A 115,343-nucleotide genomic window follows, 5' to 3' on the forward strand; every position below is an offset into this window, starting at 1 on the left:
CGCGGCCGATATGCAGCGAACCGAGCGGAGCGAGATGGCCGGCTGCACGCAGCAACGGGCCGGATGCCGTGGTCAGCGGCTGGATATCCGGCCCGCCGTAAGTTTCCGACCAGAAGGCGGCCGAGCGCCCCGTCGCGTGGTAGCCCGGCGTGTCCTCTGCCTCCAAGACGAGCACCCGCGCCTGCGACCCGATCGCCGCGGCGAGGCTCGCCCCCGCCATGCCCGCGCCGACGATCGCGATGTCGTACACGCCCGTCACTGTCAGGCCACGCACGCAGCCAGGGAACGAGATCGATCGCCGACAACGCCCGATCTCGCACCCCATCCGCCTCACGCAGGATCTCATGCGCGGACTCCGACCCGAAACGAACGACCTGCGCATTGCGCAACCGCGCCGCGAGTCGGAGCGCAGCGCGCGGATCGACCAGCTTGTCGGCCTCCGCCACGAGTATCAGCACGGGCGCCGCAATCGACTCGACCCGCGGATCGCTCGCCAGCGCCGCAGCGCCCGCGAACCCCTGCGCGAGCCACGCCCAACTCGGCGGACCCAGCACGAGTTCGGGATGCGCCGCCTGCCACCATCCCTCGTCGCTGTAGCGATTGGCGTCGTGCGTCAGCAGCGACTGGCGCGAGGCGACCGATCCCGGCCGCTCGTTGCTGCGCCATGCCGCCCGCGCAGGGTCGCCGCGACCGGCAATCCACCGCGCAATCGCTGCGCTGAACGCCGCCCCGAACGGCGCCTTCAACCCGATCATCGGCGCAACCAGGATCGCCGCATCGGGCGCGATCGTGCGATCGGCAAGCGCGCGCATCACCATCATCCCGCCCATTGAATGACCGAGTATCACGCGCGGTGGTCCACCACCGACCTCCTCCGCGCTCCAGTCGGACCAGAACGCAGCTAGGTCGGCATCGAAGACACGATAGTCGCTCGCGTGGCCGACATGCGGATCGCTCGACAAGCGCCCGGAACCGCCCTGTCCGCGCCAGTCGAATGCAGTCACCGACCAGCCCCTGCGCATGCAGGTGCGCGAACGTCTCGAGATACTTCTCGACGATATCGCCGCGCCCGGTCTGGAACAGCATCCGCCCTCGCGGTGCCTGTGCGGGCCAGTCGAATCGGCGCAGCTTCCAGCCGTCGGGTGCGGTCCAATAGCCGATGCGCGCCTCGTCGGGAATCGTCCGACGCGCCGCTGACGGATCGGTCGTCATGCGCAAACCCGTGGCATCATTCGAAATTCCTCCAAGCACGGTTACTTTTTCGAAAGCCATGTCCGTTAGGGACTAGCCGATGGGATGGAACATTGCTCTTCCAATTTTGATTCTGGTGCTCGGCGGCCTGCTGGTCTCGGCCGGTATCCAGGATGCGCGGACGCGAGAGATCGCGAACTGGAAGACCGCGGCGGTCGCTCTGCTGGCGCCGCTGTGGTGGTATGCGAACGGACTCGATCCGTGGCCCGACATGGCGCTGCAGATCGGCGTCGCGCTCATCGTCTTCGCGCTGTTCCTGCTTGCCTTCCACTTCGGCATGATGGGCGGCGGCGACGTGAAGCTGATCGTCGCGCTCTCGCTGTGGCTGCCGTTCCCGGCGTTCCTGTCGATGCTGATGGTGATGTCGATCGTCGGCGGCCTCGTCACGCTCGTGATGATGATCGAGCATCGTGCGAAGAAGAACGCCGGACAGATCGAGGTCCCCTACGGCGTGGCAATAGCAATCGCAGGCCTTCTCGCGCTGCGCGAACCACTCCTTAACCAGTTTCAGTGATGATTAACGTCGAAATACATTCGCGGCGCCTGAAAGGCACGATCTAGTCATGGATACACGCAAGATCATTTTGCTGGTCGGCGCGCTTATAGTCGCAGCCGTCACGGCCTTCTTCGCCCGAACGCTGATCGCCGGCAGTTCGGCGCCGCAAGCTGGCGCGACCGCCATCGCCGCACCGGTCATCGACGGCCCCGAAGTCCTGGTCGCGACCCGCTCGCTCCCGGTCGGCACGATCCTCGACGCCACGGCGCTGAAGTTCCAGCCCTGGCCGAAGGAGCTGGTCGACAACGCCTATTACCTTCGCGACAAGACCGACCTGAAATCGCTCCAGGGCACGGTGGTGCGCAGCATCATCACTGCCGGGCAGCCGGTGACGCAGGGCGCGCTGGTGAAGCCCGGCGATCGCGGGTTCCTCGCCGCGGCACTCGGGCCCGGCATGCGCGCGGTCACTGTCCCCGTCTCGGCACAGGCGGCCGTCGCCGGGTTCGTGTTTCCCGGCGACCGAATCGACCTCGTGCTGACTCAGGCGGTCAGGGGCGGTGGCGACGGTGATCCATTGAAGGTGTCCGAGACGATCATGCGCAACATCCGCGTGCTGGCGACCGATCAGCGGACTGACAATCTGGTCGGTGCGGACGGCAAGACGGAGGTCAAGACGTTCTCCAACGTGACGATCGAGGCTACGCCGAAGATGGCCGAGCAGGTCGCGCTCGCGCAGACGCTCGGCTCGCTGTCGCTGTCGCTGCGGTCGATTGCCGACAACTCCGCCGAGCTCGAGGAAGCGATCGCGTCCGGCGCGGTTAAGGTGCCCGACGGTACCGATCCGAAGGCGGAGAAGGCGATGTTGGTGCGTGTCGCCAGCCAGCCGAGTTCCGGCGCGGGTAGCTATCAGACCGGCGCCGACGTCTCGCGGTACCAGCGCAGCACGGTGCCCGGCAAGGCATCCAGCGGCGAAGACGGTCGCCCTATGCCGATGATGAGTGCACCGCAGTCCGGTGGCGGGGCACCGGTCGTGGTGCAGGGTCCGGCCGTACGGGTCGCCCGCGGCAATGCGGTGACCATGGTTCCGGTCGGGGGGAAGAATTAAGATGCGTATCGCCATGACGCGCCCGGTCGGACGGCAGATGGGTTGGCCGCTCGCGGTCGCCCTTGCCGCCGCCACCGCCGCACCATCCGTCCCCGCGCTCGCCCAGCATGCCCAGCGGACTCAGGCTCGTACGCAGGCCGCCCCCTCGGGACTGCCCGTCGTGCAGGTCAATACCGGTCGCGGACGTCTCGTCACGCTGGCGCGGCCGATGAGCGACCTGTTCGTCGCCGACGACACCATCGCCGACGTTCAGGTCCGCTCGCCGACGCAGCTCTACGTGTTCGGCAAGAAGACCGGCGAGACGACGATCTCGGCAACCGCGAAGGGCGGCGGCGTCGTCTACGCCTCGACCATCCGCGTCGGCAACAACCTCGATTCGGTACAGCAGATGCTCGGGCTCGCGATGCCCGAAGCACAGGTCGTCGCAACGCCGATGAACGGGTTGATCCTGCTCACGGGTACGGTCGCCGCACCCGAGGATGCCGCCGAAGCCGAGCGGCTGGTGCAGGCGTTCGTCGGTGATTCGACCAAGGTCCTGTCGCGACTGAAGACGGCGACGCCTCTGCAGGTGAATCTCCAAGTGCGCGTCGCCGAAGTCACGCGGAACTTCGTCAAGAATATCGGTGTGAACCTGACGAGCCGGAGTTCGGGTAACTTCCTCTTCAACATCGCCCAGGGTCGCCAGGGCACCATCACGACCGTGCCCGGCGTCATCAATGCTCCCAATGCACCCATCGACGCCAATGGCGCCTTCCCGGGCAACACGCTCTTCGGCTTTCCCGCCAAGGCCGCGATCGGCTCGACCGTCGGCTTGGCGGGGCGCCTGCTCGGCATGGACCTGCTCGGCGCGATTGATCTCGGTGAAACGCTGGGTCAGGTAACGATGCTCGCCAACCCCAACCTGACCGCGCTGTCGGGCGAGACGGGCACGTTCCTCGCCGGCGGCGAGATACCGATCCCGCTGGCGCAGGCGCTCGGCACGATCTCGGTAGAGTACAAGCAATACGGCATCAGCCTCGCCTACACGCCCACGGTCTTGTCGGACGGTCGGATCTCGCTTCGGGTACGCCCCGAAGTGTCGCAGCTCGATTACGCCAACGCGATCACGCTCAGCGGCACGCGCGTGCCCGGCCTGACGACGCGTCGAACCGAGACGACGGTCGAACTCGGCTCGGGCCAGAGTATGATGATCAGCGGCCTGCTGTCGAACAACAACAACAACAGCTACGACAAGACGCCGGGGCTGGCGAACCTGCCGATCATCGGCGCGCTGTTCCGCTCGAACGCCTTCCAGCGCAACGAGACGGAACTCGTGATCGTCATCACGCCGTATCTGGTGAAGCCGGTCAACAACGCCAGCGACATCGTGCTGCCGACCGACGGCGCGCGCGCGCCGACCGATATCGACCGCGTGCTGTTGGGGACGCTGAGCGCCACCGGGGGCAGCAAGCGGCCGGTGCCGACGATCGCGCGACCGTCCTATGTTCCCCGGCGATCGGCGCCGCCGCCCCGGTCATGCCGATGCCGCGTAGCGACGTCCGCCGCAACGAGGACGATATCGCCGCGCGCCCTGCCAACGGGAATGGCGCCAAGACCAAGAAGGGCGCCGTGCCCGCGCCGGGTTTCTCGAATTGAGCCGGCCCCTGCCCCGCCGCTCGCGACCACCGCATCAAGGATTTCCGATGATCACCAAGTCGATCCTGTTAGCGTCCCTCGTCCCCGCGCTGTTGCTCGGCGGGTGCATGGGTACCGAGAATCGCGGTCTTGAATCGGTCCACCAACCGGTCGTCAGCCGCTCCGACTACGCGCTCGATCTCGGCGTGTCGGGCGGTGCCCTGGCGCCGGGCGAACAGCAACGGCTTGCCGGCTGGATGAACGCGATGCGGCTCGGCTATGGCGACCGCGTAGCCATCGACGATCCCGCGGGCGAAGGCCCCGCCGCGCACGGCGACGTCGCCGCGGTGGTCGCGAGCTATGGCCTGTTGCTGAGCGACGACGCGCCGGTCACCCCGGCTTCGGTCACGCCGGGATCGATCCGGGTGGTCGTCAGCCGGATGCGCGCGCAGGTGCCGCACTGCCCGGACTGGTCGCGTAACGCGACCAACGAGTTCGAATCCAACACGTCGTCCAACTTCGGCTGCGCGATCAACAGCAACCTCGCGGCGATGATCGCCAACCCGGCCGACCTGGTGCGCGGCAAGGAAGGGGCGGAGACCACCGATACCGCCGCCTCGTACAAGGCTATCGACACGTACCGTAAGAAAGCGCCGACCGGTGCCGGTTCGCTCGCCGCAGCTACGCCGGGAGGCAAGTGATGAACGCTCCGTGGAAGCCCGCTGGCACCGCCAGTCGCGATCCCTTCACCGCCTATGTCTGCGACGAGACGACCGCGGCGGCATTGCGCCCGATCGCGACCGAACTCGGCTGGTCGGTCGACAAGATCTACAAGGGCGGACTGCGCAACGCGATCCAGTCACTGTCGGTGTCCGCATCCCCCGCAGATCCTGTTCGTCGACCTCGCGGAGTCAGGCGATCCGCTGAACGACATCCACGCTCTCGCCGAAGTCTGCGAACCCGGCACGGTCGTGATCGCCGCTGGCCAAGTTAACGACGTCCGCCTGTACCGTGACCTCGTCGCGAGCGGCATTCAGGATTACCTCCTGAAACCGCTCCATCCCGACATGCTGCGCGAGGCGTTCGTCCATGCGCAGGTGATGCTCAATGCACCGAAGCCCGTCGATCTGTCGCCGGAGCGTCCGCATTGCTCGGTCGGCGTGATCGGCACGCGCGGTGGCGTCGGCGCATCGACGATCGCGACCTCGATCGCGTGGCTGCTCGCCGACAAGGAAAAGCGATCGACCGCACTGCTCGACCTCGACGTGCATTTCGGCACGGGCGCGCTCAGCCTCGATCTCGAGCCCGGACGCGGCCTCACCGATGCAATCGAGAACCCAAGCCGCATCGATGGGCTGTTCATCGAACGCGCTATGGTCAAGGCGACAGAGAACCTGTCGGTGCTCAGCGCGGAAGCCCCGATCAGCTCGCCGGTGGTCACCGATGGCTCCGCCTTCTACCAGTTGCAGGAGGAAATGCGCGCTGCGTTCGAATGCACCGTCGTCGACCTGCCGCGGGCGATGATGATCCAGCACCCGCATCTGATCAGCGACGTGAAGCTCGCGGTGATCGTCACCGACCTGACGCTGGCGGCCGCGCGCGATACGATCCGTATCCTGTCGTGGTTGAAGACGAATGCGCCGCAGATCGAGCTGTTCGTGGTCGCCAACCGAGTGCACACCGGCGGTCAGCTCGAGATAAGCCGCAAGGATTTCGAGGGCTCGATCGAACGCAAGATCGATTACCTCGTATCGTTCGACCAGAAGCTCGCGGCGCAGTCGGCCAAGCTCGGCAAGCCGATCGTCGAGGTCGGCAAGACCAGCAAGACCATCGCGCCGATCGTCGCACTCGCCAGCGCGCTCGCCGCCGCGGTCGCGGACTGCGGCATCGACGGTGCCAAGGCGTCCAGGGGCCGGTCGCTGATGGGCAAGTTCGGCGAACTCCGCGGGCTGATGACCAAGCGCACGCTGAAGCCGGCAAAAGCGAAATGATCGCGCATGGTCGCACCCGCATGACGAGCGTCGCGCGATGACCGGCATGGCGCCGCTCCTGCTCGTGATGGTCGGCGCGAGCATCGTGCTGGGGATGATCGTGTTCGCATTCGCCGGGCCCCTCTCCGGGCCGGGCGAAATCGCGGCGACTGGTGGCGTTGCGCGAGCGGCACGGCGACGAGATCACCGTGGCGGACGCACACATGCGGCGCATATCGCATGCGCGCGATACCAGGATGGATCTGGCGTTCGGTCGTATCCTGCCCAATCCGGTGCAGCTCGCGAAGCGGCTCGCGATGACGGGCAAGGACTGGACGGTCGGCCAATACGGCATGGCGACTGCCGGGATAGCATTGGTCGTCGCGGCGCTCATGCTGTTCAAGGGCATGCCGATCCTGCTCGCGTTGCTGTTCGGCCTGTTCGTCGGCATCGGCCTGCCACATCTGGTCGTCGGCAAGACGATCAACCGCCGCGTCGGCAAGTTTACCGCGAAGTTTCCCGACGCGATCGAGCTTCTCGTCCGCGGTCTGCGCTCCGGCCTGCCGATCAGCGAGACGATCGGCGTCGTCGGCCACGAGCTCGACGGCCCGGTCGGCGAGGAATTCCGCTCGGTCAGCGACAAGATGAAGATCGGGCGGACGATGGACGCCGCGCTCCAGGAGACCGCGGACCGGCTCGGCACGCCCGAATTCCAGTTCTTCGTCATCACCATCGCGATCCAGCGCGAGACCGGCGGCAACCTTGCCGAGACCCTGGCCAATCTCGCCAACGTGCTGCGCATGCGCGGCCAGATGAAGCTGAAGATCAAGGCGATGTCGTCGGAATCGAAGGCGTCCGCGTACATCATCGGCGCGCTGCCGTTCATCGTGTTCGCGCTGATCTGGTTCATCAACGGGACCTACATGCAGCGGTTCTTCGTCGACGAACGGCTGATGGCGATCGGCATGGGCGGCATGATGTGGATGGCGATCGGCGCCTTCATCATGGCCAAGATGATCAACTTCGAGATCTGAGGGACTGACGATGGGCGAGACCGCCGGACCTACCCTGCTCGGGGTCGACGTACTCTGGGTCGCGACGATCCTGTCGGGGGTCGCCGCGTTCGCCGTGATGATCGCGATCTATGCGGTGACGACGGTTCACGATCCGATGGCTAAGCGCGTCAAGGCGCTGAACGACCGGCGCGAACAGTTGAAGGCCGGCATCACCGCCTCGACCAAGCGCCGTGCGAAACTGGTCACGCGCAACGACACCGCGGACCGGATGCGCGGCATCCTGTCGTCGATGAAAGTGCTGCAGGACAGCCAGGTCAAGGCGGTCCAGGTCAAGCTGATGCAGGCCGGTATCCGTTCGAAGGAATGGGCGCCGGCGGTGATCTTCGGACGGCTTGTGCTGCCGATCGTGATCGGCGGGGCGATGCTCTACTGGGTCTATGGCACCGACGGTTTCGCGACCTGGGGTCCGCTCAAGAAATACGGGCTCGTCGCGATGAGCTTCATCCTGAGCTACAAGGCGCCGGACCTGTATCTCGACAACAAGATCAAGAAGCGCTCGGATGCGATCCGCAAAGGCCTTCCCGACGCGCTCGACCTGCTCGTGATCTGCGCCGAAGCGGGCCTGACCGTCGATGCCGCGTTTCACCGCGTCGCGCGCGAACTCGGCCGCGCCTATCCCGAACTGGGCGAGGAATTCACCCTCACCGCGATCGAACTGGGCTTCCTGACCGACCGCCGCAGCGCGTTCGAGAACTTCGCGTTGCGCGTGAAGCTCGACGCGGTGAAGGGCGTCGTCACGACGATGATTCAGACCGAGAAATACGGCACGCCGCTCGCCTCCGCGCTTCGCGTCCTGTCGGGCGAGTTCCGCAACGAACGCATGATGCGTGCCGAGGAGAAAGCGGCACGTCTGCCCGCGATCATGACCGTGCCGCTGATCCTGTTCATCCTGCCGGTGCTGTTCGTCGTCATCCTCGGGCCAGCCGCCTGCTCGATCTCCGACGCGCTGCTGAAGGGGTAAGCAACCGCAACGCCAACGGATCGTTGAGCCCCCGTAACAGGAGGGTTTTTCGATGCCGTTGTTTTCCACGCCTACGCAATTCGCCGCGCTCGCACTTATCTTCGTCGCCGGCTGGCTGTTCGGATTGGCGAGCCATCCCGGCGGCAAGAAGTGGAAGGCGCGCTATCACGCCGAGCGTGACGCGCACGCGGTCGCCAAGAAGGACGCCGACATCCGCGCCGCCGCCGCCGAAAAGCGTGCGGTCGAGGCCGAGCACGAGAATGCGCGCCTCGTAAAGGCCACGCCGGTGGCGCCAGTCGCCCCCGTGACGACGACGCGTGCGCCGGTAGAGGATCGCTCGATCTTCGTGTCGCCTGACACGCGTCCCATAGCCGCGTCGTCTGCCCGCCCGGCCTACAATAATGATGGCACCAAGCGCGGCTGGTTCGACTTCGACCGTCGCTAGGAGCTAAAGGCGGTCCGCTCGCTGCCGAGCGGGCCGCCTTATCGACGCCTATTGGTAATGTGCGACATTCTCAAACTCGGTGTTCGTCTTCGCCATCTTAACCAGCTTTCTAGCGTAGGACCGCACGTGCCGGTCGAAGCGCGTATCGTTGTAGACGCCGCGCCAGATATACTCGTCGCGGTCCAACAGCGCAGCAAGCGCGGCGGCAAACGCGGCTTGGCTGTCCGCTACGCCCCTCCGGCTCATCAGCGCACAGACCATTTCCTCGGCTGATGCCTTGTCGCAGTCATCCTGCAATTCACGGCCGCCACGCTCGGCCACAACCTGTTCGGAGCGTGCGGCAATCCCCCGTGCGTCCAGCCATTTGCGGACCGCATCGCCGTCCCAGTCCTTTTTTGTCCGCCAACGCCCGATCTCCGTTTCGCGCGCTAGCCAATAGAGCGTGCCCGCCAGCGCCGATATCCGATCACGGCCAGCACGACCATCGCCGCGTACAGGCCAGCCGTGAGCATGAGCCCCTTATACGCGAACATCCCGACATACAGGACGTCCACGGCGATCCACAGCAGCCAGTTCGCCGCATGACGTCGCGCGACCCAATATTGCGCGACCAGACTGAAACTGCTGAGCGTTGCGTCGGCCCAGGGCAATGCCGCGTCGGTGTAACGGCTCATGAACCAGCCGATCACGAACGCCCCGACCGCTCCCGCGCCGAGACCCGCAACCGCACGCGATGGCCGCAACGGCTCGACGACGACATCGCCGCTATCGTTCGTGCCGCGCGCCCAAGCCTGCCAGCCATAGACGATGGCGATCGCGAACAGCGCCTGGAGCACCATGTCCGCGTACAACCGCACGTCGAGGAACAGCTTGAAGTAGAGCGCACAGGCGATGAAATTGATTGGCCAGCACAGCATGTTGCGCTTCGCGGTCAGCCATATCCCGGCGAAACTGACGACGACCGCAACGATCTCCAGCGGCGTCATGACGGCGCGATCCAGCGTAGAAAGTCCTGGCCCGGACGCGAGAAGAACCACGCCGCATGGTCGATCAGATAATCATCCCAAGCCATGGCGGTGGACGCGGTGTCCGCCACGACAGCGGTGAAGTAATCGGCCTCCGACAGCGCGAATTCGACATGGACCAACGGCAACAAGGACACGATCGCGGCGATCTCCTCATGGCTCAGTGGTAGGACTTCGGCATAGCCCCCCAACAGCGCTAGCGCCGTCTCGGGATCGGCGATCGCATCGTCCGCCCCCCTTCCCCAGATCCAGCCAGCGCACCGCCGTCCGCTCGATCGCCGTCGCGATGTCGTGAACGGCATTGGTGCGATCCGCCAACCCGAAGTCGAACACGGTCCGCACCGCGCCCCTCTCGCGTCCAGAGAAGATTGGAAGGATGCCAGTCGTTGTGCGTCCACAACAACGGCTGTTTCGCGAGAAGCGACGACAGGTCGCTATCGGCCTGCTCGAACAATCGCGCGAGTTGCGCCTGCCACGGCCGGTCCGCGAGGAACGCGGCCAGCGCAGGGCGGGAGGCGACATACGCGCGCGTAGCGATCAGCGGATCGGCGGCAGGGAGTATCGTGAAACTCGAAACCAAAGGTTGTCGGCGTCGCGCTGGCGCATCGAACCCGCGCGCCGCGACGTGCAGCTCCGCCAGCGCCACGCCGGCGGCATGGGCATGGTCGAGCGACAGGAACGGCGTCCACGACAGCCGGTCGCGATACAAATCCTCCCCCGGCGCCTGGCGGTGCAGTTCGTACGACCACGGACCGATCGCGACGCCGCGCGCCCCTTGTGCGGTCGCCATCACTTCGGGCACCGACACGCCCGCACCGGCGAGATGCACGATGAATGCGTGTTCCTCGGCAAGCCCTTCGACCGTGCGGACTCGGTGATGGTGGCGCTTCAACAGGAACGCGCCGTTGGTCGTATGCACCAGGGTCGCGGCGGAGAAGGGTCGCGGGGAATGCCAGTGTAGCCCGGTCATCCGCCCCGCCGCCGGAAAATGCGCCAGCACCGCCTCGGCCTCGTCCGCAGCTATGGCGGGCCAGGTCGGCGCCTCCATCGCAGTTCCCATGCCGTGGACGAGGTGCTTCAGCTGCGACGCCACCTCAGAACGCCCGCGAGATCGTCGCCATGACCGCCGCGCCACTGCCGATGTAATAGGTAGGCGGCGAACCGGCGATCACCGTGCCGTTGCGGCCGATCGTGTCCTGCGCATTGGTACTGACCGACTGGACGCCGGCGAGGACGTGGGGATCGGTGACGTTGATCGCGTTGACGCGAAGGTCGGTGCGCTTGCCGTCAAGCCAGTCTGCGAGGTGCATGCCGACCGACAGATCGAGCGTCGCATAGCCCTTGATCCTCTCGTCGTTCATGAAGCTCGCATATTGCCGGCCGATATATTTCGACGCGACGCTGCCGAAGAACCGGCCATCGTCGTAGATCCCGCCGGCGCCGAACTGGACGGTCGGGCTGGATACTGCGTGCTTGCCCCTGGTCGGCAGGAAGTCCGCGCCGACCGGAAGATCGTCGTCGATCCGCGCGCGCAAATACTCGCCGGAAAGGTACAGGCTGACACCCGCGACCGGGCGATAGTCGATCTCCGCATCCACCCCGTACGAAGTCTGGCCGCCGGCGTTGAGCGTCGCGTTGACCTGCGCGCCGCCCTGGTCGATCACGGTAGCCAACTGTCGGTTGCGGAACTTGTAGTGGAAGCCGGTCACCGACGCGGAGAGCTGTTCGCCGATGAAGCGATAGCCGATCTCCTGCGAGACCGAATATTCGTTCTTGAGCGCGTTCGTCCCCTGCACGACCACGTCGCCGCCATAATAGCTGTTGTAGAGCGTGAACTCGTTGGGCGTGCGGAAGTTGGTGGTGATGTTGGCGAACACCTGCTGGCGATCGTCGATCCGGTAGTGGATCGCGGCACGCGGCAAGGCGGCGAAGCTGTCGTTGCGCACCTTGTCCTGCGGTCCGGGCAGGTAATTGCGGCCATTGCGCAGGACGTTGACGCCCTTGAACCCGGCATCGATCGTCAGCCGCGGCGTCAGCGCGATGCTGTCGGCGACAAAGAAGCCCTTCGTCACCGTCACGGTGCGCTGGTTCTCATAGGCGAGCAGGCGCCCGTCGGAGGTGCGGATCGCCTTCGCGCGATAGCCCCAGCGATCGGTCGGCTGCCCGTCTGCGTCGATCGAGGTGTAGGACTGCGTGACGCGGTCGGTGCCGTAGTCGAACCAGAGCCCCGCCGTGAGCGTGTGCGCGCCGGTCCTGAAGGTCAGCTTGCTGACGTTGCCGGTCCTCATTTGGTCGCCGGTGTAATTGCCGAGCACGGTCGCGACGCCGTCGACCGCACCGGGCAGCGCGATCGGCTGTGCCAGTTCCTCGGTGCCGAGGAAATTCCCTTCCGTGGTCAACTGCGTCCCGTAGGGGCGAATTGCCGTAGCCGAACTGAAGATAGGTGGTGGTGTCGAGCGCCAGCCGATCGTTCAGCACGAGGTGCACCGGTGCGGAGGCGTAGAGGTTGCGGAACGGCGCGCGGTACAGGCGCCAATAGTTGGTGTTCCCGGCGGTGTAGCTTCTGTCGTAGTTGAAGCCGCGACCCTGGGCGTTCCACTCGGCAAGTGTCGGGCTCCGGGTAGCTCGACGAGTTCGCATCGTTGTACGACAGCGCGAGACTGGCGCGGTTGCCCGCGCCCCATTCGTTCAGGATCTTGGCGTCGATGTGCTGGCGCGTGTCGTAGCCCGCGCCCCGCCAATTGTCCGCGCGGGTGTTCGAATAGGAGATGAAGGCCTTCAGTCCGGTCTTGCCGATCGTCCCGCTATCGATCCGGAAGAACCCGCGCCGCGCCGCGTAGCTGCCGAGCGACAGGTCGACGAGCGCACCGGGGCGAGCCTTGGGATCGTCGAGCGACAGCGACAACAGACCGCCTGCCCCGCCGAGCGTCGGTGAATCGATATCGACCGAACCTTGGGCCAGCGAGATGCGCTTGAGGTTCTCGGGGTCGGCGAACTGCGACGGATAGGCGAAATAGTAGCCGATGTCGTTCTGCGGCGCGCCTTCCATCAGCACGCCGATCTCGTCCTGGCCGAGTCCGCGCAGCGTGAGGCTCGAACTCGTCGACAGGCCGTACGGGTCGCTCGATGCGACGTTCGCGCCGGGTAGCAGCGTGACGAGCTGAAACGCGTTGAGCGTCGGCGCCTGCTTGACGATGAAGTCGGCGGAGATCGCACTCTGCGCGCGCGGCACCTTCTGGTCGGGGAGCAAACCCGCCGGGTCCTGCTTGCCGACCACCCGGAATTCAGCGGGTTCGACAGGCTCGGACGCGACCTGCGCGCTTGCAGAGGATGCGGCAAGGCTCGCCGAGAGGGTCAGCGCTACCCGGAAAGCTGGGCGGCCACGCGCTATCAACGCGCGCGTCACAACGAAAAACCAGCAATAAAAAACGTCACGTCCACTCCAATCGGAGGGACGACGGGCCAGCCGCAGACCCTCCCTACGCCGGTATAAGCCGGATCAGGTTCAGCGGGTCATGGGCTGTTGCCCACCTCTCAGCCGCACATCAGCGGCCCCCCGGGGATGCGTTTCGCTTAGGCGGTTGGGCGAGTGGTGGAAAGGGCTATCGCGTTGATCTGGCTGGAGTGCCGCACGCGGTGCACCGGCGAACCTCAAGCCCCTCCCCAAGAATGGCGCGCAGCGGCCGGCCTACCCAGAAAACATGCTGTGAAAACAAGGTAGGCCGACCGCCTCTACTGCTCGATCGACGAGCACCACCAGGGTCGGCAAGGGAACGCCAACACCGCGGCGGTGTGACAGTTACGTTGCAACGCGGCATAAAGACTCACCGTATCACAAAATGTCTCGGCTAACGGCGGCGTCGCACGGTCAGGCGCGACCCTCGCGGCGCTTGATCTCGCCCAGCAGCGCCTCGGCCACCGGGTTGCCGACCTCGCCACCCGACTGGTCGTACGCACCTGCAAGCTGTGCGTCCGTCGCGCCCTGCAACAGCGCGTTCACCTCGGCGTTGAAGTCGTCGACTTCGCCCGCGGCGGCATCGGCGGCGTCTTCGCTCGTCACGGCCGGCTCTGCTCCAGCAGCCGGAGCGTGTGCCATCACGGCATCCTGCTTGAAGACGTCGAAGGCTTCGGCGGCCTCGTTGCGCTCCTCGATCGCGATTTCGAGGCGGGTGAACAGGTCGAGCTGCGGTGCGGTGTTTTCCATTCCGCCAGCTTATCCGCGCGAACACGGTCCAGGCAACTCGTTCGCGCACGGCCGCTACCCGAAGCGAGAACGTACCAGGAATCTCTATAATCTAAAGCAACTCGTGAGACTTCCAGCCGGAACGTCCGTTCTGCCTTTCAAGCCGCCGACCTGGACCCAGCGATCGGTAGCAGCAGGGAGAGACCATGACCGCGATCCGAGCCGCCGAACCCTATGACCTGTCCCGGTTGATGGCGTTCGATTCCTTCCCCGGAGACCGGATCGCGGAGATCGTCGAGCGCCGCATGCTGGTAGCCGAAGTGGACGGCGTCATCGCAGGCTATATCGCGTGGCAGACCGGCGGATGCATCGGCAAGGACTATGTGAACAAACTGGTCGTCGATCCCGACTATCGTCGCCACGGGATCGCCCAATCGTTGATAGCCGAACTGAAATCTGTCTTGAGTGGCAGAGTCTTCATCTCGACCGGTGTCGATAACAGCGCCGCTGTGGGACTTTTGACACGCACCAATTGGCAACCAGCCGGGCAGATCGTTGGCTTACGCCCTGCAGACGAAGCGGAAATCTTCTACTACCGAGACCTCTGAGTCGCGGCATTGCCCTTGATGTTTACTACCGACATCAGTTCTCGTGGAATTAAGCGGGCAGGTCGTGAGATTTTTGCGACTAGTCGAGGGACCGACTTGTATCACCAAACGTTTGCGGCGATATAACTCAGACATGCCCCAACGGATGCTCAATCCCGACCAACGGCTTCGCGAGCATCTCGAGGATGCGCTGGCGGAGGCGGATGCGCTCGGCCAGACGGTCGTCGCCGCGTTGATCTCCGAGGCACTCGACGCTTTGGCATACGTCCGCCCCTGAAGGGATCGTCGCGCCAGCCCCGCGAGTTGGGCCATCATGGTAACGTCGCTCTCGCAACCTTCGACTGTAGAATCGCTGGATTCCTGGGCTGAGGCAGTTCGCATACGCCGAATGAACGCGGCAGAAGTCCGACCAACGGGGCGCTACGTCCTTTGCTGGCTGCAACAGGCGTTGCGTGCCCGCGACAATCCGGTGATCGACGCAGCGATCCGCCTCGGCAACGATCTCGGGCTGCCGGTCCTCGTCTATCACGGGCTGCGCGAAGACTTCCCCTACGCGTCCGATCGCCTGCACCGGTTCATTCTCGGCGCAAGCCGCGATCTGGCGCGAGACTGTCGCCAGCGCGGCCTCGCCTGCGTCCAGCATGTCGACCGCGACGACGCGCGCGAGAAAGGCCTGGTCTATCGTCTGGCAGCCGACAGCGCCGCGGTGTTCGTCGAGGACCAGCCGACCTTTGTCGCGCGCTGGCAGTCGGACCGTGTCGCCGCCCGCACCGAAGTCGCGATGTTCGCGGTCAACGCCGCATGCCTGGTACCCCCCGCGCTGCTCGGCGACGGCATCGGCTCGACCACCGCGTTCCGGCGCCGACACGAAGCCGTGCGTGCGGATTGGCTGGCGACCGACGACCTTCAGGCGGACATCGCCGCGTATGACGGCCCCCCTGCCCTTCACGTCCGATCGTCTCGAATCCTGCAGCGACGCCGACCTGGACCGGCTGGTCGAGAACGCGGCGATCGATCATTCGCTTGCGCTCAGTCCGGACTTCCCGGCCGGTCGCGAGGGCGCGCTAAGCAAGCTTGAACGGCTGATGGACATTGTGCTGCCGACCTATGCGACGACCCGCAACGATGCGACCAAGCCGGTCGGTGCGAGCATGCTCTCGCCCTATCTGCATTTCGGCGTGATCGGCCCGCGCGAAGTCATGGCCACCGTCGAAGCCGCCGATGCGCCCGCCGCCGCCAAGACCAAATTCGCCGACGAACTGCTGACATGGCGCGAATGGTTCCACTACCAGGCTCGCGCGCTTCGCTCGCCCGAACGCTACGACCGCGTTTCGGAATGGGCCCGCGAAACGCTGGCCGCTCACGCTTCCGATCCGCGTCCGGAAGTGGAAACGCTCGCCGACCTGCTCAACGGAACCACCCGCGACGAGACCTGGAACGCCTGCCAGCGCCAGTTCCTGGTCGATGGCTGGATGCACAATAATCTGCGGATGTACTGGGCCAAGCGGATCATCGCCCTGACGCCCGATCCCGAGACGGCATGGGCGACCGCCTGCTACCTGAACGACCGGCTCAGTCTCGACGGGCGCGATCCGTCGACCTACGGCAACATCGCGGCGTCGTTCGGTGCAGGATCGCCCGGTCGCGACGGGCCGCCGATCTACGGCAAGGTGCCGACGCGGTCGGACGGCTCGACCCGACACCGCGACGGTGGCCCGGAGTGGCTTCACGCCGCCGCAACGCGTGCCGCGCCCGAACCTACGCTGCCGTCGAGCCTACCGTCCGCACTTTACCTTACGGGCGCACTGCCCATCTAACCCGAGCGCGCGTCGCCGCGCGCTACCGACAGCCCAACCCATTCAACTGCAAGCATGGCGCGCCCGTCAGGCGCAGCGCCGTACACCGGAATTGACCATGACATCGACTGCGCAAGACCGCCCGGAACCTCGTACGACGGGCTATGTCCTGACCAGCAGCGTGACGTTCGCGATGGCCGCCGCTGCCGGCGTCGCGGTCGCCAACATCTATTACAACCAGCCGATGCTCGGCGTGATCGAGAAGGATCTGCCGGGCAAGCTGTCCACGCTGATCCCCACCGCGACGCAATTGGGGTATGCCGCAGGCCTGTTCTTCCTCGTGCCGCTCGGCGACTTGATCGAGCGCAAACGCCTGATCGTGATCCAGTTCGCGGTCCTCGCCGCCTCGCTGGTCGCCGCCGCAGTCGCGCCCACCGCTGGGCTCGTCGTGGCTGCATCGCTGCTGGTCGGTATCGCCTCCACGGTCGCGCAGCAGATCGTTCCGCTAGCCGCCAACCTCGCCGCGCCGGACCGACGCGGGGCAACCGTCGGCACGGTCATGTCGGGCCTGTTATGTGGGATATTGCTGAGCCGAACTCTCGCCGGCTTCGTCGCCACGCATGCCGGTTGGCGCGAGATGTTCTGGCTCGGCGTGCCGATGGCGCTCGCCGTCGGCCTCTGGATGGCGATCAAGCTGCCCCGCAGCCAGCCCGCCGCCGCACTGTCCTATGGCGGCCTCCTCCGCTCGCTCGTCGGGCTGTGGCGCGAGTTCGGTGCCTTGCGGCTGGCGACCGTCACCCAGTCGCTGATCTTCGCCGCATTCACCGCGTTCTGGACCATCCTCGCGCTCAGACTTCAGGAGCCGCGCTATGCGATGGGTGCCGACGTCGCGGGCCTGTTCGGCATCGTCGGCGCAGTCGGCATCTTCGCCGCACCGATCGCCGGTCGGTACGCGGATCGAAAGGGCCCGCATTTGGTAATCGCGCTCGGCGCCGCGCTGACGCTGGTATCGTGGATCCTGTTCGGCGTGTGGACGTCGATCGCGGGCATGGTCGTCGGTGTCATCGTGCTCGATTTCGCCGTCCAGAGCGCGCTCGTCTCCAACCAGCACATCGTCTACGCGCTGCGCCCCCAAGCGAGGGCGCGGCTCAACACGATCTTCATGGGCGGCATGTTCCTGGGCGGCGCGGTCGGGTCCGCCGCGGCGACGCAGGCCTGGGCCGCGGCCGGCTGGTCCGGCGTGGTCATGCTCGGCATCGTGCTGACCGCACTGGCGACGCTGATCCAGACGGTCAGCCTGGTTCGGCGCAAGCGGGCGATCTGACCGACCGCCCGGCGCGCTTACAGTCCGATAGAGTAGAGTGCGTGGTGCGCCAGAATGAACAGCGTACGACGATCGGCGCCACCGATGACGAGTTGCAGCGGACGTTCCGGTACGTCGATACGGCGTAACAGCGTGCCGTCCGGCCGGTAGACGAACACCTGTCCATTGGCGACGTACAGGTTGCCGGCCGCATCGCGCGTCGCGCTCTCGCCGCCGCGCGGTGCGACGACCTTTAGGTCCGTCACCCGGCCATTGTCGCCGACCAGACCGCTATACGTGCGGTTCTCCGATCCGTTGGTCAGCACCACCCGCTCGCCGGGGGGCGCCGTGACGAACCCATAGGAGTCGAGCGTATCGGACCAGCGCCAACCCTGATGATCGTCCGGCCCCTGATTCCACACGCGGAACGCCGGCAGCACCAGCGAACCGTCGGGCGAGACATATTCCTGCGCCTTCGCCTCGCCCATCTTGCCGGTGAAGAAATCGGCGAGCGGTGGATATTGGTACGTCGTAGGATCGATCCGGTCGGCGAACTCGCCGTTCGCCCAGAGGTTGACGGGCAGCACCGTCGCCGCACCGCGTCTCGCCTTGGCGGGGGTCGGTGCGATGACTCGAACGTCAGCCGGCTTGGTCGGATCGATGCTGTAGACGGTCCCGTCTTGCCCGGCCGACGACAGCACCAGCAGATCGCCGGACTTGGCGACCGCGAGGTTGACCGCGTCGAGCGGCGCTTCCGCGACGATCGACAGGCCTTCGGTCTTCGACCAGCCATGGATCCGCTGGAAGCGGCGATCGATGAAGTACAGCTTGCCCTGCGCATCGACCGCGCCGCCGGCGATCGAATAGAAACCGTCGGCCAGTTTCTCGACACCGGGGGTTGCGGGTATCGGGGTTCGGGCTGCCGTGGCCGAAGCTGCCGGCACGTCGAGCTTGGCGAATTCGAGTTCACGCACTTCCTGGCCGCGCGTCATGTCCTTGATGGCGTTCTCGAACGGGAACTTGCTCGCGCGCAGATACTTGCCGCAGCCCTTCGCGTCGCAGCTCGCAAACCCGCTTTCGGCGTTCACGTGGACGTTGCGGAAACGGATATCGCCGGAGTCGTAGAGCTTTACCGCCGCGTCCATCGGCTTGATCGACCGCGTGACGCGGTAGCTGTGATAATTGGCGAACAGGATGTTGCGCGAATTGCGGATCTCGGTGGAAATCGCGTCGACACCGTCGCGCACCTCCTGCTCGGTCTGCGGCGCGAGAAATTCCCAGTTCTCGACGTTGTCGAGGACGATCTCGGCACGGTAATGATGCTCGGCGGAGAGTTCGTAGACGTGGCCGGGAGTCTTGGTGTTCGAGACGTGGAAGCCGGCCGAGGCCAACGTGTTCGGCGACCAGATCGCCGCGAAGGTACCGCCGCCGCCATCGGTCACCCAGATGCTCGGATGCTGGCCATCGAAGCGCGCACGCGGATCGCCGAACCCGATCGGGCTGCCCTTGGTCAGCACGGTGCCGCCGCCGCCCTGGATCTTGACGTCATTGATCATAGACGCCTCGCCCGCCTTCCAGAGCAACGCCGTCGCGCGCGGGTTCACGCCGCCGGTCCAGAGCCCGAGGCCGGAGACGATCGCGTTGCCACCCTTCGCACTCTCCAACAGCGCCTTCGGACCGCCGACGCCCATGTACGCGGGCGTCTCGTCGGGGAGATAGAGATGCGTGAGGCTCGGGTGCAGCGAGATCAGCACGCTGTCAGGCCGTAGCTTCAGCGTGTCGGTGACGCGGTAGCGACCGACCGGGAGATACAGCACGCGGTGCGTGTTGATCGCGCGCTGCAAGGCTGCGGTATCGTCGGTGGTATCGTCACCTTTGACGCCCAAATCACGCACGTTCGCCCATTCGCGCACCGCCGGCATGGCCCGGATCGCCGGCGCGCGTCGAGCGGGCAATCGAGACAGCCGCACGATCGAAACGTCGGTCGCATATTCGCCGATCGTGCCGAGGCCCGCGAGCTTCAGACCGTAGGAAAAGTCGGCGACCCGGTAGGTCGGCCCCGCGGCTGCGACGGTCTTACCGCTATCGCGGAAGCGCGCAAAGGTCGGTGTGTTGCTCGCGACCGCATTGTCGAAGCCGATCTGCGTGAAGACGCTGTTCTCGGCGGAAACGACGATGCCCGCCTGCGATACGTTCTCGAACCGGACGTCCTTGCCCCAGAAGGAATCCGAATAGCCGCGGTCGATCTCGATCCCGATCGGCGTATCGCGGATCGCGACGTTGACGAGGGTCAGGTCGACCTCGTGCTCGCGGATCGCCGCGTCGCGCTGCCCCTGGAACTCCGAATCAAGCAGCGTGAACTGCCAAGCTGGCGAGGTCTTCTCCGACATGATGCCGTAGCGACCGCCGAAGAAGCGCAGATTCTCGAACTCGTTGCCCGCCTGATAGACGCCGGCAAGACCCGAGCCGATATGGAAGTCGATGTGTCGCAGATAGCCGTGCTGCGCGACGCGGAAGCGCACCGCGACCGCGCCGGCATTGCCATCGCCGATCCGGAAATCGACGTTGGACAGCGTGGAATAGAAAGTGCTCGAGGTCGCATCGAAGATCGCCGGATCGAACGGGACGCTGGTACGCGGTGGTACGGGTGCCTTGCCGACGCGGTACTGGTCCTCGCCGGTGAAGCTGACCATCGCCGCCACGCCGGACCCGAAACCCGCGCTGTTGTCTGCGAGGACGATTTCCGGACGAGTCGTGCCGACGCCGAACACGCGGACGGCGGACCGGATGAAGATCGTGCGGGTGATCCGGTAGCGTCCCGATGGCAGGAACACGACGCCGCCATGACCGCCAGCCGCCGCCGCGTCGATCGCCTGCTGGATCGCCGCGCTATCGTCCGCGCGGCCGTCGCCGACGCCTTTCACGGTTACCGCCTGCGGATCGTTGGGTTGGCTGAGATAGACCGAGACCGACCGGGTTGGCGCCGAAGTCTTCGCAACGGCCGGGCTGGCGACAAGAAGCGCCGTTCCGCAGAGCAGCCATTTCGCAACCATCGTCCGTCTCCCGTTATCAGGACAGCAGTCCTACCGTTCGTGGAGGCCCGCTTCATCTGCGACGAAGGTCGTATTCGGAGCCCTCCGATCCTCCCCCACCAGAAGGAGGCCGAAGCTAAGTGTCAGATCGCCAGCGTCTGCGCGACGATCGCAGCCTGCGTCCGGTTGCGGACGTTCAGCTTGCGCATCAGGGCGGTCATGTGGACCTTCACGGTAGCCTCGGCGATGCCGAGATCGAACGCGATCTGCTTGTTAAGCAGGCCCGAATGGACGCCGCGAAGGACCCTGATCTGCGTTGGGGTCAGCCGCGGCGACGCGGCGCAAGAGGCAGCAGCGGTCGCGACCGAAGGTTGGTGCGTATGGTATCCAGGCCGTTCCATGGTCATCCCTCCCTGTGCGCCGGCCGAAATCGCAGCGACCTAGGGCCGAGACGCGGTGGCTGTCGCTGTTGATCCAGTGATCCGTTACGCGGATTCGGTTGGACAGGTTTTGACTATGGGCCGCGCTATCGGACGCAATCAAGCCTTTTTTGTTGTCAGATCGAAAAGACCTGTCGTACAGATATGCAATCATCTCGGCAGGCGAAGGCGCCGCCGACCAACGGGAGGGGCGTGATGTCACGAGCACTGGACGAGCGCGCGCGACTGCGGCCTGTACATTGATGATCAGCCCCGACATGCGACTCGTGATCGCCGCGCTCGCGGGGATATTCCTTGCCGTCCTGATGATCGTTCGCGGTCGACTCCACCCCTTTATCGGCCTGTTGTGCGGCGCGTTCACCGTCGGCCTGCTCGCCGGACTCCCCCTCCCCGATGTCGCCAAGGCGGTGCAGAAGGGGGGTAGGCGACATCATCGGCGGCACGGGGCTGGTCGTCGCACTCGGCCTGTCGCTCGGCGCGATGCTGCATCTGTCGGGTGCGGCGGCGTCGCTTGCAAAGGGCGCGTTGCAGCTGACCGGCAAGCAAGCGGCACCATGGGCGACGCTGGGCATCGCGATCATCGTCGGGCTTCCGCTGTTCTTCGAGACCGGCCTCGTCCTGCTGCTGCCGATCGTCGTCGCGGCCGCCGAGGAAATGACCGGCAAGGACGGCGCAGAACGCGATGCCGCCAAGCTGAGGCTGATCATGCCGGCGCTGGCGGGGCTCGGCGTGGTTCATGCACTCGTGCCTCCGCATCCCGGCCCCCCTGCTCGCGGTCGAGGCGTTGGGCGCCAACCTCGGCAAGACGATGCTCTACGGCATCGCGATCGCCATTCCGACGGCGATCATCTCGGGGCCGCTGCTCGCGAAGTTTACGACGCGCGGCGTGCGGCTGGAAGCGCCGGTGTTGCATGATCCGGGGCTCGGCATCGCCCCGCCGCCGCGGCTGTGGTCGCTGTTGATCGTGCTCCTGCCGGTGCTGATGATCGCGACCGGCGAGCTGGGCCAAATGATCCCGGGTATGAAAGGAACCGCATGGCTCGTCGCCGCGAGCAACCCTGTCGTCGCGCTGCTGCTGACAAACCTCATCGCGCTCCCGCTGCTATTCGGCCGCCGCCTGCGTGAGGCTGCGATTCAGAACGCGGTGTGGCACGAGACGATGGGGGCCGCGGGCGCGATCCTGCTCGCGATCGGCGCGGGCGGCGCGTTGAAGCAGGTGCTGGTGACCGCTGGCCTGTCCGATCTGCTCGCGCGAACCGTACTGATGTATTCGATCTCGCCACTGCTGCTCGGCTGGCTGGTCGCGGTCGGCATACGCCTTGCGGCTGGCTCGGCCACCGTAGCGACGATCACGGCGGTAGGCATCATGCCAGGCGTCGTCGCAAGCTCGGGCGTGTCGCCCGAACTCGTCGTGCTCGCGATCGGCGCGGGGTCGGTGTTCTTCAGTCACGTCAACGATCCCGGCTTCTGGCTCGTCAAAAGCTATGTCGGCACCAGCACCGCGGACACGTTCCGCACCTGGTCGATGCTGGAAACGTCGATCTCGATAGTCGGCCTCGCGTTCGTTCTGGCGCTCAGCCATGTCGTCTGAAACTCCGAGCACCCCGCCGCCGATCGTTCCGGACAAGCCCGCCGCGAACGGCATAAGGCTGGCGGACCGCGCCTATACCGCGATCGTCCAGATCATCCTCGACGACCGGCTCGCGGTCGGCGATCGGCTTCCCGCCGAGGACAAACTCGCCACGATGTTCGGCATGTCGCGCACGATCGTCCGCGAGGCGCTGGCGAGGCTCGCGTCCGACGGCATCACGCAGGCGCGGCGCGGCGCGGGATCCTACGTCAAGCGGCGCCCGTCCGAGCGGCTCGGGTCGCACATGCCGATGGCCGACATCGCGGCGACGCTCGGCACCTACGAAGTGCGCTTCGTACTGGAGGCGGAGGCGGCGCGGCTCGCGGCACAGCGCCGGTCGCATCACCAGATGGACGCGATCGAACACGCGTTGGAGGCATTGCGCACCGCGTTGCTGTCGAACGCGCCCGCGCATGACGAGGACTGGGTGCTGCACCGCGCGATCGCCGAGGCGACTGCCAACGCTGCGTTCCTGCCGGTCTTCGATCATCTCCAGGACGCGGTGATGCGTATTCTCCGGGCCGGTGTCGACATCTCGCGGTCGCGCGCGCCGGAAGTGATCAAGGCCATGATGGACGAGCACGACGCGATCGTCGAAGCCATCCGTGCGCAGGATGCGGACGGCGCGGCGCTGGCGATGCGCTGGCATCTCTCGCAAGGCCGCAAGCGCCTGATGCCCTGACGCGTCAGGCTTCGGCTCACGCGCCGCACCTGCGACCATGGTCGTAGATGATACCGCGCCCAGTATATCGTAGAGAACGACAAGAATGACACGTCGCCAGGCCGGACCACGGCACGCGCCACGTGCGACAAGGGGATAGACGGATGAACAAGGTTACGCGCGGTCGACGCTCAGTCGGATCTTTCAATGTTAACGCAACCAGCATGATCGTGCTGGCCACCGCGTTGCTCTGCGCCCCTGCCGCAGCCCAGACCGTTGCCCCGCCGTCCGACCTGCCCGCTTCGACTCAATCGGCCGATCCGGCAGCGCCGCCCCAGACGCTGACGCCGCAGACCGCCGCAGAAGAGCAGGCCGCGCCGGACAAGGACATCGTCGTCACGGGGTCTCGCATCGTCTCGAGTGGCTATAACGCGCCAACACCGACGACCGTGATCGGCGAGGACCAGATACTCAAGAACGCGCAGCCCAACATCTTCAACGCGGTCGCGCAGTTGCCGTCGCTGCAAGGCTCGACCGGTGCCTCCACCGGCACGTTCAGCACGTCGAGCGGTACGCAAGGACTGAGCTCGTTCTCGTTGCGCGGCCTTGGCCCGATCCGTACGCTGACCCTGCTCGATGGCCAGCGCGTCGTCGGCGCCAACGTCTCCGGCGTGCCCGACATCAGCATGTTCCCGCAGTTGCTGGTCAAGCGCGTCGACGTCGTCACCGGTGGCGCATCGGCCTCCTACGGCTCGGACGCAGTCGGCGGCGTGGTCAACTTCATCACCGATACGCGCTTCAAGGGCTTCAAGGCGAACGTCCAGGGCGGCATCACCAACTATGGCGACGACAAGCAGGGGCCTGGTCCAGGCGGCATTCGGCACGTCGCTGTTCGGCGATAAGCTGCACCTGATCGTCAGCGGCGAATATGACGACGAGGACGGCGTCGGCCCGGGCGATTTCGGCACAGACCTCGCCAAGGGTCGCGACTGGTACCGCGCCACTACGCTCGTCAACACCGGACAAACCAACAATGGCCTGCCGCAGTTCAACTACCGCGACTATGCACAGCCTTATCAATATGCGCGCTACGGCCTGATCAACAACGGCCCGTTGCAGGGCATTGCGTTCGATCAGAGCGGCGCGCCGTATAATTTCAGTTATGGATCGAACGGTCGTCCGACCGGCACCGGCGGCGTCACCAACTGCTTCCCCGCCAACAGCTTCTGCGTCGGCGGCGACCTATCGGGCGCGCCGGGCTCGGGCGCATCGCTCCAATCCTCGCTGGAACGGCTCAACGGCTTCGGGCGGATCGGCTTCGACTTCGCCGAGAACAACGAGGCCTATGTGACGGTCAACCTTGCGCAGGTGAAGACCAGCAACCAGCCTAGCCCGGGGGTATAACCGCCCGAACCTGACCGTGCAGTGCGCCAACCCCCTTCCTGCCGCAGTTGGTGCGGGATCGGTGTGCGACGGCGATCAATCCCGCTACCGGTACTCCAGGGATCACTCAGTTCAACTTCGGTACCAGCAACGGCAACTTCCCCGATCCTTTGGTCCAGACGGACCGGCGCCAGTACCGCTTCGTCGGCGGCCTGAAGGGCAAGTTCGAGATCGGCGGTACGCCCTGGAACTACGACACGTATTACGAACACGGCATCACCCTGGCGGCGATCGACGTCGACAATACCGTGTTGCAGCCGCGCTACGTCGCCGCGACCAACGCGATCACGCTAAACGGCGCGATCGTCTGCGCCGATCCGGTCGCGCGTGCCGCCGGATGCCAGCCGATCAACATCTTCGGCGGTGCGGTGCCGTCGGCATCGGCGCTCGCCTATGTAACGCCTGCCAATGGCCCACTCCAGCGCACCAAGCTGACGCAGGACGTCGCCAGCCTCAACTTCTCCGGCGAGCCGCTCAACCTGTGGGCCGGGCCGTTGTCGGTTGCCTTCGGTGGCGAGTATCGTCGTGAATTCTACCGCGTTCACGGCGACCCCTATGGTGCGGGCGTCACCGCACTCAGTCCGAACAGCACAGCCTATCCCGCCGATCCGCTGCTGAATTCCGCGCTGGGCAGCAACTGGGCAGCCGGCAACTACAAGAACGGCCGCGGCAAGTACGAGGTGTATGAGGGATTCCTCGAACTCAACCTGCCGTTGTTCAACAGCGAAAAGATCGGCCGCGCAAACCTCAACGGCGCGGGCCGCGTGACGCATTACAGCACGTCGGGCACGGTCTGGGCGTGGAAGGCCGGCGGCACCTGGGATACGCCGCTCGACGGCATCCGGTTGCGCGCCGTCACGTCACGCGACGTCCGTGCGCCGAACCTGTCCGAACTGTTCGCCGCACCGACCGTCACCACGCTGCCGAACTTTACCAATCCGTTTTCCGGTAGCGGCGTGCAGGCGTTCCAGAACACCGTCGGTAACCCAGATCTGAAGCCGGAAATCGCGCGCAATACCGAGGTCGGTATCGTCCTGTCACACCCGTCATGGGCACCGGGTCTCGGTCTGTCGTTCGACTATTACAAGATCAAGCTAGACGGCGTCGTCTCGACACTGTCGCCCGATCAGATCGTCCGCTTCTGCTTCGAGGGCAATCAAGCGTTCTGCGGCGGCTTCGTGCTGAACAGCCCGACCCAGGGCGGCAATTTCATCAACGTCCAGCCGTTCAATCTGGCATCGTGGAAGACCAGCGGGTTCGACATCGAGGCGAGCTATCAGTGGAAGAAGCCACTCGGCATCCCCGGCAACTTCACGCTCCGCGTGCTGGGTACGCATGTGAAGGAGTTCCTCGTCGACGCCGGGATCGCCGGTGTTGACGTGGTCGACCAGGCCGGGGCCAACAACGGCGCGACGCCGGATTGGAAGTGGTTGGCGACGCAGAGCTACGACAACGACGTCTTCAGCCTCAACCTGCAGGAGCGCTGGTTCTCGGACGGCGTGTTCGGCAATCAATATGTCGTGTGCACCAGCGCTTGCCCGGTCTCGACCGCCAACCACCCGACCATCGACTATAACACGATGAAGGGTGCCTTCTATTTCGACCTCGGCGGTTCGGTGAACCTGACCAAGCAGGTCAGCATGTTCTTCAAGGTCGACAATCTGTTCGATCACGACCCAGAGCCCGCGCCGCAGACCAATACCGGCCTGGACGTGAACCCGGCCCTGTACGACACGCTCGGCCGCTTCTACCGCCTGGGCGTCCGCGCCCGGTTCTGATCGACCTGTCCCCGGTAGCGGTTGCTATCGGGGAGCGTCCCAAGACCGTGCCAACGTGACCGATGGGCAAACGACCCGTGTCGAACGAAGACGGATCAGCCCTCGCTTTGCCAACCCGCACGGAGCGGCAGGCGCAGGACGCGGTCGTTCGCGGTCATGAACAACGCCCGCCCCCGTTCCCCGAACGCGCAGTTGGCGATCGGCGCGCCGGTCGTCACCAGCGCGAGCGGCTCTGCATCGGGCGTCATGAACATCATCCCGCCGGGCACCGAGCACACGAGCGTTCCATCCCGCGCGACCTTCATGCCGTCGGGCAATCCAGCCCCGCCCCGCGCCTTCATCACCTTGGCATCGAGCAGCACCCGGGCATTGCGCACGCCCTTGGCATCGAGGTCGTAGACCATGATCCGGGGGTGCGGTTTCGTCCGACACCGATACGTAGAGTCGCGTCTCGTCGGGGGACAGCGCGATACCATTCGGTCGCGTCAGGCTTCCCTCCAGCAGTTCGACCACGCCACCGGGACGCAGCCGATAGACGCCGTTCACCGACATTTCCTTCAGCGGCGAGGTATCGCCTTCGGTCAAGCCGTAAGGCGGATCGGTGAAGTAGATCGTCCCGTCGCGCGCGACGTGCATGTCGTTCGGGCTGTTGAACCGCTTGCCCTGATACCGGTCGATCGCCACCTCGCGTCGCCGCGTAACCAGATCGACCCGGTCGATCGAACGCCCACCACTGTTCGCGATCAGTAGCCGGCCTGCGTGGTCGAGCGTCAGTCCGTTCGCACCCGGCTCGCGGATGAACTTCGGATCGGTGCCCGCTGCTCCCGACGGATCGAGGAACGGCATGGCCGGTCCACCCTTGCGCCAGCGACGAACGATATTGGCCGGGGGGTCGGAGAACAGCAGATATTGGCCGGCTTCCACCCATACCGGCCCCTCCGCCCAGCGAATGCCGGTCGCGATCGTCTCGACCCGCGTGCCAGGCGCGACCATCCGGTCGAACGCCGGCGATATCCGCTGGATACGCGGCTCGGCGGCGGGGCCAGCACCAAAAGCAGGCGCGGCGACCATCGCCATCGCTCCGAACAGGATGTCGCGACGTCCCGGCCGGAACGTGCCCTTCGCGCGACGCTCGAGGCCGATCTGTTTCATAGTCGATAGGCCTGCTTGACCAGATCGTAGGCGAGCGCTCGGGCAACCTCGTGCGCTTCATCCTCTTCGAGCCGGTGTTCGGCGACGAGTTTCGCCAGGAAGGCACAGTCCATCCGGCGCGCGACGTCGTGCCGCGCGGGGATCGATAGGAAGGCGCGCGTGTCGTCGTTGAAGCCGACCGTGTTGTAGAAGCCGGCAGTCTCCGTCGCCCGCTCGCGGAAGCGGCGCATCCCCTCCGGACTGTCGTGGAACCACCAGGGCGGGCCGAGCCGCAGCGACGGGTAATGGCCGGCGAGCGGCGCGAGTTCGCGGGAATAGGTGTCCTCGTCCAGCGTGAACAGGATCAGCGTCAGGCGGGGGTCATTGCCGAACCGGTCGAGCAGCGGTTTCAATGCGCGGACGAACTCGCCTGGAAGCGGAATGTCGCCACCCTTGTCGCGACCGAAGCGCGCGAGCACCGAGGCGTTGTGGCTGCGCGAGACGGCGGGGTGGAGCTGCATCACCATGCCGTCCTCGACCGACATCGCCGCCATCTCGGTCAGCATCTGCGCGCGGAAGAGTTCGGCGTCTGCGGCGGTCGGCTGCGCCATGACGCGCGCATAGAGCGCCTCGGCTTCGGCGGGCGTCAGGTCCGCCGTCGCGGCCGACGGGTGACCGTGATCGGTCGAGGTCGCGCCGGCATCGCGGAAGCGCGCGCGGTGGAAGCGGTGCGCCGCAAGATAGCCCGCGTAGCTGCCGACGTCTTCGCCCGCAGTCTCGCCGAAGCGGCGGACGTTGGCGGCAAAGCCCGGCGTGTCGGGATCGACGACCGGATCGGGGCGATACGCCGTGACGACGCGGCCGTTCCAATCGCTCGCGCGGATCGCGGCGTGATGCTCCAGCGGGTCGAGCGGGCTTTCGGTGGTTGCGATCAGTTCGATCCCGAACCGGTCGAACAGCGCGCGCGGGCGGAACTCGGGCGTCTTCAGCGCGGCATCGATCGTGTCGAAATACAGGTCCGCAGTCGCGGGTTCGAGGCGGACGTCGATGCCGAACGCCTCGGCGAACACCCAGTCGAGCCACATCCGCGATGGCGTGCCGCGGAACAGATGGTAGTTCGCCGCGAAGATCTTCCAGATCGCGCGCGGATCGCTCTCGGTCGGACTGCCATCTACCGTCGGCACACCGAGCGCTTCGAGCGGCACGCCCTGGCTGTAGAGCATCCGGAACACATAATGATCGGGGACGATCAGCAGCGAGGCGGGATCGCTGAACGCCTCGTTCCCCGCGAACCAAGCCGGATCGGTATGGCCGTGCGGGCTGACGATCGGCAGGTCCTTGACCCCGGCATGTAGCGCGCGGGCGATGTCGCGGGTGCGGCCTTCGCTGGGAAACAGGCGGTCGGGGTGGAGACGTAGCGGATGGGTCATGCGAGGCGTTCCGGATCGACGGGAGTATAATGCGGTACGAGCAGGTGGATAACCAGCAACGCGACGAAATAGGCGCATCCGGCGACCACGAAGATCGGGCCATAGCTGCCGACGCCGGCGAGGATCGTGCCCGCGAACTTGGCCATCAGCATGCCGCCGAATGCGCCCGCGAGCCCGCCGAGACCGATCACCGATCCGCCCATGCCGCGCGGAAACAGGTCGCCGGGGATTGCGTACACGTTGGCGGAGAAGCCCTGGTGACACGCGCACGCTAATCCAATCGCAGCGACTGCCCACCATAGCCCGGGAGCCTGCGCGGCGAAGATGATCGGCAGAGCGAACAATGCGCAGGCGAACAACGCCGTCTTTCGCGCGCGGTTCGGCGTCTGGCCGCATGCCAGCAGCCGCGACGAGAACCAGCCGCCCGCGACCGATCCGACATCCGCCAGCACGTACACAGCGACCAGCGGCGGGCCAAAATCGAGCATCTTCACGCCGTATTGCCGGTTGAAGAAGTCGGGCAGCCAGAACAGGAAGGTCCACCACACCGGATCGATTAGGAACCGACCGAGCATATAGGCCCAGGTCTGTCGCAACCGCAGCAGCGTGCGCCAGCGGACCGGCTTGGCGGCGGGCACCGGGTCGGCCTCAATCCACGCCAGCTCCTCAGGTGTCACGCGCGGGTGCTTGCGCGGCGATCGATAGAAGGCGAGCCAGGCGACCAACCAGATCACGGTCAGCGCGCCGGTCGCGATGAACGCCATCCGCCAGCCGAACGTCACCGCGATCATGGGCACGATCAACGGCGTGAGGATCGCGCCGACGTTCGAGCCGGCGTTGAAAATGCCGATCGCCAGCGCACGCTCGCGTTGCGGAAACCATTCGTTCGCAGCCGCCAGCGCGGCGGGAAACGCACCAGCCTCGCCAATCGCAAGCGGGATGCGCGCGAAGATCATCATGCCCGCGCTCGTGAACAGCGCGTGCGCGACATGCCCGATCGTCCACAGCGTCACCGCGACCGCATAGCCGATCTTCGCGCCTACCCGGTCGACGAACCGCCCGAACAGCACATAGGCAATGCCGTACGCCGCCTGGAATGCGATCGCGAGATCGGCATAGCCCCTGCTCGCTCCAGTTATAGCGCGCCTGGAGTTCGGGTTTCAGCACCGGCAGCACGAGCCGGTCGATATAGCTCAGCGCGACGGCAGCGAAGAGCAATGCACAGACGATCCACCGCACTTTGCCGCGCGGCTTCTCGATCGTGGTGGCGGCGGTCACCAGTTGCACAGCGTGCCATCCTCGAGACGCGCGACCGGGAGATACGCGCGCTTATAGTCGTAGGTCGCGGCAAGCTCCTCGTCGATGTCGACACCAAGCCCCGGCGCCTCCCCGGATGCATCATGCCGTCGTCGAAGCTGTACGCGTGCGGGAAGACCGCATCGGTCTCGTCGGTGTGCGGCATATGCTCCTGCACGCCAAAATTGGGCACCGACAGCCCGAAATGCAGCGCCGCCGCCATCGCGACCGGCGACAGGTCGGTCGCGCCGTGGCACCCGGTCCGCACCTGATACAAATCCGCAAGCGAAGCGATCCGGCGCAGATGCGTGATCCCGCCGGCATGCACGACGGTCGCGCGGATATAGTCGATCAGCTGGTTCTGGATCAGGTCCTTCGCGTCCCAGATCGAATTGAACACCTCGCCCACCGCGATCGGCGTCGTCGTGTGGTGGCGGATCAGCTTGAACGCCTCCTGGTTCTCGGCCGGCGTCGGATCCTCGATCCAGAACAGATTATACGGCTCGAGCGCCTTGCCCAGCCGCCCCGCCTCGATCGGCGTCAGCCGGTGGTGGATATCGTGGAGCAAATGCACGTCCCAGCCCATTGCCTCGCGCGCCACCTTGAACAATTCGGGGACGACGCGGAGGTATTTCTCGGTCGACCACACGCTCTCGCTCGGCAGGTCGGCATCGGCGGGCTCGTAGCGTGCGCCATGCTTGGCGACACCGTAGGTCGAGGCGAGCCCCGGCACGCCGCATTGCAGCCGGATCGCCTTGTAGCCCTTCGCCTGCTCGGCCTTTGCGACCGCGATCGTGTCCTCGATCGTGGTGCCGTTGGCGTGCGCGTAGACCATGCACGCATCGCGCGCCGCGCCGCCGAGCAACTGGTACACCGGCATGCCCGCAAGCTTGCCCTTGATGTCCCAGAGCGCGGTGTCGACCGCAGCGATCGCCGCCATCGTCACCGGGCCGCGCCGCCAATACGCGCCCTTGTAGAGATACTGCCAGACGTCCTCGATCCGGTGCGCGTCGCGACCGATCAGGCACGGCACGACGTGATCGGTCAGGTAGCTGGCGACGCTCAACTCGCGGCCGTTGAGCGTGGCATCACCGAGCCCGGTGGTACCATCGTCGCATTCGATCTTCAGCGTGACGAAGTTGCGGCCCGGACAGGTGACGATGACGCGGGCGGAAACGATCTTGGGCATCGCGGGTCCTTCAGGCGATTTCGAGGATGGCGGATTTGAGCTGTGCCGAACTCGGTCCGGCCATGATCGTGAACAGCCCGGGCTCGACGACCTCGCGCATGTCGACGTCCCACAGCGCGAACGCGTCGGGGCCGAGCGTGAAGCGCAACGTCCGCCGCTCGCCGGGCGCGAGCGTCACGCGTTCGAACCCCTTCAACTCCATCACCGGCCGCGCCACCGACGAAACCTGATCGCGCACATACACCTGCACGACCTCGTCGCCGGCACGCTGGCCGATATTGGCGACGTCGACCTCGACGACGACACTGCCGGCGATGCCGATCTTCGCCGCCGACAGCCGCGGTGCGCTGACGTCGAAGCGCGTGTAGCTAAGCCCGTGGCCGAAGGGGAACAACGGTGCCGTATCCGCGAACAGGTAGCCGCGCTGCGTCGATGGCTTGCGGTTGTAATAGAACGGCACCTGGCCGACTTCGCGCACCACCGTCACGGGCAGCTTGGCACCCGGATTGATCCGCCCGAACAGCGCCTCGGCCATTGCGGTGCCGCCCTCCTGCCCCGGATACCAGCATTCGAGCACCGCGTTCGCTTTCGCCATCACGCCCGGCCAGCTCGGCGGACGCCCGTTGATCGCCGCGATCACGATCGGCTTGCCCAGCGCATGCAGCGCGTCGAACAGCGCGTTCTGCTCGCCGAGCAGGTCCAGCATGGTGCGGTCGCCGAGATGATTGGCCGAGAACCCCTCGCGGCTGGTCTGCTCGGTATCGCCGATCGCGAGGATGATCGTGTCCGCCCCGCGCGCGACCTCGACCGCCTCGGCGATCAGCGCGCGGTTCTTGGCGGGATCGGCGAGCAGCACCGCGTCCTGAGACCGGTCCTCGCTCTGCGTGATGAACACGCCCTGCGCATGGACGATCGTCGCCGCGCCGCCGATTAATGCACGCACGCCGTCGAGCAGCGACACCGTCTGGCGCGGCGGCGCGGAATAGCCGCCGAGCCGCGCGATCGCCGCATTCGGCCCGATCACCGCGATCCTGCCCTTGGGCGCGAGCGGCAGCGTGCCGTCGTTGGTCAGCAGGCACATCGATTTGCGCGCGGCCTCCAGCGCAACGCCGCGCGCTTCCGCGTTACCGGTCAGACGAGCGGCGGCGCGGGGATCGACCGGCGGCTCCTCGAACAGGCCGGCGCGGAACTTCAATGCCAACATCCGTGCGCAGGCGGCGTCGACCTGCGCGATTGGCACCGTCCCCGCGCGCACCTGGGCGGGGAGCGTGCGGTAGGCCAGACCGTCGGGCAGCGCGCTGTCGACGCCGGCCGCCAGCGCGAGTTTCGCCGCCCCGTTCAGGTCACGCGCGACGTGGTGGATCGTGTCGAGCTCCTCGATCGCGCCGTAATCGCTGACGATCGCGCCCGAAAATCCCCATTCGCCGCGCAGCACGTCGCCGAGCAGCCAGTGGTTCGCATGGCTCGGTACGCCATCGATCTCGTTATACGATGGCATCACCGCGCCGATCCCGGTCCGCGTCACGACCGCGCGGAACGGCGGGAAGAAGCTCTCGCGCAGTTCGCGCTCGCCGATCGGTGCGGGGCCGATATTGTTGCCGGCCTGGGGCTGGCCGTGGCCGGTCATGTGCTTCAACGTCGCGAAGACCTTGCCCGGCGCCAGCGTCGTGCTATCGCCCTGCAGCCCCTCGACTGCGGCAACCCCCATCTCGCCGCACAGATAGGGGTCCTCGCCGAACGTCTCCTCGATCCGTCCCCAGCGCGGGTCGCGCGCGATATCGACGACCGGCGACAGCGAGAGGTGACTGCCATGCGCGCGCACCTCGCGACCGATGATCACTTGCGCGCGTCGCATCAGATCGCGGTCGAACGCGCCAGCCATGCCGATCGCCTGCGGGAACATCGTTGCGTTGGGCGCCATATAGCCGTGCAACGATTCCTCGTGGAAGATCACCGGGATGCCGAGCCGCGTGCCCCGTGCCCAGCGCTGAACCGCGTTGACGAACGCGATCGTCGAAGCCGTCCCGCGCCACGCGGCCCCGGTGCCGCCGGCCGTCACTGCGACCGACGGCCCGCCGCGCTTGTCGGACGGCCGCGTGACCTGCCCGAACCCCGCCGGATACGCCGCGGTCGCGCGCGCCGGATCGAAATTGAGCCCGCCCGACACCATAACGTCAGCCTTGGTCGCCCACAAGGAAATGGTCTGGCCAACTTTCTCCTCCAGCGTCATCCGCGCCATCAGGTCGCGGACCCGAAGATCGACCGGCGCGCGGGGATCGCGGTAGGTGGGTGACGGGGTCGCAGCGTACGCAACGCCGGGGATAAGCCCTGTGATGGAGACCGAACCGAGCAGGCCGAAAAGGTCACGCCGGGTCGGCATCATGGTCGGCGCGTTCCCTGCTGTCTTCGTACCGGCCAAGATTATCTCCTAATGTGAAACGCGGCATTGCTGTCGAAGCCGTCGTCGTGATAGCGATAACATGGCTGATCATCCGCGATCCTGTCAATGTGGTGCGGAACGGCGGGAGAGGATTATGATGATATTCGGCCGGTGGATCGGTAAGTTCGTGCTTCTGTTCGGAGCGGTAATTGGTTTGACCGGACCGGCGCAAGCTGAAGACGGCTATGATCTCTGGCTGCGATATCCGGCTTCGGCGACGACAGGCGCGCGCGGCGCACCTACGATCGAGGCACGCGGCGATACACCTACGCTGAAGGTGGCCGCGGCGGAATTACGCCGCGGCGTAGGTTTGTTCGGGACGAGCACGCTGCCGATACTGCTGGCCACCACCAACGATCCCGACGTCGCAGCACTCCGCCTTCCGCTGGCAGCGCTCGGCGATGAGGGGTACCGCGTTGGACCAGTCACGCTCGGGTCCCGCCGCGTGCTGCTCGTCACCGCCAACACCGATCGCGGCGTACTCTATGGCAGCTTCGCGTTGCTGCGTCATCTCCAGACCGGCGGCAGCGTCGACCGAATTGACCTGACCTCGACCCCGCGCGTGAAGCTGCGCGTGCTCAATCACTGGGACAATCTGGATGGCGTGGTCGAGCGTGGTTATGCCGGCGCGTCGCTGTGGGACTGGTGGACGCTCCCCGATTTCCGCGACCCGCGCTACACCGACTACGCGCGCGCCAACGCCTCGATCGGGATCAACGGGACCGTCCTGAACAACGTCAACGCGAAAGCGGAGAGTCTGACCGCGCCGTATATCGCCAAGGCTGCTGCGCTTGCCGACGTATTCCGGCCGTACGGGATAAAGGTATATCTGTCGGCACGGTTCTCGGCCCCGATCGAACTCGGCGGGATGAAGACCGCCGACCCGCTCGATCCGCAAGTCGCTGCGTGGTGGAAAGCGAAGACCGACGAAATCTATCGCAGCATTCCCGATTTCGGCGGCTTCCTGGTCAAGGCGAACAGCGAGGGCCAGCCGGGCCCGCGCGACTATCACCGCAGCCATGCGGACGGCGCTAACATGCTCGCCGCCGCGGTTGCACCGCATGGCGGGATCGTGATGTGGCGCGCGTTCGTCTATGCCGAGACCGACCCCGATGACCGCGCGAAGCAGGCGTATACCGAATTCAAGCCGCTCGACGGCAAGTTCGCGCCGAACGTCATCGTTCAGGTCAAGAACGGTGCGATCGACTTTCAGCCGCGCGAGCCGTTCCACCCGCTGTTCGGCGCGATGCCCAAGACCCCGCTGATGATCGAGTTCCAGATCACCAAGGAGTATCTCGGCTTCGCGACGCACCTCGCCTATCTCGGGCCGCTGTTCGCCGAAACGCTTAGCAGCGAGACGATGCGGACGCCCGGTGAAACCGTGGCGAATGTCGTCGACGGTTCGGTGGAAGGTCATAGACTTACCGGCATGGCGGGCGTGGCAAATATCGGCCGCGACCGCGACTGGGCGGGCTCGACGTTCAACCAGGCGAACTGGTACGCGTTCGGCCGGATGGCGTGGGATCCCTCACTCGGCGCAGCCCCGGTCGCGCGCGAATGGGCGGCGATGACGTTCGCACCCTCCCCCGCCGTCGTCGATCCCGCGGTCGCGATGATGATGGGATCGCGCGAGGCGGTAGTCGACTACATGACCCCGCTGGGCCTCGCGCACGTCATGGCGACGGGGCATCACTACGGCCCCGGCCCGTGGGTGGCCGACCTCAAGCGCCCCGAATGGAACCCCGTCTATTACCACCGTGCCGACAAGGGCGGGATCGGCTTCGATCGTACCAAGACGGGAAGCAACGCGGTTGCGCAATACGCGCCCGAGCTTGCCCGCAAGCTGGCCGCCCCTGCAACGACGCCGGAGCGCGACCTGTTGTGGTTCCACCATGTGCCTTGGACGTACCGGACGAACTCAGGGCGATCGGTGTGGGCGGAGATGATCCATGATTACGATGCGGGCGTGGGCTACGTGGCCGGCATGCGTCGGCAGTGGGACGGCGTGAAGACCGAGGTCGATGCCGAGCGCTGGGCGAAGACCGCGACGTATCTCGCAGTCCAGGAGCGCGAGGCGCGCTGGTGGCGCGATGCCAGCCTTGCCTATTGGATGTCGGTCAACGGCCTGCCGCTCCCGGTAGGGGCCGCGACGCCAGCGCACGACCTGGCATGGTACAAGGCGCAGCGCTTTCCGTACGCGCCCGGCAACCCGCAATAGCTGCGCGCTGACACTAAATAGGAGGACGAGACACGATGATGAGACGGTGGCCGGTAGCGCTGGTGTTGAGCGCTCTGATCGTGACGGGCGCGGGCGCACGGGACACCGCGCCGACTCGAGACGCGCATTGGATCGCGACCTGGGGATCGTCGCAGATGATCGCCGAGGGGGGACAATGCGCTCCCTGCCGATCGGGCCGGTGCGATCACGCTACGCCAAGTGGTGCGGGTTTCGGCCGGCGGTGAACGCGTGCGCATCCGGCTTTCCAACGCGTTCGGCACGCGCCCACTGGCGATCGGCGGTGCGCACGTCGCCCGGTCGGCCGCCCCCCGGTACGCCGCGGATTGAAGGCGGCGCGCGGCTGACCTTCTCCGGCCGAAGCGACGCGGTAATCCCGCCCGGCGCGGAAATGTATAGCGACCCCGTCGCGTTGCATATCGCGGCCGGTGCCGATCTTGCCATCAGCCTTTATTTGCCAGACGCTGCTAGCCCGCAGACCGGCCACCCCGGCTCGCGCGCGACGAGTTTCACGCTGGCCGGCAACGCGGTGGCGGACGGGACGTTGGCGGGCGCGACGCCGACGACGCATTGGTATGCACTCGCGGATGTGGAGGTCGCTGCCACCCCGACGGCGGGTACGATCGTGGCGATCGGCGACTCGATCACCGACGGTTACGGCGTGAAGCCCGAACGCAACACTCGCTGGACCGACGTGCTCGCGCAGAGGCTTCGCGGAACTACGGCAAAACGCGCGATCGGCGTCGTCAATGCGGGGATCGGCGGCAATCGCGTTCTGCTCGACGGACTTGGCCCAAATCTCCTCGCGCGTTTCGATCGCGACGTTATCGCACGCAGCGGCGTGCGCTGGGCAATCGTACTGGAGGGCATCAACGACCTTGGCGTGCTAACGCGCGAAGCACCCGCCACGCCTGCGCAACATGCCGCGATCGTCGCGCAAATCACGGCGGGCTTCGCGCAGGTCGTCGCGCGGGCGCATGCTCACGGGATCAAGGTAATCGGCGGGACGGTGATGCCGTTCGGCGGCAACACTTATTATCATCCCATCGCGGAGAACGAGGCGGATCGGCAGGCCGTCAACAGCTTCATTCGCACGTCCGGGGTGTTCGACGCCGTCATCGATTTCGACCGGTTGATGCGCGACCCGGCGCATCCCGATCGGCTGTCTCCTGCGTATGACTCGGGTGACCACCTGCACCCGTCCGAAGCTGGCTATAAGACGATGGGCGAAGCCGTACCGCTAAGCCTGTTCGGCGACTCGCGTGCGTCGGCCCGGTCGCGATCGGTGATTGGCGCTACGGCTCCGGTGCCGGTCGGTCCTTCCGAGCGCGGCGTGGCCAAGGGGCCTGCCATCGCGATCACCTTCGACGATATTCCTGCCCATGGTCCGCTAGTGCCGGGGCAGACTCGGGTCGATGTGATCCGGGCGATTACCGGGGCGCTGGCTGCTGCCAAGGCGCCGGCGTTCGGGTTTTTGAACGCGGGTTTCGGGCTGGATGCGCCGGACGATGCTGCTGGGGCGATCGCGGCTTGGCGTGCTGCCGGACTGCCGCTTGGCAACCACACTTATTCGCATGCCAATCTCGACAAGGTGGGCGCGGCTGCGTTTTCCGCCGATGTGGTGCGGAACGAAGCGCCGCTTGCTGCTGCAGCCAAGGGAACCGACTGGCATTGGTTTCGGTATCCGTTCCTTTCTGAGGGTAGCACACCGGCGGTTCGCGACGCGGCTCGTGCCGACCTCAGGGCTCGGGGCTATCGGGTTGCGGCGGTGACGATGAGCTTCAACGATTTCAGCTGGAACCCGGTCTATGCCGCCTGTTCGATCAAGCGGGATGCGGGGGGCGATCGCCAGGCTGGAGGCGAGCTTTCTCGGCGATGCGCGGGCTGCGGCCTTGGCGGCACGGGCGCGGGCCAAGGCTCAGGTGGGACGGGATATTCCCTATGTCCTGCTGATGCATGTCGGGGCGTTCGATGCGCGAATGTTGCCGAAGCTGCTCGCGCTGTACCGCGAGATGGGGTTCCGTTTCGTGACGCTGCCCGACGCCGAAGCCGATCCCTATTATGCGCCGGCGGTCGAACTTTCGCTGCCGGGACCGACGCCGTCGCTTGCCGGCCCGCCTGCCCTGCCCGCGCTGGCCGGTCCGCTGGCGGGGCTTTGTAGCTGATTGCCGCCCCCTCTCTCCCGCGGGTCGGGAGAGAGGGGTTTCACGTCACTTCTCGTTGAGAGCTGCCTGCGCCGCGGCGAGGCGAGCGATCGGGACGCGGTAGGGGCTGGCGGAGACGTAATCGAGGCCGACCTTTTCGCAGAACGCGATGCTGGCGGGGTCGCCGCCGTGCTCGCCGCAGATACCGAGCTTGATGCCGGCGCGGGTCTTGCGCCCACGTTCGGCGGCGATTTCGATCAGTTCGCCGACGCCTTCGACGTCGATGCTGACGAACGGGTCCTTGGCGTAGATGCCCTGCTCGACATAGGCGCCGAGGAAGCGCGAGGCGTCGTCTCGGCTGACGCCAAGCGTCGTTTGCGTCAGGTCGTTGGTGCCGAACGAGAAGAACTCGCCGACTTCCGCGATCTCACCGGCGCGGAGGGCTGCGCGGGGGAGTTCGATCATCGTGCCGACGAGATACTCGATCGTCCGGCCCTTTTCGGCGAACACCGCCTGGGCAGCCTTGTCGACGACCGCCTTCATCAGTTCCAGCTCGCGGCGGGTGGCTACGAGCGGGATCATGACTTCGGGAATCGGGGCGGCGCCGGACTTCTCGGCGACGTCGACCGCCGCCTCGAAGATGGCACGTGCCTGCATCTCGTAGATTTCGGGATAGGTCACACCGAGGCGGCAGCCGCGGTGGCCGAGCATCGGGTTGAACTCGTGCAACTCCGCCGCGCGGCGCTTCAAGGTGTCGACGTCGACGCCCGCCGCGGTCGCGACTTCGGCGAATTCGGATTCCTCGTGGGGCAAGAATTCATGGAGCGGCGGATCGAGCAGGCGGATCGTCACCGGCAGGCCGGCCATGACCTCGAGGATCTCGGTGAAATCCTTGCGCTGTTCGGGGAGCAGCTTTTCGAGTGCGACGCGGCGCCCCCTTCTCGTCCGATGCCAGGATCATCTGGCGGACGTTGGTGATGCGGCTGCTCTCGAAGAACATATGCTCGGTGCGGCAGAGGCCGACACCCTCGGCGCCGAACTCGCGCGCGACGCGGCAATCCTCGGGAGTCTCGGCGTTGGCGCGGACTTTCAGACGACGGACCTCGTCGGCCCAGACCATCAGCGTGGCGAAATCGCCCGACAGTTCGGGCTGCACGGTCGCGACCGCGCCGATCATCACTTCGCCGGTGGTGCCGTCGATGGTGAGCAGGTCGCCCCTCCTTCACCTCGCGGCCGCCGCAGCGCATGATCTTCGCCTTGGCGTCGATGGAAAGCGTGCCGGCACCGGAAACGCAGGGGCGTCCCATGCCGCGCGCCACGACTGCAGCATGCGATGTCATCCCGCCGCGTGCGGTCAGGATGCCCTTGGCGGCGTGCATGCCGTGGATGTCGTCGGGCGAGGTCTCGGTCCGGACGAGGATCACCGCGACGCCGTCAGCGGCCTTCTTCTCGGCGGCATCGGCGTCGAACACGACCGCACCCGAGGCTGCACCCGGCGATGCGGGGAGGCCCTTGGTGAGCACATCACGGTGAGCCTTGGGATCGAGCGTCGGGTGGAGCAGCTGGTCGAGCGCCATCGGCTCGATGCGCAGGATCGCCTCCTCGCGGGTGATGAGACCTTCGTTCGCCATGTCGACCGCGATCTTGAGCGCGGCCTTGGCGGTGCGCTTGCCGGCACGCGTCTGGAGCATCCAGAGCTTGGTCTTCTCGACCGTGAACTCAATGTCCTGCATGTCGCGATAGTGGTTTTCGAGCGTGTCGAACACGTCGGCGAGCTGGTTGTAGACCTCGGGCATCGCCTCTTCCATCGAGGCGGGCTTGGCGCCGGCGTCTTCGCGCGCGGTCTTGGTGAGGTATTGCGGCGTGCGGATGCCGGCGACGACGTCCTCGCCCTGCGCGTTGATCAGGAACTCGCCGTAATAGGCGCGGTCGCCCTTGGACGGGTCGCGCGTGAACGCGACGCCGGTCGCCGAGGTGTCGCCCATGTTGCCGAACACCATCGCCTGGATGTTGACCGCGGTGCCCCAGCCGCCGGGGATATCATTGAGGCGGCGATAGACTTTCGCACGCTCCGACTGCCACGAGCCGAACACCGCGCCGACCGCGCCCCATAGCTGGTCGTGAACGTCCTGCGGGAAGGGCTTGCCCCAGAGCTTCTCGACGAGACCCTTATATTCGGCGACGAGTTTCCGGAGATCGTCGGCGGAGAGTTCGGTGTCGAGCGTGAAGCCCTGGTCTTCCTTGGCGATCTCCAGCGCTTCCTCGAACGCGCCGTGATCGAGTTCGAGGACGACGTCGGCGTACATCTGGATGAAGCGGCGATAGCTGTCCCAGGCGAAGCGCGCATCCTCGGACTTGGCGGCGAGGCCTTCGACGGTCTGGTCGTTGAGGCCGAGGTTAAGGACGGTGTCCATCATTCCCGGCATCGACGCGCGGGCGCCGGAGCGGACCGAGACGAGCAGCGGGTCGGCGGGGTCGCCGAATGTCTTGCCCGTGACGCCCTCGATGTGCGCGAGGCCGGTGGCGACCTCGTCGCGCAGGCCTTGCGGGAACTGGCCGCCTTCGTCGTAATAGACCGCGCAGAAATCGGTCGAGATCGTGAAGCCCGGCGGGACCGGCAGGCCGATCGACGCCATCTCGGCGAGGTTCGCGCCCTTGCCGCCGAGCAGGTTCTTGTCGCCCTTGCCGCCATCCGAAACACCGCCGCCGAAGCGGTACACATATTGGGTCATGGTCGGTCCTCTAAGTGTTTGTTTTTACCCGCAAGACGGCGCGGAAGTGCACAAAGTGCAGACGCTGGGAGCATCTGCACTTCGCCTCAAATCACCCCTCGATCTTCGAGAAATCTGCGACGTTGTGCACTGCGGCGCGGACTCGCTCAAGTAGCGCGAGACGAGCGGATCGCTTGGCGGGGTCGGAATCGTTGACGATAACGCTATCAAAGAATGCGTCGATCGGCGCGCGCAAAGACGCGAGTGCGGCCATGGCGGCGGCGAAGTCTTCGCGTTCGATCGCGGCCGTTGCGCGGGGTTCGGCGGAGTCGAGCGCGGTCATCAGCGCAGTCTCTGCCGGTTCGGGGGGTGTAGGACAGCACCTTCTCGCTCTCCCCCGGGGAGAGGGGCTGTTCCGGGCGCTGCACTGCTTGGCAGCCCCTCACCCCTACCCTCTCCCCCGGAGGGGAGAGGGAGCAGAAGGCGCTTCCTTCTTCAAAATATTGGCGGCGCGCTTGTAGCCGGCGAGCAGGTTCGCGCCGTCCTCGGTGGTCACGAACGCCTGGAGCGCATGGACGCGCGCAAGCAGGCGGACGAGATCGTCCTCGCCGCCGAGCGCGAACACCGCGTCGATCAGGTCGTGCCGGACGCCGGCTTCGCGTTGCTGGACTTTCAGGCGGTCGGCGAAGAACGTAATCAGGTTCTGCCGTGCGGTTGTCCGCTCGATAGTCCCCATAACTGTTCGCGACGCTCGAAATGCTGCCGAAAGCGGCAAACGTATTTTCGCTTCGATCAGAGTTGCGATGACGCCGAGAGCCGCTCGACGCAACGCAAATGGGTCTTTGGAACCAGTCGGGGCCATGTCGACGGCAAAAGAATTCGATCAACGTATCCAGTTTGTCCGCCAAGCTTACGGCCACCGTTACCGGGTCGGTGGGGACGTCGTCGCCTTGGCCGACCGGCTTGTAGTGGTCGCGGATGGCGGTGGCGACTGCGGGGTGCTCGCCCTGCGCGGCGGCGTAGTAGCCGCCCATCAGGCCTTGCAGTTCGGGGAACTCGCCGACCATGCCGGTGACGAGGTCTGCCTTTGCGAGGCGGGCTGCGCGGTCTGCGAGGTCGGCCAACTGCTCCCTCTCCCCCTGCGGGGGAGAGGGTTGGGGTGAGGGGGCTGTTCCGGGGGTGGCGCTGCTTGGCAGCCCCTCACCCCGGCCCTCTCCCCGGGGGGGAGAGGGAGCAGAAGTGACGATGCCCTCTTCTACCAGCCAGCGGGCGAGCTTCGCGACGCGGTCGACCTTGTCGGCTACCGTGCCGAGCTTTTCGTGGAAGACGATCTTCGACAGCTTGTCCGCCTGCTCTTCGAGCGGGACCTTCAAGTCGGTGTCGTAGAAGAACTTCGCGTCCGACAGGCGCGCGGCGAGCACCTTGCGGTTGCCCTCGACGATCTTCGCGCCGCCGTCGTGCGCGGCGATGTTAGCGGTACAGACGAATGCGTTCGCCAGTTTTCCGTCGGCGCTGCGGCAGACGAAATATTTCTGGTTCACGCGTGCCGTGAGCTGGATCACCTCGGGCGGTACGTCGAGAAACGCGGAGTCGAACTGGCCTAGCAGGGGAATCGGCCATTCCGTCAGCCCGGCATTCTCCGCGACGAGGCCCTCGTCCTCGATCAGTTCGAGACCGGCCTGCATCGCGGCTTCGCGGGCGTGGTCGCGGATCAGCGTGGCGCGTTCGTCGTGGTCGACGATGACGTGGCAGGCGCGCAGCTTCTCGACATAGTCGTGCGCGCCGCCGATCGTGATCTGGTACGGGTGGTGAAAGCGGTGGCCGAGCGTCGCGGCGCCGCTGGCGATCCCGGCGATCTCGAACGGCACGATCTCTTCGCCGAGCAACGCGACGATGCCTTGCAGCGGGCGGACCCAGCGGAGCGACTCGGTGCTGGCGGAGGCGTCGCCCCAGCGCATCGACTTCGGCCACGGGAACGCGCGGACGATCGCGGGGATCGCCTCTGCGAGCACGGCGGCGGTGGCGCGGCCGGGCTTTTCGGTGACTGCGAACAGCGTGCCGTTGCGGTCGACGAGTTGCTCGCGCGTGAGGCCGGTCTTGCGGAGGAAGCCTTCGAGCGCCTGCGGGGGGCGGAGGTCTTGGGACCCTTGGTTTCCTCGGAGACGGCGGCGGTCTCCAGCGGCAGGTCGCGCGCGATCAGCGTCAGGCGGCGCGGTGTCGCGTAGGTGACGATGTCGCTGGTGGCGATGCCGGCCTTGGCGAGCTCGGCGGTGAACAGCCTGGCGAGGTCTTCACGCGCCTTGGACTGCATCCGGGCGGGAATTTCTTCGGAGCGGAGTTCTAGGAGGAAGTCGGTCATGGGACTCTCAAATCCTCCCCGGCACGGGGAGGGGGGACCGTCCAAAGGACGGTGGAGGGGGCAGGCCGCGAACGGAGCGTATGTGGCACGCCCCCTCCACCATGCTGCGCATGGTCCCCCTCCCCGTTCCGGGGGAGGAATGGCGATAGCGCGCATCATGCCGCCCATCCGTGCTTGTCCATCCAGGCGGCGCAGGCGCCTTTCGCGAGGTCTCGGACGCGGCCCATATAGGCTTGGCGTTCGGCTACGGAGATTACGCCGCGGGCTTGCAACAGGTTGAAGATGTGGCTGGCTTTGATCGCCTGCTCGTAGGCCGGGATCGGGAGTTTGGCGGACAGGCTGTTCTCGCATTCGGCGACGTGCTTGCGGAACTGGTCGAAGAGCGAGTCCGTGTCGGCGATCTCGAAGTTCCACTTCGACATCTCCTGCTCGTTCTCCAGGAAGACGTCGCCGTAGGTCACGCCGGCGTCGTTGAACGCCAGGTCGTAGACCGAGTCCTTGTCCTGGATGTACATCGCGAGGCGCTCCAACCCGTAGGTGAGTTCGCCGGCGACGGGCTTCATGTCGAAGCCGCCCATCTGCTGGAAATAGGTGAACTGCGTCACCTCCATGCCGTCGCACCAGACCTCCCAGCCGAGACCCCAGGCGCCGAGCGTGGGGCTTTCCCAGTCGTCCTCGACGAAGCGGATGTCGTGCTTCAGCATGTCGATGCCGATCGCCGCGAGGCTGCCGAGGTAGAGTTCCTGGAGGTTGGCGGGGCTCGGCTTCAGGATGACCTGATACTGGTAGTAATGCTGGAGCCGGTTGGGGTTCTCGCCGTAGCGACCGTCGGTCGGGCGGCGGCAGGGGCTGCACGAACGCGGCGTTCCACGGCTTCGGCCCGAGCGCGCGGAGCGTCGTGGCGGTGTGGAAGGTGCCCGCGCCCATTTCCATGTCGTAGGGCTGCAGGATCAGGCATCCGTGTTCGCTCCAGTAATCGTGGAGCGTGAGGATCATGCGCTGGAAGCTAAGAGGCTTTGTCACGGATTGGGTCACGCGCGGGCTTTGGCGGATGGGGGTGCGGGAGGCAAGTGGTGCGTTAAGCTGCGGCGTCCTACATGGGCTGCACCAACGATAAGGATGCCGTCACCTTGAAGCTGTTTTCGAAGATCGTTTCGTTCCGATCCGCGCTGTCCGCCATCGCCATGGCGTTCGCTTTGCCCGCCTGTGCGCAGGTCGCGCCGAAGCCTGTGCAAGCCGCGAACGATGCCGATCCGGCCTTATGGGTGGTGAAGGACAAGGACACGACGATCTACCTGTTCGGGACGATCCATGTGTTGAAGCCCGGCATGACGTGGTTCGACGAGGCGGTGAAGACCGCGTTCGATCGCTCGAACCAGGTGGTGCTGGAACTGGTGATGCCGGACCCTGCGAAGATGCAGTCGCTGGTAATGGCGACCGGCGTGTCGAAGGACGGCCCGACGCTGACCGAGCAACTGCCCGCGGACAAGCGTGCGGCGTATGCGAAGGCGGTGACCGACCTTGGCTTGCCGGCGAATGCGTTCGATCGGTTCAAGCCTTGGCTGGCGGCGACCAACCTGTCGATCGCTCCGCTGTCGAAGCTTGGGTACGACTCGGCGAACGGGCCGGAGCAGGTGATTACCGCGGCGGCGAAGGCTGCGGGGAAGCCGGTGATCGGGCTTGAGACGGCGGAGCAGCAGCTGGGGTATTTCGGGGGGGCTGTCGCAGACGGCGCAGATCCAGTTTCTGGGGAGCACGATCGACGAGTTGCCTAAGCTCGAGAGCACGATGGCGACTATGGTGGACGAGTGGGCGAAGGGGGATCCTGAGGCTTTGGCGCGCGAGATGAACGATAGTTTGAAGGACTCGCCCGAGGTAGCGAAGGTGTTGCTGGTGGACCGCAATGCGCGGTGGGCGGAGTGGGTGAAGACTCGACTCGGGACGCCGGGGACTGTGTTCGTCGCGGTCGGTGCTGGGCACCTCGCGGGTAAGGATAGTGTGCAGGCACAGTTGGCTAAGCTTGGGGTGAAGGCCGAGCGGGTCAAGTATTGAGGCGCCGAGTCCCTCTCCCCCTCGGGGAGAGGAGGGGGAGGAGCCCTTGCGACGGAAGGGTGAGGGGGAGTTGGGATAATCGCGCCGAGCCTCACCGCCCCTCACCCTCCCACGTGCAAGCGCACGCGGGCCCCTCCCTCTCCCCGGGGGGCGAGGGTTCAGGTTTAGTTGATTAAATCCCCCACTTCCGCTATGCGCCCGCGCTTCCGGTCCATGGTCATCCCTGGAGGCGTGGGCGGGAAGGACAACAAACGAGTTTCGGAGAATACAGATGAGCGACCAGTTGACGCTCGCAGCCGAGACGCGTGACCGGGTTGGCAAGGGAGCCTCCCGGGCGCTGCGTCGTGATGGCCGCGTGCCTGCCGTGATCTACGGCCTGAACCAGGAACCAACCTCGGTTCACCTCGAGGAAAAGGCGCTGATGAAGGCGCTGATGACCGGCCACTTCATGAATTCCGTCGTGATGGTCAACGGCGTGCGCACGCTGCCGAAGGACGTGTCGTTCCACCCGGTTTCGGATCGCCCGATCCACGTCGACTTCCTGCGCATCGGCGAGCATTCGACCGTCACCGTCGCGGTGCCGATCGCGTTCACCGACGAGGACGACGCACCGGGCATCAAGAAGGGCAAGGGCGTCCTCAACATCACGCGCCACGAGATCGAGCTGGTCGTCGACGCTTCGGACATCCCGAGCGAGATCGTGATTTCGCTCGCCGGTCTGGAGATCGGTGATTCGATCCACATCAGCGACGTGAAGCTGCCCAAGGGCGCGACGCCCGCGATCGACGACCGCGACTTCGCGATCGCCACGATCGTGCCGCCGACCGTGCCGACCGTCGAGGACGAAGAGCTCGAGGCTGAAGTCGCCGAAGCACAGGCTGCCGAGGCTGCTTCGGACGAAGAGCCGGTCGTTGAGCCTAACGACGATGACAACGACGACGACAAGATCACGCCGCAGAAGAAGGACTGAGGGTTCAGCCCTTCGTCTTAGGATGATCTGGCGGGCGGGAAAGCTAGGGCTTTCCCGCCCGTTTTCGTACTACCGTCATGCCGGGCTTGTTCCGGCATCCACCCGTCCGCAAACTCGACAGAGCTGAGCGTGCGGAACGGTGGGCCCCGGCCTCCGCCGGGGTGACGGACATGTTTATGACTGGGAATTGAGATGCAGATCTGGGCGGGACTCGGCAATCCGGGGGCGCAATATGCGATGCACCGGCACAATGTCGGGTTCATGGTCGCCGACGCGATCGCCGAGGTGCACGGCTTCGGCGCGGTGAAGAAGCAGTTCCAGGGCTGGACCCAGGAGGGGGCGGATCGGCTCCGAGCGAATCCTGCTGCTGAAGCCCGCGACCTTCATGAACGAGAGCGGGCGCGCGATCGGCGAGGCGTTGCGCTTCTACAAGCTCGACGTCGAGGCGCTGACGGTGTTCCACGACGAACTCGACATCGCGCCGTTCCGCGTGAAGGTGAAGACCGGCGGCGGGACTGCGGGGCATAACGGGCTGCGCTCGACCGACCAGCATCTGGGGCCGGAGTTTCGGCGCGTGCGGCTGGGGATCGGGCATCCGGGGCACAAGGATCGCGTGACCAGCTATGTGCTCGGCAATTATGCGAAGGCCGAGATCGAGCCGTTGAGCGACATGCTCGGCGCAGTCGCGGCGGAGGCCAAGTGGCTGGCGGAAGGTGACGACGTCCGCTTCATGAACGATGTCGCGTTGAGGATGCAGCCATGACCACCCGCTCTTTGTTTGCCACGCGGTTCTACGAGGCCGATCTCGGCGACGCCGATCTGGTCGAGGAACTCGAGGATGCCGCGCTCGAACTGGCGAAGGCCGATCGCGCGGGTGTCGCCTGGTCGAAGGCGCATGGGTATCGCGGGTATACGTCGTATGCGTCGCTGAACGACCTGCCGCTGCGCGATCCGCGGTTCGGGGATCTGGTGCGGTTGCTAAACAAGCATGTCGCGCAGTTCGCGAAGGACTGTGCGTTCGATCTGGGCGGGCGGAAGTTGAAGCTGGATAGCCTTTGGGTGAACGTACTGAAGCCTGGGGGCGCGCATTCGGGGCATATCCATCCGCATAGCGTCGTGTCGGGGACGATGTACGTGGCGATTCCGGAAGGGGCCGGCGCGCTGAAGCTGGAGGATCCGCGGCTGCCGATGATGATGGCGGCGCCGACGCGGCTGGAGGATGCGGCGGAGGATCTGCGGACGTTCGTTTATGCCGAGCCTAAGCCGGGGGAGTGTTTTTCTGTGGGAGAGCTGGTTGCGGCATGAGGTCGTGCCGAATGCCGCCAAGGGCGAGCGGATCAGTATCAGTTTTAACTATCGGTGGTGAGGTAGAGCGCAGTCCGGTGCGGTAGATGGCCCCACCCCGGCGGAGGCCGGGGCCCAGTTGGGAAACGTCGCTAACGAAGGACTGCCCTTCATGACACTGGCCTTCCCACCTGGGCCCCGGCCTGCGCCGGGGTGGTAGTGTTTGGGGAAGCGTTCGGCACTTCTTACCCCCTCCCCTTCAGGGGGAGGGAGTTTGGGGCGGCACACTCAGCTGGCACCGCCCCCCTGCCAAATTACGCCGTCTTCATCGACGCCATGTCGATGACGAAGCGGTATTTCACATCGCTCTTCACCATGCGCTGATACGAGGGTTCGATCTCGTCCATGCGGATCATCTCGATGTCCGACACCAGCCCGTGCTCGTTGCAGAAATCGAGCATCTCCTGCGTCTCGGCGATGCCGCCGATCAGCGAGCCGGCGATCGCGCGGCGTTTGAAGATCAGGTTGCCGACCGAGGGCGACGGATGCGCATGCTCGGGGACACCGACCAGCGTCATCGTGCCGTCGCGCTTGAGCAACGCGGTGAACGTGTCGAGGTTGTGGCTCGCCGCGACGGTGTTCAGGATGAAGTCGAAGCTGTTGGCGTGTTCGGCCATCGCGGCCTCGTCCTTCGAGACGATCAGGTCCTTCGCGCCGAGACGCTTGGCATCGTCGCGCTTGTTCGGCGAGGTCGAGAAGACATAGACCTCGGCACCCATCGCATTGGCGATCTTGACGCCCATGTGGCCGAGACCGCCGAGACCGACGATGCCGACCTTCTGGCCGGGGCCGACCTTCCAGTGCTTGAGCGGCGAGTACGTCGTGATGCCGGCGCAGAGCAACGGCGCGACCGCAGCGAGGTCAGCCTCGGGATGCGAGACCTTCAGCACGAAGCCTTCGTCGACGACGATCTTGTCCGAATAGCCGCCGAAGGTGTGGCCGCCGAGCACGGGATCGGGGCCGTTATAGGTGCCGACGAAGCCGGTCGTCTCGCAATATTGCTCCTCGCCGTCCTTGCACGACGGGCATTCGCCGCAGCTGTCGACCATGCAGCCGACACCTACGACGTCGCCGACCTTGAACTTGGTGACGTCGCTGCCGACGGCGGTGACGTGGCCGACGATCTCGTGGCCGGGGACGCAGGGGTAAAGCGTGCCTTCCCACTCGCCCTTGGCGGTGTGGAGGTCGGAATGACAGACGCCGCAGAACGCGATGTCGATCGCGACGTCGGTCTTGCCGGGCTCGCGGCGCTCGAACGAGAACGGTGCGAGTGGGGTTTCGGGGGATTGCGCGGCGTAGCCGTTGGCGGTCGTGGTCATGTAGTTCCTGATCTATCTCAAGCTGGAGTCGGGATATAAGCGTCGCCCATATGATAACTACCGACCGGTATGATTATTTTGCTGCACTGCGGCAATCGAGTGGGTCGATCAGGGCTGCTCTCGCTGATCCTCCCCCGCCAGGGGGAGGTGGCGCGCAGCGACGGAGGGGGGAGGAACACGCGACATCGGTTGCGCTGGCCTCCCCCTCCGTCAGGCAAGTGCCTGTCACCTCCCCTTGCGGGGGAGGATCAAGGGAATGGCGTCCTTGCTGGCCTTCCGCACCGCCCTGCCCTAAAGCGCCCGCACATTCTTATACCAAGGGCATATCATGGGTTTTCGCTGCGGCATCGTGGGGCTGCCGAACGTCGGCAAGTCCACTCTCTTCAACGCGCTGACCGAGACGGCCGCGGCGCAGGCGGCGAACTATCCGTTCTGCACGATCGAGCCGAACGTCGGTAACGTCGGCGTGCCCGACAAGCGGCTCGACGCGCTCGCCAAGATTGCCGGATCGCAGAAGATCATCGAGACCCAGCTCGGCTTCGTCGACATCGCCGGCCTCGTGCGCGGCGCGTCGAAGGGCGAAGGGCTCGGCAACCAGTTCCTCGGCAACATCCGCGAGGTCGACGCGATCGTCCACGTGCTGCGCTGTTTCGAGGACGGCGACGTGACGCATGTCGACAACAAGGTCGATCCGATCGCCGACGCCGAGACGGTCGACACCGAGCTGATGCTGAGCGATCTCGAAAGCCTCGAGAAGCGCGTGCCGAACCTCGCCAAGAAGGGCATGCAGGGCGACAAGGAAGCCAAGATCGGCGCCGCCGTGCTCGGCCAGGCGCTCGAACTGCTCCGCGAAGGCAAGCCCGCGCGGCTGACCGTGCCGAAGGACGAGGACGAGGCGCGCGTGTTCGCGCAGGCGCAGTTGCTGACCGCGAAGCCTGTCCTGTACGTGTGCAACGTCGACGAGGGCGATGCGGCGAACGGCAATGCGCTGTCGGCGCGGGTGTTCGAGAAGGCCAAGGCCGAGGGCGCCGAGGCGGTCGTGGTGTCGGCGGCGATCGAGGCGGAAATCGCGACGATGCCCGCCGAGGATCGCGGCGAGTTCCTGGGCGAACTGGGGCTGGAGGAGACCGGCCTCGCGCGCGTCATCACCGCCGGGTACAAGCTGCTGCACCTGCTGACGTTCTTCACGGTCGGCCCGAAGGAAGCGCGCGCCTGGACCGTCCACGAGGGCGCGACCGCACCACAGGCGGCCGGCGAGATCCATGGCGATTTCGAAAAGGGCTTCATCCGCGCCGAGACGATCGCGTTCGACGACTTCATCGCGCTGGGTGGCGAGTCGAAGGCGCGCGAGGCGGGCAAGCTGCGCGCGGAAGGCAAGGCGTACGTCGTGCACGACGGCGACGTGATGCACTTCCTGCATAGCTGACGAATTTGGCGGCGGCGGGTCAGCGATAGTTTTCGCAGGCTATCCCGTCGCCATCGCCGTCCATGCCGGCACGATAGCCTGGCTGGCCACGATGTAGCGGTGCGGCCCCCCGCCGCCCGCACTTCGCGGCACCCGCGGTAGAATACCGAGCTTTCCGACTGGGAGCTGGTTGAAGGGGCGGGCCGGTGGCGATGATCCAAAAGCCGGTCGAACGACGTTGTAGGGCTCGGCGTCTGCTACGCGTCGTGCAGGCGCGACGGCGTGCCGCCGCACCACCGGCGGCGCGGCAATCACCATATCGGGGACCGCCTTGGTATCGACGATAGCCGGGGCAGGAATCGGCTGCGGCTCAGTGGCTTTCCAGACACCGGCAAACATCAATGTCGAGGCGATCGCCGTGACCGCGATAAAGGAACGCTCCATACGCCACCATACGGGCGTACTGGTTGACGAATATTTATCGATGGTTGCTGCCTCAACTGCCGAGACAGTAGATTACACGATTTCCATTGCGGCAGATTAGCCCCGGTTCAGCACGGACCATGCCAGAACACACCGCGGCTTGGTTCCGAGTAGCAAGCTGCGGACATCGGAAGGTTCGCTTTGCTGACCGGCACATCGTAGCCATAGCCACCATCGAAATATGCTTTGGTCGTGATATCCACGCCCCAGGTGTGGACCGTTACATCTTCAGGGTAGAGGTCGGCGATAGCCGCGGGCCATTTTCCCTTCGAGATTTTTCTCCAGTTTTTTGGTCGTTCCGCCGGGTATTTTTTCATCAGCGCCTGAGCCCCGGCTCGAATCGCCTCAAGTTTGTTGGCATCGGAAATGGGCCGGTTGCAACCACTGAGAAGCGACATAACCGCCAACATGGTAAGCATAGTTGTCGCGGATCTCGATCTGTCCATCAGGTATCCAAGCACATCCATCAACCGTCCACTATCAGCCGTTAGCCGTTGCTCTTGGTAAGATCAGGCAATGCCAATGGTCGTCTTGCGGCTTTGCGACCTGCCGCGGCGACTATGACGGCGCTGGACAGGAGGATGCTGGATACGAGGGCGCCGACCGATAGCAGGCCGACGGTCGTTACCGAGGCGTCGAACGTCGTGCGCTTGCCGACCCGAATCGAGACTTTGGCGGCGGGGGCTTGGCGGGTTTCCGTTCGGTCGGGGTGCGTTGGGGTCTTCATGGGCCGAGGCTGAACCTTTCGCGGCTTTCGGGCAAGTCGGCGATTTGGCGCGGCTGCGGCGTTGCCGGATTCTACGAAAGACTGCGAGGTTGTCGCGGGTCGTGCGCGGAGTTAGACCGGCGGCATGATCGCGCGCCTGATCCTGGCTTTGCTCCTTGCAGCGTTTGCGCTTCCTGCGGTGGCGCCGGCGGCGTGTCATGACGCGTCTGCTTCGCGGGGGTCTGCCGTCGTCATGGACATGGCGGCGATGGGCGGGACGCATGAGGCGATATCGGGCCATCGGCCGGATCACGAGGCGCCCGATCGGAAGGCTACGCCGCTGCATGGGTGCATCGGGTGCGTGCCGCCTTCGAACTGGAATGCCGCCCGGGTGCTCGGCGTGGCGTTGCGGGATCCGGTTATGGTGACCGAGCGGGTGGCGGTGCTGGATCTTGGAGCTGGCGTCGCGCCGGTTTTGCGGCCTCCGCGAGAGGCTTGATCGTCGAGTGCCGAGGCACCGTGATTTTCAGGCTTTTCCAAGGATATAGTGATGACTCGATCGAGGTTTCTCGCGGCTGGGGCCGTGAGGGCGATGCTGCTTGCGGGCGGTGTCGAGGGGGGCGGTGCTGCCAGTTGGCGCGGTGGCGCAACATGCCATGTCCATGCCGGGCATGACGATGCCGGATGCAGTTCCCAGGAAGACGGTGAAGAAGGCCAAGTCGCGGCCGGTGGTTAAGCGTTCGGGTGTGCGTTCGGCTGCTCCGTCGGCTCACACGTTGCAGCCGGGGAATGCTGTCGATCATTCGACGATGGACCATTCGGCGATGGGCCACCCTGCTCCGGTCGCTCCTCCGACTTCGGCCACACCGTCTGCGATGCCCGAGGCTATGCCCGGCATGGATCATGCACAGATGGATCACTCGGCGATGCCTGGGATGGCGATGGACCATAGCGCGATGGGGCACGCGATGATCGTCGACCCCACTTATCGCGCGGCGTCCGATGCGGCGTTGGCGAAGATGCCGGCGGGCTCGGCGATGGCGGGGATGGCGATGGGGACGTCGGCCGGGTTCTATAGCCAGGGCAGCGGGACGTCGCGGTTGCCGGCGGCCGAGGGGCCGATGCGCGGGTATATGGCGCAGGTCGGCGAGTGGATGCTGATGGCGCATGGCTATGCGTGGGGCGTCGCGACCGACCAGGGGGCCCGCGCGGCAAGACCGAGGCGTTCGTGCAGTCGATGGCGATGCTGATGGCGGATCGCGATCTGGGCGACCGGTTTCATATCCAGCTGCGGACGATGAACAGCCTCGAGCCGCTGATGGGTGCGCGGGGCTATACGAACTTGTTCGCGACCGGGGAGTTGGCGAACGACCGGCCGCTGGTCGATCGGCAGCATCCGCACGACCTGTTCATGGAGCTTGCCGCGAAGGTCGATTACCGGCTGGGGAACGGGAATACCGTGTTCCTGTATGGCGGGCCGGTGGGCGAGCCGGCGCTGGGGCCGAGCGCGTTCATGCACCGGGGGTCGGCGCGGTATCAGCCGATGTCGCCGATCACGCATCACTGGTTCGATTCGACGCACATCACCTACGGCGTGGTGACGGCGGGGTATGCGACGCCCGCGTTCCAGCTGGAGGCGTCGGCGTTCAAGGGGCGCGAGCCGGACGAGCATCGCTGGAATATCGAGACGCCGCGGCTCGATTCGTGGAGCGTGCGGGGGACGTGGACGCCGTCGCCGTTCTGGGCGGTGCAGGTGAGCCATGGACGGCTGAAGGAGCCTGAGGCGCAGCATCCGGGCGAGGACGAGAATCGCTCGACGGCCAGCGTGCAATATGCGCGGGGCGGGCTGGCGACGACGTTCGCGTACAGCCTCAAGGACCGCGTGCCGGGGGAGAAGCTGAGCGCGTTCCTGGCGGAGGCTACGTATGAGCTGACGCCGCGGCATGCGGTGTTCGGCAGGCTCGAGAACGTGGCGAACGACGAGCTGTTTCCCGACGAGGGCGATCCTTTGCACGATACCAAGTTCCGGGTGACGAAGGCGGAGGTCGGGTACGCGTACCGGGTGCCGATCGTCGGGCCACTTGGGTTGGCGCTCGGCGGGACGGTGGCGGCGTATGCCAAGCCGGCGGCGCTGGAGGCGGCGTATGGGAAGACGCCGGTGAGCTGGACGTTGTTCAGCAAGCTGGCGGTGGGGTTGTAGGCTGCATAACATCGGACGGCACCTGTTGTTCTCCCGCGAAGGCGGGAGCCCAGTCTGGGTCCCCGCCTTCGCGGGGAAACAAGCGAGGATAAGTTCGCCTCGCACGGATCGCTTTCTCTCGTCGTTCGTGCCGAGTAAGGACCGCGCGAAGTCGCCACTTGCTCGGGACGAACGGTTATGATGAAGAACGCGCTGGCTCTCCTCGGTTCTGCACTTGGGCTGGCACTCACTGGGTGTGCGTATCCGTATACACCCCCTGCCCTTGCGCCGATTACTGCACCTGCTCCGACCACGACGGCGGCGGCTGCGATGCCGGGCGAGGCTCGGGCGCCGGTCACGATTCTCGTGTCGATCGACGGCTTTCGGCCGGATTATCTCGATCGTGGCGTGACACCCAATCTCAACCGGCTGCGCGCCGGCGGGGTGTTCGCGAGCATGCGGCCGTCGTTTCCGAGCATCACCTTTCCCAATCACTGGACGCTGGTGACGGGGCTTCGGCCCGATCGCAGCGGGATCGTCGGCAACAAGATGGAGGATCCCGCGCGGCCGGGCGAGACGTTCACGATGGCGACGGACGATCCATTCTGGTGGAGCGAGAGCTCGCCGATCTGGGTCGACGCGGAGAAGGCGGGGGATCCGGACAGCGACGATGTTCTGGCCGGGCGCGAACGTCGCGGTGGGCGGCAAGGTTAAGCCCGACAGCCATGGCGCGATCGACGGGGGGTACGCGGCCGGAGGACTGGCAGCAATTCAACCAGCAGGTTTCGGGGACACAGCGCGTCAACGCGGTGCTCGACTGGATGCGGCGGCCTGCGGCGATCCGGCCGAAGCTGGTGACTCTGTATTTCGATAAGGTCGACAGTGCGGGTCATGCTGGGGGGCCGGACAGCGCTGGCGTGACCCAGGCGGTGGCGGATGTCGACGCTAGCATCGGCATGCTGGTCGATGGGCTTGCCGCGCTGGGGCAGCGGGCGAACCTGGTGATCGTCGCCGACCACGGCATGGCGGCGACGAACAGTACGCGAGTCGTGGCGCTGGATACGATCGCAGATAAGGCGGATTATCGCACCGTCGAGACGGGGCCGTACGCGACTCTGTTCGCGGTGCCGGGGCATGAGGCGGCACTGGAGGCGCGGTTGCTGAAGCCGCACGATCAGCTGCAATGCTGGCGGAAGGGGGAGATCCCGGCGCGGTTCCATTACGGGCGCAACCCGCGGGTGCCGAGCTATCTGTGCCTCGCCGATGTCGGCTGGCGGGTCGATCCGAGTGCGCCGACCAAGGCTTCGGTCGGCGGGATGCATGGGTACGACAACATGGCGCCGGAGATGCGCGCGCTGTTCATCGCCAACGGGCCGGCGTTTGCGCGCGGCAAGACGATTGCGAGCTTCGACAACGTTGCGATCGAGCCTTTGCTGCGCGACCTGATCGGGTTGCCGGCCGAAGCGGGGCTGGACGGCACCGACGCACCCTTCCAGAAGGTACTGCAACGATAAGAGGAGAGGTTGTGCAGTATTTCGAGGATATCGAGGTCGGTCGGACCGCGTCGTTCGGTTCCTACGCGGTCACGCGCGAGGAGGTGATGGACTTCGCCGCGAAATACGATCCGCAGCCGTTTCATCTGTCCGACGAGGCGGCCGCGCAGACGCACTTCGGGCGGTTGTCGGCGAGCGGCTGGCACACGTGCGCGATGGTGATGTCGATGGTGGTCGCGAACCTGAAGGAGAACCAGCAGGCGGGGCTCGGGTCGCCGGGGATCGACGATTTGAAGTGGGTGAAGCCGGTGTATCCGGGGGACACCTTGCGGTGCGAGACCGAGATTCTGGAGAAGCGGGTTTCGGCGAGTCGGCCGGAGATGGGGATCTTCAAGAGCCGGATGCGGGTGTTCAATCAGGACGACGTGATGGTGATGACGTTCGTGTCTAATGGGTTAGTGGCTACCCGCCCTGCTGGCACGCCGACCGGTTGATTGGCGGTCGATCGCCCCTCACGTAATCCGGCTCTTCGTCTGACGTTGGTGTTTTTCACGCGAAGGCGCGAAGGCGCTAAGAGAAGATTTGTTCACGCGGAGACGCGGAGGCGCGGAGAGATTTAGGATGGCAGAGCTTCGTCGTGGGCTTCACTGTCGCGATGAGTGGACCGCGCTGTTCCTGAACTACTCTCCGCGTCTCCGCGTCTCCGCGTGAAAACCAATCTTTCTCTGTGCGCCTTCGCGTGAACCAATCTGCTCGAGTTACTGCGCCGGACGACCGCCGCCGCGGTTGCCACCGCCCTGACGTCCGCCACCGAAGCGCTGTCCGCCGCCGAAACGCTGGCCGCCGCCGCCGCGATTGCCTCGGAATGCGCCGTCGCCGCGATTGCCGCGGAAGCCGCCTTGAGCCTGGGGCTGCTGCGGGTTGGTGACCTGGCCGGGCTGTGCGGGCTGGCCGGGTTGACCGAACTGGCCGCGATCGGGACCACGGCCGCGACCCCAACCTTGGCCGGGACCTCGCCCGGGACGGCCGTTGCCGAACTGGCCCTGACCGGGTGTACCCGGATTACCCTGGTAGCCCGGACGGTTGCCACGCCAGCCGCCGTCTCGGCCGCCATTGCCGCGGTTGCCGAATCCGCCCCAGTTGCCGCGACCGCCGTCGTTGTGGTTGCCCCGATACTGCTGGCGGCCCTGCCAATAGCGCTGCTGGTTGCCGTTCCAGCGGTGCGGGCGACGGTAGCGGTCGTAGACGTACACGCCCGAGCCGGGATAATAATAATCGCCGCTCCAGCCGTAGTAGGAGTTCAGGCCGCCATAGCCTGCGAAGCCATCATAGCCGCCGCCGTAGCCTGCGCCATAATAGCCGTCGCCGTAGCCACCACCGTAATAGGGATCGCTGGCATAGCCGACGCCCGCGCCGCCATAGCCGTAACCATCAGTGCAGCCTGCGACGCCTAGTCCGAGACCCAGGGCTAGGCCGATAATGCCGAAGCGCTTCATAAACATGGAAGTTCTCCCATACGTGGAGAGCGGACACAACGCGCCGCCATTCATCGCATAACGGAGTCGGTATGTCGCAAGTTCCATGAATGGGGTCTGACGGGTTTGGGGGTGGCGAGTGGAGCGCCTGCGCGGGCGAGGCGCTCTCCCTTTGCTGTTCCCTCGCGAACGCGGGGGTCCAGGGTAGCGGTGCACTACGGTATTTAGCTGGGCCCCCGCGTCCGCGGGGGGAACAGTTATGATACTATGTTTTCGGACAGTCAGTGGCCGGGGAAGTGGATCAGGGCGGTTGCTTCGATGCCGTCTGTGCGCAGTGCTTCCGCGCCGCCGAGGTCGGCGAGGTCGACCAGGAACTGGGCTTGCGTGACGACCGCGCCGGCTTTGTGGAGCAGGCGGACGGCGGCGCGGGCGGTGCCGCCGGTGGCTATCAGGTCGTCGACCAGCAAAACGCGGGCGCCGGGGGGCAAACGCATCGGCGTGGATCGCGATGCGGTCGGTTCCGTATTCGAGCGCGTAGTCTTCGGCGATCGTGACGCCGGGGGAGCTTGCCGTCCTTTCGGATCAGCAGGACGCCGGCCTTCAGTGGCGCGGCCAACGCGGCGGCGAAGAGGAAACCGCGGGCTTCGATACCGGCGACCAGGTCGACGGGGCCGGAGACCGCCGCGACCATCCGCTCGATCGCGGTCGCCCAGCCGTGCGGATCGAGCAGCAAGGTGGTGATGTCGCGGAACTGGATGCCGGGCTTGGGGAAGTCCGGGATGGTGCGGATCAAAGCCTTCAAGTCGGCGTTGCGCTCGGTGGTCTCGGACATGGACGTTCCCTTCTTCGCGCTAAGCGGCGGCCGTATCGCGGTGCTGCGCGACGGCCAAAACGAAAGCGGCGGATCAGGCTGTTTGCCCGTCCGCCGCTCCCTCTATCCGTGCGCCCTTATCGCGGGAGCCCGGCCGTCATCAATGCTTAACGTCGCGCCAGACGTTCTGGTACGCGCCCCAGGCGAGGCCGCAGAAGATCAGGATGAAGATGATCGATGCGAACCCGGCAGCATGGCGTGCCTCGAGATTGGGCTCGGCGGTCCAGGTCAGGAACGCCGCGACGTCGGTCGACATTTGCTCCTTCGTCGCCTTGGTGCCGTCCGCGTAAGCGACCTGACCGTCCGACGTCAGCGGTGGCGGCATCGCGATGTTGAGGTTCGCGAAATACGGATTGTAGTGGAGCCCGGTCGGCGTCTTGATATCCGGGAATTCCTTCAACAGCGCGGCGGGCTGCGTCGTGTAGCCGGTCAGCAGCGAATGGACATAGGCGGTGCCCTCCTCGCGCGCCTTGGTGATCAGCGAGAGATCGGGCGGCAGCGCGTTGTTGTTCGCGGCGCGCGCGGCGATCTCGTTGGCGAACGGCGACGGGAAGTGATCCGACGGGATATTCTTGCGCGTCGCGGGCTCGCCGGTCTCGGGGTTGATCGACGGCTGCTCGATCACCCACTGGTTGGCGATCGCCTTAACCTCAGGGTCGGTATAGCCGATCTTGGTCAGGTCGCGGAACGACACCAGCCGGAGCGAGTGGCAGGCCGAGCAGACCTCCTTGTAGACCTGGAACCCGCGCTGCAGCTGGCGACGGTCGAACTTGCCGAACACGCCGTTGGAGGCGAGCTCGAGTTCCTTGGGGTGCTTGTGCGCGACGCTCTCCGCGGTCGGTGCGACGGGGTCGGTGATGGCCCCGTAGACGCTGCCGAACAGCGCGATGCCGAGCACCAGCACGAAGGCCGCGCCGACGAAGGATGCGATGAGACGAACCATGTGTGTGTCCTCGAGTTCGTATCAGTGCGCGGCGTGCGGCGCGGAGGGCACGCCATGCGACGTGGGCGCCGTCGACAGCGCTGTGTGGGCCGGGCTCGTGCCGCCATGCTTGTTCAGCACCGCTTCGGTGATCGAGTTGGGCAGCGGCCGCGGACGCTCGGACCGCGAGATCAGCGGCAGGATGATCAGGAAATGCGCGAAATAATAGGCCGCGCAGATCTGGCTGAGGATCACGTAGAACGCGTTCGCCGGCGCACCACCGCAATAGCCGAGCACGAAGATGTCCGCGACCAGCACCCAGAACGCGATCCGCGCCTTGGGACGATAGTTCATCGAACGAACCGGCGAGCTGTCGAGCCAGGGCAGGAAGAACAGCAGCAGGATCGAGCCGAACATCGCCAGCACGCCCCACAGCTTCGCCGGCAGAATGAAGTCCGCGGTGAAGGCACGCAGGATCGCGTAGAATGGCCAGAAATACCATTCGGGGACGATGTGCGCGGGCGTCGAGAGCGGGTTCGCCGGGATGTAATTGTCCGGGTGGCCGAGATAATTCGGGAAGAAGAACAGCAGGCTGGCGAAGATCAGCATGAAGATGCCGAGCCCGAAGCCGTCCTTCGCGGTGTAGTAGGGGTGGAACGGAACGGTGTCCTGCTCGCCCTTCACGTCGACGCCGGTCGGATTGTTCGAGCCGGGGATGTGCAGCGCCCAGATGTGCAGGATGATGACGCCCGCGATGACGAACGGCAGCAGGTAATGCAGCGAGAAGAAGCGGTTGAGCGCGGCGTTGTCGGGCGCGAATCCGCCCAGCAGCCAGATGCGGATGGTGTCGCCGACCAGCGGGATCGCCGAGAAGAACCCGGTGATGACCTGGGCCCCCCAGAAGCTCATCTGGCCCCAGGGAAGCACGTAGCCCATGAACGCGGTCGCCATCATCAGCAGGAAGATGACGACGCCGAGCAGCCAGACCATCTCGCGCGGCGCCTTGTACGAGCCGTAATAGAGCCCGCGGAAGATGTGCGTGTAGACGACGATGAAGAACATCGAGGCGCCGTTGGCGTGCGCATAGCGCAGGAACCAGCCCGCATTGACGTCGCGCATGATGCTCTCGACCGAGTCGAATGCGACCGCGCCGTTGGCGGCGTAGTGCATCGCCAGGACGATGCCCGTGATGATCTGGATCGCCAGTGCGGCACCGGCGAGCACGCCGAAGTTCCAGAAGTAATTGAGGTTGCGCGGGACGGGATAGCCGCCGCCGAGTGAATTATAGACGAGCCGGGGAACGGGAAGCCGCTCATCCAGCCACCGCGTCAGCGGCAGCTTCGGTTCGTATTGCTTGGCCCAGGGAAAGCTCATGTCGTTTTCCTCAGCCTACCGTGACGACGGTGTCGGAGTTGAAGGCATAGTCCGGAACGTGGAGGTTCGACGGAGCGGGGCCTTTGCGGATGCGCGCGGCGGTGTCGTAGGCCGAGCCGTGACACGGGCAGAAATAGCCACCGAACGGCCCCTTGTTCTCACCCGCGCCCGCGCCGAGCGGGACGCAGCCGAGGTGGGTGCAGACGCCCAGCGTGATCAGCCAGTTCTTCTTGCCCGCCTTGGTGCGCTGCTCCAGCGTCTGCGGATCGCGCAGCGTCGAGATGTCGACCGCGTCGGCTTCCGAGATTTCCTTCGGCGTCAGGTTGCGCACAAATAGCGGCTGCTTGCGGAACGAGGTCTTGATCGCCTGGCCCGGCAGGATCTTCGACAAGTCGATCTCGGTGGTCGACTGTGCGAGCACGTCTGCGCTCGGGTTCATCTGGTTGATCAGCGGCAGGACGATCGCGACCGCGCCTACCCCTGCAAAGGAGACCGCGGCGATGTTGATGAAATCACGGCGGCGAGGATCATGGGCCTCTTCGTGAAACGGCTCTGGCGATTCGCCGGGGGAACCATGTCGTCGACTGTCGCCATTCATCTCGCCCTTGCACGTTATTTTTTTCGTGGCCTGGCGGGGCTTCCGGTTTCGACGAACCGTTGCCCACCCTGCCCGACCGTCCCCACGGAGGCTGCGCTTTGATAGACGGCGGGGCGCGGGTTTGCCAACTGCAATTTGCTTTGGGTTACCGCCTTGCTAGGGGATCGGGCATGAGAATTGCCCTCTATCAGCCCGATATCGCCGGAAATGTCGGCGCGATCCTGCGGACCGCCGCGTGCATGGGGATCGGCGTCGACCTGATCGAACCGATGGGATTCACCTGGAGCGAGAAGGCGGTGGCGCGCTCGGGGATGGATTATGTGGGGGGCGGTCGACGTGGTGCGGCATGTCGATTGGGATGCGTTCCTGGCACAGGTGAGCGGGCGGATCGTGTTGCTGACGACGAAGGGCGCGGTGCGGCTGGATGTTGCCGAGTTCCGCGAGGACGATGTGTTGCTGATGGGGAGCGAAGGGACTGGGGTGCCTGAGGAGGTGCACGCGCGCGCCGATGTGCGGGTGCTGATCCCGATGCGGCCGGGGTTGCGGTCAATGAATATCTCGGTGGCGACGGGAATCGTTGCGGCGGAGGCGCTACGGCAGACGGACGGCTGGCCAAGCTGATCCTGCCTTCTGCGCCCCTCCCTGGAAGGGAGGGGTTGGGGGTGGGTAGGCCAGCTTGTGCCGCCAGCGTCCCACACTGCTGAAACCGACCCACCCCCAGCCCCTCCCCTTCCAGGGAGGGAAGCCAGAAGGAGGAGCCTCTTGCCAGAAGCGGCGTATCCCCTTTCACGCGTCGCTTGCTGGCGGTAAGACCCCCGCATGACCGAACTCGACCCCCCAGCAAGCCGCCGCCCGCCACTGGTTCGAATCCCTGCGCGATCGCATCTGTGCGGAGTTCGAGGCGATCGAGCGGGAGGCGGGCTCCGACGCGTCGTTCGAATACACGCCCTGGGACCGGATCGATCCGTCGGGAGAGCCCGGCGGTGGCGGTGTCCGCAGCGTCATGAAGGGCAAGGTCTTCGAGAAGGTCGGCGTCAACGTCTCGACCGTCGAGGGCACGTTCGAGGGTGACTTCGCCAAGTCGATCCACGGTGCGGGCGAAGACCCGCGGTTCTTCGCGACCGGGATCAGCCTGGTCGCGCACATGACTAACCCGCACGTGCCGGCGGTGCACATGAACTGCCGCTTCCTCAACACAACGAAGCGCTGGTTCGGCGGCGGCGGCGATCTCAACCCGCCCTTGCCGATCGAGGAGGACACGGCGGACTTTCACGCGACGATGAAGGCGGCGTGCGACGCGCATGATCCCGCGCACTACGAGCGGTTCAGGGAGTGGGCGGAGACCTATTTCTACATCCCTCACCGGAAGGTCGGCCGGGGCGTTGGTGGGATTTTCTTCGATCATCTCGATGGCGATTTCGAGAGCAATTTCGCGTTCACGCGCGACGTCGGCGAGGCGTTTCTCGACGCCTATCCGCGGATCGTGCGGCGGCGGATAGATACGCCGTTCGATGCGGCCGACGAGGCGCGGATGCTCGAGTGGCGCGGGCGCTATGCCGAGTTCAACCTCGTCTATGACCGCGGGACGCTGTTCGGGCTGAAGACCGGCGGCAACATCGATGCGATCCTGATGAGCCTGCCGCCTCGCGCGACATGGTCGTGATCCAGTGGCGCTGATCCCGGTTGCCGACGACGTCCTTGCGACGATCGTCACGACGCTGGAAATGCGCAAGCGACCGCCGCTGCGGCCGAGCCCCGGATCGCGGTTGCGGCTGGTGAAGTGGGAGCGGCCCGCGCTGGAGAAGTATCGCGCGCTGTTCCGGCGGGTCGGGAGCCCGTGGCTGTGGTTCTCGCGGCTGGTGATGGCGGACGATGCGCTGTCGGCGATCGTGCATGATCCGGGGATCGCGGTGTATGCGGTGATCGATCCGGCGGGGATCGAGGTCGGAATGCTCGAACTCGATTTCCGCGAGGCGGGGGCGTGCGAGATTTCGTATTTTGGGTTGATCCCGGAGTTGGCGGGGCAAGGTCATGGGCGGTGGCTGATGGCCGAGGCTTGCGCGCGGGCCTGGGCGAAGGGGGTGGAGCGGGTCTGGCTGCATACCTGCACGCTCGATCATCCGAGCGCGTTGGGGTTTTATCGGGCGCAGGGGTTCGTGGTGGTGAAGCGGACGATCGAGACGTTTCCGGACCCGCGGGCGTCTGGGTTGCTGCCGCAGGAGACGGCGCCGCAGATCCCGTATCTGGGGAAGAGTCCTGAGGACTAACGCACTCGATCACGCCCAGCCCAGCTTTACTCCCCCGGCGCAGGCCGGGGTCCAGTTGGGGGACGGTGCTAACGAAGGTGGCGCGTCGTTACTGCGACCTCTCCAACTGGGCCCCGGCCTCCGCCGGGGAGGTGCTGTTCTACTTGGCGGACGGCCCCTTACCTTGCCAAACGCCGGTAAGCGGAGATCGCGATCAGGGCCATCGCTATACCGGCCGCCATGGCCGCCACCGCGGCGCCGGCATCGACGATCGCGAGTGCTACCGGGTTGGCCTGTCCGCCTTCGCGGAGGGCTCGGTCGGCCATCATGAACGGCGCGCCGACGAGCCAGCCGCTGATGTAGCTGAACGCCGCCAGCCCCATCAGCGGTAGCCCCGAACCACGGCTGAGTACGAGACTGCGACGGATCGCAGCCAGCGCACCGAGCGGGGCTTCGGCGAACAGCGCCGGGCCGGTCAGCATCGTCCGGCCGAGGATGTAGAGCCCCGGGATCGCGTACAGCAGCAGCCCCGCCCCCGCCGGCAGCGACACGATCACCATCGCCAGCAGGAAGCGCGGGAATATCCGGAGGCAGCGCGTCAACGCCTGCCGCAGGTCGAGATGCTCACGATCCAGATACAGCGCGTAGAACAAGGACGTGCCGAAGAAGCTCATCACATAGGCGAGCAGGTACCAGCCGCCATGCGCCGCCGCCCAAGTCTGCACCGCATCGGCCCAGACCATCGCCTGCGCCTCATTATTGCCCGCCGCCGCGTCCGGCATCGGCGGATCGGGCACGACCAACGCGAGCGCGAAGGCAGGCAGGAACAGGAACGGTGCGGCGATCCGCAGCAACAGGTCGCGGTCGCGCTTGAACAGCGTCCAGGCGTCGGTGAGAACGGTCGCGAAATCGAGCTTCATCGGGGATTTCATTCCTGGGGGAAGTTTCTCTCTGACCGCGACGTAGAGTTGCGCGGTGAAGACCGCGGCGAGCGCGGTGAAGACGGTGGTGACGATCGTCGCGACGACGCCCGACAGGAAGGTCGCGGTGGCGATTCCGTCGGCGCCGAGCGCGAGGCGGAAGATGATCCCGGTCACCGACTGCGCGGCCCAGGTGGACACGAGCATGACGATCGCGAACAGGATCAACACGCCGATGATCCGCCACGTCAGCCCCTTGGTGAGCTGGACCGAACGGCGGATCGCACCGATCCCGCGACGTTCGTTGAGGATGACGGGGTTGAGCAACACCAGTCGGGCGCCGATCCAGATCGCCACCAGCAGAAAGGCAAGCCCGTACAGCGCCACGAATGCCGCCGCATTCGCGCTGGGCGGGGTCATCTGGACGCTCGATCCGCTGGCCGCAGCCGCGAAATCGAACCCCGAATTGAGCAGGACGATCACCGGCGGCACCACGAACAGCGCTGCGACAAACGTCAGCAACATCGTGATGCCGAGCGCCGGGAGCACGCGCTTGCCCGCCACGCGACGCGCTTCGGCGGCGTTGGTGGCGGGATCCGTCGCGATCGCGACGATCGCCAACTGTGCCCAGATCACCGCGACCAGTGCGGCGATCGCCAACGTGGCGCCGACCAGCGCGAACGTCAGCGTGCCCGGCGTCGAGAAGGCGGCGAAGCCATCGCGGAGCACGCTCGGCAGCGCTATGCCAAGCAGCGCGATCGGTGCGATCATGTCGGTGCGCCCGTTCAGCACCTCAATCGTGCGATCCCAGACCGTTCCCATCTTCACGCGTGCGTTGACTATACCCGTCGTCGCGCCTGTCGTCGCCATGCCTGTGCTCCCGCCATTCCCGTTCCTGCGCGAGGTAGCCCAAGCCCTCGCGCTTGACCACATGGTTGAAGGGCTCGTCGCGGTTGCAACTTGCGGCACGGGTGCGCAATTGGGATCGGTGATCACCCCCTCCCCTCTCCGATATCGAATGGCGGACCAGCGCCGGCCTTACCCCCTATGCGGATGCGCTGGCCGAAATGGAGGCGCGCGCGGTCGCCGTCGGCACCGGTGAGGCGCGCGAACTGCTGTGGATGCTCGAACATCCGCCGGTCTACACCGCGGGCACCAGCGCCGAGCCGGGCGACCTGATCGACGCGCGCTTTCCGGTGATTCCGACCGGGCGCGGCGGGAAATACACCTATCATGGGCCGGGGCAGCGGATCGGCTATGTCGTGCTCGACCTGACCAAGCGCGGGCGCGACGTGCGGTGCTACGTCCACGCGCTCGAATCCTGGGTGATCGCAGCGCTGGGCGAGCTCGGCGTCGAGGCGTTCGCGGTCGATGGCCGGGTTGGCATCTGGACGCTCGATCGGGGTCGAGAGGCGAAGATCGGGGCGATCGGGGTGCGGGTTAAGCGGTGGGTGACGCTTCACGGCTTCTCGGTCAACGTCGACCCCGACCTGTCGCACTTTGGTGGTATCGTGCCCTGCGGCCTGCCGGAATACGGCGTTACCAGCCTGCAATCGCTCGGCATTCCGGCCGACCTTGCAACTTTCGACGCGGCCCTGGCGTTGACGGCCGATGCTTTCCTTGAAACAGTTTCTTGTCCTTGAGAAAACGAGGCTTGAGGGCAAAGCGTTATCGGATTAATGTCCACTACGATTTGGGTATTAAGGGCGAGCAGCCAGCCAAATCCTCTATCTAGGGAGCTTCCACATGCGTGCACTCATTTCCAAGGTTCTGACCGGTTCGCTGATCGCCAGCGCAGCACTCGCTGTTTCGGCTTGCGGTCCCAAGACCGAGACCACGACCGACAACACGATGGTCACCGACATGAACGCCACTGAGGGCATGGACACGATGTCCGACAACATGACCGCAGTCGACGGCGCGTCGAACGGTGGCATGATGGCCAACGACACCATGATGGCGAACGACACGATGATGTCGAACGATACCATGATGACGAACAACGCGATGACCACCAACGCAATGTAATTTCCGCAAGGAAACTACGACGTTGTGGAGGGCCGCCCGGGCAACCGGGCGGCCCTTTTCGTTATTGGCGATGTCCGATGGGTTTCGGCGATCGAAGCGCGTGCGGCGGCACCCCTTTAGCCCCCTCTGTCGAACGATCGTTTCGGCGCCGACGGATTTCTGACGTTCCCACCCGACAACGGCGTCGGACGACGGGTCGAAAAGGTTAAAATCGCTTGGGAGTTTCACGGAAACGCTTTAGATTCGATCACTTGGAATGCCCTGGGGAGGTTGGAATGAAGGTGTTGCGTACCGCGCTCGCGCTTTGCGTGGCGTCGAGCGGGCTCGCTGTGGCGCAGTCGGCGTCGGCGCAGTTCTTTTTTACAGTCGCGCGATTTCTCGGGCGCAGCCGTCACCGGTGAAGAATCCGACCTTGGCCAGGCCCTGCCCGGCGCGACGTCGGCGGAAATGCGGGCGGCGCTGGTGTGGCACATGCGTGCGGCGCTCAACGTCGCGGCGTTGCAGTGCCAGTTCGAACCGACACTGTTGACCGTGCCGAACTACAACTCGATCCTGGCCGACCACGGCGAGGAGCTGAAGGGGGCGTTCGACACGTTGACCAAATACTTCGTGCGCGTGAACAAGGCGGCGGGCCCCAAGGCTGGCCAGACCGCGCTCGACCAGTTCGGAACGCGGACCTATTCGAGCTTTGCCACCGTGGCCGCGCAGTACGGCTTTTGCCAGACCGCAGGGTCGATCGGGCGTGATGCGGTGTTCGCACCTCGTGGGCATTTCGCCGACGTCGCACTGGCGCGCTCGCGTGAGTTGCGCAACAGCCTGATCCCGTGGGGCGAGCAGCGCTTTCCCCGGTACATCGGTCGCGAACGGGGGGGCACCGATGATGATCCGCCTCGATCCGATCTGCTGGAACAAGAAGGGCGAATGGGTCGTGAAGAAGTGCGGCGCGCAGAACTGGCCGCCGGTCGGTTTGGGGATGGCGACTCGCTGAGAGGGTTGGCTCGGGGGTTGAGTGATCTGGAAAAGTACCTCCCAGTCCTCACCCTTCGCACCTGGCAACCGGCCGCCGGGCCTTCCCTTTGTTCAACATCCTGATCACCTAGCGTTACGCAATACCCACGCGAGAGCTGGAGTGGTGCGTGAGGCTAGGATTAGCGCAGACCGAGCAGCTTGTGCGTCTGGAGCGACAGTCGCCACTGCGGGCGTTCCATGACCAAGTCCACGCACGCCTCTCGGTTCGCATCCGCCCGGGGATCGTCGAGGGGCTGGAGCAGGAAGTTCTCGAAATCCCAGGTCTCTACCTCGTCGATGTCACTGCCCGGCTGCGGCCAGACGAGCTTCAGCTCGTGCCCGGCGCGCTGGACGACGATGCTGCCGGCCTTGGGGCTGATGCAGATCCAGTCGATTCCCGGATGCGCCGGGATCGTACCGTTGCTCTCCATCGCGATCTGGAAACCCTGCGCATGCAGCGCATCGACGATAGCGTCGTCGATCTGGAGCATCGGCTCGCCACCGGTCAGGACGACGAATCGATCGCGCACCCCTTCTCCCCAAAAAGCCCGCTACCGCTGACGCCAAAGCCTGCGCATCGGCAAACTTGCCGCCGCCGAGCCCGTCGGTGCCGACGAACTCGGTATCGCAGAACTTGCACACCGCGGTCGCGCGGTCCTGTTCACGGCCCGACCATAGGTTGCACCCAGCGAACCGGACGAACACCGCGCGGCGACCGGCGTTGACGCCCCTCACCCTGCAACGTGAGGAACATTTCCTTGACGGCGTAGCTCATGTCAGGCCGGCTTGACGGCGTAGCGCGTCGGGTCGGCGATCCCCGCCTCGTCGAAGCCGCGAGAACGCAGGCGGCAGCTGTCGCACTCGCCGCAATGCTCACCGGCGGGTGTCGGATCGTAGCATGACCAGCTGAGGCCTAGGTCGAGGCCGAGCCGCGTACCTTCGCGAACGATGTCCGCCTTGGTCATCATCTGGAGCGGTGCCTGGATGCGGAACGGTTCGCCTTCGACGCCGGCCTTTGTCGCGAGTTCGGCGAGGCCTTCGAAGGCGGCGATGAACTCCGGCCGGCAATCGGGATAGCCGGAGTAATCGAGCGCGTTGACGCCGATATAGATGTCGCGTGCGCCCGCCGCTTCGGCCCATCCGAGCGCGAGGCTGAGGAAGATCGTGTTGCGCGCGGGGACGTAGGTGACGGGAATGCCGCCGCCGTCTTCGGTACCCGCGCCGTCCTTCGGCACGTCGATATCGGCGGTCAGCGCGGAGCCGCCGAACGCGGAGAGGTCCATCGGCAGCACGATGTGGCGGTCGGCACCGAGCGCGCTGGCGACGCGGCGCGCGGCATCGAGTTCGATCCGGTGGCGCTGATTATAATCGAACGAGAGCGCGAGCACGCGCTGGCCGGCTTCGCGCGCAAGCGCGGCGGATACCATCGAGTCGAGCCCGCCCGAGACGAGGGCGACCGCAAAGGGAGCAGGGGATGTCATGATGCGTGTTCGCTAGGCCAGCGAGCGCAAAAAGAAAGGGGCCGCCCGGGGAGCGGCCCCGAGTTTGGCGCGGACACGCGCCAAAGGGGAGAAACGTGCTGAATAAGAGCACGTGACCAGTGGTAAGGGTGAGGCGTAAAATTGCGGTTAATGCTCGCCCCCTCTCCCCTCCGGGGGGAGAGGGAAGGAGGAGCCGTAGGCTACGGAAGGGTGAGGGGTGGTTGGGTCTGGTGTCCTGAGCCTCACGCCCCTCACCCTCCCACGCTTCGCGCGGGCCCTTCCCTCTCCCCTGCAGGGAGAGGGTTTTATTCCTCCACCGGCACCGGGAATTTCTTCGCGCAGAACGCACAGTCGACGATGATGAAGCCGGTCTCGTCCGCCATCGACTGGCGCTCCTCCAAGGGAAATTTCGAAATCACGCCCCGGATATAATCCGGATCGCAGCGGCACCCGCGCATGATCGGGATATCCGCCAGGATGCGGACGTCTTCCTCTTCGTTGAACAGGCGCCACACCAGCGTTTCCAGCGGCAACGTCGCATCGGTGAGTTCATCGACGCCCATCGTGTTGCCGAGCGTGGCGACATGCTCCCATTCCGGATGATCGAGCTTGGTATGCAGGCGCTCGCGCCCGTCCCTCGCCCTCCGGGAGGTGCTGGAGGAACAGCCCGCCCGAGATACAGCGACCGTCGGGGCCTTTCGCCATGCCGGTGCGGATCATCGTCGGAATCTGCTCGGACTGCGTGAAATAGCTCTGCGCGGACTGCGACAGCGTATCGCCGTCGAGGGGGACGATGCCCTGATAGCGTTCGTTGCTGGTCGCCATGTCGAACGTGATCGCGAGATAGCCGGCACCGAACAACGCGAACAGCGATGGTTCGGCGGGGGGCCTCGGCGAGCTTGTCCGCGTCATATTCGATATAGCCGCGCACTTCGCCGCCGCGATAGTCGCAGACGAGGAGCTGGACGACGCCGTTGTCGGTGCGCGTCTGCATCGTCAGCTGGCCGCTCGAATCCTTGAGCGTCGAACCGATCAGCGCGGCAAGCGTAAGGGCTTCGGCGAGCAGCTTCTCGATCGCGGGCGGATAGGCATGCGCGGCAAGCACTTCGTCGAGCGCGGTGCCGAGCCGCACAATCCGGCCGCGTGCACTGCGCGTCGGGATCGCGAAAGCCAGCGCACGGTCGAGATCGGTCACGTTGGGGTCGAATTTTGGCGTATCGTTCATCGTCCGCCAAATGGTGACCCTGCCCGTTCAGGTCAACCGATCTGCCCGAAGCACCAGCGCAGGACCGACTTCTGCGCGTGAAGGCGGTTCTCCGCTTCCTGCCAGATCAACGACTGCGGGCCGTCGATCACGTCGGGCGTGACTTCCTCGCCGCGGTGCGCGGGCAGGCAGTGGAGGAACTTCGCATCGGGCTTGGCGAGCGCCATCAGCGCGGCGTCGACCTGATATGGGGTGAGCGCCTTCAGCTTAGCCTCGGCGTGCGCCTGCCCCATCGAGATCCAGGTGTCGGTGACGACGATGTCAGCGCCTTCGACTGCCTCGCGCGGGTCGGCCACGACGCGCGCCCGACCCGACGACCGCGTGATGGCCTCTTCCTCTGGTTGGAACCCCTGCGGGCAGGCCGCGACGACGTCGAACTGCATCAGCCCGGCGGCCTCGACGATCGAGGCGAGCACGTTGTTGCCGTCCCCGAGCCACGCGATCTTGAGGCCGGGCAGCGTCTTGCCACTCTCGATGATCGTCAGCAGGTCGGCCATGATCTGGCACGGATGCGACGCGTCGGTCAGCCCGTTGATGACCGGGACCGAGGCGTAGTGCGCCATCTCCTCGATCTTGGCGTGATCGTCGGTGCGGATCATGATCGCGTCGACATAGCCCGACAGGATGCGCGCGGTGTCGGCGATCGACTCGCCGCGGCCGAGCTGCATCGAGCCGCCGTCGGACACGATCGAGGTGCCGCCGAGCTGGCGGATCGCCATATCGAACGAGAAGCGCGTGCGGGTGGAACTCTTCTCGAACACCATCGCGAGCGTGTGCCCGGCGAGCGGCGCGTCGGTGTCGGCGCGGCCCTTGGGGAAGCCGGCGCGGGCCGCCTTGCGGTCGAGTGCGTCGGCCAGCATCGCGGCGATGCCGTCGGCTCCGGCGTCGGTGAGATTCAGGAAATGGCGGGTCATAATATCCTCCCCGGCGTGGGGAGGGGGGACCGTTCGCATAGCGAATGGTGGAGGGGGGCCCCCACGAACGCGACACTTCGGGGCGATCCCCCTCCACCATGCTTCGCATGGTCCCCCTCCCCGTATCGGGGAGGATTTAAGTCAATCGTCGGCAGCGGGTACGTAGACTCGCGCGGCGGTCGACAGCTTGTCGATGCACTCGGCGATGTGGCTCTCGTCGATCACCAGCGGCGGCAGGATGCGAACGACGTTCTCGCCCGCCGATACCAGCAGCAGATTGTGGTGGTCGCGCGCGAATGCGACGAACGCCCGGCTGTCGCTCTTCAGCTTCAGCCCGAGCATCAGCCCGGTACCGCGGACGCTGTCGAACAGATGATCGTGGTTGGGGATCATCTGCTCGAGCCCCTGCCGCAACCGGTCGCCCATCGCCGTGACGTTGTCGAGGAAGCCGTCCTCGAGCATCACGTCGAGGATCGCCTCGCCCGCCGCCATCGCCAGCGGGTTGCCGCCATAGGTCGAGCCGTGCGTACCCGCGACCATGCCCTTGGCCGCCTCCTCAGTCGCAAGGCACGCGCCCAGCGGGAAGCCGCCGCCGATACCCTTGGCGACCGCCATGATGTCCGGCGTGATGCCGTACAGCTCGTGCGCGAAGAACTTGCCGGTGCGCCCATAGCCGCACTGGACCTCGTCCAGCACCAGCAACAGGCCGTGCTCGTCGCACGCTTTCCGCAGGCCGGTGAGGAACTCATGGCTCGCCTGGCGGATACCGCCCTCGCCCTGGATCGGCTCGACCAGGAAGCCCGCGGTGTTGTCGTCGATCAGCGCCAGCGCACCTTCGAGATCGTTGAACTTCGCATAGGCGAACCCCGGCAACAGCGGCTCGAACCCGTCACGCATCTTCGCCTGATTGGTCGCCGAGATCGCGCCGAGCGTACGCCCGTGGAACGCGGTGTCGAACGTGATCAGCGTGTGGCGCTGCGGATTGCCGTTGGCGAAATGATAGCGGCGCGCGGTCTTGATCGCACACTCGACCGCTTCCGCACCCGAATTGGTGAAAAACACGGTGTCCGCGAAACTGTTGTCGACGAGGCGCTGCGCGAGATGCTCGCCCTGCGGCGACCCGTACAGGTTCGACACGTGCATCAGCGTCGCCGCCTGCTCGGCGATCGCCTTGGTCAGATGCGGGTGGCCGTGGCCGAGCGCGTTGACAGCGATGCCGCTGGCGAAATCGAGATACTGCTGGCCGTCCTCGCCGAAGAGGTACGCGCCCTCGCCTCGGACCGGACGCACGCCACACCGCGGGTAGACGGGCATGAGCGGGGTGATGGTCACGACGGCAAGCTCCTTCAAACAGCGAGGGCGACCCTTATCGGCCGCCCGAACCGCCTGATACGAGCGCGCGACGCCGGGAGCAACACCACTTGCATCACCCACCAAAGCTGACCGAGATTATATCGCCGTCGCCCTGTCGCATCACCCTAAACAAGCGCATGCATCGGAAGACGCGGCGCCAGGATCCTGTGTGCTTTGATTCGATTCGAATGACCTCGTCGAAGTACAGGGGAGATAATCATGATCAAACTTACGATCGGCGTAGCATTGATATCGACCGCGATATCGCCGGTAGTCGCGCAAGACGTCCTGTCGGGTACTTGGAAGGGCGATATCAGTGCCAGTCAATTGTCCACCAAACCTTCCAGCACGTTGATAGACAAGGGCCTATATACCTGCGCCACGTGCAAGCCGGTCGTGAAGGTCGTCGCCGACGGTGGCTGGCATGCGGTGGCCGGACAGCCTTACTATGACGAGATGTCGGTAACCGTCGTCGATCCGGCGGTCGTGAAGTACGCGACGAAGAAGGGCGGCAAGATCGTCAGCGAAGCGACCGAAACGCTGTCGGCCGACGGAAAATCGATTGCGACGGCATTCAGCGAGACGGTGGGCACGACCGGAGTTCCGATCACCGGCACGTCGGTCAGCGATCGCGTTGCCCCCGCCCCTGCCGGCGCGCATGCCACGTCGGGCTCATGGCGCCAGACCAAGGATGCGCAGGTGTCCGACAGCGGGCTGACGTTCACGTTCGCGCAGGTCGGCAAGGTCGTGACCTATTCGACGCCGATCGGCATCTCGTTCGCCGCGACGATCGGCGGTCCGGCAGTGCCGGTGACGGGCGATCCGGGCTGGACGACCGTGTCCCTGACGCAGCCCAGTGCCCGCACGTTGCACGAGACCGATATGTTCGAAGGCAAGGTGACCGGCAAATTCCTCATGACGGTCTCGCCCGACGGCAAGACGATGAGGATCGACGTCAACGACATCAAACGTGGGAAGACGTCGACGCTGGTCGCCTACAAGCAGTAGGTGATCGTTTGAGAGCCATGACGGTGCCCAGCTAGGTCGTACTCCCGCGAAGGCGGGAGGCCGGGCTGGGCACCGGCCTTCGCGGGTGAACACAATGGGGGTGGCGAGCTTAGCGAACTCGGGCCGCCTCCGTGGCGTTTTCGGAGGGTTGCGATGCCCCCACCCGTTCCCGACACACGGCACCATTACCTCACGCGTCGATCGCCTCCTCGTCCATCCGACCCGCATTCTCCTGGATGAACGCGAAACGGTGCGCGGGATTGTTGCCCATCAGGCGGTCGACGAGGTCCTTCACCTGTGCGCGCTCCTCGTATTCCTGCGGAAGCGTGATGCGGAGCATGCCGCGTGTTGCTGGGTCCATCGTGGTTTCGCGGAGCTGGCTCGGGTTCATCTCGCCGAGACCCTTGAAGCGGCCGACATCCACCTTCTTGCCCTTGAACACGGTGCGTTCGAGTTCGGCGCGGTGCGCGTCGTCGCGAGCATACACGCTCTTGGTGCCGACGGTGAGGCGGTAGAGCGGCGGTTGCGCGAGGTAGAGATGCCCGCGGCGGACGAGCTCGGGCATCTCCTGGAAGAAGAACGTCATCAGCAGAGTCGCGATGTGTGCGCCGTCGACGTCGGCGTCTGTCATGATGACGATGCGTTCGTAGCGGAGCGTGTCCGGCGTGCAGTCCTTCCGCGTACCGCAGCCCAGCGCGAGGGTGAGGTCGGCGATTTCCTGGTTGGCGAAGATCTTGGCGCTAGTGGCCGACGCGACGTTGAGGATCTTGCCGCGGATCGGGAGGATCGCCTGCGTTTTCCGATCGCGCGCCTGTTTCGCCGAGCCACCTGCCGAATCACCCTCGACGATGAAGAGTTCGGTGCCCTCGGGCGAGTTGGCCGAGCAGTCGGTGAGCTTGCCGGGGAGGCGCAGTTTCCGCGCGGACGTGGCGGTCTTGCGCTTGACGTCGCGTTCCTGCTTGCGGCGCAGGCGTTCGTCCATCCGCTCCAGCACATAGTTCAGCAGCGCCTTGCCGCGCTCCATGTTGTGGCTGAGGAAATGGTCGAAATGATCGCGTACCGCCTTCTCGACGAGGCCGGCGGCTTCGGGGCTGGTGAGGCGATCCTTGGTCTGGCTTTGGAATTGCGGCTCGCGGATGAAGACCGACAGCATCAGTTCGCTGCCGACCATGACGTCGTCCGCGCTGATATCCTTGGTTTTCTTGTTGCCGACGAGATCGCCGAACGCGCGCAGGCCGCGGACCAGTGCCTGGCGGAGACCCTGTTCGTGCGTGCCGCCGTCGGGGGTCGGGATGGTGTTGCAATACCAGCTGTACGAGCCGTCGCTCCACAACGGCCACGCGACCGCCCATTCGACGCGACCCTGGGTTTCGCCGTTCGCGCTCGGGAAATCCTGCGAGCCCGAGAAGAAGTCGGAGGTCGCGCACTCGCGGCCGGCGATCTGGTCGCGGAGGTGATCGGCAAGGCCGCCGGGGAACTGGAACACGGCCTGCGCGGGCGTGTCGTCGCCGATCAGATCGGGCGCGCAGTGCCAGCGAATCTCGACGCCCGCGAACAGGTACGCCTTGGAGCGGACGAGCTTGTAGAGGCGCTGCGGCTTGAAGTTCAGCTCGTTGCCGAAGATCTCGGTATCGGGCGTGAACGCGACGCTGGTCCCGCGACGGTTGGGCGTGGCCCCGAGATGCTCGATCGGGCCGAGCGTCAGGCCCTTGGCGAAGCGCTGGCGATACAACTGCCGATCGCGCGCGACCTCGACGACGGTGTCGGACGACAGCGCGTTGACCACGCTGATGCCGACACCGTGCAGGCCGCCCGATGTCGCATAGGCTTTGCCAGCGAACTTGCCGCCCGAGTGCAGCGTCGAGAGGATCACCTCCAGCGCGGACTTGTCGGGGAACTTCGGGTGCGGGTCGACCGGAATCCCGCGGCCGTTGTCGACGATCGTCAGCCGGTTGTTCGCCTCCAGCGTGACCTCGATGCGCGTCGCGTGGCCGGCGACCGCCTCGTCCATCGCGTTGTCGAGCACTTCGGCGGCGAGGTGATGCAGCGCGCGTTCGTCGGTGCCGCCGACATACATGCCGGGGCGGCGACGTACGGGTTCGAGGCCTTCGAGCACCTCGATCGACGACGCGTCATAGGTGTTGGCGGCGGTTTTGCCGGCGCCGGGCGTCGAGGGGGACGCGAACAGATCTTCAGCCATGACGGGAACGTAGCCGCAGGCGCCGGACAAAGCCACAGGCTCCGTTTGTTCTCCCTGTGATCGAAAAGCCACATTGATTTAGATTGTTGCAGTGCGGGGATAAATTTTGCGGAACCGGCCGTTTATGAAAAACCTGTCATGAAGTTTTCGGGAGTGAATATGACTAAGACGATGATGGTGGCGCTCGCTGGCGCCGCTACGCTGGGTTTTGCTGCAATGCCTGTCGCGGCGCAGGAGATCACCGAAGACGCACCGTTCAGCGGCATCTATTTCGGTGCGGCCGGTGGCTATGACGTGCAGCCGAACGACGAAGGTTCGTCGATCCTGTTCGACCGCAATCTCGATGGCCGCTTCGGCGATGCTGTCACGACCGCCGCTGGCGCCAACGCGTTCTCGCCCGGTTTCTGCAACGGCGCCGCACGGAGCAGCACGGCTCCTGCCGTCGGTGGCCGTGGCTGCCGCAACGACAAGGACAACACCGCCTATTACGCGCGCGTCGGCATCGACCAGCAGCGCGGCAACATCGTCGTCGGCGTCGTCGGCGAGTTCGGCAAGTCGAACATCCGCGACAGCGTCACCGCCTTCTCGACCACGCCCGCCTTCTACACGATGACGCGCGACCTCGACTGGGAAGCCTCGATCCGCGGCCGCGCCGGCTACGCGGTCAACACGACGCTCTTCTACGGCACGTTCGGTGCGGGCTATGCACGCATCAACCGCGATTTCTACTCGAGCAACACCGCGAATGCCTATGCGCAGAGCGGCAAGAAGAACCAGTTCGGCATCACCGGCGGCGGTGGCATCGAGCAGAAGCTCGGCAAGAACATCTCGGTCGGCATGGAATACATGTTCCATCAGTATCAGGACGACGACGCGCGCGTCCTCGTGACGCGCGGCACGCAGCCTGCGAACAACCCGTTCGTGCTCGCGCCGAACACGGCCGGCACCGCGTTCAAGCGCTCGGATGACAACTTCCGTTGGCACAGCCTGCGCGGCACGGTGGCGTTTCGGTTTTGAGGCGCAGGGCGGCCTGCTCCAAGCTGGAGCAGGACTCGCCCAAGCCCGGCCGGCGCGGCTCGCCGCGGCCGACGACATGGGCTTTGCCCATGGCTAGCGTGATATGAAAAAGGCCGCTTCCTCACACGGGGAAGCGGCCCTTTCGTTGCTCGCTGTAGCTTCCGCCATTCGATAGCCAGTTGCCAGCCGCAAGCGTGTTTCCCCGCGAAGGCGGGGACCCAGTCTGGGCTCCCGCCTTCGCGGGAGAACAAGGAAGGGTGCCACCCCCTCCATGTGCCCCACCCCGGCGGAGGCCGGGGCCCAGTTGCGCAACGTTGTTAAACGCGGGCGGCGCTCAGTTACCGCGACCTTCCCAATTGGGCCCCGGCCTTCGCCGGGGTGGCACCTCTTGGAAGAGCCGTTTGCCATCAAATTAGAATGTTATCTTGGTCGCGGACCACCAAACGGCAGCGGCGGCGTGGGACGACGATCGCGACGGGGCAACTGTGCCTGGTACGCGTGGCCGCAGTGATCGACGCAATACGGAAAACCGGGGTTCACCGCCTTGCCGCAGAAGTGGAAGTCGGGCTCGCCAGGATGGCCGAGCGGCCATTTGCAGATGCGGTCGTTCAGTTCGAGCAGGCTCGTCTTGTTCGCCATCTCGGCCGACGGCTTGGCAGGCACGAGGCGACGCGGCGGGGCGGGCGTGCTCGGTGGCTGCTGCTCGCCGGGTGCCTGGCGGAGGAAGCCGCCGGGACCGACCGAGCGCAGGATCGGCTGGGGCGCTCGAACGGGGGCGACGACGGCCGGAGCCTCGTCCTCGTCTTCGTCCTCTTCGTCCTCAGGCTCGTCGGCGACCGGCTCGGGCTCGACCGGCGCCGCCGCCACGACGGGCGGTGCGACCGGGGCGGGCTTGGGGGCCTCGACCTTGACGGGCTCCGGTGCCACGACCGGCTCGGGCGACGCCGCAGCAGCCGACGCCGATGCTTCGGCAGCAGCAGCCGCCTTCGCCTCGGGATCGTTCGGCTTCACCGGCGACGGGCGCGCTTGCAGCTCGAGGCGGTGGGCCTTGCCGATGACGGCGTTGCGGCTGACGCCACCCAGTGCTTCGGCGATCTGGCTGGCGGTCTGGCCGGCCTCCCACATCGTCTTGAGCGTCGCGATGCGCTCGTCGGTCCAGGACATGTTCGTTCCTTAGTCTTGCTCAGCCGGGTTGCGGGCGGCAGCGGCAGCGATTACCCGCAACGCCTATGAGCAGCCAGCCCCCAATCGGTGAAATCCATTCGGCGGTGCATTCCGCCCCCGGCGTTCCCGTCATAAAGAGCGTGAACTGGGAGGGATTGCGAACCCTCTATATCAAGGAGGTGCGCCGGTTCTTCAAGGTGCAGCTTCAGACGGTGTGGGCGCCGGCGATCACGACGCTGCTGTTTCTGATCGTATTCACGATCGCGACGGGCGCAAAGAGCCCGGTTCCGGTCGATGGCCAGATCGTCGCGTTCGCCGATTTCATCGCACCGGGGCTGATCATCGCGCAGGGCATGATGGGCCCGGCGTTCGCCAATGCGAGCTTCTCGCTGCTCGTCGGCAAGATGCAGGGCACGATCGTCGATTACCTCCAGCCGCCACTGTCGACCGGTGAGTTGCTGGGCGCGTTGGTAGCCGGCGCGGTAACTCGCGCGGTGATCGTCGGGATCGTCGTGTGGGCGGCGATGGCGCTCTATCCGGGCGTGCACGTGACGCCGCATGCGCCACTCGCGATCATCTGGTTCGGGTTGCTCGGTGCGACGTTCCTCGCGCTGTTGGGCGTGCTGACGTCGATCTGGGCGGACAAGTTCGATCATGCGGCTGCGGTCACCAACTTCGTGATCGCGCCGCTGTCGCTGCTGTCGGGGACGTTCTACTCGGTCGATAAGCTCGCACCGGCGTTCCGCGCGTTCAGCCATGCCAACCCGTTCTTCTACATCATCTCGGGATTCCGATACGGGTTCCTCGGGATTGCCGACTCACCAGTGATGATCGGCGGGATCGTGATTCTGGTGATCGACCTGGTGCTGGCGACGCTCTGCTACCGGTTGCTGAAGAGCGGTTGGAAGCTGAAGAACTGATGTACAGACTCGCGCTCTGGCTGGTGGCGTTGGCGGTGGCCTTGCTGCCGGTCGGGGCGGTGGCGCAGGGTGCGGTGGCGGATCCGGCGTTGCGGGCGAAGGCCGATGCGCTGGTCGCGATCCTTGACGGGCGCGGCGCATATGACGCGTATTTCGCCGCGAGCTTCCGCGAGAAGGTGCCCAAGGCGGAGTTTGCGTCGATCGGCGAGAAGCTGAAGGCGACGCTGGGCGCACCGCAGAAGATCGAGTCGCTGACAGCGACTTCGGCGTGGTCCGCGGATCTGGTCGTTGGCTATGCGCGGGGAACGGCGAGCGTTCGGCTGGTGATCGACCCCGCGCCGCCGCATGCTGCGACCGGGTTGCTGATCACCGGCACGGGGGGCGCGCGACGATAGCCTGGCGAAGGTCGAGGCGGAGTTTCGTGCGCTGCCGGGGGCTAGCGGGTTCGGGCTTTACGCGCTCGGCGAGGGTAAGCCCGAGCCGATCCCTCGAATACCGTGCCGATGTCGCTGCACCGCTGGGGTCGGCGTTCAAGCTGTGGGTGCTGGCGGAACTGGCGCGTCAAATTGCGGCGGGCGAACGGCATTGGGAAGACGTCGTGAAGGTCGGGCCACCGTCCTTGCCGTCTGGCGTGTTGCAGACCTGGCCCGCCGGGTCGCCGGTGACGGTGCAGACGCTCGCGACGATGATGATCTCGATCAGCGACAACACCGCGACGGATACGCTGCTGACGACGCCTCGGACGCGCGAAGGTGGATGCGATGGCGGAGGCTGCTGGCGGCACCGTGCCGGTAATGACGACGCGCGAGATGTTCGCGTTGAAGGGCGACCCCGCGCTGACGAAGGCTTGGGCGGCGGGGTCGGTGGAGGAGCGGCGGGCGCTGCTGGTCGACAATGCGGTGAAGATTTCGACAGCCAAGCTCGATCCTACCGTGTTCGCCGGGAAGCCGGTGGCGATCGACAGCGTCGAATGGTTTGCGAGTCCTTCGGCAATGGCGGGGCTGCTCGCTCGGTTGCGGGGGGCGGATGCTACGACTCGGGCGGTGCTGGCGGTGAATGCGGGGGGTCGATCCGGCGATCGCGAAGCGGTTTGGGTATGTCGGGTTCAAGGGTGGTGGCGAGCCGGGGGTGCTAGCCTTGAACTATGTGGTGCAGGCGAAGGACGGGCGCTGGTATGCGGCGACCGGGAACTGGCACCGGACTGATGACGGCGTGAACGAGGTTCGGTTTGCGGGGCTGATGGGGCGGGCGCTGGCATTGCTGGCTGCGCGATAAGGTTCGCTACCCTGCCCCGTCTTAAAGGCCACCACCCCGGCGAAGGCCGGGGCCAGTTGGGGGGACGGAGCCAACTGAGGGCCGAGCGCCGTTACGACCACCTTTCCAACTGGGCCCCGGCCTTCGCCGGGGTGGTGTTATAGGTGGGAAAAGCGACGGTGACTAAGCCCGCCCGGCCGCCTGCCAGCTATCGGCGCAGAGCCCGTAGATCAGGCTGTCGCGCAACCCCAGATGCGTTTCCCACTCGTCGCGCAACAGCCGTTCACGACGGAAACCGAGACGTTCCAGCAAGGTGATCGACGCAGTATTCTCGGTGTCCGCGTCGGCGAACACGCGGCTGCGGCCTTCGGCGAACAGGCGATCGATCACTGCCGACACGGCCTCGCGCGCGATCCCTCGCCCCCACGCTTCTCGCGCGAGGATGAAACCGATCTCCGTCACCCCTGCCCCGTCCGCCTCGCTCCCCGAGACCCAACCGATCGCGCGGTCGTCGCCGGTGCGGGTGATCGCCCAGGTGCGCTGGTTGCCCGGCGCGGCCTCTTCGGCGAGGTAGGTGCGGACGTCGTCGACCGAGCCCAAGGGCCCGTCGGCGGAATAGGCCATCAGCTCCGCGTCGGCGAGCATCGGGTGCAACGCGGTCGCGTCGCCCTCGACCAGCGGGCGCAAGCGCAGCCGTCGCGTCTTCAGCACCGGCGACACGCCAGCGCGACGGGGTCGGCGCCCGGGTTGCCTCACGCGGTCAGGGCATCCACGAGCGCGCGGACTTTCTTCTGGCGCCACTGCGGGAGCGGGGCGACCAGCCAATAGCCCCCCTTCGAAGGCTGCGACTCGCCGATGAGACGGACGCGGGCCTGCGCGAGATCGCGGCGGGCGAGCAGTTCCGGCACCGTCGCGCGACCAAGACCAGCCGCCGCCGCGTCGATCGCGAGCCCGGCGTCGGTGACGCGGACCAGCGCGACGCCGTCCTCACCCGACCATGCGATCGACGCCTCAGTGTCGGTGCCGGGCTTGGCGATCGTCACCATGCCCTCCGATTCGAGCGCCTCACCCTCATGCTCGCCCGGACCATCGCCCCAGCGGATCGCGAGATCGAGATTGGCTTCGGTGAAGTCGACATTCTCGTCCGCGGTGATCAGCACGAACCGCAGTTCGGGATCGGCCTCGGCGATCTGCGCGAGCCGCGGCATCAGCCACTTCTCGGTCAGGTCGCGCGGCGCCGCGATCGTTAGCGATTTGGAGGATTGGCCTGCCTGCATCGCGCGGACGGCCTCCTCGAACTGGAGAAACCCGCCGCGGAGCGCACCGAGGCCCGCTTCCGCCTCGGGGGGTCAGTTCCAGCCCGCGCGTGGTGCGACGGAACAGCACGACACCGAGCGTATCCTCCAGCGCGCGAATCTGCTGACCAACCGCCGCCGGCGTCACCGCCAGCTCGTCCGCAGCGCGCGTGAACGACAGATGCCGCGCCGCCGCGTCGAGCACGCGCAGACCGTTGAGCGGGAGATGCGTGCGCTTCAATTGAGCACCGCGGGCGCGAACAGCGAGAAGCGGGGAATCTCGACCGCGAACACGGCGCCGTCTTCGCGAACCATCTGGTAGCTCCCCTGCATCGCACCCGACGGGGTCGCGAGTGGGCAACCCGAGACGTAGTCGAAGCTCGCGCCCGGTTCGATCACCGGCTGTTCGCCGACCACGCCTTCGCCCTCGACCGAATGACGCGCGCCGCGACCGTCGGTGATCACCCAATGGCGGGTGAGCAGCTGGACGGTCTCGGTGCCCTCGTTCTCGAGGCGGATGTGATAGGCCCAGAACCAGCGGCCCCGCTCGGGCTCGGACTGTTCGGGCAGATAGCTGACCGACACGCGCACCGTCACCCCATCGGTCGTCGCCGCGTTGGGGAACAGCGCCTTCATAAACCCGCCTGCCTAAGCGCCTGATCGAGATCGTCGATCACGTCTTGCGCATCCTCGAGCCCGACGTTGATCCGCAACAGACCCTCGGTCACGCCCATCTCGATCTGCTTGTCGGGCGACACGCTCGCGTGCGTGGTCGAGGCGGGATGCGTCATCAGCGAGCGCGAGTCGCCGATGTTGTTCGAGATATCGACCAGTTCGAGCGCGTCGAGCAATGCGTGCGCCTGTTCGCGCCCCTCGACCTCGAACGCGAAGATCGGGCCGCAGGCGTCCATCTGGCGCTTGGCCAGTTCGTGCTGGGGATGGCTCGGCAGAAAGGGATGCAGCACGCGGGGGACGCGGCCTTCGAGGAATTCGCCGACCTTCATCGCGTTCTCGGACTGGCGGTGGATACGCAGGTCGAGCGTCTCGAGGCCCTTTAGCACAACCCACGCGTTGAACGGTGACAGCGTCGGGCCGGTGTTGCGGGTGAACGGCAGCAGCGTGTTGGTGATGAAATCCTCGGTGCCACAGACTGCACCGGCGAGCACACGGCCCTGCCCGTCCATCATCTTGGTCGCGCTGTACGCGGTGACGTCCGCACCGAACTCCATCGGGCGCTGCAAGGCCGGCGTGGCGAAGGCGTTGTCGACCACCGTCGTGATGCCGCGTTCGCGCGCGATGTCGCAGATCGCCTTCAGGTCGGCGATATCCATCGTCGGGTTGGCGGGCGTCTCGAAAAAGAACACCTTCGTCTCGGGGCGGACCGCGTCGAGGAACGCCTGCGGATCGCGCGCATCGACGATCGTCGTGGCGATCCCGAACTTCGGCAGCAGCGTGTCCGTGAGCCAGCGGCACGATCCGAACGCCGCGCGGCCGCCCACGAGGTGATCGCCGGTCTGGAGCTGGCACAGCAGCGATGCGGTCATCGCCGCCATGCCCGTTGCCATCGTCCGGCACGCCTCGGCGCCTTCCAGCAGCGCGATACGCTCCTCGAGCATCTGCACGGTCGGGTTCTGCAGCCGGGAGTAGGTCATCCCCCTCCTGCTCGCCGGCAAAGCGCGCCGCGGCGTCGCCCGCCTTGTCGTAGCAATAGCCCGAGGTAAGGAACAACGCCTCCGACGTCTCGCCATATTCGCTGCGGGCGGTGCCGCCGCGGATGGCGCGCGTAGCGGGACGCCAATTCTGAGTGATCGAACGATCCTGGCCGGTCTTGCGCTTCATGCGCGCCGCTTTGCCGGGGGAGCCGCGATGACAAGCCCGGGGACAAGCCTTGCGGGTGTGAAGAGGGGTGCGGAGTATCTCGATCCTCCCCCGCCAGGGGGAGGTAGCGCCGAAGGCGACGGAGGGGGGAGGACCACACAACCGCGGTTACCCTTTCCTCCCCCTCCGTCTGGCAAGCGCCAGCCACCTCCCCCTTGCGGGGGAGGATCAAAGATCCGACTAGTACCGGCCCCAGGTGAATTTCGACGACAGCGCGTAGTTCCAGACTGCGCCGACCAGCACGCCGATCAGTGCCGAGGCCGCCCAGGCCCCGTCCCTCATCTCGTACAGGAACGCGGCGATGCCGACGTTGGCGACCGCGCCGACCGAGCAGATCACCGCGAACGACACCCAGCCGTCGACCAGTTGCCGCCACCCCTTCAACCGCCGATCACGATACGTCAGCGCGTTGTTGAGGAAGAAGTTGAAGGTAAGCGCCGCCAGCGTCGCGACGATCTCGCCGACCAGGAAGTGCGTGCCGAACCCGACGAACAGCGCGGTCAGCACCGCCATGTGGATGCCGACGCCGAACACGCCGATCGCCGAGAACATCGCGAACCGCACCGGCACGACCCGCCCGAACATCCGGTCGTAGATCGCGATCAGATATTCCATCGCCACGACGTGATCGAGCTTGCTCTCGCCCTCGGTCCGGCACCGGAAGGTGTAGGGCACTTCGACGAAGCGCAGCGGCGTCGGCGAGGCGGTGAGCAGGTCGAGCAGGATCTTGAAGCCGATCGCCGACAGCGACGGCGAGAGGTGGCGGACGATGTCGGTGCGGATCATGAAGAAACCGCTCATCGGATCGTTGAGATCGCATTTCAGCACGCGGCGTGACAGCTTTGTGGCGAGCGCCGACTTGGCGACGCGGTCGCTGTCCCACTCGCCGGTGCCGCCGCCGCTGACGAAACGCGAACCGATCACCACGTCGGTATCGCCGTCCTTCAACAGGTCGAGCATCGCCGGCAGCAATGCCTCGTCATGCTGGAGATCGCCGTCGATCACCGCGACGACCGGCGCGGCGGTCGCGCACATGCCCTCGATGCATGCCGACGACAGCCCCCGCCGGCCGATCCGCTGGATCACGCGCACCCGCTTGTCGAGCCGGGCAATTTCGCGCGCGGCGTCGGCTGTGCCGTCGGGACTGTCGTCGTCGACGAAGATCGCTTCCCAGTTCAGCCCGACCAGTGCCTGGTCGAGCTTGGCGATCAACGTCGCGACATTGGACTTCTCGTTGAACGTCGGGATGACGACCGCGAGTTGCAGCAGGTCACCGATCACTGGGCGGTCAAACGAGGTTAGCCAGCACTGCATCGCCCATGTCGCGGGTCGACAGCGTGCCGCCCAGATCGGGCGTGCGCACGCCGCCGAGGATCGCGGCAGCGACGGCCGCTTCGATGCGGTCCGCGGCTTCGGGCAGGTCGAGCGAGTGGCGCAACATCATCGCCGCAGACAGGATCGCGGCGCACGGATTGGCCTTGCCCTGGCCGGCGATGTCGGGCGCGCTGCCGTGGATCGGCTCGTACATGCCCTTGTTCGAGCCGTTGAGCGCGGCAGACGGGAGCATTCCGATCGAGCCCGCGCACATCGACGCCTCGTCCGAAAGGATATCGCCGAACAGATTCCCGGTGACGATCACGTCGAACTGGCCTGGATTACGCACCATCTGCATCGCCGCGTTGTCGACGTACATGTGGCTGAGCGCGACGTCGGGATAGTCAGCCGAGATCTCGATGACGACGTCGCGCCAGAGCTGCGAAGTCTCGAGCACGTTGGCCTTGTCTACCGAGAGCAGCTTGCCCTTGCGAGTGCGCGCTGTCTCGAAGCCGACGCGGGCGATGCGCGCGATCTCGGCCTCGTCGTAGCGCATCTCGTCATGGCCTTCACGCAGGCCGTCGGCGGTGGTGCGGATACCCTTCGCACCGAAATACACGTCGCCGGTCAGTTCGCGGACGATCACCATGTCAATCGACCGGGCGATCTCGGGGCGGAGTGCGGAGGCGTCCTCCAGGCCCGCGAACAGCTTGGCGGGACGCAGGTTGGCGAACAGGCCGAGCTCCTTGCGCAGGCCGAGGATGGCTTGCTCGGGGCGGAACTGGCGTTCGAGCGCATCGCAGTCGGGATCGCCGACCGCACCGAACAGGATAGCATCGGCGCGGCGGGCGAGATCGAGCGTCTCGGGCGGCAGCGGATGGCCGACCGCCTTGTACGCGGCACCGCCGACGAGGCCTTCCTCATAGGTCAGGTCGAGACCGAGCGGATCGAGCACGCGACGCGCCTCCGCCGTGACTTCGGGTCCGATGCCGTCGCCGGCCAGTATCGCGATCAAGGGCATGTGCGTTTCTCCTGCGCGGCCCCTTGCCGGGCGGTGCGCGCTCACGCAACCGCCCTTTTGAGGCGATCGACCAGCCGGTCGCGCGCCGCCAACGGATCGGCGCGACGGTCGACGAGGATGTCGCGGGCGAGGAAGTGACCGGTCAACCGCAGGCCGTCGAAGATGTCCGGCCATGCCGCTTCGCCGCCTGCCAGCAGGAAGTCGGGTAATCGCAGGAGCTTGCTTTCATACCCGAACGCCGCCCCACGCGAGACGGCTGCGCCGCTCTTGGGCGACACGAAGCCAAGATCGTCCTCCGTTCCGGTCGCGACGCAGCGGTCGAGATCGAGTCCGAACCCCAGTTCCGCCAGCACCAGTAATTCGTACCGGACCAGTGCCGCCGCCCAGCCACGCGCAGATGGCGCGCTCTCGATCGCACCCAGCACGCCGTCGAGCGCGTCGTGGATCTGCGGATAGGGCTGTGCTTCGGGGGAGAGCGGCGGCGGCCAGCGCGGTGGCCCATTCGAGCGCACCTGCGGCGAGCGGTTCGCCGTGCAGCGTCGCGCGGCTGTGGACCAGCTCGGCGGTCAGCGAGGCGAGTTGTTCGCCGGTCCGCGCACGCCACTCGCCCTGGATCACGTTCGCCTGGAGCAGCACCGGTCGCATCGCGCGCGACCGTCCACCGCGGACGTAGCCGGGCTGAACGCCATCGCTACGGGTGAGCGCACGCACGATCGCGCCGTGTTCGCCATGCTGGCGAACGGCGACGACGATGGCGGAGGCGCGGAGATGCATGGGTTACCTTGTACCGCTCTCGCTCGAAGGAGAGGAGAGATTTAGCCGCAGATCGTCTCGGCCATGGCAAGCGTTCGCAAGCCGAACCGAACCCTCTGTGCCACGACCGAGGCGTGTCAGGTGCGCCGCGACCGGGGGGCGTTCCGAAATCCAGTTCGACCACAGCTGCTCCGCCTGTCGCCAGCGCGTGCGCACCGGGTCGGGGCCAAGCGGGACGTCGCCACGGTCGAGTTCGAGCACCGGGCGATCGGTGAAATGCGTGGTCGGCAACACGTCGCGCATCTCGGCGAGCATGGTGCACAACGCCTGGAAGCGGCGGACATGGACCGCGTTGGCGCGCGTGCCGCGGCGGTTGGCGAGTTCGAAGCCGTGGCTGACGATCGTCACCGCGGAATGATGCGACACCGCCGCATGTTCGAGCGCGTCGTAGCTTTCGCCCGCCGACAAGGCGCAGAGCTGGAAGGTGCGGATCCGGCCGCGGAGGTCCTCGATCACCGTCACCGGGACTTCGGTGATGCCGGTGCCGTTCGCGCGGCGGACCGGGGCGATCTGGCGTGCCGGGAGCGAGATACGGCTGGTGTGCGGCGCCTCCGAGCCGTTGTGGCTGCTGTCATAGGCGAAGCCCAGGCTTTCGAGTGCCGTCAGCGTGTCGTCGTTCGCGGCATAGCTGCCTGCGCGAAACGCGATCGGGTGCGGCGCGCCGGCCTCGACCAGCAATTCGGTCGCGCGAACGAGCAGGTCGATCTGCTCGGCAAGGCTGTACGTGTAAAGTTGGAACCGGTCGTGCGCGACTCCGCGATCGCCCGCTCGCGCGCTGGTCCAGTTGGGGTGGAGGTGGAGCTGGACCTCCTGGCCTGCGTCCAGGATCGTCTCGATCATGCGGCGGATCGGCGCCGGTCCGAACGTGATCGCGGGCATCGGGTCGACGAAGAAACACGCCTTCAGATTGTGCCGGGCCAGCTCTGCCAGTTGATAGCCCAGCCCTACCCCGGCCGGTTCCAGCGACCGCGCATAGATCGCGTCGCAATCCAGACCGGCGGCATGGTGGCGCCACGCGAACTCGGTATCGATGGTCAGGAAAACAGGCGTAGTCACGGATTAGTATGTAACAATCAGTAGTGAAAATGGCGTTGTGATTTTATACAAATCACCTTGATTTGAGTTATATTTTTTTCCCGATCCGGGACGTCATCATTCTTTTGCACGCACGGCGAAACGCTAGCTCCGCATCGCCAGAAAAATCTGCTCGCTACCGCGAATGATAAAAGTCGTAGACTTGCTGGGCTACGCCTGCCGAAACACCCGGCGCCTGTTGCAGGTCCTGCAAGCTCGCGTTGCGCACCGCGCGGCCGGTGCCGAAGTGCATCAGCAGCGCCTTCTTTCGCGCCGGGCCGATGCCGGGCACCTCGTCGAGCGGGCTGGCGCCGATCGCTTTGCTGCGCTTGTCGCGGTGGACGCCGATAGCGAACCGATGGACCTCGTCGCGCAGCCGCTGGAGGTAAAATAGCACCGGGGCGTTGACCGGGAGCTGGAACTCGCGGCCGTCGAGCATGTGGAACACCTCGCGGCCATCGCGGCCGTGTTCCGGTCCCTTGGCGATCCCGACCAAGCACACGTCCTCGACGCCGATCTCCTCGAGCGCGGCTTTCACCGTGTTAAGCTGGCCCTTGCCGCCGTCGATCAAGACGAGATCCGGCCAGTCGCCCGAATCGCGATCGGGGTCCTCGGCCTGCGCACGCGAGAACCGGCGGGTGAAGACCTCACGCATCATCGCGAAATCGTCGCCCGGCGCGGTATCCTTGTTCTTGATGTTGAACTTTCGATACTGGCCCTTGCGGAAGCCCTCGGGCCCCGCGACGACCATCGCGCCGGTCGCGGCGGTGCCCTGGATGTGGCTGTTGTCGTAGATCTCGATGCGTTCGGGCGGCTCGGCGAGGTCGAACAGATCGGCGACTTCGCGCAGCAGCTTGGCCTGCGTGGTCGATTCGGCCTGGCGTCGCTCGATCGCCTCGATCGCGTTGCGCTTGGCCTGGTCCATCAGGCGACGGCGATCGCCGCGCTGCGGGACCTGCAGCGTGATCTTGTAGCCGGCGCGTTCGCCTAGTGCTTCGGCGAGCAGCGCGCCTTCCGTCAGTTCGCGGTCGAGCAGGATCTGCTTGGGCGGCGGGACCTCCCTCGTAGAACTGGCCGAGGAAGCTGGTCAGCACCTCGTCCTCGGGGACGTCGTTGGTGTGTTGCGGGAAGAAGCTGCGATGCCCCCAGTTCTGGCCACCGCGGATGAAGAACGCCTGGATGCCGATCAGCCCGTCCTTGCACGCCATCGCGAAGATGTCGGCGTCGCCGACGCCCTCTGCGTTGATCGCCTGCGTGCCCTGGATGAAGGTGAGCGCGCGGAGGCGATCGCGGAGCAGCGCCGCGAGTTCGAAGTCCATGTTCTCCGCGGCGGCCTGCATCTGCGCGCCGAGCTTCGCCTGCACGCCGGTCGACTTGCCGCCGAGGAAGGCCTTCGCATCCTCCGTCAGTTCCCGATACGCGGCCTCGTCGATCCGGCCGACGCACGGCGCCGAGCAGCGCTTGATCTGATACAACAGACACGGTCGGTCGCGGGTCTTGAAGAAGCTGTCGGTACAACTGCGCAGGAGGAACAGCTTCTGGAGCGCGTTGAGCGTATTGTTGACCGACCCGGCGCTGGCGAACGGCCCGTAGTAATTGCCCTTCGCGCGCCGTGCACCGCGGTGCTTCTGGACGCGCGGGAAGGCGTGGTCGTCGCGCAGGAGGATGAACGGGAAGCTCTTATCGTCGCGCAGCAGCACGTTGTAGGCGGGGCGATAGCGCTTGATGAGTTGCGATTCGAGCAGCAGCGCCTCGGCTTCGTTGTTCGTGGTGACGATCGTCATCGAGCGGGTCTGCGACACCATCCGCTGGAGGCGCTTGGTCAGCCGCTCGACCTGGACGTAGTTCGCCACGCGGTTCCGAAGCGCGCGCGCCTTGCCGACGTACAGCACGTCGCCGCGCGCGTCCTGCATCCGGTAGACGCCGGGGCGGATCGGCAGCGTGTCTAGCACGTTGCGGATCGCCGCTACGCCTGCCGCGAGGTCTGGCGCTTCACCACCACCGCGGACGGCGAACGTGGACTTGTCTTCGTTGAACCGGTCGGGGGAATTGGGGGGAGGACATCGTTGAGGAATCTAGGGAGTGCGAGGGGGTTATGCCAGCGGTCGCCTTTGGCGCTGGAGAAGTGATTTTCACGCGAAGGCGCAAAGGCGCAAAGAGAAGATCGATTTCGCGCAGAGGCGCAGAGGACGCTGAGAGAAGGGTCGATCGGAATTAGCGTCCGTTCTCAAACCGCCGAAGGCTCAAGATCCCTTTAGCAATCCGAAGAACAGTCCAGAGCGCAACTCCTCCGCGCTCTCTGCGCCTCTGCGCGAACCAATCTTCCTTCTCTTCGCGCCTTTGCGCCTTCGCGTGAAACAACCTTCTCGATGCCCTACGGGCGAAGGCAGCGGTCAGGTTTGGGCGAAGACCTTGGTGCCGACGATGCCGACGACGGTCAGTGCCATGAAGCAGGCCTGGATGCCGCTGACCTTGTCGCCGAACAGGATGACGCCGCCGATGATGACGCCGATCGCGCCGGCGCCTGTCCAGATCGCGTAGGCAGTGCCCGCGGGGAGGCCGCGCATGGCGAGCGCGAGCAGGCCCATGTTGACGAAGCTGAGGATGATCGGGACGCTGGAGGCCTGCCACGTGGCGAGGGTGGCGGCCCATTTGAGACTGAGCGCCCAACAGATTTCGGTGACGACGGCGACCGCGAGGATGAGCCAGGACATAGTTGTTCTCCAACGGGCTCAGATTGGAGACTCGGCCGCCGGAAACCCGGGAAGAGACGGCCGTCTGTGCAAAACAGGAAAAGCGCCGAGCGAACTACCGTTCCCCGCGGAGGCGGGGGTCCAGGGTTGCGGGCGCTGTCCGATGAGATCCTGGGCCCCCGCCTTCGCGGGGGAACGGCAGCGCATCTGGCGCCGCCCCAGATTAGTTCAGGCGGGCGAGACCGGAGATCGCGCGGTCGACCATCATGCGGTCGGCGGCAGCGTCGTGGTGCTCGGCAATCAGGATACCGGCAGCCTTCGCCGCGGCATCGGCAGCCCGCGCGCGGACTTCGGCAATCGCAGCGCGCTCGGCGGCAGCGATCTTGTCCTCGGCCATCTTCGCGCGACGGGTCATGAGGTCCTCGGCACCAGCCTTCGCCTTGGCGATGATCGCCGCGGCTTCGTGATGCGCGTGGGCCTTCATGGCTTCGGCTTCGACGTGCGCGGTCTTGGCCTTTGCCTCGTACTCGGTGCGGATCGCTTCGGCTTCGGCACGGAGCGCCTTGGCTTCGTCGAGCTGTGTACGGATGCCGGTGATGCGCTTGTCGAGCATCTTGCCGATCATCCCCGGAACCTTCTTCCAGATCATCAGCAGGATGACGACGATCATCGCCACCGCGACCCAGCCGGTCGAGGTTAGGCCGAGCGCGGTGGGATCGGGCACATGCTCGACGCCGCCGGGTGCGGCCGTGTGCCCCTGGAGGCCCTGGCTGTCGATCGCACCCTCGGGCGCCATGCCCTCGCCGTGGATGACCTTTGCGGCCGAATCTGGATTAGCCATGCGCCGTCGTCCTGCGTACCGCGTCGGTCGCCGCGTCCAGGCTGACCTGGAGGCCGGCGACCTTGGCGGTCAATTGCTGTGCTGCTTCGGCGGCGACGCCCTGCAAGTTCGAGAGCGCCTCGGCCTTAGCGTTCGCGACCGCCAGATCGTGATGACCCAGACGCTCGGCGAGTTCGGCGTCGGCCGCGTGGACCTGCTGCTCGAATGCGGTCGCCGCACGCTTCGCAGCGGCAGCCGTCTCGGCCTGCGCCGCAACGCGGGCCGCGTCCATTTCGGCCTGCCAGTTCGCCTGGACCGTATCGGCCTGCGTACGGGCAGCGAGCGCTGCCGCCAGATCGCCCGCGATTCGGCCTTCGCGCGAGTCCACGTTGGACACGATCTTTGGCACCATTCCCTTGCCGATCCCGAAATACAGGATGCCGAAGGTGAGGAGCAGCCAGAAGATCTGCGAGGCGTAGGTAGCGGCTATCTGGGAAATCTGGGGCATGTCGGTCCTTCGTGAAACGGCCGGGCACGGTCGCCCGGCCAATTCAGCGAGTTGTTAGGCGACGAACACGAGGATGATCATCGTGACGAAGGCGAGCAGACCGAGAAGCTCTGCTGCTGCGAAACCGATGAACAGACGGCCCTGCTGGCTGTCGGCTGCGCCCGGATTGCGGAGAGCGCCGGCGAGGAACTGGGCGAACACGTTGCCCACGCCGAGTGCTGCGAGGCCCATGCCGATCGCTGCGAGGCCGGCACCGATCATCTTTGCTGCTTGTGCGTCCATGGTAAATTCCCTTTGAAAATCAGTTGGTAAATAGAAAACTTAGTGAAGGTTAACCGCGTCGTTCAGATAGACCGACGTCAGCAACGCGAACACGTATGCCTGGATCGCGGCGACCAGCAGCTCGAGCAGCGTGATGCCGATCATCAGCAGCATGCTCGGCGCGCTCACCAGACCGATATACATCCCGCCGAGGTTCAGGCCGTTGATCACGAATGCGGCCAGCACCTTGAGCAGGATATGCCCCGCGGTCATCGCCACGAACAGTCGCAGACCGAGCGAGAACGGACGCACCAGGAACGACATCAGCTCGACCACGAAGATCAGCGGGATCATCAGCGCCGGCGTGCCGCTCGGCACGAACAGCGAGAAGAAGTGGAAGCCGTGCTTGCCGAAGCCGACGAGCAGCACGATCGCGAAGCTGATCAGCGCCAACACGCCGGTGACGGTCATGTGGCTGGTCACGGTGAACGGGTGCACGCCCGGGACGATGCCGAATGGCAGGAGCCCGATGATGTTCGCGAACAGGATGAACATGAACAGCGAGAAGACGTAAGGCACGAAGCGCTTGCCGCCGGGGCCGACATTCTGCTCGAGCATACCCGAGATGAAGCCGGTGAAGCCCTCGACCGCCATCTGCCAGCGACCGGGCACGAGCTCGCGCTTCATGCCACCGATCATGAACGCCCAAAGCGCGACCAGCGTCACCACCATCCACAATGCGGAGTTGGTGAACGACAGGTCATAGCCACCTACGATCCAGTGCGAGCCGAACGCCGGCTCGATCAGGAACTGGTGCATCGGATCGATCTTGCCGCCCTGTTCTGCCGCCACGTGGAATCCCTGCCGTCTTGATACGACAAACGCCCGGTTACTCCGGGCGTTCGCCTGAAATTCGAATGATCTGCCTGAACGCGACCGCTATCCCGAGGAACAGCAGCACGATCAGCCCCCCAAGGGCCAGTGCCGAACCAATGGTCTATCAACCACCCGATCAGCGCACTGCCGACGAGACTCCCGATGAGAGCAGAAATGACGCGATTGCCTTGCGAGTAACCCCGCTCGGCATCCGCCCCCCTTCTGCCCCTTTGCGAGCGTTTCCCGATGCTGCGCCTCTCGCAATCGCTCATCGAGCGCGGAAAGTCGCGGATCTTCAACACCCTGGGGGTCCTGTCCGGGTTCGATCTCCGCCACGCACGTTCCTCCACCTGATTTCGCATCGGGGAGGAAGCAAGCAGCGACGAGCGATCCCGCCAAGGCGCGGTCCGTTTAGAAAAGGGGGTGCAAGTCAACCGGTGTGACAGGGGTGTCATTAATGGGGCGTTCGATCCTCCCCCCGCCAGGGGGAGGTGTCGCCGAAGGCGACGGAGGGGGAGGACACGGAACCTACGTTTCGCGTGCCTCCCCCTCCGTCTGGCAAGGGCCAGCCACCTCCCCCTGGCGGGGGAGGATTTTAGTGCGGAGCGTCGGAACGGCCGCGCTCTTCGTCATCTCGGCGAAAGCCCGGACCTCGCGCCGTGGGGGAGTTCCCCTCTTCGTCACCCCGGACTTGTTCCGGGGTCCACGGTTCCGCACGCTCACGACTATCGAATATACGGAACCGTGGATGCCAGAACGAGCCCGGCATGACGGAGGTTCAAACGCAGCGCGAATCGCGTTCGGGGGCACCGGCGGTTCGGGTCTTCCAGACACCGTTCGGCGTCTTGTACTTCTCGCCGGGGTTGGTCTGCATGATCAGGTTGCAGCCACTCGTGAACGCGAGTTGCTCGACCGTCGCGCCGCTCGCCTGCGCCTTCTGCGTGTACGCCGACTTGCGCTGGATATTGATGTTGTTGACCAGCGCGCGAAGATCGCCGCTCGCCGCACCGACCAGGCCGAGATACCCGTCGGGCTGCTCGCCAACCTCGCCCCCGGCACGCGCCGCGGCGTAGGCCGGATCGCGCTGCGCCGACGCCGCCACCGAAAGGCCGCCGAGAACCGCGGCTGCGGCAATCATGACAATGACCTTCTTCATCTTAGAATATCCCCGGATTCTGCTGGATCAACGATTTCGCCTCGCCATCGAGACGATAGACCACTTCCTGCGTGACGTTGATGTTGAGGTTGATCTCGATCGGCTTGTCGGGCGCCGACACGTTGATGCAGCCCGACAAGGCCGCCGTCAGCCCGATAATAGCGATCGTCCTCGTCATCCTACGCAAGATCGGCCTTTGCTCCAGCTTCTTCAATCCTGTTTCGGTCATGGCACGATCCTGCTTGCGGGAGGCTGAATGGTTGGAGGTTTAGGAGGCGGCGGCGCGGCTTGCTGTTGCAGCAACGCCGGCAGGTTGCGCTGGATGAGCCGCTTCGGATCGTAGAAGCTCTGTGCCGAGTCGAGCAGCCCGCGGAACGGCGCCTTGATGCGGATATTGAAGATGAACGGCAGTTTCTGCAGGCGACGGACGATGAAGTTCGCCTTTGCCCCCTCACCCTGACTGATCCCGGCGAACCGCACGTCAGTGACCATTTCGCCCGCGAGCGGCCCGTTCATGCCGACTCGCAACGACTGGTAGCGGAGCGACTTCAGCGCCTGGAACGCGATGTTCGCCCAGACGCCGAGATCCTTCTGGCTGAGGTCGCCGACATAGGCGAGCGTGCCGCCGCCCGGCCGGACGCGCAGGTCGCCGCCCTCGATCCGGCCGCCGGTCTCGTCGAAGATCATCGGCAGCACGCCGTCGAAGATCCCGGTCGCGTCGAGATTCTTGAAATCGAACTGTTGCAAGAACTGGTCCGCCACCATGTTGGCGACGTGGAACGTCATTCGCCGCTCAGACTGCGCGGAGAAATCGAGCAGCGTCGGGTCAAGCGTCAGCGATCCCCCCGCGAACGGCCACCGCCCGCCCTCAACGCGCACGCGCGCACCCGGGAGCGTCTGGTAGCGGATCGTGCCGTCGGTGACCGGGATGCCGGGGTTGAGGGTACGGATCGTCGCCACTTGCCCCGGTGCGCTCTGGAGGTTGAGCAAGTCGGTGAAGCGGATCTCGGTGGCGATTCCCGTGACTGGGCCGAATGCGGCAGCGAGATCGGTCCCGGCGGTGCGGAACACGCCGGTGCTGGTCACGCCGTCGGGGTTCCAGGCGATATGCCCCTCGCCGCTGACCGATCCGTTGACGTCGGCGATCACGCCGAAGGTCAGCGGAGTGAGCGCGTCGGGTTGCAGCTTGTCCTTGGCGAAGGCGATCGCGGGAACGTTGAGGTCGGCCTTGCCTGCGCCGGCACCGAGCGCGTGGGTCAGCGTGACGTCGGCGACCTTGGTATTCGTGGTTGGTTCGAACAGCGTGCCCGCCGCGGTGATCGTGCCGTTGACCAGCGCGAGGGTCACGGTGCGTGCGGCGAGCGGCTTGAACCGTGGCGTCGGCGCGGCATCGGATACCCCCATCGCGCCGGTGAGGTTGAGCGCGCCATTGACAAGCGTCCAGTCACCGGCGGCTTCGCCAAGCAACAGCGGCACGTTGGCGATCTGTCCCGAGCCGCCGGTGAACGCGCCCGCCACGCCCTGCCCGGTCATGCGACCGGTGATCGTGCCGAAATCGAGCCGCGTGACGCGTTCGGGCGCGCCGATCCGGGTCTGCACGCCGTCGATCGCGAAGCCGCGATCCGCCAGCCGCACGGTCGCTCCCGCGGTCGCAAGTGTGATCGGGGTAGTGCCGAGCCGCCCACCCAGCTTGGCCGCGGCGATCTTCGCGCCGCCGCTGACCCGCGCGCCGTTGATCTGCACCAGCGCGCCATCAATCGGGCACAAGGTCAGCCGTGACGGATCGAGCACGAGGCCGGAGATCGCAAAGCGCTGGACTGCCAAAGGCACGCAACCGGTGTTGACGACCAGCCGCCCGCGACCGTCCCAAAGCGCCGCAACCGGCATCGACAGGCCATCGACCCGGTTGCCGGTACCGCCAGCGCCGACCGGTCCCCCAAGCGTAACGCGAGTCGCGATCGAGGTTGCCCCGCCCGGCGTCGCGCTGAACGTGACGGGCGTCAGCGCCAGTCGCGCGCCACCCGCCGCATAAGGCGCGATGGTGGCGACACCGCGGATCGCCGCGCCCGGTTTCGCCTGCGCCAGCGACACGCGCGCCTCGGGCAAGCCGCCGCCGCGCATCGCGAGAACCGTGTCGAGCCGCACCCCGCCGTTCGGCCAGCCGAACGCAACCCCGCTCCCGCCGCCAAGCGCCACGCGCGCACCACTGGCGGAGGCCAGCGCCAGACGCGACAGCTCGGCCCTGCCGTGCCCGCCGTCGATCCGCACGCGAAGGTCGGCGTCCGCGGCAAATCCGCGGCCGGCCTTCTGGACCGCCTGTGTTACCGCTTTAGCCAACGGCGCGACGGGCGTCCCCGCGGCCGCACCGCCGATACCCGCCAGCCCCGCGAGTCGCTTCTGCGCCACTGCCGCCCCGCTCGCCTGGACACGCCCGTCGAACGCGATCTGCTGCCCGATCCGGTAGGTGCCCGCGGACGAAACCCGCCGCGCGCCGCCCTCGGTGGTGCGAACCGTGTCGGCGGCGATGTCCACCTTGCCGCCGGTCGCCGCCGCGTTTCCCGTGAAGTCGACCGTGCCCCCAACACCAGCCAAGGTCGCGCCCGGCGTCTGCGCCGCGCCCGTCTTCAGCGTCGCCTTGCCCTGCCAGCGATCAAGCGCGGCGGAGAGGCCAAGGTCCAGATCGGCCACGATCCGCTCCGCCTGCGTCGTGCCGCAGGCAAGCCGCGACACGCGCACCGGCCCAGTGATCGTCGGTTTCGCCGCGTCGATCCGCAGCTTCACCGTCGCCGCGAGCCGATCGATCACGCATCCGCCGAGATCAAGCCGCTCGCTGATCGCTGCCAACGTACCGCGGAACCCGTCGTCGAGCTTGCCGGAACCCGCCAGCTTCAACCCGACGATTCCCTGCGGGGTCTCCAGCCGCATCCGCCCATCGGCGACCGATACGTCGAGCGCCGGCAACGCGAACGGCTTCCCCGACGGCGCCGGCAGCAACCTGTCGATCGCGCCAAGCGAGACCTTGCCGTCGACCAGCCGCCCGCGCAGCCGGACCTTCCCCGCGCGCACGCCCTCCAGATACGGCCCGGACAACCCGACGCCAGTCCGCGTCTCGACCCAGTCGGCGACCAGATCGGGATGCGCCGGATCGCCAAGCACAACGTTGGTCAACCGTTGGCCACCCAGCGCGAGGTCCGCGATGTCGTAGCGCGCGGGTACGCCGGCTTTGGCGAGTTCGCGGTCGATGAACCCCTCGGCGATTGGCTTCCTTACCAGCCACAGCACGACCAGCCCTGCGATCAGCAGCAGCGCGATCCCCCAGCGTAACGCGGCGGGCAGTCGCAGGACGGCGAGGATGGGCCCCGGGGTCGGCCCCCGTCTCGCTCGTCTCGCTCACCAACGCACTCCGCCATATTCGAGGTCTCTGCATAGGCGGGAGCGAGGGCGTCATGCAATTGCCCAGGGATGTGCTAGCATCGCAAAATGGCCGAACCGGACGAAGACGCTGACGTCCGGGGGACGATCTGAAGGGCCATCGCGGCCGCCTCCGCAAACGCCTGTTCGAAGGCGGCAGCGACGCGCTGCTCGACCATGAACTCATCGAATACCTGCTCGCGATCGCCATACCCCGCGGCGATACCAAGGCGCTCGCCAAGGCCCTGATGCGTGAGTTCGGCGGGATTGGCGGGGTGCTGACCGCGGATGCCGAGGCGCTCGGCCGGGTGAAGGGCATGGGCGAAATCTCTACCGCGGCGATCAAGATCGCGCACGCCGCCGCGATCCGCCTGCTGCAATCGCACGTCAGCGACCGTCCGGTGCTCGCCAACTGGCAGGCGCTGCTCGATTATCTCCGTGCCGACATGGCGCACCACGCGATCGAACGCTTCCGCGTGCTGCACCTCAACACCAAGAACATGCTGATTCGCGACGAGGTGATGAGCAAGGGCTCGATCGACCAGGCCGCGGTGTACGTCCGCGAAGTCATCCGCCGCGCGATCGACCTAGGCTCCGCGTCGATCATCCTCGTCCACAATCACCCGAGCGGGGACCCCTCCCCCAGCCGCGCTGACATCGACGTCACGCGGACGATCGCGGAGGCGGGCAAGCGGCTCGGTATCACCGTGCACGACCATATCGTGATGGGCACAGGCGGCCATGTCAGCCTGCGCGCGCAAGGGTTGATCTGACGCAATCAGATAAAGGAGAAACATCCGAAACTCCTCGTGCCTTTTCATCCGTATCTTCGTTGTCACGGCAAAGGAATTGCATGTGGATAACAAGTTGCACGACGAAGCCTCAGAGGTAACCGCCGAGCACGGTCAGGTCATGGTCGACGGGCCGGACGGGGTCGCGGTATCATTGACGCCCGACGCCGCGGCCGAAACTTCCGATCGGCTGCTCAATGCCGCTGTCGAGGCGCAGGGGCAGATCCTGGCGGAGACCCGCGTTGCGAAAGATCGGGTGCGCAAAGCCGACTGATCTACCGCAAGTCGTAGCTCTCCGATCTATAGTAGCGATATGCGTGACTATCGACCGGAGACGCGATGCGCCAAATCTTATACATGAGTTCGAGCACCATAGCCGGCGACAAGGCCGATCTCGTGGGAATATCGCAGCAGTCCCGGCACAATAATGCGCTGCATGACATCACTGGGTTGTTGTGGTCGGACGGCACGCATTTTTTGCAGGTGATCGAGGGACCGACCGCTTTCGTCGACGCGACCTTCGGCCGCATTACTAAGGACGATCGTCATTACGATCTGTCGCTCCAGCACAATATCTCGATCCATGAACGGCAGTTCGGTGCCTGGACGATGGCGCACCGGCGCGCTGACGATCCCGTCGATGCGTATGATGCGCGCATGCGGCGCCTGCTCAACGGCGCGTCGCAGCGGGTGCGCGATCCCTTCCTCGCGTTGATGGCGACGGGTTCGCTGGACGGCTGACGTAACAAAGGCCGCCGGGCCCGAACCCGACGACCTTGATCCGTGCGATGGTACTTTGCGGACGTGCCGTTGCCGTCAGCCCTGCGACAGGAAGCTGGTGACCTCGGTCTTCGTCAGCGACTTGCTCTTGTCGGTGTCTGCCTGCGCAAAGGCGGCGGAGACCCATTTCTTGGTCTCGGGGGCGTCGGGCTTCGTCGACGGATCGGTCTTGCTCTTCAGCGCGACCATCCAGCCGCCGAACTCGGTCGCGCTTAGCTTGCCGTCGCCGTTCTTGTCGTAGGTCGGGAACTCGGTGTCGACGACCTGTGCGACCTGGCTGCCGGTCGCAGGCTGCTCGCGCGCGGCGGGTTGCATCGGGACCGCATCGGTTGGCGTGCCAGATGGGGCGGCCTGGCCGACAGCAGCACCGCCCGGCGCCGAAGTCTGCGGGGATGTCGTAGTCGTCTGCGCCAATACGGGTTCAGCAACCAGTGCCGCACCGGCCAGCATAGCATATTTCAACATTGCGTCTCTCCGGTAGTGTTCTACGCGTCTACTAAGCGATTTTACGACCATGCCCGATATATACTCGACATAGCGAACCGCTTGCTCACTCTATACTCGCCACGTTGCCCGATTTATACCTCGCGACGGGTGTTTGAACCTTCTCCTGCGTCCTGCTACCGCGTTTCGCGGGCAACCGCGGGCCGAACGGCACGCGACGCGCCCTACCCTTCACGCTCCCGAGGAAACCCGATGGTCCCCCGCTATTCCCGCCCCGACATGGTCGCGATCTGGACGCCCGAAGCGCGCTTCAAGATCTGGTTCGAGATCGAGGCGCACGCCACCGACGCGCTCGCCGAACTGGGCGTAGTCCCCAAGGAAGCCGCCGCCGCGATCTGGAAAAAGGGCGCGTTCGAGGTCGACCGGATCGACGAGATCGAGCGCGAGACCAGGCACGACGTCATCGCCTTCCTGACCAACGTCGCCGAGCATGTCGGCCCCGAAGCACGCTTCATGCATCAGGGCATGACCTCGTCGGACGTGCTCGACACGTGCCTCGCGGTGCAGTTGGCCAAGGCGAGCGACATCCTGATCGCCGATCTCGACGCGCTGCTGGTGGTGCTCGAACGCCGTGCGCGCGAGCACAAGATGACGCCGACGATCGGCCGCAGCCACGGCATCCACGCCGAGCCGGTGACGTTCGGGCTGAAGCTCGCGCAGGCGCATGCCGAGTTCGCGCGCAACCGCGCGCGGCTGGTGGCGGCGCGCGAGGACGTCGCGACTTGCGCGATCTCGGGGGGCGGTGGGTACGTTCGCCAACATCGATCCGTTCGTGGAGGAGTATGTCGCGGGCAAGCTCGGGCTGTCGGTCGAGCCCGTCTCGACGCAGGTGATCCCGCGCGATCGTCACGCGATGTTCTTTGCGACCTTGGGCGTGATCGCCAGCTCGATCGAGCGGCTCGCGACCGAAGTGCGCCATCTGCAGCGCACCGAAGTGCTCGAGGCGGAGGAGTTCTTTTCGCCCGGCCAGAAGGGTTCGTCGGCGATGCCGCACAAGCGCAACCCGGTGCTGACCGAGAACCTCACCGGTCTCGCTCGAATGGTGCGCGGGTATGTGACGCCGGCGATGGAGAACGTCGCGCTGTGGCATGAGCGCGACATCTCGCATTCGTCGGTCGAGCGGTATATCGGGCCGGATGCGACGATCACGCTCGACTTCGCGCTCGCGCGGCTGACCGGGGTGATGGACAAGCTGGTCGTGTACCCCGAGCGGATGTTGAAGAACCTCAACAAGATGGGCGGATTGGTCCATTCGCAGCGCGTGCTGTTGGCGCTGACGCAGGCGGGCGTGAGCCGCGAGGACGCATATCGGCTGGTGCAGCGCAATGCGATGAAGGTGTGGGATTCGGATGGCGCGCTGTCGCTGCTGGAGTTGCTGAAGGCGGATCCGGAAGTGACGCTGTCGGATGCCGAGCTCGAGGACAAGTTCGACCTTGGCTATCACCTGAAGCACGTCGACACGATCTTCGCGCGGGTGTTCGGCGCGGCCTGAGGACTAGGCAAAGGTTGCTCCCCTCCCTGAAAGGGAGGGGGTTGGGGCTGGGTCGGCTGGCTCGAGCCACACCCGTCTGGCGCTTGCGGAAGCCGACCCACCCCCTGCCCCCTCCCTTTCAGGGAGGGGAGACCGTCGCGGATCGGCGGATGTAACGTCCAAAACGCCTCAAAGTGCACGCAACGCAATTGCGATTACGTGTTACAAAATTGCGACAACGCGCAACTAAGTCCATATCCCGCTTGCCGGATATTGTTCCGGCATCGGAGACCTACCCATGCGCATGTTCGAAACCGTGACCAGCACTATGCTGGCGATCGCGGCTCAAGCGCTGGTGGTCGGGGTGGTCATCACCGCCTTCTGATCCATCGGCCCGCCCGCCCCCTTCCGAGGGGGCGCGGCTAGGCCGGCAGTTTCAAGACCCGCGAAGGACTACCGCTTGCGCGGATAGCGCGCGGCGAATTCCTCGTCGGACATCATCAGGTAGCGAGATCATGTCGATCAGCGCCCAGGGTGCGCTGATGATCAACCCGATCACGGTGATGCTCAGCACCAGCATGATGATTCCGGAGCCGGTCCGCCCGAGGTAGAAGCGGTGAATGCCGAGCGTGCCGATCACGAACGCCATCACCGCCGCGACGTATTTGTTGCGATCGTTGGTCGGGAGTGCCTCGGGCGGCACGGCGCGCCTCGGGCCCGGCACGGTCGGCATCGGGAAGACGCTGAGCGCGCGATCGTTGGCAGCCTCGAAATCTACTTCCAGACCGATCGCGGGTTCTCCGCGATGCGCCCAGTCCTCGCGCGCGAACCGGTAACGTTGTCCGTCCTGCCCTGCGACAAGCCCCTCGCCCGTGCGGGGATCGACGCCTAAAACCTGTCCGCGCATATCATTCCTCGGTGTTCGAGCTTCATTCTGGCGGATGATGCGGGTGAGGCAAGCCCGAACTCATTCCCCACGTCAGGCTGCGAGCGCGGTTTGACGCCAATGTCTGTCGTCATCGTTGTCTGCATTCGTGGACCGCTTTTTCCGCGAGCGGATCGCACGCTTGTGCGCTTTTGCAGCCGGGCGGCGAGTGAAGTCGCCGAGCCAGCGCGTCATGAAAGTCCGAACACACAGGCTGGATGCTGCAGCGGCCAACGCCATGAGAATGTCGACATAGGCCGAAACCTCGAATGTCGTGATCCAGATCGCGACATCGGGGGCGGTCAGCGTGAGCAGCCTGATACCATCGCCTTCGCCGACAAGCGTGACCATCGCGGCCGTCAGCATCAGCAGGACCATGACGGCGGCATCGCCTCGGGTGAACCGTGCCAGCCGCGCCGCAGGCTTGTCGATCAGCACTCGGCGCAGTGCCTTGCCGATCGGCGTCTGGGGGGGCAGTGGCCATGACCAGCCAACAGGTGATCGCGGTGAAAAGACATGCCAGCATTGCGCCCCCCTTTAGTTCAGTATGTATCCGGGTTTATTCCCCGGCGAACACGCCCTTCAGCTTGGCGAAGAAGCCTTGGCTCGCCGGGCATTCGTCGCCCGTTTCCGTCTCGCGGAACATCTCGAGCAGTTCCTTCTGGCGGTTGCTGAGGCGCGTGGGGGGTTTCGACGTCGATCTGGACGACGAGGTCGCCGTGGCCACGGCCTTGCAACACCGGCATGCCGGCGCCGCGTTGGCGAAGCTGCTTGCCAGACTGGATGCCGGCGGGGATCTTCACTTCGTGCGTGCGACCGTCGAGGCCGGGGATCGACAGCGATCCGCCGAGCGACGCGACCGTGAAGCTGATCGGTGCGCGCGCAAACAGCGTGGTGCCTTCGCGCTCGAACAGATTGTGCTTGGTGACGTGGAGAAAGATGTAGAGGTCGCCGGACGGCGCACCGCGGGCACCCGCCTCGCCTTCGCCCGACATGCGGATTCGCGTACCCTCGTCGACGCCCGGGGGGACGTTGATCGACAGCGTCTTGGTCTTCTCGACACGACCTTCGCCGCGGCAATCGGGGCACGGGTCGGCGATGACCTCGCCCGCGCCGTTGCAGACCGGGCAAGCGCGCTCGACCACGAAGAAGCCCTGCTGCGCGCGGACTTTACCGTGACCGCCGCAATGCTGGCAGGTCTTCGCGCGCGTACCGGCCTTCGCCCCCCGAGCCATCGCAGGTGTCGCAGAGCGCGGAGACGTCGATCGTGATCTCGGTCGTCTTGCCGTGGAACGCTTCCTCCAGGCTGACTTCCATGTCGTAGCGCAGGTCCGCACCGCGCCGTGCCGCCGAACGGCCACCGCCGCGCTGCGCGCCGCCCATGAATTCGCCAAAGACGCTTTCGAAGATATCGCTGAAGCCGCCGAAATCCTGCGCGCCGCCACCGTGACCGCCGCCGCCGCCGTTCTGGAACGCGGCGTGGCCGAAACGATCATAGGCCGCGCGCTTCTGCGGGTCCTTGAGGCATTCGTACGCCTCGCTGACCGCCTTGAACTGCGCTTCGGAATCCTTGCAGCCGGCGTTCTTGTCCGGGTGATACTTCATCGCGAGCTTGCGGTAGGACGACTTTATCGTCCCCGCATCCGCGGTCCGCTCGCATTCGAGCAGTTCGTAATAATCTGTCTGGGTACTCATGATCTCAAGCCCTCTCCCCTCCGGGGAGAGGGTTGGGAGAGGGGCGCCACACGCGGCCCCTCTCGGTACTGCCCCTCACCCCGACCCTCTCCCCGCAGGGGAGAGGGGGAAGTAGTTTACGCCTTCGGGTTGTCGTCGACTTCCGAGAACTCGGCGTCGACGACGTCGTCGTCCTTCTTCGCGCCGTCGCCGTCAGCCGACGGCGAAGCGTCCGCCTGGGCCTGCTTCTCGTAGATCGCCTGGCCGAGCTTCATCGCGACCTGGGCGAGCGCGGTGCTCTTCTCGGTCATCGCATCCGCATCGCCGCTCTCGACCGCAGCCTTGGTCGCGTCGATCGCGGCCTGGATCTCGGTCTTCAGCGACTCGTCGACCTTGTCGCCGTTATCCGCCAGCTGACGCTCGGTGGTGTGGACCAGCGACTCGGCGTTGTTCTTCGCCTCGGCGCCCGCACGACGTTTCTTGTCCTCCTCGGCGAAGGTCTCGGCATCGCGGACCATCTGGTCGATGTCGTTGTCCGACAGGCCACCCGACGCCTGGATGCGGATCTGCTGCTCCTTGCCGGTGCCCTTGTCCTTGGCCGAGACGCTGACGAGGCCGTTCGCATCGATGTCGAACGTGACCTCGATCTGCGGCACGCCGCGCGGTGCGGGCGGGATGCCGACCAGATCGAAATTGCCGAGCATCTTGTTGTCGGCCGCCATCTCGCGCTCGCCCTGGAACACGCGGATCGTCACCGCGCCCTGGTTGTCGTCCGCGGTCGAATAGGTCTGCGACTTCTTGGTCGGGATCGTCGTGTTGCGATCGATCATCCGGGTGAACACGCCACCCAGCGTCTCGATGCCGAGCGACAGCGGCGTCACGTCGAGCAGCAGCACGTCCTTGACGTCGCCTTGCAGCACGCCGGCCTGGATCGCGGCGCCCATCGCGACGACCTCGTCCGGGTTGACGCCGGTGTGCGGCTCCTTGCCGAAGAACTGCTTCACGACTTCACGCACGCGCGGCATGCGCGTCATGCCGCCGACCAGCACGACTTCCGAGATGTCCTCGGGCTTCAGGCCGCCATCTGCAAGCGCCTTGCGGCACGGCTCGAGCGTACGCTTGACCAGGTCCTCGACCATCCGCTCCAGGTCGGCGCGGGTGATCGACTTCACCAGATGCTTCGGACCGTTCTGGTCCGCGGTGATGAAGGGCAGGTTGACCTCGGTCGACTGCGCCGAGCTGAGCTCGATCTTCGCCTTCTCAGCGGCTTCCTTCAGACGCTGCAGCGCGAGCTTGTCCTTGGCGAGGTCGATGCCCTCGGCCTTCTTGAACTCGTCGGCGAGGTACTGGACGATCTTGTTGTCGAAATCCTCACCGCCGAGGAAGGTGTCGCCGTTCGTGGCCTTCACCTCGAACACGCCGTCACCGATCTCGAGCACCGAGATGTCGAACGTACCGCCGCCGAGATCGTAGACCGCGATCGTCTTGCCGTCCTGCTTGTCGAGGCCGTAGGCCAGCGCCGCCGCAGTCGGCTCGTTGATGATGCGCAGCACTTCGAGGCCGGCGATCTGCCCGGCGTCCTTGGTCGCCTGGCGCTGTGCGTCGTTGAAGTACGCCGGCACGGTGATGACCGCCTGCGTGACCGTCTCGCCGAGATACGACTCAGCGGTTTCCTTCATCTTCTGCAGCGTGAACGCCGAGATCTGCGACGGCGAGTAATCCTTGCCGCCCGCCGAGACCCATGCGTCGCCGTTCGGGCCGCGCGAGATCTTGTACGGGACCAGCTCGGTGTCCTTCTTGGTGATCGGATCGTCAAAGCGACGGCCGATCAGGCGCTTCACCGCGAAGATGGTGTTGTCGCCGTTCGTCACTGCCTGGCGCTTGGCCGGCTGGCCGACCAGTCGCTCACCATCCTTGGCGAACGCGACGATCGACGGCGTCGTGCGCGCGCCCTCGGAATTCTCGATGACCTTGGGCTTGCCGCCTTCCATGACGGAAACGCAGCTGTTGGTCGTGCCGAGATCGATACCGATTACTTTAGCCATGAGTTCTGATTAGCCCCTCACTTGAAACGAAAATACGAAACCGGTTCCACCCCGTTACGGCAGTGGAACCTTTCTGATGATGGGCGCGATATAGGTGGCCTCGCGCTTGCCGCAAGATTGTACCCGTCATAGGATGCGCAAGTGGTCGGGCCCGGAGAAAAGTAACCTATGCGTATCGTTTTCGGACTGGGTGTTGCCGCGATGGCACTGGCGTCGTGCGCGCCGCCCAAGGAACTGTCCGTCGACGGGGCGTGGGTGCGGCTTGGCGCGGTCACCGGACGGCCCGCGGCGGCGTATTTCACGGTGCATGGCGGGCCTGCGCCGGCGACGCTGATCTCGGCCACCACCGACGTCGCGATCAAGTCGGAAATGCACGAGACGATGGACAAGGGCGGCATGTCGACGATGACGCCGCTAACCCGCGTGGAGATCCCGGCGAACAAGGATGTGGCGTTCGCGCCGGGCGGGCGGCATGTGATGCTGTTCGACATGAATTCGGGGATCAAGCCCGCCGATCGCGTGACGCTCACGTTCGCGTTCGCAGACGGGACGCGCATCATAAACAACGCGACCGTGGTCGCGGCGGGAACCCCGGTAGGGAAGTGACCGGAGCAGTCTCAAGGCGCGGACTTACCGAGGGAGAGACGGCGCTCGCGGCATCGGTGTTCGGGGGGCGCGATCGAGTATTCCCAGGTAAGTCTGGTACGCGGCAAATGGGCGTTCTTCCAGCCGCGCGATACGGTGATGGCACCCCGCGGCTGTATCCACTTCCACCCCAAGGGCGACCTGTGGTGCGACGACTTCGCGCATGCGAACCTGACGTTGCAGGGACTGTTCGTCCACGAGATGACGCACATCTGGCAACACCAGCGCGGCGTGTTCCTGCCCTTGGCGCGGCATCCGTGGTGTCGGTACGACTATGCGTTCCGGCCGGGGGTGGCGCTGCATCGCTACGGCATCGAGCAGCAGGGGGAGATCGTGCGCCATGCCTTCCTACTGCGTGCGGGGGGCGAAGGTGGCGGGCGCGCCGCCGCTTGAACAATACGAGACGGTGCTGCCGTTCACGCCGTTAGTGTCGGCCTAGCCGGATCGCAGTTATAATTGGGACTAGGCCAAAACCACCCCGTCACCCCGGACTTGTTCCGGGGTCCACCGTTCCGAGAACCCAAAGACCGATGAGGATGCGGAACGGTGGATGCCGGAACAAGCCCGGCATGACGAAGAGGGTCAAACCTCTGCGGCGTCAGAGCCAGCTACGACCATCCGCACCACCACACCCATAAGGCGGCAACTGCCCCGGAAACCGCGCCTGCATCTTGTGGCAACCCCAGGCCCGGATCGGCCCGGGCGCATAGCCGTTCAGCGCGATGCCGACCTCGTCATACGGGCTCTCGCCGCGCGCAACGTACATGTACCAACGCCCGCCGAACATCACCGCAGCCGCGATGAGCACGACGCAAACGACCTGGACGATTTTCTGCATCGGGAACCCCTTTTGTAAATAAGGGCGCCCCGTTGCAGCCAACATGGATCAATTTCAACCACCGATCTGGTAGATCGAGACCCACCCGACCGGCAGAAATCCGCGGTTTACAGCGCGTCGAAATCGATAGGTCGTGTTCTATCAAGCGCTTGCGGCGCCTCGGGCATCGGATATTTCAGTCCGGTCGCGCAGTTGAAAAGTACGACCCTGTCGTCCTCGTCGACCAACCCGGTGTTCAGCGCCTGATGATACGCCGCCAGCGTCGCACCGCCCTCGGGGCATAGCAGCAACCCATCCTGCTTCGCGGCCGCATTGACCGCCTTCAGGATCGCCGGATCGCCAACCGCCAATGCCTGCCCGCCGCTTTCGCGAACTGCGCGGAGGATCATGAAGTCGCCGACCGCTTTCGGCACGCGGATGCCAGCGGCGACCGTGCTCGCATCTTCCCAACGCTCGGCATGCTCCTCGCCCGCTTCGAACGCGCGGACGATCGGCGCGCAGCCACTTGCCTGCACCGCGAACATCTTCGGGCGCTCCGACCCGATCCAGCCGAGCGTCTCGAGTTCGTCGAACGCCTTCCACATCCCGATCAATCCGGTGCCGCCGCCGGTTGGGTAGAAGATCGCATCCGGCAGTTTCCAGCCGAACTGCGCGGCGAGTTCGAGCCCCATCGTCTTCTTGCCCTCGATTCGATAGGGCTCCTTCAACGTCGAGAAATCGAACCAGCCGCCCCTCTGCGGCGCCCTTGCCGACGATCGCGCCGCAATCGTCGATCAGCCCGTTGACCCGCCAGACGCGCGCGCCCTGCATCGCGATCTCGCGGACGTTGATCTCGGGGGTGTCGTCCGGGCAGAACACGATCGTTTCGATCCCGCAGCGCGTGGCGTAGGCGGCCAGCGCCGCACCGGCATTGCCGTTGGTCGGCATCGCGATCTTCGTGACGCCGAGTTCCTTGGCCATCGCGACGGCCATGACCAGCCCGCGCGCCTTGAAGCTGCCGGTCGGGAGGCGGCCTTCGTCCTTGACCAACACGTTGGGGCCGCCGGACTTGGTCAGCGGCACCAGCGGCGTCTCGATCTCGCCGAGGCTGACGATGTTGGACGTGTGGCGGACGGGGAGCAGTTCGCGCCAGCGCCACAAGTCGGTCGGCCGCGCCTCGATCGTGTCGCGCGAAACCGACGACCGCACCGCGTCGAGGTCGTAGCGGACAAGCAATGGTCGTCCGGCGCGCGACAGCCCATGAAGCTGGTCCGCCTCATACCGCTCGCCGGTGATCGAGCATTCGAGATGCGTGACGAAGGTCTGGCGATCGGTCGTGAGGTTCTGGTTCATGAACTGACTTTCAAATCCTCCCCTGCAAGGGGGAGGGGGACCAGCGCAGCTGGTGGAGGGGGCGTGCCGCGTTCGTAACGCTCTACGCGGGCCCCCGGCCGCAGATGGTACGCGGGAGGTGAGCCCCCTCCACCACCACGCAAGCGCGTGGCGGTCCCCCCTCCCCGTTCCGGGGCGGATTCAGCCGGCTTTGGCGACGCCGACCATCGCCGGGCGCAGCAGGCGGTCCTTGATCATGTAGCCCGCCTGCATTTCCTGGACGATAGTCCCGGCAGGCTGGTCGCTCGGGACTTCGAGCATGGCCTGGTGCTTGTTCGGATCGAGCATCTGGCCCTCTGCGGCGATCTTGGTGATGCCATGGCGCTGGAACACGCTCTCCAGCTCGCGACCGGTCGCTTCCAGACCCGTGACGAGCCCCTTCATCTTCTCATCCGACCGCAGCTCGGCCGGGATCGCCGAAAGCCCACGCGAGAGGTTGTCGGCAACCGACAGTACGTCGCGCGCGAACGCGGTCGCGGCATAGGCGCGAGCGTCCTGCGCTTCCTTCTCGGCGCGGCGGCGGACGTTCTGGATCTCGGCCTGCGCATACAGGACGTTCTGCTTGGCTTCGGCGAGCTGGTTCTCGAGCTCGGCGACGCGGTCGTTCGAGGCCACCTCAGGCGCGGCTTCGGCGGTCTCTTCGCGCAGGTCTGCAGGCGTGTTCTGATCGATGTCGGACATGGTTTTCCCTATAATTTGGGCCGGCTCAACCCATCAACCGGGCGAGCGTTGCAGCCGTGAAATCCACCATGGGCACGACGCGCGCATAGTTCAACCGCGTCGGGCCGATGACGCCGACCACGCCGACCACCCGGCCGTCCAGCCCGCGGAACGGTCGCGCGATGACCGAAGACCCTGATAACGCGAACAATTTGGTCTCCGCGCCGATGAAAATCCGTGTCGAATCGCCGGCGCGCGCGCTGTCCAAAAGCGACGCGACTTCCTGCTTTCCCTCGAGATCGTCGAGCAGGTCGCGGACCCGGTCGAGATCGGCGGCGGCGGCGGCATCGATCAACCGCCCCTGCCCGCGCACGATCAGCACCGGGCGGCGATCCGCATCCTCGCTCCACACCGCGATGCCGCGCTCGACCAGCGTCCGCGCTGCACCATCGAGCGCCGCCTGCCCGTCCGCCAGCTCGCGTTCGATCCGGCCGCGCGCTTCGGCCAGCGTCAGGCCCCCGAGCGTTGCCGACATGTAATTGCCCGCCTCGATCAGCGCGGACGGCGACATGCCCTTCGGCAGCGCGATCACGCGGTTCTCGACCGAGCCGTCCTCGCTGACCAGCACCGCGAGCGCCTGCTCGGGCGACAGCGCGACGAACGCGATCTGGCGGAGCTTCAGTTCGCGCTTGGGGACCATGACCAGCCCGGCGCAGGCCGACAGCCCGGAGAGCGCAAGCGTGGTCGCGGCGAGCGCCTCCTCGACCGGGCCACCGACACCGGCGCGGGCCTCGATCGTCTGGCGCTCCTCGAACGACGGTTCCATCGCCTGCATCATGCCGTCGACGAACAGGCGGAGGCCCCGGTCGGTCGGCATGCGACCGGCACTGGTATGCGGGCTGGCGAGCAGGCCAAGACCTTCCAACTCGCCCATGACGCCGCGAATCGAGGCGGGCGAGAGGCTGAGGCCGGTCAGCTGCGCGATCGTCTTCGACCCGACCGGCGTGCCGCTGGCAAGGTAGCTGTCGACGACGGCGCGAAAAATGTCGCGCGCGCGATCGGTCAGTTCGGTGACGGGGGGCGTGGCCATACGTTTGATCTAGGGCTGATCGACGGGCGTACAAAGAGGAATGCACCTATCCACCCGTCATCCTGACGAAAGTCAGGACCCAGGGTAACCGAACGGTGTCGTGCGTGGCTCTGGGTCCTGACTTTCGTCAGGATGACGGCGGTGGTTGGGCTGGCGAGCGACCAAACGAAAGGCTAGGCAGCGGGCAACCACTCACTCCCGTTAGGATAAGACTATGCGCCCATCCGGCCGCGCCCCAGACCAGATGCGTGCGATCACGATCGAGCCGCGCTTCACCAAGCATGCCGAGGGCTCCGTCCTGATCGGCTTCGGCGACACCAAGGTGCTCGTCACCGCCAGCGTCGAGGAGAAGGTGCCGCCGTTCATGCGCGGCAAGGGCGAAGGCTGGGTGACCGCGGAATACGGCATGCTCCCGCGCGCTACCAACACCCGCAACAACCGCGAGGCCGCCAAGGGCAAGCAGTCGGGCCGCACGCAGGAAATTCAGCGGCTGATCGGGCGTTCGCTTCGCGCAGTGGTCGATCTGAAGCTGCTCGGCGAGCGCCAGATCGTGATCGACTGCGACGTGATCCAGGCGGATGGCGGCACGCGCACCGCCTCGATCTCGGGCGGCTGGGTCGCGCTGCGGCTCGCCATCGACGGTCTGCTCGCGAGCGGCAAGCTCACCGTCGACCCGCTGACGCAGAAGGTCGCCGCGATCAGCTGCGGCATCTACCAGGGCAATCCTGTGCTCGACCTCGACTATATCGAGGATTCGGGCGCGGATGCGGATGCGAACTTCGTGCTGCTCGAAAACGGCAACATCGCCGAGGCGCAGGCGACCGCTGAAGGCGCGACCTATGACGAGGAGGCGCTGCTCCGCCTGCTCCGTCTCGCGCGGATCGGTTGCACGGATATCTTCGCAGCACAGGCGAAAGCCGTCGCCAAGTGAGCGGCGAGGGCAAGGAACCGCAGGCGATCCGCAAGCTCCAGCCGGGCAAGTTGGTCATCGCCAGCCACAACAAGGGCAAGGTGCGCGAGATCGCCGCGTTACTCGAAGGGCGCGGGCTGGAAGTCGTCTCCGCCGCCGAGCTCGATCTGCCGGAGCCCGTCGAGACGGGCACGACCTTCTTCGCGAACGCCGAGCTGAAGGCACGCTCGGCCGCCGACCTGTCGGGCTATCCCGCGCTCGCGGACGATAGCGGGCTGTGCGTCGACGCGCTGAACGGTGATCCGGGCGTCTACACGGCGGATTGGGCGGAGACGCCGAACGGTCGCGACTGGATGATGGCGATGCAGAAGGTCGAGGACGCGGTCGTCGCCAAGGGTCCGGACGCGACGCGCGGCGCGCATTTCGTCAGCGTGCTGGCGCTGGCGTGGCCGGATGGTCATGTCGAATGGTTCGAGGGGCGTGCCGAGGGGACGCTCGTCTGGCCGCCGCGCGGGGATGTCGGGTTCGGGTACGACCCGGTGTTCGTGCCGCTGGGCTACGACCAGACCTATGCCGAACTGCCGCACGAGACGAAGAACGCGATCAGCCATCGGAACGAGGCGTTCAAGTTGCTCGAAGCGGCAGTGTTCTGAGAGACTTACTTCCCGTTCCCCCGCGAAAGCGGGGGTCCAGGAGCCACGAATGTTACGCTCTTGACCCTGGGCTCCCGCCTTCGCGGGAGAACAGCAGGGACCGACCCGGTCTAAACCGCGATCGCCTGCTTCACCGGCCACGTCACCGTAGGCAGCGCTTCGAACGCGGGTTTTGCCAGCAGATACCCCTGGATGTACCGCACGCCGAGCCCCCCGCAGCGCCTCGAACTCGCCCTGCGTCTCGACCCCCTCGGCGATCACCGTAATCCCCAGCGCCGTGCACATCCGCAGCATCCCCTCGACGATCATCCGCCGCGGCAGGCTCGTGTCGATGTCGCGAATCAGCTCCATGTCGAGCTTGATGATGCCCGGCTGGAACCGCGCGAGCAGGTTGAGCCCGGCATGCCCCGCACCGAAATCGTCGAGCGCGGTGCCGAAACCCATCTTCTGATACGTCGCGATGATGTTCGCGACATGCGCTGGATCCAGCATCTCCTCGTTCTCGGTGAACTCGAAGATCAACCGATCCGTCGGCATCCCCACCGCCGCCGCGGTCTTCAGCGTCAACTGGATGCACGCCGCCGGCGAATACACCGCGTTCGGGAGAAAATTGATCGACAGCCGCGCGGGCGTGTCTAGCAGCCCGGCCTTCACTGACGCCTCGATCGCGCGCACCCGGCATTGCTGGTCGAACGCGTAGAGATTCTTGGCATCGACCTGAGCCAGCACGCTTGCCGCCGATTGGCCTTCGGGACCACGCACGAGCGCTTCGTAGGCGAAGACGGTCTCGGTCTCGACGTCGACGATCGGCTGGAACGCCATCGAGAAGGCAAAGGACAGGCCGGCGCCGTCCCGGCATCCGACGCAGCCAGTGGGCCGAGAGCCATCAGGTTTGGATACTGGTATCATTCAACCAGATTAAGCGACGACCGCTTAAGAAAGTGCCACCACTTTGGGGCTAACCGCTTGACCTAGATCAATAGGCGCGCTCGCCGAAGACGTTGCCGGGGGGCGAGTAGCGGCACACCAGATAGTCGTCGGTCTTGTTGCTCGCCATCGCGCAACCGACCTGGGTCGAGCCGCGCCAGACGATCTGCGTATAGTGCGCGACGTCCTCGAACTTGCCGGTGCGGCTGAACCCGGGGGTCGGCTGGTTGATGAAATCGCGTTTCTCGGCGACCCAGTGCCCCATCATTTCGCTGTAGGCATAGGCATAGCGCGTGCCGGTCCAGAGATTCTCGCCTTCGCGCGACATGCCCTGGGGTTGCGGGGCGTGCGCGAATTTGCCGGTCCGCGCCAGTTCCTCGGCATAGGCGCGCGCGGTCGTTGCCAGCGTATCGCTCCAGGTGAGCGGCGCCACGCCGACGGCGGCGCGCGCGGCGTTGTGCCCGTCCATCATCGCGGTCTTGAGCAGGCTCGCACCGCGCGGTGCCGGCGCCATGGTATCGCGGCGCTCGACGACACGCTCGGGGCCCTGCGCGCAGCCTGCCAGCAAAAGCGCCCCGGCGATCGCCAAACCCATCCGTGCCGTCATTGCGCTTCCTTCGGCCGCCCCGTGCGACCATATGCGCGAGATAATGCCCGTCTTCGAAACACCAAGCCCCCGCTCCGATTCCCCCGGCGACCTTGCGCTCTACGTCCACTGGCCGTTCTGCGTGTCGAAATGCCCGTATTGCGACTTCAACAGCCATGTTCGCGAGGAGGTGGACCAGGCGGCGTGGCGGGATGCGCTGCTGACCGACCTCGCGCATGAGGCGCGGGTGTTGCCGGGGCGCAAGTTGCAGTCGATCTTCTTCGGGGGCGGCACGCCGTCGCTGATGCCGCCGTCGACTGTCGCGGCGGTTCTCAATGCAGCGGAAAAGGCCTGGGGGTTCGCGGAGGGAATCGAGATCACGCTGGAGGCTAATCCGTCTTCGGTCGAGGCGGCGCGGTTTGCCGATCTGGCGCGCGCCGGGGTGAACCGGGTGTCGCTGGGGCTGCAATCGCTCGACGATCAGGCGCTGAAGTTTTTAGGACGTGCGCATGACGTGAACGAGGGGCAAGCCGCACTTGCGACCGCGCAGAGTGTCTTCCCCCGCGTCAGTTTTGACCTGATCTATGCCCTCCCCGGCCAGCGGCTCGACGATTGGCGTGCCGAACTGGCGCGCGCGCTGAGCCTGGGGACGGAACATCTCTCGTTGTACCAGTTGACGATCGAGGCCGGCACACGGTTCGCGACCGAGGCGCTGGCGGGGCGGATCGTGATCCCGGACGGCGACTCGGCAGCCGATCTATTCGAGGCGACGCGTGCGGATACCGCCGCGGCGGGGTTGCCAGCGTACGAGACGTCGAACCATGCACGGCCGGGGTCGGAGAGCCGCCACAACCTCGCTTACTGGCGGTACCAGGATTACGCAGGGATCGGGCCGGGGGCGCACGGGCGTCGCAGCGGACTGGCGACGGTGCGGCGGAAGAAGCCGGAGAACTGGCTGGCGGCGATCGAGCGCAACGGCCACGGGATGGAGGTCGAGGATCCGCTGACGCCGTCGACGCGCGCGACCGAGGCGTTGCTGATGGGGTTACGGTTGGCGGAAGGCGTGGATCTGGACCGGATCACCGTGCTGAACGCGGGCGTGATACCGGTCGATCTGGCTGCGGTGGCTCGGCTGGAGGCGCTGGGGCTGATCGTGCACTCACCGGGGCGCCTGCGGGTTACCGAGGCGGGCGCCCTACTCCTCGACGCGATACTGCCTGAGATCGTAACTGCCTAATTTGTTCACCTGCGAAGGCGGGTGCCCAGACTGGGCACCCGCCTTCGCGGGTGAACAAGTTTACTTCCCGAACCCGGCTGGTGCGGGCGAGACCACCGTGGTCGTGCCGCCGCGGATTTCCTTAACCTCGAGCGCGCGCTCGGCGACGTTGTCCTTGCCGAAGCGGAACGCGCCGTCGATGCCGGCGAAGCCATCGCCGTCGCGCAGGCGGTTCACCGGGAACGGCGTCCCGGGCTTCCAGTCGCGCGCGATGCGGACGGTCAGCAGCACCGAATCATAACCGAGGCTCGACAGGCGGTACGGCCCTGCCCCGAAGCGCGCGCGGTATTTGGCCGCGTATTGGCGGTACAGCGTGTCTGAAACGCTCGCATACCAGGCGCCGTTGAGCGCTGCCTTGGCGGCGATCGCGGTGTCGGAGTTCCAGAGTTCGGTGCCGAGGATGCGCGTCGAAGCGCCGCTGCCGCGCTTGACCATCGCTGCGGCCGAAGCTGCGGTGGCGCCGCCGTCGGCGATCAGGACCGCATCATAGGGGGCTTTCGCCGCAAGCCGCGTGACCGCACCGGAAACGCCCCCGGGACCGCGTGCGTAGGTCTGGAGCGAGACGACTTGCCCGCCCGCGCCTTCGACTGCGCGAAGGAACGCGGTGGACGCACGCTCGCCGTACAGGCCGTTGGGGACGAGGCCGGCGAAGTTGCTGACGCCGCGCTCCTTCGCGAAATCGACGACGCGCGCGATCGACTGGGTCGGGACATAGCCCATCAGGTACGCGCCGTTGCCCGCGACGCCGAGATCGTTGGAGAAGCTGAGCACCGGAATGTTCGCGGCGCGCGCGATCGGCGCCACTGCGCGGACGTCGTCGGCGAGCAACGGGCCGAGGATCAGCTGTGCCCCCTCGGCGATCGCGCGCTGCGCGGCGGCGGCGGCACCGGTCGCGGTGTCGTAGTTGGTGATGCGGACGCGCTGGTTCTGCGTATCGAGCAGCGCCAGCATCGTCGCGTTGGCGATCGAGGTGCCGACGCCCGCGTTGCTACCCGACAGCGGCACGAGCAGCGCAACGCGGTTGCGCTCAGCATCGCGCGGGATGCCGGTCTCGACGCCGATTTCCGGGCGATCGACGGCGCGCGCGGTCGGGCGCTGCTGCGAGGGCTCGACTGGACCACGCGGGACGATCGTCTGGCACGCGCCGAGGAGGCCCGCCGCGGCAAGTATCGCCCATCGCCCGATGGTACGTGCGGATTGCCCTATCGTCGTCGCGTCTGCCATGACCGTCCCCATGAACCCTGAAACTCTTCTCGATCCCGGCCTCTACATCGTCGCGACCCCGATCGGCAATCTTGGCGATCTCTCGCCGCGCGCCGCCGACATCCTCCGCCGCGCCGACGTGATCGCGGTCGA

Annotated in this window: 88 protein-coding genes, 29 pseudogenes and 1 riboswitch (2 of these 118 only partly in view); of the genes and pseudogenes, 54 read left to right on the forward strand and 63 right to left on the reverse strand. The window is 65.8% G+C overall.

Annotation, left to right across the window (positions count from 1 at the left end):
- Positions 1 to 220 carry the 5' portion of an NAD(P)/FAD-dependent oxidoreductase gene (locus tag NHF48_RS09635; RefSeq protein WP_253070988.1) on the reverse strand. 827 nt of this gene lie to the left of the window's left edge, so the window shows 220 of its 1,047 coding nt (coding positions 1-220); its start codon is at positions 218 to 220; its stop codon lies beyond the left edge, outside the window.
- Positions 221 to 383: 163 nt separating this feature from the next.
- Positions 384 to 1,022, reverse strand: a pseudogene (locus tag NHF48_RS09640) (alpha/beta fold hydrolase); the annotation flags it as partial.
- Between the two features lie 269 nt (positions 1,023 to 1,291).
- Here NHF48_RS09640 and NHF48_RS09645 point away from each other — a divergent pair.
- From NHF48_RS09645 to NHF48_RS09680, 8 genes and pseudogenes are all read left to right on the forward strand, one after another.
- Positions 1,292 to 1,765, forward strand: coding sequence for an A24 family peptidase (locus tag NHF48_RS09645; RefSeq protein WP_120301034.1), 474 nt, complete (start codon positions 1,292 to 1,294; stop codon positions 1,763 to 1,765).
- 49 nt (positions 1,766 to 1,814) lie between these two features.
- Positions 1,815 to 2,852, forward strand: a complete 1,038-nt coding sequence (cpaB, locus tag NHF48_RS09650; RefSeq protein WP_056488717.1) for a Flp pilus assembly protein CpaB — start codon at positions 1,815 to 1,817, stop codon at positions 2,850 to 2,852.
- A 1-nt stretch (position 2,853) separates the two neighbouring features.
- Positions 2,854 to 4,620 (forward strand): type II and III secretion system protein family protein, encoded by a 1,767-nt coding sequence (locus NHF48_RS09655; protein WP_342454617.1) that lies wholly within the window; start codon positions 2,854 to 2,856, stop codon positions 4,618 to 4,620.
- Positions 4,595 to 5,167 carry a CpaD family pilus assembly protein gene (locus NHF48_RS09660; RefSeq protein ID WP_253072386.1) on the forward strand — a complete coding sequence of 191 codons (573 nt, stop codon included), beginning with the start codon at positions 4,595 to 4,597 and terminating at the stop codon, positions 5,165 to 5,167. Before NHF48_RS09655 ends, NHF48_RS09660 begins: the two co-directional genes overlap by 26 nt.
- Positions 5,167 to 6,457: pseudogene (locus tag NHF48_RS09665) on the forward strand (AAA family ATPase). Before NHF48_RS09660 ends, NHF48_RS09665 begins: the two are co-directional and overlap by 1 nt.
- Positions 6,458 to 6,503: 46 nt before the next feature.
- Positions 6,504 to 7,470, forward strand: a pseudogene (locus tag NHF48_RS09670) (type II secretion system F family protein).
- Between the two features lie 10 nt (positions 7,471 to 7,480).
- The gene (locus tag NHF48_RS09675; protein WP_056488706.1) at positions 7,481 to 8,473 is read left to right on the forward strand and encodes a type II secretion system F family protein; all 993 of its coding nucleotides are present in this window, start codon (positions 7,481 to 7,483) and stop codon (positions 8,471 to 8,473) included.
- A gap of 52 nt (positions 8,474 to 8,525) precedes the next feature.
- A complete protein-coding gene (locus tag NHF48_RS09680; protein ID WP_253070989.1) occupies positions 8,526 to 8,918 on the forward strand; it encodes a hypothetical protein in 393 nt (130 codons plus the stop codon).
- A gap of 48 nt (positions 8,919 to 8,966) precedes the next feature.
- Here NHF48_RS09680 and NHF48_RS09685 read toward each other — a convergent pair whose 3' ends face one another.
- The 5 genes and pseudogenes from NHF48_RS09685 to NHF48_RS09705 form a co-directional block, all read right to left on the reverse strand.
- Positions 8,967 to 9,239: a hypothetical protein gene (locus NHF48_RS09685; RefSeq protein ID WP_253070990.1), complete on the reverse strand. Its 273-nt coding sequence runs from the start codon at positions 9,237 to 9,239 to the stop codon at positions 8,967 to 8,969.
- Between the two features lie 107 nt (positions 9,240 to 9,346).
- Positions 9,347 to 9,904 carry a nicotinamide riboside transporter PnuC gene (gene pnuC, locus NHF48_RS09690; protein WP_253070991.1) on the reverse strand — a complete coding sequence of 186 codons (558 nt, stop codon included), beginning with the start codon at positions 9,902 to 9,904 and terminating at the stop codon, positions 9,347 to 9,349.
- A pseudogene (locus tag NHF48_RS09695) lies at positions 9,901 to 11,036 on the reverse strand (phosphotransferase enzyme family protein). Before NHF48_RS09695 ends, pnuC begins: the two are co-directional and overlap by 4 nt.
- A gap of 1 nt (position 11,037) precedes the next feature.
- Positions 11,038 to 13,349 (reverse strand): annotated as a pseudogene (locus NHF48_RS09700) (TonB-dependent receptor).
- Positions 13,350 to 13,402: 53 nt separating this feature from the next.
- Positions 13,403 to 13,512, reverse strand: a riboswitch (TPP riboswitch).
- Between the two features lie 299 nt (positions 13,513 to 13,811).
- The gene (locus tag NHF48_RS09705; RefSeq protein WP_253070992.1) at positions 13,812 to 14,147 is read right to left on the reverse strand and encodes a hypothetical protein; all 336 of its coding nucleotides are present in this window, start codon (positions 14,145 to 14,147) and stop codon (positions 13,812 to 13,814) included.
- Between the two features lie 185 nt (positions 14,148 to 14,332).
- On the opposite strand from NHF48_RS09705, the gene NHF48_RS09710 reads away from it, so the two are divergent.
- The 4 genes from NHF48_RS09710 to NHF48_RS09725 all read left to right on the forward strand — a co-directional run bounded on the left by NHF48_RS09710 (position 14,333) and on the right by NHF48_RS09725 (position 17,854).
- On the forward strand, positions 14,333 to 14,734 hold the full coding sequence (locus NHF48_RS09710; protein WP_136190955.1) for a GNAT family N-acetyltransferase: 402 nt from the start codon (positions 14,333 to 14,335) through the stop codon (positions 14,732 to 14,734).
- Between the two features lie 145 nt (positions 14,735 to 14,879).
- Positions 14,880 to 15,011, forward strand: a complete 132-nt coding sequence (locus tag NHF48_RS09715) for a hypothetical protein (protein ID WP_263816829.1) — start codon at positions 14,880 to 14,882, stop codon at positions 15,009 to 15,011.
- 111 nt (positions 15,012 to 15,122) lie between these two features.
- On the forward strand, positions 15,123 to 15,812 hold the full coding sequence (locus tag NHF48_RS09720) for a deoxyribodipyrimidine photo-lyase (protein WP_253070993.1): 690 nt from the start codon (positions 15,123 to 15,125) through the stop codon (positions 15,810 to 15,812).
- 836 nt (positions 15,813 to 16,648) lie between these two features.
- On the forward strand, positions 16,649 to 17,854 hold the full coding sequence (locus NHF48_RS09725) for an MFS transporter (RefSeq protein WP_253070994.1): 1,206 nt from the start codon (positions 16,649 to 16,651) through the stop codon (positions 17,852 to 17,854).
- A gap of 17 nt (positions 17,855 to 17,871) precedes the next feature.
- On the opposite strand, the gene NHF48_RS09730 is transcribed toward NHF48_RS09725, so the two are convergent.
- Positions 17,872 to 20,886 carry a glycosyl hydrolase family 28-related protein gene (locus NHF48_RS09730; RefSeq protein WP_253070995.1) on the reverse strand — a complete coding sequence of 1,005 codons (3,015 nt, stop codon included), beginning with the start codon at positions 20,884 to 20,886 and terminating at the stop codon, positions 17,872 to 17,874.
- Between the two features lie 122 nt (positions 20,887 to 21,008).
- The gene (locus NHF48_RS09735; RefSeq protein ID WP_253070996.1) at positions 21,009 to 21,266 is read right to left on the reverse strand and encodes a helix-turn-helix domain-containing protein; all 258 of its coding nucleotides are present in this window, start codon (positions 21,264 to 21,266) and stop codon (positions 21,009 to 21,011) included.
- Positions 21,267 to 21,610: 344 nt separating this feature from the next.
- Here NHF48_RS09735 and NHF48_RS24940 point away from each other — a divergent pair.
- The 5 genes and pseudogenes from NHF48_RS24940 to NHF48_RS09750 all read left to right on the forward strand — a co-directional run.
- Positions 21,611 to 21,655: pseudogene (locus NHF48_RS24940) on the forward strand (hypothetical protein); the annotation flags it as partial.
- A gap of 43 nt (positions 21,656 to 21,698) precedes the next feature.
- Complete coding sequence (locus NHF48_RS24945) at positions 21,699 to 22,220, forward strand: GntT/GntP/DsdX family permease (RefSeq protein ID WP_342454618.1); 522 nt, start codon at positions 21,699 to 21,701, stop codon at positions 22,218 to 22,220.
- Positions 22,114 to 22,896, forward strand: coding sequence for a GntT/GntP/DsdX family permease (locus NHF48_RS24950; RefSeq protein ID WP_342454738.1), 783 nt, complete (start codon positions 22,114 to 22,116; stop codon positions 22,894 to 22,896). The genes NHF48_RS24945 and NHF48_RS24950 overlap by 107 nt, the downstream gene beginning before the upstream one ends.
- Positions 22,886 to 23,617 (forward strand): FadR/GntR family transcriptional regulator, encoded by a 732-nt coding sequence (locus tag NHF48_RS09745; protein WP_253070997.1) that lies wholly within the window; start codon positions 22,886 to 22,888, stop codon positions 23,615 to 23,617. Before NHF48_RS24950 ends, NHF48_RS09745 begins: the two co-directional genes overlap by 11 nt.
- Before the next feature lie 203 nt (positions 23,618 to 23,820).
- A pseudogene (locus NHF48_RS09750) lies at positions 23,821 to 26,817 on the forward strand (TonB-dependent receptor plug domain-containing protein).
- Between the two features lie 24 nt (positions 26,818 to 26,841).
- Here the strand turns inward: NHF48_RS09750 and NHF48_RS25920 are convergent.
- From NHF48_RS25920 to NHF48_RS09780, 5 genes and pseudogenes are all read right to left on the reverse strand, one after another.
- A complete protein-coding gene (locus NHF48_RS25920; RefSeq protein ID WP_446741140.1) occupies positions 26,842 to 27,969 on the reverse strand; it encodes an SMP-30/gluconolactonase/LRE family protein in 1,128 nt (375 codons plus the stop codon).
- Positions 27,966 to 29,378, reverse strand: a complete 1,413-nt coding sequence (uxaC, locus tag NHF48_RS09765; protein WP_253070998.1) for a glucuronate isomerase — start codon at positions 29,376 to 29,378, stop codon at positions 27,966 to 27,968. Before uxaC ends, NHF48_RS25920 begins: the two co-directional genes overlap by 4 nt.
- Positions 29,375 to 30,656: pseudogene (locus tag NHF48_RS09770) on the reverse strand (MFS transporter). Before NHF48_RS09770 ends, uxaC begins: the two are co-directional and overlap by 4 nt.
- Positions 30,653 to 31,863, reverse strand: a pseudogene (gene manD, locus NHF48_RS09775) (D-mannonate dehydratase ManD). The pseudogenes NHF48_RS09770 and manD overlap by 4 nt, the downstream one beginning before the upstream one ends.
- 10 nt (positions 31,864 to 31,873) lie before the next feature.
- Positions 31,874 to 34,243 (reverse strand): glycoside hydrolase family 3 N-terminal domain-containing protein, encoded by a 2,370-nt coding sequence (locus tag NHF48_RS09780; RefSeq protein ID WP_253072388.1) that lies wholly within the window; start codon positions 34,241 to 34,243, stop codon positions 31,874 to 31,876.
- Positions 34,244 to 34,397: 154 nt separating this feature from the next.
- Between NHF48_RS09780 and NHF48_RS09785 the strand changes: the two genes are divergently transcribed.
- Together NHF48_RS09785 and NHF48_RS09790 are read left to right on the forward strand one after the other, a co-directional pair.
- Positions 34,398 to 36,521, forward strand: coding sequence for an alpha-glucuronidase family glycosyl hydrolase (locus NHF48_RS09785; RefSeq protein ID WP_446741141.1), 2,124 nt, complete (start codon positions 34,398 to 34,400; stop codon positions 36,519 to 36,521).
- Positions 36,522 to 36,696: 175 nt separating this feature from the next.
- Positions 36,697 to 38,700, forward strand: coding sequence for a GDSL-type esterase/lipase family protein (locus tag NHF48_RS09790; RefSeq protein WP_263816830.1), 2,004 nt, complete (start codon positions 36,697 to 36,699; stop codon positions 38,698 to 38,700).
- 49 nt (positions 38,701 to 38,749) lie between these two features.
- On the opposite strand, the pseudogene ppdK reads toward NHF48_RS09790, so the two are convergent.
- The 3 pseudogenes from ppdK to NHF48_RS09805 all read right to left on the reverse strand — a co-directional run bounded on the left by ppdK (position 38,750) and on the right by NHF48_RS09805 (position 44,749).
- Positions 38,750 to 41,415 (reverse strand): annotated as a pseudogene (gene ppdK, locus NHF48_RS09795) (pyruvate, phosphate dikinase).
- Between the two features lie 91 nt (positions 41,416 to 41,506).
- Positions 41,507 to 43,753: pseudogene (glyS, locus tag NHF48_RS09800) on the reverse strand (glycine--tRNA ligase subunit beta).
- 155 nt (positions 43,754 to 43,908) lie between these two features.
- Positions 43,909 to 44,749, reverse strand: a pseudogene (locus NHF48_RS09805) (glycine--tRNA ligase subunit alpha).
- A 101-nt stretch (positions 44,750 to 44,850) separates the two neighbouring features.
- Here NHF48_RS09805 and NHF48_RS09810 point away from each other — a divergent pair.
- The 5 genes and pseudogenes from NHF48_RS09810 (at position 44,851) to NHF48_RS09830 (ending at position 48,141) form a co-directional block, all read left to right on the forward strand.
- Entirely contained in the window at positions 44,851 to 45,528 is a 678-nt protein-coding gene (locus NHF48_RS09810; RefSeq protein ID WP_263816831.1) for a TraB/GumN family protein, read from the forward strand.
- On the forward strand, positions 45,521 to 45,805 hold the full coding sequence (locus NHF48_RS09815; protein WP_253071001.1) for a TraB/GumN family protein: 285 nt from the start codon (positions 45,521 to 45,523) through the stop codon (positions 45,803 to 45,805). The genes NHF48_RS09810 and NHF48_RS09815 overlap by 8 nt, the downstream gene beginning before the upstream one ends.
- A 271-nt stretch (positions 45,806 to 46,076) precedes the next feature.
- On the forward strand, positions 46,077 to 46,775 hold the full coding sequence (locus NHF48_RS09820) for a 50S ribosomal protein L25/general stress protein Ctc (RefSeq protein ID WP_253071002.1): 699 nt from the start codon (positions 46,077 to 46,079) through the stop codon (positions 46,773 to 46,775).
- Positions 46,776 to 46,967: 192 nt separating this feature from the next.
- A pseudogene (pth, locus tag NHF48_RS09825) lies at positions 46,968 to 47,538 on the forward strand (aminoacyl-tRNA hydrolase).
- Positions 47,535 to 48,141, forward strand: a pseudogene (locus tag NHF48_RS09830) (TIGR02466 family protein). The pseudogenes pth and NHF48_RS09830 overlap by 4 nt, the downstream one beginning before the upstream one ends.
- Positions 48,142 to 48,373: 232 nt before the next feature.
- Here NHF48_RS09830 and NHF48_RS09835 read toward each other — a convergent pair.
- Positions 48,374 to 49,438: an NAD(P)-dependent alcohol dehydrogenase gene (locus tag NHF48_RS09835; RefSeq protein WP_107961504.1), complete on the reverse strand. Its 1,065-nt coding sequence runs from the start codon at positions 49,436 to 49,438 to the stop codon at positions 48,374 to 48,376.
- A gap of 328 nt (positions 49,439 to 49,766) precedes the next feature.
- Between NHF48_RS09835 and ychF the strand changes: the two genes are divergently transcribed.
- Positions 49,767 to 50,864 carry a redox-regulated ATPase YchF gene (ychF, locus tag NHF48_RS09840; RefSeq protein ID WP_056047251.1) on the forward strand — a complete coding sequence of 366 codons (1,098 nt, stop codon included), beginning with the start codon at positions 49,767 to 49,769 and terminating at the stop codon, positions 50,862 to 50,864.
- A 19-nt stretch (positions 50,865 to 50,883) separates the two neighbouring features.
- Here the strand turns inward: ychF and NHF48_RS25925 are convergent, their stop codons facing one another.
- The 3 genes from NHF48_RS25925 to NHF48_RS09855 all read right to left on the reverse strand — a co-directional run bounded on the left by NHF48_RS25925 (position 50,884) and on the right by NHF48_RS09855 (position 52,053).
- Positions 50,884 to 51,060 (reverse strand): excalibur calcium-binding domain-containing protein, encoded by a 177-nt coding sequence (locus NHF48_RS25925; protein ID WP_446741209.1) that lies wholly within the window; start codon positions 51,058 to 51,060, stop codon positions 50,884 to 50,886.
- A gap of 334 nt (positions 51,061 to 51,394) precedes the next feature.
- Entirely contained in the window at positions 51,395 to 51,745 is a 351-nt protein-coding gene (locus tag NHF48_RS09850) for a hypothetical protein (protein ID WP_253071003.1), read from the reverse strand.
- Positions 51,746 to 51,813: 68 nt separating this feature from the next.
- Positions 51,814 to 52,053 carry a hypothetical protein gene (locus NHF48_RS09855; protein WP_253071004.1) on the reverse strand — a complete coding sequence of 80 codons (240 nt, stop codon included), beginning with the start codon at positions 52,051 to 52,053 and terminating at the stop codon, positions 51,814 to 51,816.
- 124 nt (positions 52,054 to 52,177) lie between these two features.
- Between NHF48_RS09855 and NHF48_RS09860 the strand changes: the two genes are divergently transcribed.
- The 6 genes from NHF48_RS09860 to NHF48_RS09880 all read left to right on the forward strand — a co-directional run bounded on the left by NHF48_RS09860 (position 52,178) and on the right by NHF48_RS09880 (position 56,198).
- Positions 52,178 to 52,531 (forward strand): hypothetical protein, encoded by a 354-nt coding sequence (locus NHF48_RS09860; protein ID WP_253071005.1) that lies wholly within the window; start codon positions 52,178 to 52,180, stop codon positions 52,529 to 52,531.
- Between the two features lie 124 nt (positions 52,532 to 52,655).
- Entirely contained in the window at positions 52,656 to 53,282 is a 627-nt protein-coding gene (locus NHF48_RS09865; protein ID WP_253071006.1) for a hypothetical protein, read from the forward strand.
- A complete protein-coding gene (locus NHF48_RS09870; protein ID WP_253071007.1) occupies positions 53,210 to 54,232 on the forward strand; it encodes a hypothetical protein in 1,023 nt (340 codons plus the stop codon). Before NHF48_RS09865 ends, NHF48_RS09870 begins: the two co-directional genes overlap by 73 nt.
- A gap of 180 nt (positions 54,233 to 54,412) precedes the next feature.
- On the forward strand, positions 54,413 to 54,925 hold the full coding sequence (locus NHF48_RS25930; protein WP_446741142.1) for an alkaline phosphatase family protein: 513 nt from the start codon (positions 54,413 to 54,415) through the stop codon (positions 54,923 to 54,925).
- Between the two features lie 11 nt (positions 54,926 to 54,936).
- A complete protein-coding gene (locus tag NHF48_RS25935) occupies positions 54,937 to 55,725 on the forward strand; it encodes an alkaline phosphatase family protein (RefSeq protein WP_446741143.1) in 789 nt (262 codons plus the stop codon).
- Between the two features lie 11 nt (positions 55,726 to 55,736).
- Positions 55,737 to 56,198 (forward strand): MaoC family dehydratase, encoded by a 462-nt coding sequence (locus NHF48_RS09880; RefSeq protein ID WP_253071008.1) that lies wholly within the window; start codon positions 55,737 to 55,739, stop codon positions 56,196 to 56,198.
- A gap of 264 nt (positions 56,199 to 56,462) precedes the next feature.
- Here the strand turns inward: NHF48_RS09880 and NHF48_RS09885 are convergent, their stop codons facing one another.
- The 5 genes and pseudogenes from NHF48_RS09885 to petA all read right to left on the reverse strand — a co-directional run bounded on the left by NHF48_RS09885 (position 56,463) and on the right by petA (position 60,944).
- Entirely contained in the window at positions 56,463 to 57,206 is a 744-nt protein-coding gene (locus NHF48_RS09885; protein WP_253071009.1) for a hypothetical protein, read from the reverse strand.
- 254 nt (positions 57,207 to 57,460) lie between these two features.
- Positions 57,461 to 58,011, reverse strand: a pseudogene (locus NHF48_RS09890) (adenine phosphoribosyltransferase).
- A 139-nt stretch (positions 58,012 to 58,150) separates the two neighbouring features.
- The gene (locus NHF48_RS09895; RefSeq protein WP_253071010.1) at positions 58,151 to 58,993 is read right to left on the reverse strand and encodes a cytochrome c1; all 843 of its coding nucleotides are present in this window, start codon (positions 58,991 to 58,993) and stop codon (positions 58,151 to 58,153) included.
- 21 nt (positions 58,994 to 59,014) lie between these two features.
- Positions 59,015 to 60,346, reverse strand: coding sequence for a cytochrome b (locus NHF48_RS09900; protein ID WP_253071011.1), 1,332 nt, complete (start codon positions 60,344 to 60,346; stop codon positions 59,015 to 59,017).
- 10 nt (positions 60,347 to 60,356) lie between these two features.
- Positions 60,357 to 60,944, reverse strand: coding sequence for a ubiquinol-cytochrome c reductase iron-sulfur subunit (gene petA / locus NHF48_RS09905; RefSeq protein ID WP_253071012.1), 588 nt, complete (start codon positions 60,942 to 60,944; stop codon positions 60,357 to 60,359).
- Between the two features lie 170 nt (positions 60,945 to 61,114).
- Between petA and NHF48_RS09910 the strand changes: the two are divergent.
- The 3 genes and pseudogenes from NHF48_RS09910 (at position 61,115) to NHF48_RS09920 (ending at position 63,211) form a co-directional block, all read left to right on the forward strand.
- A pseudogene (locus NHF48_RS09910) lies at positions 61,115 to 61,565 on the forward strand (tRNA (cytidine(34)-2'-O)-methyltransferase).
- Positions 61,566 to 61,782: 217 nt separating this feature from the next.
- A pseudogene (gene hemF, locus NHF48_RS09915) lies at positions 61,783 to 62,607 on the forward strand (oxygen-dependent coproporphyrinogen oxidase); the annotation flags it as partial.
- Positions 62,608 to 62,611: 4 nt separating this feature from the next.
- A complete protein-coding gene (locus NHF48_RS09920) occupies positions 62,612 to 63,211 on the forward strand; it encodes a GNAT family N-acetyltransferase (RefSeq protein ID WP_253071013.1) in 600 nt (199 codons plus the stop codon).
- A 158-nt stretch (positions 63,212 to 63,369) separates the two neighbouring features.
- On the opposite strand, the gene NHF48_RS09925 is transcribed toward NHF48_RS09920, so the two are convergent.
- Positions 63,370 to 64,980 (reverse strand): glycerophosphoryl diester phosphodiesterase membrane domain-containing protein, encoded by a 1,611-nt coding sequence (locus tag NHF48_RS09925; protein ID WP_253071014.1) that lies wholly within the window; start codon positions 64,978 to 64,980, stop codon positions 63,370 to 63,372.
- Between the two features lie 143 nt (positions 64,981 to 65,123).
- Here NHF48_RS09925 and lipB point away from each other — a divergent pair, with 143 nt between their 5' ends.
- The 4 genes from lipB (at position 65,124) to NHF48_RS09945 (ending at position 67,230) form a co-directional block, all read left to right on the forward strand.
- Positions 65,124 to 65,753, forward strand: a complete 630-nt coding sequence (lipB, locus tag NHF48_RS09930) for a lipoyl(octanoyl) transferase LipB (RefSeq protein ID WP_263817028.1) — start codon at positions 65,124 to 65,126, stop codon at positions 65,751 to 65,753.
- Positions 65,754 to 65,856: 103 nt separating this feature from the next.
- Complete coding sequence (locus NHF48_RS09935; protein ID WP_056065069.1) at positions 65,857 to 66,138, forward strand: hypothetical protein; 282 nt, start codon at positions 65,857 to 65,859, stop codon at positions 66,136 to 66,138.
- 275 nt (positions 66,139 to 66,413) lie between these two features.
- On the forward strand, positions 66,414 to 66,539 hold the full coding sequence (locus tag NHF48_RS09940) for a hypothetical protein (protein WP_263816832.1): 126 nt from the start codon (positions 66,414 to 66,416) through the stop codon (positions 66,537 to 66,539).
- A gap of 46 nt (positions 66,540 to 66,585) precedes the next feature.
- Positions 66,586 to 67,230: a hypothetical protein gene (locus tag NHF48_RS09945; protein WP_253071015.1), complete on the forward strand. Its 645-nt coding sequence runs from the start codon at positions 66,586 to 66,588 to the stop codon at positions 67,228 to 67,230.
- Positions 67,231 to 67,286: 56 nt separating this feature from the next.
- Here the strand turns inward: NHF48_RS09945 and queE are convergent.
- From queE to NHF48_RS09970, 5 genes and pseudogenes are all read right to left on the reverse strand, one after another.
- Positions 67,287 to 67,921: pseudogene (gene queE, locus NHF48_RS09950) on the reverse strand (7-carboxy-7-deazaguanine synthase).
- A gap of 1 nt (position 67,922) precedes the next feature.
- Complete coding sequence (queC, locus tag NHF48_RS09955; protein ID WP_253071016.1) at positions 67,923 to 68,627, reverse strand: 7-cyano-7-deazaguanine synthase QueC; 705 nt, start codon at positions 68,625 to 68,627, stop codon at positions 67,923 to 67,925.
- Positions 68,628 to 68,932: 305 nt separating this feature from the next.
- A pseudogene (hslO, locus tag NHF48_RS09960) lies at positions 68,933 to 69,852 on the reverse strand (Hsp33 family molecular chaperone HslO).
- A 32-nt stretch (positions 69,853 to 69,884) separates the two neighbouring features.
- On the reverse strand, positions 69,885 to 70,805 hold the full coding sequence (gene argF / locus NHF48_RS09965; protein WP_253071017.1) for an ornithine carbamoyltransferase: 921 nt from the start codon (positions 70,803 to 70,805) through the stop codon (positions 69,885 to 69,887).
- A 141-nt stretch (positions 70,806 to 70,946) separates the two neighbouring features.
- On the reverse strand, positions 70,947 to 72,137 hold the full coding sequence (locus tag NHF48_RS09970) for an aspartate aminotransferase family protein (protein WP_253071018.1): 1,191 nt from the start codon (positions 72,135 to 72,137) through the stop codon (positions 70,947 to 70,949).
- Positions 72,138 to 72,377: 240 nt separating this feature from the next.
- Between NHF48_RS09970 and NHF48_RS09975 the strand changes: the two genes are divergently transcribed.
- Positions 72,378 to 73,166, forward strand: a complete 789-nt coding sequence (locus NHF48_RS09975; protein ID WP_253071019.1) for a hypothetical protein — start codon at positions 72,378 to 72,380, stop codon at positions 73,164 to 73,166.
- Between the two features lie 190 nt (positions 73,167 to 73,356).
- On the opposite strand, the gene parE is transcribed toward NHF48_RS09975, so the two are convergent.
- A complete protein-coding gene (parE, locus tag NHF48_RS09980; protein ID WP_253071020.1) occupies positions 73,357 to 75,366 on the reverse strand; it encodes a DNA topoisomerase IV subunit B in 2,010 nt (669 codons plus the stop codon).
- A 159-nt stretch (positions 75,367 to 75,525) separates the two neighbouring features.
- Here parE and NHF48_RS09985 point away from each other — a divergent pair, with 159 nt between their 5' ends.
- On the forward strand, positions 75,526 to 76,383 hold the full coding sequence (locus tag NHF48_RS09985; RefSeq protein WP_253071021.1) for an outer membrane protein: 858 nt from the start codon (positions 75,526 to 75,528) through the stop codon (positions 76,381 to 76,383).
- 420 nt (positions 76,384 to 76,803) lie between these two features.
- Here the strand turns inward: NHF48_RS09985 and NHF48_RS09990 are convergent, their stop codons facing one another.
- Positions 76,804 to 77,547, reverse strand: a complete 744-nt coding sequence (locus tag NHF48_RS09990; RefSeq protein WP_253071022.1) for a GcrA family cell cycle regulator — start codon at positions 77,545 to 77,547, stop codon at positions 76,804 to 76,806.
- Between the two features lie 65 nt (positions 77,548 to 77,612).
- Here NHF48_RS09990 and NHF48_RS09995 point away from each other — a divergent pair, with 65 nt between their 5' ends.
- The 4 genes and pseudogenes from NHF48_RS09995 to NHF48_RS10010 all read left to right on the forward strand — a co-directional run bounded on the left by NHF48_RS09995 (position 77,613) and on the right by NHF48_RS10010 (position 79,672).
- Positions 77,613 to 78,467, forward strand: coding sequence for an ABC transporter permease (locus NHF48_RS09995; RefSeq protein WP_056065087.1), 855 nt, complete (start codon positions 77,613 to 77,615; stop codon positions 78,465 to 78,467).
- Entirely contained in the window at positions 78,467 to 78,862 is a 396-nt protein-coding gene (locus NHF48_RS10000; RefSeq protein WP_253071023.1) for a hypothetical protein, read from the forward strand. The genes NHF48_RS09995 and NHF48_RS10000 overlap by 1 nt, the downstream gene beginning before the upstream one ends.
- Before the next feature lie 146 nt (positions 78,863 to 79,008).
- Positions 79,009 to 79,137 (forward strand): annotated as a pseudogene (locus tag NHF48_RS10005) (serine hydrolase); the annotation flags it as partial.
- Positions 79,138 to 79,219: 82 nt separating this feature from the next.
- Positions 79,220 to 79,672: a hypothetical protein gene (locus NHF48_RS10010; protein WP_263817050.1), complete on the forward strand. Its 453-nt coding sequence runs from the start codon at positions 79,220 to 79,222 to the stop codon at positions 79,670 to 79,672.
- A gap of 232 nt (positions 79,673 to 79,904) precedes the next feature.
- Here the strand turns inward: NHF48_RS10010 and NHF48_RS10015 are convergent, their stop codons facing one another.
- The 17 genes and pseudogenes from NHF48_RS10015 to NHF48_RS10100 all read right to left on the reverse strand — a co-directional run bounded on the left by NHF48_RS10015 (position 79,905) and on the right by NHF48_RS10100 (position 96,784).
- On the reverse strand, positions 79,905 to 80,477 hold the full coding sequence (locus NHF48_RS10015) for a GNAT family N-acetyltransferase (protein WP_060527158.1): 573 nt from the start codon (positions 80,475 to 80,477) through the stop codon (positions 79,905 to 79,907).
- Positions 80,474 to 81,257, reverse strand: a pseudogene (locus tag NHF48_RS10020) (LysR family transcriptional regulator). The gene NHF48_RS10015 and the pseudogene NHF48_RS10020 overlap by 4 nt, the downstream one beginning before the upstream one ends.
- Positions 81,254 to 81,652: a Co2+/Mg2+ efflux protein ApaG gene (gene apaG / locus NHF48_RS10025; RefSeq protein WP_056488567.1), complete on the reverse strand. Its 399-nt coding sequence runs from the start codon at positions 81,650 to 81,652 to the stop codon at positions 81,254 to 81,256. The pseudogene NHF48_RS10020 and the gene apaG overlap by 4 nt, the downstream one beginning before the upstream one ends.
- A pseudogene (locus NHF48_RS10030) lies at positions 81,649 to 82,855 on the reverse strand (trans-sulfuration enzyme family protein). The gene apaG and the pseudogene NHF48_RS10030 overlap by 4 nt, the downstream one beginning before the upstream one ends.
- A 219-nt stretch (positions 82,856 to 83,074) precedes the next feature.
- Positions 83,075 to 84,172: a glycosyltransferase family 2 protein gene (locus tag NHF48_RS10035; protein WP_253072392.1), complete on the reverse strand. Its 1,098-nt coding sequence runs from the start codon at positions 84,170 to 84,172 to the stop codon at positions 83,075 to 83,077.
- A gap of 10 nt (positions 84,173 to 84,182) precedes the next feature.
- Positions 84,183 to 85,229, reverse strand: a complete 1,047-nt coding sequence (gene leuB / locus NHF48_RS10040) for a 3-isopropylmalate dehydrogenase (RefSeq protein WP_253071024.1) — start codon at positions 85,227 to 85,229, stop codon at positions 84,183 to 84,185.
- A gap of 41 nt (positions 85,230 to 85,270) precedes the next feature.
- Positions 85,271 to 86,003, reverse strand: a pseudogene (gene recO, locus NHF48_RS10045) (DNA repair protein RecO).
- A 3-nt stretch (positions 86,004 to 86,006) separates the two neighbouring features.
- On the reverse strand, positions 86,007 to 87,098 hold the full coding sequence (locus tag NHF48_RS10050; RefSeq protein WP_253071025.1) for a polysaccharide deacetylase: 1,092 nt from the start codon (positions 87,096 to 87,098) through the stop codon (positions 86,007 to 86,009).
- Between the two features lie 154 nt (positions 87,099 to 87,252).
- Positions 87,253 to 89,191, reverse strand: a pseudogene (gene uvrC / locus NHF48_RS10055) (excinuclease ABC subunit UvrC).
- Positions 89,192 to 89,509: 318 nt separating this feature from the next.
- Entirely contained in the window at positions 89,510 to 89,830 is a 321-nt protein-coding gene (locus tag NHF48_RS10060) for a DMT family transporter (protein WP_253071026.1), read from the reverse strand.
- Positions 89,831 to 90,032: 202 nt separating this feature from the next.
- Positions 90,033 to 90,605, reverse strand: coding sequence for a F0F1 ATP synthase subunit B family protein (locus NHF48_RS10065; RefSeq protein ID WP_253072393.1), 573 nt, complete (start codon positions 90,603 to 90,605; stop codon positions 90,033 to 90,035).
- A gap of 37 nt (positions 90,606 to 90,642) precedes the next feature.
- Positions 90,643 to 91,137: a F0F1 ATP synthase subunit B family protein gene (locus NHF48_RS10070; RefSeq protein WP_253071027.1), complete on the reverse strand. Its 495-nt coding sequence runs from the start codon at positions 91,135 to 91,137 to the stop codon at positions 90,643 to 90,645.
- 54 nt (positions 91,138 to 91,191) lie between these two features.
- A complete protein-coding gene (locus NHF48_RS10075) occupies positions 91,192 to 91,419 on the reverse strand; it encodes a F0F1 ATP synthase subunit C (protein WP_055873230.1) in 228 nt (75 codons plus the stop codon).
- 39 nt (positions 91,420 to 91,458) lie between these two features.
- A complete protein-coding gene (locus tag NHF48_RS10080) occupies positions 91,459 to 92,217 on the reverse strand; it encodes a F0F1 ATP synthase subunit A (protein WP_056056028.1) in 759 nt (252 codons plus the stop codon).
- 835 nt (positions 92,218 to 93,052) lie between these two features.
- Positions 93,053 to 93,430, reverse strand: coding sequence for a YdbL family protein (locus tag NHF48_RS10090; protein WP_253071028.1), 378 nt, complete (start codon positions 93,428 to 93,430; stop codon positions 93,053 to 93,055).
- A gap of 1 nt (position 93,431) precedes the next feature.
- A complete protein-coding gene (locus NHF48_RS10095; RefSeq protein WP_253071029.1) occupies positions 93,432 to 93,608 on the reverse strand; it encodes a YnbE family lipoprotein in 177 nt (58 codons plus the stop codon).
- Between the two features lie 47 nt (positions 93,609 to 93,655).
- A complete protein-coding gene (locus NHF48_RS10100) occupies positions 93,656 to 96,784 on the reverse strand; it encodes an intermembrane phospholipid transport protein YdbH family protein (RefSeq protein ID WP_446741210.1) in 3,129 nt (1,042 codons plus the stop codon).
- Between the two features lie 167 nt (positions 96,785 to 96,951).
- Between NHF48_RS10100 and radC the strand changes: the two genes are divergently transcribed.
- The 3 genes from radC (at position 96,952) to NHF48_RS10115 (ending at position 98,373) form a co-directional block, all read left to right on the forward strand.
- Entirely contained in the window at positions 96,952 to 97,614 is a 663-nt protein-coding gene (gene radC, locus NHF48_RS10105) for a RadC family protein (RefSeq protein WP_253072394.1), read from the forward strand.
- 94 nt (positions 97,615 to 97,708) lie between these two features.
- A complete protein-coding gene (locus NHF48_RS10110; RefSeq protein WP_263816833.1) occupies positions 97,709 to 97,906 on the forward strand; it encodes a hypothetical protein in 198 nt (65 codons plus the stop codon).
- Between the two features lie 65 nt (positions 97,907 to 97,971).
- Positions 97,972 to 98,373, forward strand: a complete 402-nt coding sequence (locus NHF48_RS10115; RefSeq protein ID WP_253071031.1) for a BLUF domain-containing protein — start codon at positions 97,972 to 97,974, stop codon at positions 98,371 to 98,373.
- A 75-nt stretch (positions 98,374 to 98,448) separates the two neighbouring features.
- Here NHF48_RS10115 and NHF48_RS10120 read toward each other — a convergent pair whose 3' ends face one another.
- Positions 98,449 to 98,877: an EF-hand domain-containing protein gene (locus NHF48_RS10120; RefSeq protein ID WP_253071032.1), complete on the reverse strand. Its 429-nt coding sequence runs from the start codon at positions 98,875 to 98,877 to the stop codon at positions 98,449 to 98,451.
- A 231-nt stretch (positions 98,878 to 99,108) separates the two neighbouring features.
- On the opposite strand from NHF48_RS10120, the pseudogene purB reads away from it, so the two are divergent.
- A pseudogene (gene purB / locus NHF48_RS10125) lies at positions 99,109 to 100,408 on the forward strand (adenylosuccinate lyase).
- Between the two features lie 415 nt (positions 100,409 to 100,823).
- Here the strand turns inward: purB and NHF48_RS10130 are convergent.
- From NHF48_RS10130 to dnaK, 4 genes and pseudogenes are all read right to left on the reverse strand, one after another.
- Positions 100,824 to 101,294 (reverse strand): TM2 domain-containing protein, encoded by a 471-nt coding sequence (locus NHF48_RS10130; RefSeq protein WP_253071033.1) that lies wholly within the window; start codon positions 101,292 to 101,294, stop codon positions 100,824 to 100,826.
- Positions 101,295 to 101,366: 72 nt separating this feature from the next.
- A complete protein-coding gene (locus tag NHF48_RS10135) occupies positions 101,367 to 101,750 on the reverse strand; it encodes a hypothetical protein (protein ID WP_253071034.1) in 384 nt (127 codons plus the stop codon).
- Positions 101,751 to 101,871: 121 nt separating this feature from the next.
- Positions 101,872 to 103,007 (reverse strand): annotated as a pseudogene (dnaJ, locus tag NHF48_RS10140) (molecular chaperone DnaJ).
- 116 nt (positions 103,008 to 103,123) lie between these two features.
- Positions 103,124 to 105,031: a molecular chaperone DnaK gene (gene dnaK, locus NHF48_RS10145; RefSeq protein ID WP_132896111.1), complete on the reverse strand. Its 1,908-nt coding sequence runs from the start codon at positions 105,029 to 105,031 to the stop codon at positions 103,124 to 103,126.
- Positions 105,032 to 105,199: 168 nt separating this feature from the next.
- Here dnaK and NHF48_RS10150 point away from each other — a divergent pair, with 168 nt between their 5' ends.
- Complete coding sequence (locus NHF48_RS10150; protein ID WP_253071035.1) at positions 105,200 to 105,637, forward strand: copper chaperone PCu(A)C; 438 nt, start codon at positions 105,200 to 105,202, stop codon at positions 105,635 to 105,637.
- Positions 105,634 to 106,115 (forward strand): annotated as a pseudogene (locus NHF48_RS10155) (vgr related protein). The gene NHF48_RS10150 and the pseudogene NHF48_RS10155 overlap by 4 nt, the downstream one beginning before the upstream one ends.
- A gap of 159 nt (positions 106,116 to 106,274) precedes the next feature.
- Here the strand turns inward: NHF48_RS10155 and NHF48_RS10160 are convergent.
- From NHF48_RS10160 to hrcA, 4 genes and pseudogenes are all read right to left on the reverse strand, one after another.
- Positions 106,275 to 106,514 (reverse strand): hypothetical protein, encoded by a 240-nt coding sequence (locus tag NHF48_RS10160; RefSeq protein WP_253071036.1) that lies wholly within the window; start codon positions 106,512 to 106,514, stop codon positions 106,275 to 106,277.
- A 107-nt stretch (positions 106,515 to 106,621) separates the two neighbouring features.
- A pseudogene (locus tag NHF48_RS10165) lies at positions 106,622 to 107,846 on the reverse strand (threonine synthase).
- 180 nt (positions 107,847 to 108,026) lie between these two features.
- Complete coding sequence (grpE, locus tag NHF48_RS10170) at positions 108,027 to 108,566, reverse strand: nucleotide exchange factor GrpE (RefSeq protein ID WP_253071037.1); 540 nt, start codon at positions 108,564 to 108,566, stop codon at positions 108,027 to 108,029.
- Positions 108,567 to 108,591: 25 nt separating this feature from the next.
- A complete protein-coding gene (gene hrcA, locus NHF48_RS10175; protein WP_132896106.1) occupies positions 108,592 to 109,635 on the reverse strand; it encodes a heat-inducible transcriptional repressor HrcA in 1,044 nt (347 codons plus the stop codon).
- Positions 109,636 to 109,849: 214 nt separating this feature from the next.
- Here hrcA and rph point away from each other — a divergent pair, with 214 nt between their 5' ends.
- Positions 109,850 to 110,566: a ribonuclease PH gene (gene rph, locus NHF48_RS10180; protein ID WP_253071038.1), complete on the forward strand. Its 717-nt coding sequence runs from the start codon at positions 109,850 to 109,852 to the stop codon at positions 110,564 to 110,566.
- Positions 110,563 to 111,198: an RdgB/HAM1 family non-canonical purine NTP pyrophosphatase gene (gene rdgB, locus NHF48_RS10185; protein ID WP_253071039.1), complete on the forward strand. Its 636-nt coding sequence runs from the start codon at positions 110,563 to 110,565 to the stop codon at positions 111,196 to 111,198. The genes rph and rdgB overlap by 4 nt, the downstream gene beginning before the upstream one ends.
- A gap of 273 nt (positions 111,199 to 111,471) precedes the next feature.
- Here rdgB and NHF48_RS10190 read toward each other — a convergent pair.
- Together NHF48_RS10190 and NHF48_RS10195 are read right to left on the reverse strand one after the other, a co-directional pair.
- Positions 111,472 to 112,107 (reverse strand): annotated as a pseudogene (locus NHF48_RS10190) (EAL domain-containing protein); the annotation flags it as partial.
- Between the two features lie 67 nt (positions 112,108 to 112,174).
- On the reverse strand, positions 112,175 to 112,732 hold the full coding sequence (locus NHF48_RS10195; protein ID WP_253071040.1) for a CAP domain-containing protein: 558 nt from the start codon (positions 112,730 to 112,732) through the stop codon (positions 112,175 to 112,177).
- A 43-nt stretch (positions 112,733 to 112,775) separates the two neighbouring features.
- Here NHF48_RS10195 and hemW point away from each other — a divergent pair, with 43 nt between their 5' ends.
- Positions 112,776 to 113,948 (forward strand): radical SAM family heme chaperone HemW, encoded by a 1,173-nt coding sequence (gene hemW, locus NHF48_RS10200; protein WP_253071041.1) that lies wholly within the window; start codon positions 112,776 to 112,778, stop codon positions 113,946 to 113,948.
- 60 nt (positions 113,949 to 114,008) lie between these two features.
- Here the strand turns inward: hemW and NHF48_RS10205 are convergent, their stop codons facing one another.
- Positions 114,009 to 115,211: a penicillin-binding protein activator gene (locus NHF48_RS10205; protein ID WP_253071042.1), complete on the reverse strand. Its 1,203-nt coding sequence runs from the start codon at positions 115,209 to 115,211 to the stop codon at positions 114,009 to 114,011.
- Positions 115,212 to 115,221: 10 nt separating this feature from the next.
- Here NHF48_RS10205 and rsmI point away from each other — a divergent pair, with 10 nt between their 5' ends.
- Positions 115,222 to 115,343: the 5' end (the start) of a 16S rRNA (cytidine(1402)-2'-O)-methyltransferase gene (gene rsmI / locus NHF48_RS10210; RefSeq protein ID WP_446741211.1), read on the forward strand. The gene runs 724 nt beyond the window's last position; 122 of the gene's 846 nt are visible here — the first part of the coding sequence; the start codon lies at positions 115,222 to 115,224; its stop codon lies beyond the right edge, outside the window.

Source organism: Sphingomonas sp. H160509, assembly GCF_024124765.2.
In the GTDB taxonomy this organism is placed as follows: domain Bacteria; phylum Pseudomonadota; class Alphaproteobacteria; order Sphingomonadales; family Sphingomonadaceae; genus Sphingomonas.

Bases quoted from the DNA above. Each gene is read 5' to 3' on its own strand.
- NHF48_RS09645 (WP_120301034.1), top strand. From the start codon at position 1,292: ATGGGATGGAACATTGCTCTTCCAATTTTGATTCTGGTGCTCGGCGGC.
- cpaB (WP_056488717.1), top strand. From the start codon at position 1,815: ATGGATACACGCAAGATCATTTTGCTGGTCGGCGCGCTTATAGTCGCA.
- NHF48_RS09655 (WP_342454617.1), top strand. From the start codon at position 2,854: ATGCGTATCGCCATGACGCGCCCGGTCGGACGGCAGATGGGTTGGCCG.
- NHF48_RS09660 (WP_253072386.1), top strand. From the start codon at position 4,595: ATGGGTACCGAGAATCGCGGTCTTGAATCGGTCCACCAACCGGTCGTC.
- NHF48_RS09675 (WP_056488706.1), top strand. From the start codon at position 7,481: ATGGGCGAGACCGCCGGACCTACCCTGCTCGGGGTCGACGTACTCTGG.
- NHF48_RS09680 (WP_253070989.1), top strand. From the start codon at position 8,526: ATGCCGTTGTTTTCCACGCCTACGCAATTCGCCGCGCTCGCACTTATC.
- pnuC (WP_253070991.1), bottom strand. From the start codon at position 9,904: ATGACGCCGCTGGAGATCGTTGCGGTCGTCGTCAGTTTCGCCGGGATA.
- NHF48_RS09705 (WP_253070992.1), bottom strand. From the start codon at position 14,147: ATGGAAAACACCGCACCGCAGCTCGACCTGTTCACCCGCCTCGAAATC.
- NHF48_RS09710 (WP_136190955.1), top strand. From the start codon at position 14,333: ATGACCGCGATCCGAGCCGCCGAACCCTATGACCTGTCCCGGTTGATG.
- NHF48_RS09715 (WP_263816829.1), top strand. From the start codon at position 14,880: ATGCTCAATCCCGACCAACGGCTTCGCGAGCATCTCGAGGATGCGCTG.
- NHF48_RS09720 (WP_253070993.1), top strand. From the start codon at position 15,123: ATGAACGCGGCAGAAGTCCGACCAACGGGGCGCTACGTCCTTTGCTGG.
- NHF48_RS09725 (WP_253070994.1), top strand. From the start codon at position 16,649: ATGACATCGACTGCGCAAGACCGCCCGGAACCTCGTACGACGGGCTAT.
- NHF48_RS09730 (WP_253070995.1), bottom strand. From the start codon at position 20,886: ATGGTTGCGAAATGGCTGCTCTGCGGAACGGCGCTTCTTGTCGCCAGC.
- NHF48_RS09735 (WP_253070996.1), bottom strand. From the start codon at position 21,266: ATGGAACGGCCTGGATACCATACGCACCAACCTTCGGTCGCGACCGCT.
- NHF48_RS24945 (WP_342454618.1), top strand. From the start codon at position 21,699: ATGTCGCCAAGGCGGTGCAGAAGGGGGGTAGGCGACATCATCGGCGGC.
- NHF48_RS24950 (WP_342454738.1), top strand. From the start codon at position 22,114: ATGCTCTACGGCATCGCGATCGCCATTCCGACGGCGATCATCTCGGGG.
- NHF48_RS09745 (WP_253070997.1), top strand. From the start codon at position 22,886: ATGTCGTCTGAAACTCCGAGCACCCCGCCGCCGATCGTTCCGGACAAG.
- NHF48_RS25920 (WP_446741140.1), bottom strand. From the start codon at position 27,969: ATGAAACAGATCGGCCTCGAGCGTCGCGCGAAGGGCACGTTCCGGCCG.
- uxaC (WP_253070998.1), bottom strand. From the start codon at position 29,378: ATGACCCATCCGCTACGTCTCCACCCCGACCGCCTGTTTCCCAGCGAA.
- NHF48_RS09780 (WP_253072388.1), bottom strand. From the start codon at position 34,243: ATGCCGACCCGGCGTGACCTTTTCGGCCTGCTCGGTTCGGTCTCCATC.
- NHF48_RS09785 (WP_446741141.1), top strand. From the start codon at position 34,398: ATGATGATATTCGGCCGGTGGATCGGTAAGTTCGTGCTTCTGTTCGGA.
- NHF48_RS09790 (WP_263816830.1), top strand. From the start codon at position 36,697: ATGCGCTCCCTGCCGATCGGGCCGGTGCGATCACGCTACGCCAAGTGG.
- NHF48_RS09810 (WP_263816831.1), top strand. From the start codon at position 44,851: ATGGGCTGCACCAACGATAAGGATGCCGTCACCTTGAAGCTGTTTTCG.
- NHF48_RS09820 (WP_253071002.1), top strand. From the start codon at position 46,077: ATGAGCGACCAGTTGACGCTCGCAGCCGAGACGCGTGACCGGGTTGGC.
- NHF48_RS09835 (WP_107961504.1), bottom strand. From the start codon at position 49,438: ATGACCACGACCGCCAACGGCTACGCCGCGCAATCCCCCGAAACCCCA.
- ychF (WP_056047251.1), top strand. From the start codon at position 49,767: ATGGGTTTTCGCTGCGGCATCGTGGGGCTGCCGAACGTCGGCAAGTCC.
- NHF48_RS09850 (WP_253071003.1), bottom strand. From the start codon at position 51,745: ATGCTTACCATGTTGGCGGTTATGTCGCTTCTCAGTGGTTGCAACCGG.
- NHF48_RS09855 (WP_253071004.1), bottom strand. From the start codon at position 52,053: ATGAAGACCCCAACGCACCCCGACCGAACGGAAACCCGCCAAGCCCCC.
- NHF48_RS09860 (WP_253071005.1), top strand. From the start codon at position 52,178: ATGATCGCGCGCCTGATCCTGGCTTTGCTCCTTGCAGCGTTTGCGCTT.
- NHF48_RS25930 (WP_446741142.1), top strand. From the start codon at position 54,413: ATGAAGAACGCGCTGGCTCTCCTCGGTTCTGCACTTGGGCTGGCACTC.
- NHF48_RS25935 (WP_446741143.1), top strand. From the start codon at position 54,937: ATGGCGCGATCGACGGGGGGTACGCGGCCGGAGGACTGGCAGCAATTC.
- NHF48_RS09885 (WP_253071009.1), bottom strand. From the start codon at position 57,206: ATGTTTATGAAGCGCTTCGGCATTATCGGCCTAGCCCTGGGTCTCGGA.
- NHF48_RS09895 (WP_253071010.1), bottom strand. From the start codon at position 58,993: ATGGTTCGTCTCATCGCATCCTTCGTCGGCGCGGCCTTCGTGCTGGTG.
- NHF48_RS09900 (WP_253071011.1), bottom strand. From the start codon at position 60,346: ATGAGCTTTCCCTGGGCCAAGCAATACGAACCGAAGCTGCCGCTGACG.
- petA (WP_253071012.1), bottom strand. From the start codon at position 60,944: ATGAATGGCGACAGTCGACGACATGGTTCCCCCGGCGAATCGCCAGAG.
- NHF48_RS09925 (WP_253071014.1), bottom strand. From the start codon at position 64,980: ATGGCGACGACAGGCGCGACGACGGGTATAGTCAACGCACGCGTGAAG.
- NHF48_RS09935 (WP_056065069.1), top strand. From the start codon at position 65,857: ATGCGTGCACTCATTTCCAAGGTTCTGACCGGTTCGCTGATCGCCAGC.
- NHF48_RS09940 (WP_263816832.1), top strand. From the start codon at position 66,414: ATGAAGGTGTTGCGTACCGCGCTCGCGCTTTGCGTGGCGTCGAGCGGG.
- NHF48_RS09945 (WP_253071015.1), top strand. From the start codon at position 66,586: ATGCGGGCGGCGCTGGTGTGGCACATGCGTGCGGCGCTCAACGTCGCG.
- queC (WP_253071016.1), bottom strand. From the start codon at position 68,627: ATGACATCCCCTGCTCCCTTTGCGGTCGCCCTCGTCTCGGGCGGGCTC.
- argF (WP_253071017.1), bottom strand. From the start codon at position 70,805: ATGACCCGCCATTTCCTGAATCTCACCGACGCCGGAGCCGACGGCATC.
- NHF48_RS09975 (WP_253071019.1), top strand. From the start codon at position 72,378: ATGATCAAACTTACGATCGGCGTAGCATTGATATCGACCGCGATATCG.
- parE (WP_253071020.1), bottom strand. From the start codon at position 75,366: ATGGCTGAAGATCTGTTCGCGTCCCCCTCGACGCCCGGCGCCGGCAAA.
- NHF48_RS09985 (WP_253071021.1), top strand. From the start codon at position 75,526: ATGACTAAGACGATGATGGTGGCGCTCGCTGGCGCCGCTACGCTGGGT.
- NHF48_RS09990 (WP_253071022.1), bottom strand. From the start codon at position 77,547: ATGTCCTGGACCGACGAGCGCATCGCGACGCTCAAGACGATGTGGGAG.
- NHF48_RS09995 (WP_056065087.1), top strand. From the start codon at position 77,613: ATGAGCAGCCAGCCCCCAATCGGTGAAATCCATTCGGCGGTGCATTCC.
- NHF48_RS10000 (WP_253071023.1), top strand. From the start codon at position 78,467: ATGTACAGACTCGCGCTCTGGCTGGTGGCGTTGGCGGTGGCCTTGCTG.
- apaG (WP_056488567.1), bottom strand. From the start codon at position 81,652: ATGAAGGCGCTGTTCCCCAACGCGGCGACGACCGATGGGGTGACGGTG.
- leuB (WP_253071024.1), bottom strand. From the start codon at position 85,229: ATGCCCTTGATCGCGATACTGGCCGGCGACGGCATCGGACCCGAAGTC.
- NHF48_RS10060 (WP_253071026.1), bottom strand. From the start codon at position 89,830: ATGTCCTGGCTCATCCTCGCGGTCGCCGTCGTCACCGAAATCTGTTGG.
- NHF48_RS10065 (WP_253072393.1), bottom strand. From the start codon at position 90,605: ATGGCGCCCGAGGGTGCGATCGACAGCCAGGGCCTCCAGGGGCACACG.
- NHF48_RS10070 (WP_253071027.1), bottom strand. From the start codon at position 91,137: ATGCCCCAGATTTCCCAGATAGCCGCTACCTACGCCTCGCAGATCTTC.
- NHF48_RS10075 (WP_055873230.1), bottom strand. From the start codon at position 91,419: ATGGACGCACAAGCAGCAAAGATGATCGGTGCCGGCCTCGCAGCGATC.
- NHF48_RS10080 (WP_056056028.1), bottom strand. From the start codon at position 92,217: ATGCACCAGTTCCTGATCGAGCCGGCGTTCGGCTCGCACTGGATCGTA.
- NHF48_RS10090 (WP_253071028.1), bottom strand. From the start codon at position 93,430: ATGAAGAAGGTCATTGTCATGATTGCCGCAGCCGCGGTTCTCGGCGGC.
- NHF48_RS10095 (WP_253071029.1), bottom strand. From the start codon at position 93,608: ATGACGAGGACGATCGCTATTATCGGGCTGACGGCGGCCTTGTCGGGC.
- NHF48_RS10115 (WP_253071031.1), top strand. From the start codon at position 97,972: ATGCGCCAAATCTTATACATGAGTTCGAGCACCATAGCCGGCGACAAG.
- NHF48_RS10120 (WP_253071032.1), bottom strand. From the start codon at position 98,877: ATGTTGAAATATGCTATGCTGGCCGGTGCGGCACTGGTTGCTGAACCC.
- NHF48_RS10130 (WP_253071033.1), bottom strand. From the start codon at position 101,294: ATGCGCGGACAGGTTTTAGGCGTCGATCCCCGCACGGGCGAGGGGCTT.
- dnaK (WP_132896111.1), bottom strand. From the start codon at position 105,031: ATGGCTAAAGTAATCGGTATCGATCTCGGCACGACCAACAGCTGCGTT.
- NHF48_RS10150 (WP_253071035.1), top strand. From the start codon at position 105,200: ATGCGTATCGTTTTCGGACTGGGTGTTGCCGCGATGGCACTGGCGTCG.
- NHF48_RS10160 (WP_253071036.1), bottom strand. From the start codon at position 106,514: ATGCAGAAAATCGTCCAGGTCGTTTGCGTCGTGCTCATCGCGGCTGCG.
- grpE (WP_253071037.1), bottom strand. From the start codon at position 108,566: ATGTCCGACATCGATCAGAACACGCCTGCAGACCTGCGCGAAGAGACC.
- hrcA (WP_132896106.1), bottom strand. From the start codon at position 109,635: ATGGCCACGCCCCCCGTCACCGAACTGACCGATCGCGCGCGCGACATT.
- rph (WP_253071038.1), top strand. From the start codon at position 109,850: ATGCGCCCATCCGGCCGCGCCCCAGACCAGATGCGTGCGATCACGATC.
- NHF48_RS10195 (WP_253071040.1), bottom strand. From the start codon at position 112,732: ATGACGGCACGGATGGGTTTGGCGATCGCCGGGGCGCTTTTGCTGGCA.
- hemW (WP_253071041.1), top strand. From the start codon at position 112,776: ATGCCCGTCTTCGAAACACCAAGCCCCCGCTCCGATTCCCCCGGCGAC.
- NHF48_RS10205 (WP_253071042.1), bottom strand. From the start codon at position 115,211: ATGGCAGACGCGACGACGATAGGGCAATCCGCACGTACCATCGGGCGA.